Source organism: Lapidilactobacillus wuchangensis, from assembly GCF_003946645.1.
Lineage (GTDB): Bacteria > Bacillota > Bacilli > Lactobacillales > Lactobacillaceae > Lapidilactobacillus > Lapidilactobacillus wuchangensis.
The window spans coordinates 1-91,082 of record NZ_RHOU01000010.1; the positions used below are offsets into that span (position 1 = coordinate 1).

A 91,082-nucleotide genomic window follows, 5' to 3' on the forward strand; every position below is an offset into this window, starting at 1 on the left:
GGGATCTTGGCGTCAGCCGCCAAATTGTTCTTAGTGGCTGGGCCACTTAGAACAAGGCTTGTATTTGAGATTGTTGCGTAGCAATAAGCTCAAATCAACGCCGGCCGCGTTCCACACCAAGCAGCCCGGAATGCAGTCAAACTCAATTCCGTTTCAACGCATTCACTGGTTTTAAATTGGTTCAATCAATCCAGACCTAAAGAATTGGTGATAACAATCTAGAGAAGTATTGCCGGAATTTCAACCAGTGTGACTGCCGTGCAATCATGTCCGGCGTCAGTAAGTACGACTTCTGTAAGTCATCCAAGAAAATATCCTTTAACTGATGGGCAATATTGGCGTCATACAAATAAGCATTGCATTCGAAATTCAGCGAATAGCTACGGAAATCTTGATTCATTGAACCAACCATGGCAAATTCTTCATCACAAACAACTGTTTTGGCATGAATGAAGCCGTTTTGGTAAATGTAAATCTTGACGCCAAATGAAGTTAACAAGTTGGCATAATATTGCGTGGCCCGATAAATGAAAGGATGGTCCGGCATGCAAGGAATCATGATGCGAATATCGATTCCCGAACGAGCGGCAACAGTCAGGGCGCTGATCATAGAATCATCAGGAATTAAATAAGGCGTCTGAATCCAAACGGACTTTTTCGCGGTCAACAGGATTTTCATCATGCCGCCCTTGAGAATGTCTTCTTCACTGTCGGGACCATCAGCCACAACTTGAATTGGGGTGTGGCCTTGATGAAGCGCACCAGGATGGGGGAAATATTCCTCCTTGAACCAGATTCGTTGCGAATAATGCTCGATCGAAGCATTCCAATCCATGATAAAACGCTCTTGTAACGCTAAAACGCTAGTCCCTTTGATTTGCAAATGAGTATCGCGCCAATAACCGAACTTTTTACTGCGGCCTAAATATTGATCACCGACGTTGAAACCACCAGTCCAGCCAATCGTCCCATCAATGACCACAATCTTACGATGTAAATGGTAATTCAAACGGGTTTTACGAATTAAGTCTCGTGAAGTGATGAAAGGTACTACTTCGCCGCCAGCGTCGCGGAGTGGCTTGAACCAACGCTTGCTAGTACCTGGGGAACCCCAAGGATCGTAAATCAAGCGAACCTCAACACCAGCCTTAGCCTTGTCAATTAACAAATTTAAAAAGTCATTGCCAATCTCATCATTGTAGAAAGAGTAATATTCGACATGCACAAAACGAGTGGCAGCAGCAATATCTTTGAATAAAGCGGCAAACTTTTCCTTACCATCAATGAACAACTTAACTTGATTATGATGAGTCAATGGCGAATCCTCGGCGCGGTCAAAGTACTCAATCAAACCGGTGGCCTTTATGGTCGTGTCATTGGGATTGGTGGGCCCTGCTTTGGCGGCTTTAGCGTCAGCCAAAATCAAAGCTTTTAAATGGGCCAAGCCAATATGATCCTGATGATTTAGGGCGAAAATGTTTTCTCGAGCAATCCCACGGCCAAGGAAGGCATACGCCAAAAAGCCGACCCCAGGAAGTAAGATTAAAACCAGCAACCAAGCTAAAGTTGCCGCAATACTTCGTGGTCGGTGAAAGACGGTGATAATGGCACCAGCCGTGTTAATTAAGAAGAGGACGATAATAATCAGTATAATTATTCTAAGATTCATTTTACCCCAATATTCCCCAATAAATTTAAAATATCAGCCAGTTTAAGCTCTGACTAGGCTAATTGCGGTCACGATTGCCACCGAAAAGTAGCACTAATCTTAACAGTTGCAACAAACTTGATAAGACTGCGGCAACATAAGTCATGGCAGCAGCACTTAAAACCTGACGAACCATTGGTACTTCATCAGTGGTCAAAAGGCCATCATGACTCAAAATTTTCAAGGCGCGACCAGAGGCATTAAATTCCACTGGCAACGTCACTAATTGAAATACTAAGACTAAGGCAAAACACCAAATGCCGACGTTAATTAGCGTTTGATTCCAACTTAGCAACATCCCAGCAATAATAAGTGGGAATGATGCCATCGAACCAATATTAACCAGCGGGAAAATACCACTACGAACTTTCAGGGGCACATAACCTTGATGATGTTGTAAAGCGTGGCCCACTTCATGAGCTGCTACCCCAATGGCCGCAACGGAAGTCGAGTTATAAGTGGACTCAGATAAACTTAAGGTTTTATTCCCTGAATTATAATTGTCGGTCAAGTTACCGCGAACTTCCCGAATCGTCACATCGGTAATGCCTTCAGCCGCTAAAATCTGTGCTGCGGCCTGAGCCCCGGACAAATGATTCTGACTCTGAACTTGGTCAAACTTGCGGAAAGTACTATTTACCCGGGCAGAAGCAATCCCAGTAATGATAATCCCGACAATCACTAAAATAAAGGTCGGATCAAAATAGTAGAACATGATTATTCACCTCGAAGTAAAGACTTGAAAAACATTGATGATGTTATTCTAACATAGAGTGTGGGAAGTAGCGGGAGTTGGCGTAGGCTAATTTGAAATATTATATAAGTAGGTGCTTACGCAAGTTCGAAAAGCGTTTGGAATGGTGCTGAGACAAAATGGTATCTGACTCCATTGCGGGCTTGCTGGTTGTGGAACGCTGCCGACGCTGATTGAAGCCTTTTTTCAAAAGTCTTCAATACAGGTCTTATTGTAAGTGCTAAAGCACCAACAATAATTTGGCGGCTGACAACCACGCCCTCCATTCCGTCTGGAATTGGAAGTGGTTCACTTCACTTTGGCTAGATGCTAAGGCACTGTAGCGGGTTAAATCTACTTGATTTAAATTGAGTCGACAGTTTAAAGTGATCTTAACAATCTTGACTAACAGCATCTCATTTGTTTTGAAAGATCGTCAGTTAGACTTAATAAGTTGTTACCATCGATTATTCAAATCAGTGGTGATCAATTCAATTACTTAATCCAGGCAGGGGCCCAGCGATTGGCGTCAGTTGTGAAATTATTCTTAGCAATTTATTGCTTAGAATAAGCCTCGTATTTGAGATTGTTGCGCTAGCAATAAGCTCAAATCGACGGCCACAGCGTTCCACGCCCACAAAATCGCTGGGCCCCTGCCGTTCTCAACTAGGGAGCGCACCCCAATAATTCAGCGCAAGAGATCAATCAGGTATTTAATCACGTGCCGGCAATTGCACGGCTCGTTCAATTTCCCAGGTATTTGTGTCAGCTTGGTAGCTATAACCCAATCGTGTCAACAAGTCCTTCGCGGGGAACGGCGCGGCCAAAATGATTTTTGGTATTGCTAATTCAGCTAAAACAAAAGCAGTCAGATAGAGCAGTGTTTCCTGATTGATTTGGGGAATGTGACGGTCACTTGGTAACGGCTGCAAAGTCAATTGCACTTGTTCAGAAGTGAAGTGAGTCAAACTGGCCACACCAACCAACGTATTTTCGGAGCGGCGGGTGATGCCCCAGACCAGTTGTTGGTTGCGCATGATCGTTAACATGGTCTGATTGAGGAATTGGGCGCTTTGGCTGAAGTTTTGCCAAGCATAACTAGACGAGATTTTTGGTAATAACTGATGTACTTCTTTCAGAGAAGTGGTGGTCAACCAGTCTAAAGTGTAGTGTTCTGTGAGTAGCGGATGATATTTCTCGAACTGTTCCATGCGTGCCTCCTAAAGTGAATTTATTGGCAAGTAAGTATATAATTAAGGCTACAGGTATGTCATAATATTTAGAGACGTTTTATAGAAGAAGGAGCTTGATCTACGTGCCTAAATTATCGATTATTGTCCCTTGTTACAATGAACAAGAATCTTTACCTTATTATTTTACCGCGATGGAAAAGTTAAAACCACAATTGCCGCTGGACTTTGAATACATATTTATTAATGATGGCTCGCGGGATAAAACTTTGGCTTACTTACGGAAACTAGCCACTGAAAATCCTGATTCCGTTCATTATATTTCGTTTTCCCGTAATTTCGGTAAAGAGGCTGGCCTCTATGCGGGATTGCAAAAAGCGACTGGTGATTATGTGACGGTGATGGATGCTGACTTGCAGGATCCACCTGAGTTGTTGATTCAAATGTACCAGGAAATTCAAGATCCAGAAATCGATTGTGTGGGGACGCGCCGTGTGACTCGTGAAGGTGAGCCGAAATTGCGGAGTTTCTTCGCGCGGATGTTTTATCGCTTGATCAATAAAATCGGTCAAACTGAGATCGTTGACGGTGCCCGTGATTTCCGGCTAATGACCCGGCAAATGGTTGATGCTATTTTGGAATTAACTGAATATAATCGCTTCTCCAAGGGCTTGTTCTCTTGGGTGGGCTTCAAAACAAAATATATCCCTTATGAAAACGTGGAGCGAGTTGCTGGCACGACTAGTTGGAGTTTCTGGAAATTGTTCTCTTATTCGATCGACGGCATCGTCAACTTCTCTGATGCGCCATTGAATATCGCTTCAGTTATTGGCGCGCTATCTTGTGTCATTTCTGTAGTTCTCTTGATCGTGATTGTCATTCGGACCTTGCTCTTTGGCGACCCCACTTCCGGCTGGCCATCAATGATGTCGATTGTGCTGTTATTAAGCGGCGTGCAATTGTTGAGCCTAGGGATCATCGGCAAGTATATCGGTAAAATTTTCTTGGAAACTAAAAAACGCCCTCAATATATTGTAAAAGAGGACGAAAAGTTATATCGCAAATTTAAATCAACGAACCAAACAGAAAATGATTAATCATCGCTAAGACATTATCGTTATCATGCATCTTCGAATGTTCCGCATTTTGCCCCCAAATCTCAACTTCTTTAAAAGTTTTGACAATTGGTTCTAGCAAATAACGAACGGATTTTGCTGAAATCACGCTAATGTATTTGTCGGTATTACTTGCATCACCAACATTCCCGTAAATGTTCAGGACACTGACATTGCTCGGGAATTTTTTGCGTTTAAGCAACATTTGTAAGTAACGCGGATTCATGATAATTGGTCGCCCGCGACGGTTAAAGCGATTAACATTCGGCCAATCACCGAACGCCACCACGCCATCGAAAGGTCCAGCCACCAACACTAATTTGTTCAGTTTGGGAAAGTCACTAATGCCATAATTGCGCATTTCCGCCATGACCCAAGCAGTGGCTCCCAGCGAATGGCCGACGGCGTTATATTCAGTGAAGCCAAAAAGCGCCTTTAGTTTGGGCAAGGCAATATCTAGCCAGTTGACGATTTGGGCAGTGGGCATCCACTTGTCACTAAAGACCAGCTGGATCAACGGATTGGGGCCGCTCGACCAAGTGCCTTCAAAAGATAGGCGGCCTTTCCAATCAACAATTACCTTCAAATAAGTATCAGCGTTAGTCGCTTCTTGCGCACTTAAAACCATTTTGTTGGTGGTATAATCACCGCCGCGGAAACCGTGGACATAAATGGTCGGCACTTGTTTCGTGGCTGGCGTCGTCGGCTGAATTTCTTGGGACGCCAAAAATTCCTGGTCCTGAATTCGTTGTTTGGCATTGCGCCGTGCATACAGCAGAATGCTGCCGCCAACGAGACCACTGGCCAGTCCGGTAACGAAATTAAGGTGTTCTGATTTTTGTCGAGCTGTTCGTTTCAAGAATAAAACCATCCATCCTAATTAATTGATAATTGCTAAAAGCTACTATTTTTATTATATTAAGGGAAACCACAACTTACAACTTATTGGAGTCTTTTTTATGTCGAAAAATAATTTTTATGCAGTCGCTCGCGGTCGGCAACCGGGAATTTATCGCGATTGGCCCACCGCCGAAAAACAAATTGCTGGCTTTCCCATGGCCCGTTATCACGGTTTTGTCACCGAAGCCGAAGCTGAAAAATGGTTAGCAGAAATGACCGCCCAATTTCAAGGGGCCGATTCTGTGGCGCCTCGTCAAAAAAGCCGACTAGACAATCAGTCGGACAAGCCAGCAAAATCAGCAAAACCCAAAATTGCCATCGATGCGCGGGCCATTCAAGTTTATACTGATGGTGGCTCCCGCAACACCGGCAATGTGCGCGGGGGTCATGTGAGGAACAACGACCTGGCGGCCTGGGCCTACTTGATTATTTTACCAGCTGGTCAGCAAATTAACGGTACTGCCGGTGAAAAGGGCGCAACTAACAATAAAATGGAATTGACCGCCTTTGCCTCGGCACTGGCCAAACTGATCGAGCTTAATTTACAAACCGCAAAAATCCAACTGACTAGCGATTCCCGCTATCTTTTAGACGCCATTCAGAAAAATTGGCTGGCTGGCTGGCAACGGCGACACTGGCGCAAGGCCACTGGCGAACCAATTGCCAATCCGGAACTGTGGCAACAAATCAGCCAGTTATTGCCACAATTTAGCCAGTTGCAACTGATTTGGGCCAAAGGTCACGCCGTTAATCAGGGCAATATCTACGTCGACGAACTGTTGAATAAAACGATGGACCAAATGAACTGAGTACAGCATAATGAATATTCTTTAAAGAAGTTCACTATTCAGAACGGCAGTAAAAATTACTAATTAGTTTGATTTTAAGCAAATAGATGATATACTGTATTTGAAAATGATTTGATCATCTTGAGTCACCAAAACCCACAACTACCTGTTATAGTTGTGGGCTTTTTTTACATTTATTTAAAGAATAAACGGGTGGGTTGAGGGTTGCCTTGGAATTAATTACTTGTGGTTACTCAACCAGTAGTTAAAGAGGGCTAATAAAACTCCCACAAGTAATTGGATCAAAAATGATTTGATCATGGCGAGCCACCTCCAATCTGTTGTGATATTTTGCCACAGATTGACAAGGCAACACTTCCATTATGCCATAAATTATCGTTATTTTGTGAACAATATTTCTATCGCTTTTGATGATAATCTAGATGCTTTTCGTATTTAAAAATGAATATTATTGTGAACGATTCTTTCCGATAATACCTGCTAATTTGATATAACTTCAGTACTATAAAACAAAGTTAGTGCCAAGACTTCCTCCAATTGAAGAAGGTGGTTGCTGGGCGATTATTCTGGCGTGGAACGCTGTGGCCGTCGATTTGAACCAATTAAAGATCAAATTATTTCAAATTCGAGGCTTATTCTAAGCGGTAAACCGCCAAGAATAATTTCACAGCTGACGCCAATCGCCCAGCAACCACCTGATTAAACTAACAAAAATGATCACCACTACTTGGCCAGACCAGATTGACATGGATCCAAACAATGTGTGACAACCTCTATTGAGAATAGGGGCGTCACATCTTTTTTTGATACTGTTCAACTATTATTACTAATTGAATTGAGTTAATGAATCCTACTATCATTGCCTTAACCACTGGCGAAGATGAAGTGAACTAAATCAACTCCAGACGGAATGGAGGGATCTTGTCGTCAGCCGCCAAATTATTCTTAGCGATTTATCGCTTAGAATAAGGCTTGTATTTGAGATTGTTGCGTCAGCAATAAGCTCAAATCAATGCCGGCAGCGTTCCACGACAAGCAGCCTGCAATGGAGTCAAACGCCATTCAGTTTCATCGTCTTTACTAGCAACTTTCCGATACTTTTTATCACTATCACCAGTAAAAAAGCTCAATGACAACTAAAAGTCATCATCGAGCCTTTTATACGGAGCTAATTACTCTAATTCTTTCTTGCCAGTATACAACTGATAATACTCGCCATGTTGCTGCATTAATTGCTCGTGATTACCATGCTCAATAATGCGACCGTGATCTAAGACGAGGATCAAATCTGAGTTGGCGATGGTGGAAAGTCGGTGGGCGATTACGAAGGTCGTACGGCCTTTCATCAAATTATCCATTCCAGCTTGAACCAAACGTTCAGTCCGCGTATCAATGCTTGAAGTGGCTTCGTCAAGAATCATTAATGGCGTGTTGGCCACGCTGGCCCGGGCAATTGACAACAATTGCTTTTGACCTTGAGATAAGTCAGAGCCATCGCCGTCAATCAAGGTGTCGTAGCCACGACTAGTTTCACTGATGAAATCATCAGCGTGAGCGAGTTCAGCGGCGGCTTCCACGTCGGCATCGGTGGCACTAAGCCGCCCGAAGCGAATGTTCTCGCGAATGCTGGTACTGAACAAGTTCGTGGACTGCAAAACGATTGCCAGCGAATGACGCAGGTCAGCCTTTTTAATGTTGCGAATATCAATGCCATCATAAGTGATCACGCCAGAATTGATTTCGTAGAAACGGTTGATCATGCTACTGAAGGTTGTTTTACCAGCACCAGTTTCACCAACTAGCGCCACCTTCTCACCAGGTTCTACAGTGACATTAATATCGTGCAACACTGTTTGTCCAGGGAGATAGCCGAAGTTAACGTGATCGAACACAATTCGACCAGCAACTGGTACTTTGGTAAACGAACCGTCTTGCTGTGGCACTTGCCAGTACCAGGCGTGATTATCTTGGCCGTCAGCTTGATGTAAGGTGACTTGCCCCTGATCAACTTCAACTGGACTATCTTGTAGTTGGAAAATTCGTTCGGCCCCAGCTAAGGCCATCACAATCGAGTTCAACTGTTGGGAAATCTGGGCGATTGGCTGACTAAATGATTTACTCAATTGCAAGAAGGCAGCGATTGAGCCGATAGTCAGTGCTGACCAACCATTAATGGCGATCATGCCACCAGCAATTGCAATCAAAACATAAAGGCCGTTACCTAAGTTACCCATAATTGGGAATAACATAATTGCGTAGGCGTTGGCTTTAGCCGCGTCCGTTTGGAAATCTTTATTTTCTACATCGAATTTGGCTTTGGTTTGGGGTTCGTGAGAGAAGACTTTGATGACCTTCAAGCCGTTCAAGACTTCCTCGACGAAACCGTTCAATTTACCAAGCTGTTTTTGTTGCTGTTTGAAATAATAACTACTTTTACCAGTTAAGAAACGTACCACGCCAATACTTAATAAGAAAATAACTAGCGTGACTAAGGTCAACATCGGACTTAAAACGATCATCCCAGCCAAAACAAAGACCAAGTTGAAGACCGAATTGACGAACTGAGGAATACTTTGAGAAATCATTTGCATCAAGGTATCCACATCGTTGGTATAACGACTCATGATGTCGCCATAATCATTTTGATCGAAATAAATAATCGGGAGCGCCTGCATATGAACGAACATGTCGTCCCGAATTTTCTTCTGCAGACGTTGACCAAGAATCGCCATGATTTGCGTGAAGGCAAAAGTGGCAATGACCCCGATTAAATAAATCCCGGACATTAAGGCCAAGGCTTGAAAAAGTGGAGCAAAATTCGGCGTTGCCTGCTTAGTCATGGGCACAATATAATCATCGATCAACCGCTGCAAGAATAACGAGCCGTAAACAGTGGCACCGGCAGAAACGATAATCGCAATCATCGCCACAATAAATGGTGCGGGATAGGTGCCAACGACGAATTTCAGCAGTCGGCGTAAAGTGGTTGAGCGTTTTGCTTTGGTTGGTGCTTTAAGCGTCTTTTCCGTCATCAGTCGTTTCACCTGCTTTCTGTTGTTGATATTGATAAATTTCACGATATAGCGTATTACGTTGGACTAATTCGTCATGAGTGCCCACGTCCTGAATGTGGCCGTGATCCATGACAATAATTTGATCGGCATCTTTAATGGAAACAATTCGCTGGGAAATAATAATTTTCGTGGTGTCGGGCATATCTTGCCGTAAGCCTTCACGAATCATTTGCTCAGTGTGGGTATCCACTGCCGAGGTGGAATCATCCAAAATTAAAATCTTCGGCTTCTTCAACAAAGCTCGAGCAATCGTCAAACGTTGCTGTTGACCACCAGAAACGTTGGTCCCACCTTGTTCGACGTGAGTTTGATATCCATCATCAAATTCGTTAATGAAACCGTCAGCTTGGGCAGTTTTGGCCGCGGCAATCACTTGCTCGTCAGTGGCGTCTTCATCGCCCCAGCGCAAGTTCTCGGCAATCGTTCCGGAGAAAAGAATGCTGTTCTGCAGCACCATCGCCACATTGTCCCGCAGCGTCCGCAAATCATAGTGCCGCACATTGCGCCCGCCAATTAACAATTTACCTTTACTAATGTCGTAAAGGCGGGGAATCAGTTGGACTAAAGTACTCTTACCAGAACCAGTCTCGCCAATGATCCCAATGACCTCGCCGGACTTAATTGATAAATTAATATCTTGCAAAATTGCTTTGGGTGAATCGCCATATTCAAAATTAACATGCTTAAATTCAATGGCGCCATCAGACATTGCCAACAAAGGATGCTTGGGATTGGTGATGGTCGATTGATCTTGTAACACTTCAGCGATTCGGTCGCCACTAGCTTGCGAAATCGACAACTGGGTGAAGACCATGGCCAGAATATTTAAGCTGAACAAAATTGAATTGGAATAAGCATACATACTAACGAGTTGACCAGTTTGTAATTGGCCACCAACAATTAATTTAGCGCCAAACCAAGAAAGTAAAATCACGGCCGAGTTCAGCACCAACATCATTGCTGGTCCGTTTAAGGACATAATTTGTTGGGCTTTAGTGAAGACTTCAGCGATGCCTTGGGAAGCCTTCTTGAATTTACTGATTTCTTCGTCTTCGCGGACGTAAGTTTTAACGACTTGAACGCCACGAACATTCTCGCGGACCACTTGGTTTAACACGTCGTAGCGTTGGAAAACTTTCCGAAACAGTGGCCGGGCGAAATGAATCACTAAGGCCAAGGCAATGGTCAGTAGTGGCACCAGGACCACGAAAATCATCGCCAGCGAACTGTTGACGTTAAACGCCATAATAATGGAAAAGATCAGTAACAAGGGTGCCCGCACCGCAATTCTGGTCATCATCTGGAAAGCTGTCTGGACGTTGGTCACATCGGTGGTTAAGCGGGTAACCAAACTAGAGCCAGAGAAGCGGTCAATGTTGGCGAACGAGAAGTCCTGAATGTGATAGAACATATCGTGCCGTAAATTGGCAGCGAAACCAGCACTGGCATGTGGCGCGGCCCAACTAGCACCGGCCCCACAAGCTAATGAGAATAATGTCATGATCAATAATATGATCCCGTATTTTGTGATGTAGTTCATATCTTTCTTCATAATGCCGTAATCAATAATATTACCCATTAGGAAGGGGATGAAAGTCTCAATCGCAACTTCAACCGCAACCAGGATCTGTGACGTAAACGCCAGCTTGCGGTATTCCCGAATAGAACGCATAAGTATTCGAATCATCTGCTAACCTCCTGTAAAAAAATGCATTACTACCATTGTACGCCAATTGGTCCACAAATTTCTAGAATTAACTTATTAAAAATTAGTTACACGACGCAAATAGTTGATTTAATCAATCTATTTCAATGTTACCCCGTAACTAAATTTAAAGCTACCATAACGCTAACCTGACAAAAACAAGAAAATTCAGATGAACAGCTGCCGAAATAATTGTAATAATAATCAAATTAAACCGATTATTTTGCGTAAATAAACAATCGTCAATAAATTGGTCTAGCAAAAACGCAAACCGAAAATACAATAATGTCAAACAATTTGACTCAAAAAAGTCACTTCACAATTAAAAATTTGATATTGTTATAAATTTGTAATAATCAAACAACCCTTTGCGATTCGTGAAAAAGCTCTCCTTTATGACTTTACACAAGCCCTGACGGTATTGTTCAGTTTGTGGCTAATTGATATACTGGGACAGTATGTACAACGTTTACTATGTAAATTTGGCTAACAAAAGTATAAATTGTGATTTGCTAAGTTAAACAAATTTTACATTATTTAAGTAGTTTCTGATCAATTGAGTATTTGGAGGACGATATTGATGAAGGGCATTATTTTAGCAGGCGGTTCGGGCACCCGGTTATATCCATTAACAACAGTAACTTCGAAACAATTATTACCAGTCTTTGATAAACCAATGATTTATTATCCAATGTCAGTACTGATGAACGCTGGTATTCGCGATATTCTAATTATTTCCACACCAGATGACACACCACGCTTTGAAAAACTATTTGGTGATGGCCATCAATTTGGCATTGCACTTTCCTACTTAGTTCAAGCAAAGCCAGAAGGATTGGCGCAAGCCTTTATTATTGCGGCTGATTTTATTGGTCATGATTCTGTCGCGATGATTCTTGGTGACAATATCTTCGTTGGACAAGGATTGAATGAACGACTTAATCATGCTGTTGAAAGTGCCAATTCGGGTAATGGTGCGACAGTCTTTGGTTATTATGTGAACGATCCAGAGCGCTTTGGTATCGTTGAGTTTGATCAGAATGGTCGGGCTATTTCAATTGAAGAAAAGCCAGCTAAACCTAAGAGCAACTATTGCGTAACCGGCCTTTACATTTACGACAATCGAATTGTTGAATATGCTAAAAGTTTGAAGCCATCAGCTCGTGGTGAATTAGAAATCACCGACTTAAATAATATCTATCTGCAAAATAATGAACTGAATGTAGAAGTCTTAGGGCAAGGCTTCACCTGGCTTGACACGGGGACTCATGAAAGCTTAGTAGATGCAACTAATTTTGTTCGAACCTTGGAAACTCATGAGCACCGCAAAATTGCTTGCTTAGAAGAAATTGCCTATCTGAAGGGCTGGATTTCAAAAGACGATGTTATGAAATCGTATGAAACACTTAAGAAAAATCAATATGGCCAATATTTATTGGATGTCTTAGACGGCAAGTACTTAGAAAAAGTTAATCAAAAATAGGGGTAATGAAATGACAACGATTGTAACAGGCGGCGCTGGGTTTATCGGTAGTAACTTTATTTTCTATATGCTAAAGAAACATCCAGAAGAGCGCATTATTTGTGTTGATAAGTTAACTTATGCTGGTAATTTATCAACGTTAGCTTCAGTGATGGATAATCCTAATTTTCGCTTTGTTAAAGCTGATATTTGTGATGAAAGCGCAATTGATCAGTTATTTGTGGAAGAGCATCCCGATGTTGTCGTTAACTTTGCTGCTGAGAGCCATGTTGACCGTTCAATTAAAGACCCTAATATTTTCTTACAGACGAATATTATGGGCACTGCTAATTTAATGAATGTTGCGCGTAAATATGGTGTGCAACGATTCCATCAGGTCTCAACTGATGAGGTTTATGGTGATTTACCATTGGACCGGCCAGATTTGTTCTTTACGGAGGAGACACCGATTCACACGAGTTCACCATACAGTTCATCGAAGGCAGCGGCAGATTTGTTGGTATTGGCTTATCATCGTACTTATGGCCTGCCCGTAACAATTTCACGTTGTTCTAATAACTATGGCTCTTACCAATTCCCAGAGAAATTAATCCCATTAATGTTTATTGATGCCACTGAAAACAGACCATTACCTGTTTATGGCGAAGGTCTTAATGTCCGCGATTGGTTATATGTTGAAGATCACTGCCAAGCAATTGATTTGATTTTGCAGAATGGCCGTGTCGGCGAAGTCTACAATATTGGTGGTCACAACGAAATGCGGAATATCGATATTGTCAAAATCATTTGTCAAACACTAGGAAAACCAGAAAGCTTAATTGAACATGTGACTGATCGTAAGGGCCATGATCGTCGCTATGCGATTGATCCAACCAAAATTCATAATGAATTAGGTTGGTTGCCAGAGACCAATTTCAAAGATGGTATCGCTGAAACCTTGAAGTGGTATCAAGATAATCAAGATTGGTGGCAGCAAATTATTAATGGTGATTATCAGAAGTATTACGAAAAAATGTACGCAAATCGTTAGGGGCTTAAGTTAATGAAAATATTTGTTACAGGTGTTGCCGGTCAACTAGGCCACGATGTCATGAATGAATTAGCACGTCGTGGTTATCAAGGCTATGGCAGTGACTTAGCACCACAGTATGCTGGTGTTCAAGATGGTACTGCAGTTACAACGATGCCTTATGTTTCAATGGATATTACTGATGCTGCAGCTGTCAGCAAGACACTAGCACAAATTAAACCTGATGTCGTCGTTCATTGTGCAGCTTGGACAGCGGTTGATTTGGCTGAAGAAGCAGACAAGAAGTCATTAGTAACAGCAATTAACGTTCAGGGTACGGAAAATATTGCCAAAGCATGTCACCAATTAAACGCAAAAATGATTTATTTAAGTACTGATTATGTTTTCAACGGTCAAGGAACTGAACCTTGGCAACCTGACAATCATGATTATCAACCGTTAAATGTCTATGGCCAAACAAAATTGGCTGGTGAACAAGCAGTCGTTAATAATCTTGATAAATACTTTATTGTTCGCATTGCTTGGGTGTTTGGCATTAATGGCAAGAACTTTATCAAGACCATGTTACAAGTTGGCAAAACTCATCCAGAATTGAAAGTAGTCGCAGATCAAATAGGAACGCCAACGTACACTTTCGATTTAGCTAGATTATTGGTTGATATGGCTGAAACTGATAAATATGGTTACTACCACGCAACTAATGAGGGCGGTTATATTAGTTGGGCTGATTTCGCCAAAGCAATCTTTGCAACTGCTGGTTATCAGACTAAAGTTACCCCAGTTACAACGGCTGAATACGGAGTTTCTAAGGCTGCCCGACCATTTAACAGCCGGTTAGATAAAAGCAAACTAGTTGCAGCTGGCTTTAAACCATTACCCACATGGCAAGATGCGTTAAATCGCTATGTGGAAATATTGCGTCAGCAAGATTTCTTCTAAATACAGATGACAAACATTGTTGATTGAAATGACTATCAAATGTTCGATGACACACCATTTAATTGGGCTGATCGTGATTAAAGGTAGGATGAAAAGTACGTTTAAGTTTTAAAGAATATCTATAGGGTGAATGGGAGTAAATAATGAAGCATATTTTTATTGTGGGTAGTAAAGGAATTCCAGCAAATTATGGTGGCTATGAAACGTTCTTAGAGTACCTAACAAAAGGTAAACAAAGCAACGAGATTAAATATCACGTTGCCTGTAAGGTAACAGATAAGAAAAAGATGATGCCACAGAGGTTCGAACACAATAATGCAGATTGCTTCAAGGTTTATGTACCAAACATTGGACCAGCTCAAGCAATTTATTATGACGTTGCTGCACTTAATCAATCGATTAAATATGTTAAAGAACATCAGATTGAGAAACCAATCTTTTATATCTTAGCATGTCGGATTGGACCATTCATGAATAGCATTGTTCGTCGAGTCCACGCGCTAGGCGGAGTTGTCTATGTTAATCCAGATGGTCATGAGTGGTTACGGGCCAAGTGGAGTAAACCAGTTCGTAGTTATTGGAAGTACTCTGAAGGTTTAATGGTCAAGCACGCCGATTTATTGATTTGTGATAGTAAGAATATTGAGAAGTATATTCAATCAAGCTATAAAAAGTATCAGCCCAAGACAACGTTCATCGCTTATGGTGCCGATGTTAAAAAATCGCAACTTGCTGATGACAATCCAAAATTAATTAATTGGTTTAACAAGTTTTCTATTAAGGCCAATAATTACTATCTAATTGTCGGCCGCTTTGTTCCAGAAAACAATTATGAAACGATGATTCGTGAATTCATGGCTTCTAATACAAAAAAAGACTTAGTAATCATTACCAACGTGGAACGCAATCATTTCTATGATGAACTGAAAGAAAAAACTCACTTTGAAAATGATCCACGAATTAAGTTTGTAGGAACCGTTTATGACGCAGAATTACTTGCTAAGATTCGTGAATTGGCGTATGGATATCTGCACGGTCATTCTGTCGGTGGGACGAATCCTTCTTTGTTGGAAGCTTTGGCAAGTACCAAACTCAATTTGCTCTATGACGTTGGCTTTAATCGTGAAGTTGGTGAAGATGGGGCACTGTATTGGAGTAAGACAAAACAATCGTTGTCCCAATTGATAAATAGTTCAGATATTCTCACAAAAGAAGAAATTTGTTTATTTGGAAGAAAATCTGATAAACGTGTGATAGACAATTATTCCTGGGAAAGAATTGTCGATGCATACGAAACACAATTTCTTAATAGATAGGTAGTTATTGCCTATAACTGATAGTGGGAGGTAAAAATGGCACTATTTTCATCTTTAAAGAAAAATGGTTTCAGAAAAACATTAAATGATAAAATTTCGAGTGGTAATATTCTTTATGATTTCATAAGTGTTGTTTTGAACGGTACTTCTAAAACATCTTTAGAGCTTATAAGATTGGGTGAAATTAATAGAGTATCTCGAAAAATTGGAAAAAAATATAAAAAAATTATTGAAACGCCACTAGCAGATCAAAGCTGGACAGGTAATATCAGCGATTTACCTGTATGGACTATGTGGCTACAAGGAGAAAATAATGCGCCAGAAATGGTTGCAACTACATTACGAAGTATAAAAAATAATTACTCTAATGTAATTGTAATAGACCAAAATAATTTCAGGGATTTTATTACAATTCCCCAGTATATAGTAGCAAAATGGAAACAAGGAAAAATTAGTGACGCACATTTCTCGGATATTATCAGAACGAATTTACTTGTTGAGTACGGAGGAACATGGATTGATTCTACAACCTATATTTCAAAGCAATCTTCATGGCTTAACAAAAAAATTGAAAATGAACCACTTTTCTTTTTTCAGAATATGAGACCAGGATCCATGGGAAACTCAATTTTCTTGTCTAGTTGGTTTATCACGGCTAGACCTAATGAACCTTCTTTGCTCAGATTGAGAGAGCTATTAAATGATTATTGGAAAAGAAATAATCATTTAAAGGATTATTTCCTTTTTCATATTTTTTGGCATTTAATATTTAATGCCCACCCGCAAGTTTTCAGAAAAATTCCAAAAGTTCCCAATTCATTGCCCTTGCAACTAATGTACGAGCTGAATAATCAGTTGTCAGAGAATGAAATAAATGAAATTTTAACAAATTTTCCTATTCAAAAATTAACATATAAGAACTTATCATCAGATTTGAATTCCACATATTTTAAAATTGTAAACAGGAGCTTGTGAAATAAAATTGTTAAGGCGAATATTAGACATTACTGCAAGTAAACTTAAGGGCAGTTCGTATCAATTAGATAAAGCGCTGAGCGTGGGAGATTTATTAAAAATATCAATCTGCAGAATTTATATGCTTTTGAGAGGTTTGAGGTATGCATTTCGCCTTAAGAAAAGGGGAAAATTATTTATAGATAGTCATTCAAAAATTATTTCTCCAAGAAAGTTAAGTTTCAATGGTGTAGCCACTCTTGAAAAGTATACTTTGATTGATGCTAGAGTTAAGAAAGAGATTGCTATTGGAAAAAATTTCACATTAGGACGTAATTCTGTAATCGAAGGACTAGGTGTTATTAGTAGACTTGGTTTAGGTTTAACAATTGGAGATAACGTAGGCGTATCTGCCAATTCCTTAATAAGCATTCGAGGTAAAGTTGAGATTGGAAATGATGTGATTATTGGCCCGTATTTTTCATTACATCCGGAGAACCATATTTTCCAAAATATACATGTGGCAACAAGACTTCAGGGGGAAGAGCGTAAGGGAATTAAAATTGGAAATAATGTGTGGATTGGAGCCAGAGTAACAATTCTTGATGGTGTAAATATTGGAAATAATGTAATTCTTGCCGCTGGTGCGGTTGTTAATAAGGATGTGCCTAACAATTGTATTGCAGGTGGAGTGCCAGCACATGTGATTAAAGATAGATTAGAAAAGTAGGTTAGAAAATTGACGGATGATTTAGAAAAGATTCAAGCAATTGAATTGGAAGCTCTTACAGAAATCATTGAAATTTTAGAGAAAAATAATTTGAAATATTATCTTCGAGGCGGTTCGGTTATGGGAACTGTTAAGTATTCAGGATTTATTCCTTGGGATGATGATATGGATATTTCATTACCAAGAACGGACTATGAAAAATTCATTCGAATTTTCTCTAATGACTGGTCAGATAAATTTTGGCTGGCAAGTTATCGCAATGGGGATGCGATACACGCGTACTTTCCAAGGGTTCTAATCAAAGAAAGCTATAGAATTAAACAAAATCTTCCTCGAAATAATCATTTAGGATTCTCAATAATTGATGTTCTTCCTATTGACGGAGTTCCAACAACTAAACTGGGACGAAATCTCTTCTTCATGCATGTAGCTTTTTTACGTGCGCTTGGAGCAATTTGGACATTGGATGTTAAAGATACGATTATGATACACAAACCAGGCCGTCAACGAATTCTACATATGATTAAAAGCCTAGGAATACAACGTTTTTATTCACAGGAAAATATCTATAAGAAATTAGAAAAACTCTATTCTAAACACAGTATGAACTCTTCATGGATTGGAACAATTACGGGATCGATGTTTACTAAAGAGGTATTTCGATATGAAGTGTTCGGTCAAGGGGTAATGAAAAAATTTGAGAATATTAATGTGAGAATTCCGAGTCAGTATGATAAATATTTAAAACAGCTATATGGCCAAAATTATGCAAATGAAGTGCCAGATGATAAGAAGTCGCATTTGATAGACAAAAGGATTGTGAAATAGGTATGGTCGTTTTTGTGATTTTACACTATATGTCATTAAAAAATACTAGATCTGAAATAACCTATATTTTGACAAAACTAGAGGGTAATAAACGAATTGTTATTGTTGATAATGCCTCCAGTAATGGTTCTGGAATGGCTTTAAATAAACAGTACGCGGATAACCCATTAATTGATGTAATTATCAATGATAGAAATCTAGGGTTTGCAAAGGGAATGAATATTGGGTATAGAAGGGCTGCTCAGTATAATCCAGAGTTTATTGTCACAATGAATAATGACCTTGAGTTTACTCAAAAAAATTTTATACCTTTAATTTATGATTCATATCTTAAGTTCAAATTTGATGTTCTGGGGCCGAGTATATTCGTTCCTGAAACAAAAATTCATCAAAATCCTAAAAAAAGAAGTGCCTACACTGTACAGGATGTGCAAATAATCCATGATAAAAATGTTAGAATTTTAAATTCACCCAAGTGGCTTTTTTCATTACGTGCTAGGATAAAGAAAGTTAATGTACTCAAAAAAATTGTTCTTGACGTAAGAAATAGAAAGAACCATGATAACAATCACATGTTAAAAAATGTTGTTTTGCATGGTTCTATGCTAATTTTTTCTAAAACGTTCATTCAAAATGGAATAGCTCCATTTGCTCCGGATACTTTTTTTTATTTTGAAACTGAGATACTTGATAAAATGATTAGAAAGAATGGAATGATTTCCAAATTTGAACCATCAATTAAGATGATTCACCATCAGAGTTCATCAACCAGAGAAACATTTGACGATGCAATAAAACAGCAACAATTTCAGGTGAAAAATATGATTAAGTCTACAAATGTTTTTTTACAACTATTTGATAAGTAGATAATAATTGGAAGGATAATTCCGAATGAATTATATAGCAATATTAGTGTCATATAATAGATTGGAGCTACTAAGTGAAGCACTTAATAGTCTTCTAAAACAAACGATTCCACCCAAAAAAGTAATTGTTGTGGATAATCATTCAACGGACGGAACCAACGAATATCTGGAAGAGATTGCGAAAAGTGATATGAAAGTTGTCCACTTAAGACTTGAAAAAAATTTAGGTGGGTCTGGTGGTTATTATTGTGGATTGAGGGAGGCAATGAAATACAAAACTGATTGGATATCTTTTTCAGATGATGATGCAATATTTTCTTCAAACTATTTTGAATTATTACTTTCTCACGGAGTTAGTAAATTCCCATCGGTTGAGGCTTTTTCAGGAACTGTTACACTTGAGAACGGGGAAATTCAAATATCACATCGAAAAAGAGTTTCTAATTGGATTGCTTTAACTCAAACGGAGGTTCCTGTGGAAGAGTATCTTAATGACTTTCAAATTGATACTTTTTCATTTGTGGGATGTTTTATCAAGCAACAGTTAGCAAACAAAATTGGTTTACCAAAAAAAGATTATTTCATTTGGTATGATGATACCGAATATGCACTGCGCTGTCGTGAATTCACCAAGATAATCAATATTAGTTCTGCCATTGTTGTTCATAAAACAAAAATACCGACAAAAAAAAGTGCAATCAATTGGCGACGCTATTATGGAATTAGAAATCGTATTCTTATTCAAAAAAAGTATTCTAAAAATTACACAGCTCTTAAAAATGTCATTATCATGCAGATGTTGGCGGTATTAATTAAGGACTGTATTGCACCGTCAAGAATTGGAAAGAGAAAGTATGCGATGCGGCAAACGTTATCCGGATATTTTGATGGGTTAAATGGAATTGAGGGTGCTAATGAACGGTATTTACCAAACAGTAAGTAAATTAGTATTATGAAGAGAGAAGTTTATGGTTAAAAGTAATCGGGATCTTTTGAAAAACGAATTATTTTCTATTGGCTTTCTTATTTGGTGGTTTTCGTTCTTTTTGATGAGAACGGAGTTTAATAATTACTTTAATGGATTAGTCGGACTACGTTATTTAGGGCTTATGTTTGTTTTATTATCCTTTATTCTAAATATGACTATAAAAATCAAAATAAAAAGTTTTATTCTATCCTTTATTATCCTTACCTTTACAATCATAAATTGCGCACTGGTTGCAAAGATGAGTATTTATTTTGATTTAGTAATTATTTTGATATGTGCATATGGTATTAGTTTAGTGCCCTTTTTTCAAAGATGCCTTATTGTAATCACTGCTATGGTCACATTGGTGGTAATATGTTCTCTTTTAGGCTTCATTCCCAATAATCATGTTTTACAAGATGGACGTTATCGAGCATTTTTAGGATTCAATTGGGTTACATCGCTATCACAATATTTTTTGTATATCGTCGCGTTGATAATAGTTGTTCGAAAGCGTGTTAGTACTGTTTTTCTTGTTATACTACAGTTAATTAATTTTTTGATTTATCAGCAAACTGGAACTAAGAGCCCCTTTTATCTAATAACCTTATGCATTCTAATCTGGTTACTGTTAAATTTAAATGTAAACGTCTTTCTTCATAAGGTTATTGAATTATTATTATCACTTATAATGCCAATAAGCGTAATGATTATTATATTTTTATCAAAAAATGTTTCTAGATTTTGGAGTTTAAATATATTAACGACGGGTCGTTTATACTTGAATAACACGGCACTTCAAAGTTATCCAATCCGTTTTCTTGGTCAAGAAATTTTGATGAATAATAGAACTGATTTATTAGGCACGGCCTATTCATATATTGATAGTGGGTTTCTGCAGTTCTTACTCAATTTTGGTGTACTTATGTATATTCTTGTTTACGTTCTCGTTGCATTGGTACTACACAGTATGTATTTAAAGAGAAATCAGTTTTATATACTTGCACTCACCTTAATAATATTAAACGGCATCTTTGATCCACAATTCATTCAGCCGTATTTCAATGTTTTTTTTGTTAGCCTGTCTATTTTATATAAGCCTAAGATAGATAAGGTATCTGCAAAGCTATCTTTCACTAGTAGACTTAACGATGAGGAAATTATATGACAAATTATTTAGTGGTTGGTTCCGGCCTTTTCGGAGCAACATTTGCTTATGAAGCCGCAAAACGTGGTAACCACGTTAAGGTAATTGAAAAGCGTGATCATATTGCTGGCAATATTTACACCAAAGAAATTGATGGTATTCAGGTCCATCAGTATGGTGCCCATATTTTTCATACTAGTAACAAAGAAATTTGGGATTATGTGAATCAATTTGCTGAATTTAACCGTTATACCAATAGTCCAATTGCAAATTATAAAGGCGAAATTTATAATCTACCTTTTAATATGAATACGTTCAATAAACTCTGGGGTGTAATCACGCCTGAAGAAGCTCAAGCAAAGATTAATGAACAGAAAAAGGTTCTTGGCGATAAGAAGCCAGAAAATTTGGAAGAACAAGCCATTTCATTGATTGGAACTGATATTTACCAAAAATTAGTTAAAGGTTATACCGAAAAGCAATGGGGACAAAAAGCAACTGACTTGCCTTCGTTTATTATTCGGCGTTTACCAGTTCGCTTGACTTACGATAATAATTATTTTAACGATACTTATCAAGGTATTCCAATTGGCGGTTATACTCAGATTGTTGAAAAGATGCTAGCTAGTGATTTAATTGAGGTCGAAACAGGCGTCGATTTCTTCGATCATAAGCAGGAATATATTGATCAGTATGACAAAGTTATTTTCACTGGTATGATTGATCAATTCTTTGACTATAAGCTTGGTGAGTTAAGCTATCGGAGTTTACGTTTTGAGACTGAAGAACTGAGTGTCGATAACTGTCAAGGCAATGCTGTGGTTAACTATACGGATGCAAAAACGCCTTATACGCGAATTATCGAACACAAACACTTTGAGTTTGGTAAGGGCGATAAGGATAAAACAATCGTAACGCGGGAGTATCCAGCCAGCTGGCATCGTGGCGATGAACCATATTATCCTGTTAATAATGAACGTAATAATCACCTATATAAAGAATATCGTGACTTAGCATTACAGGAACCAAAAGTTGTTTTTGGTGGTCGTTTGGGACAGTATCGCTACTATGATATGCACCAGGTGATTCGAGCTGCGTTGCAAGTAGTCGAAGATGAATTTAAGGATTAGTCAATGAGATTAGTTAAAAACTATTTATATAATGTTTTTTATCAAGTTTTTGTACTGTTAGTACCATTTATTACATTACCGTATATTACGCGAGTACTGAAACCAACTGGTTATGGCATTCAGTCGTTTACTAATTCTAATATTCAATATTTTGTATTGATCGGCAGTATTGGTGTGGCATTGTATGGTAATCGTCAGATAGCCTATTATCGTGATGATAAGGAAAAAACCTCACAGATTTTCTGGGAGATTTTTTTCATGCGAGCTATTACAATAACTTTGGCAATGGTAGCCTTCTTTGTTTTCTTGAATTTTAATAAAAGTTACCGCAATGCTTACTTAATGCAGTCAATCTTGATTATTGCCGCGGCATTTGATATTTCCTGGTTTTTCATGGGCGTGGAAAACTTTAAGGTAACTGTATTACGAAATGTGGCCATCAAACTAATTTCATTAGTCTGCATATTTACCTTTGTTAAAACTTCGAATGATTTAACTTTATATATTGCAATCCTGTCTTTGTCACAATTAATTGGTAATCTAACGCTGTTTCCATATCTGAAGCATTACATTCATAAACCAAACTGGAAATCCTTAAATATCTGGCGCCATTTTCGCCCATCTTTGGTTTTATTTGTGCCACAAATTGCTACACAAATCTATCTAGTTCTAAATAAGACGATGGTGGGTAACATGGTCTCAGTGGAAGCTGCAGGCTTTTATGATGGTTCCGATAAGATTGTAAAAATGGTTCTAGCCATTGTTACGGCAACAGGAACAGTTATGTTACCTCATGTGGCCAATACATTTGCCAAGGGACGAATGGATCAAGTTAAGCAATATTTGTATAAGTCCTTTGATTTTGTCAGCGCAGTTTCTATTCCTTTAATGTTTGGGATTGCTACTGTTGGCCCTAATTTTACAATTTTATTTTTTGGTAAGGACTATCAACCAGTAGGGCCATTAATGATGATTGAGTCAATTGTTATCTTGATGATTGCTTGGAGTAACGTACTGGGTGTACAGTACTTATTACCAACTGGGCATAATAAGGAGTATACGATTTCTGTAACTATTGGTGCAGGAGTTAATTTAATTCTTAATGTACCAATGATTCTTTGGCTTGGGGCAAACGGAGCTATGATTTCAACGGTTGTGTCTGAAATAAGTGTTACAGCGTATCAACTATATGTGATACGTCGAGAACTTAAACTAGGTGAATTGTTTAAAGGTATTTGGCGTTACTTTGTACCTGGAATGGTTATGGGTATCGTAGTTTGGTTTATTGGTTTTAAATTACCGATAAGTTTATTCAATTTGATTTTTCAAGTTGTTACTGGATTAATTATATATGTTTTACTAGCATATACATTTAATAAAGCTAAGATTAAGTATTTAGTTGATGAGATTAAAAAAAATAATAGGAGACAAGTATGAAATCAAAACGAATTATAAGTATTGATGTTATAAAATCATTAGCATGTTTATTTGTGATATTTCTTCATTGCTCGTCTCTCTTTTTTTATAAAAATAATATGGTTGTAAAAAACACATTACCATCTCAAATTATTTATTACATTGGAACTGCTGCAGTTCCACTTTTTTTCATGGCAAATGGATTTTTTCTAATTAATCGTAAAAGGATAACAATTGAATATGTCTTGAGAAAAATTTATGCGATTTTAGTACCAGTATTTTTTTGGAATGCAATTATTTATTTGATTTATTTTGTTCTTGGACGTAAAAAATCTTATTTCTCAATTCTTTGGGGTTCATTAATTCAAAAAAGTTTTTTTTATCAATTTTGGTTTTTGGGCACATTGATTCTCTTGTTGTGCCTTGCTCCGTTCTTGAATAGATTATTAAAGAAAAGTTTTCATAGTTTTGTTGGCTTACTTGTTGGTTTTGTGATCATTTGCTTTTCTCTAGATTTATATAGTCATTTAGTTCTTCATTTTCCTGTGCAATCAAATGTAATTCAAACATTTCGACTATGGACTTGGATAGCCTACTATATGATAGGGGGAGTGATTGGGTATTTATATTTTCATAATAAGTTTGATATCAAATTAGAAAAAAATAGGAGTGTCGGTGTACTTATACTTGCAACGATATGCATGATCATATACTCAGTATTGAATCAAAAATTTATACACAATATCTATGCTGAATATAATTATGATAATATGTTGATTATGCTCTGGATTAGCATCCTGTTCATTACTATTCTGAACATTAAGTATAAGTCTGAACTTTTTAGTAAATTTATTGAATTAATTTCCGCTAATAGTATGGGGATTTTTATTCTTCATATACCAATACTCAAGATTGTAGTTCATTTTATCAGTACCACTGGAATTATTAATAACATACTAGTTATTATAATTGTTTTCGTTACCTCATTGTGTATTTCAATAGTTATATCAAAAATACGATTTTTATCTAAAACAGTAAAAATGTAATTATATTATTTGAACTCTTTCAGCTTCGTGTAAGTAATACATTATTCCGCAACAGCATTATTTTTTAGAAGTATTCTATATATGGGAACTAACAAAGCTGAGCTTAGTGTGATTTTCGATAGAGCGTTAATCTGGATTAATCGTTTACTTTTACTCAGAGCTTACTCAAGAATCTTTAAGAAACTATTACACTAAGGCCGAATTTATTACGGCCGCTAATTTCCAAGCTATACTTACAACTAAAGAGGTCCTAAAACTCTTAGGTTGGAGAATCTAGCATGAGGATATTACTGTATATATTATTGGCTCTTGGCGGATTCTTTGGCATTCTGGCAATTCTGATCGTCATCGGTGCTAATAAACGTCAACGTTAATCGATATTTGTCTTAATAAAAAGTTCAGCTAATTATTGGCTGAACCAAATATAGTTATTTAGCTGTCGCATAGTTCAGAGGAATGTTCACTCTGAGCCTAGGCGATGGCTTTTTCTTTTTCAATCAACTGGGGAATTTCGGCAGTTATTATCCAGCGAGTGGAAGTGGTCATATTTTAATTTCGATCGCTACTGATGGTAACAGGGCGTTCCTTATTTATGATTCAGCGTGCTGTGCTTTTTTAAAACCATTAAAAATTCGAATTGGTGCTATCGACACACGACAAATATTTAAATTGGCGCCGATTTTGTAGGAACGTGATCTTTTGAGATTGTTTGCGTGACTTTAGCGCCAATTTTTAAATTTGTCGTGTGGTTAAAACGGCATTTTTCCTAAGGTCGACTAAAAAATAGTAGGATAAATTTGGTTTTGGATTAGCTGATTGCTGAACAGGCAATTCAAGTGGACGCTCTTTTTCCACATAAAACGACATAATGTGTCGCTTTTCATCAGAATAAGCGCTGGGTCGATTAAACTTACTAAGTATCCATATTAATTCTAGATGTTGTAAATCAGGTCGAGGTGCTTTATATGACTGCTTTTTCAGGCAAAATAATTGCTGAATTTTAATTGGTTAGGTTATGATGACAGTATAAATTTATTGATTGAGTTACTTTTTGTAGGAGGGGATAGTGATGACCGTGTTGTTAACAGCTTTATTGGTAATCGGGGGGTTACTTGGCGTGTTGTCGTTGCTAATCATTATTGGTGCTAATTTGGAACGGAGTTAATTGGTTTGATAATTGTTCCGCTGAGGTACTGACTTAGTTAACTGATATTGCCATCATTCTGCAATAATTAAAAAAACACCAATTCCCAAAATATGAGAATTGGTGTTTTTGTTTAGCTATCTCTAACCTCAGTAAGTTCGTCAAGCTGAGTGATTGAGATGGCTTTTTTGTTTTTCGTGATTAGTTGTTGCTGTTCGAATTGTTTGAACTTGCGGGAAATGGTTTCGGGCGTGGTGCCGAGGAAACTGGCTAATTCTTTCAACTTTAAGGGTAAATCGAAGGTTGTCGTGCCCTTGGCTTTGGCTAGATCAAGTAAGTAAGTAGCTAGGCGCTGTTCAATTAAGTCGTGATTGAGTAACTCGTTTTGTTTTTCTAGTGCCGCAATTTTGGTGGCGTTGCTCTGTAATAATTTCCAGGCGATGCTGGGGTATTTTTCCAGTAAAGGTTGGAAGTCGGCGGCGCTTAAGGTGCAGACGGTGGAGTTCTTCAAGGTTTCGACATAGAGATCTTGACTGGCCACGGCGAATAGATTCTTCTCGCCTTCGAAGTCACCGGCGTCCAGCACCCGTAATAATTGTTCCTTGCCATTAGCGGCCAATTGGTAAACTTTGGCCGCACCTTGGGCGACGATTACCAACTGATTGGCGTTGTCAGGGCCAAGGATGACTTCATTCTTATCGTAATGATGATGGACCACCAAATCCGAAACCTGGACCAGTTCTTGATGATTCAACTGCGTAAAAATCGGCACGATCTCCGCGCAAACATGATCAGACATAAATTCACCTCAAAAATAATAAAATGCTAGTAGTTAATAATGATTGTTAATTGATGACAATATGGATCATAAGCAGAATGGCGTCTGACTCTGTTAATCCACTTTAGTTTTCGCAATATTGTAGCCCAATTCTTGGACGAACTTGATTAATTTGTCGGCACTGGTTTCGAGGGTGTTCAGTTGGATGACCAGTTCGTTCTTTTCGAATAAGGCGGCAACTTCGCCGACACCGTCTTGAGCTTCTAGTTGATTTTGAATTTTTTCAAAGCATGCTTCACATGCCAGTGGTTCTAGAGTGATCGTTAATTTTTCCATGAGACAGCCTACTTTCGCATAGATTTCTTACTTCTATTGTAGTCTACATTAATTCAAGAATAAAATAATTGACCTAGATCAAGTTTTTAAGCGGTAACTAATAAATTCTTGGCGTGGGTGTAGCCTTGGTAGGCGCACCAACCCAAGGTGGCGCCGATGCTGTTGACGAGAATGTCGCCGGTGTCGAAGCAGCGACTGCTTAAATAGAAATAGTTGAGGAACAGCTGGATGCATTCAATCGTGACTGAAATCAAGATGCAGAATTTAGCGTTGGCCCACCACGACTGCCCCTTTTTCGTGAAGTAGGCGTAGAAGAAGGAGAGTGGCGTCAGCATGATCAGGTTGCCGATGATTTGGTAATTACCGTAGCTGAAGGTGCGCAGCGGATTGAGGGTGATGATGCCGCTTTGTTGGCCCCAGAATTGGGGGCGCGGTACCAGCAGGCGGTTCAGGGGAAACTGGGTGATGGCGACCAAGATGAAGAGGTAGCTGATGGCAGCAGTGGTCATCAGGATTTTCTCGCGGCTGGCGTGGTTGCGTTGAAGAAATTGCCAGCTGAGATAGCAGGCGAAAACAGCGATTGGCAATAAATGCCACGCTGATATTTGTTGAACGGGAATTGTTTGACCATTATTTAAGGCAATCATGAACTGGAACCTCCTTTTGGGTACAGAAAAAGGCAGGCCACAGTTGTGACTTGCCTTCCCTGTAAAATGACATTTTGTTGCTTACTTATTGAACCAGCTGCTAACGGTGTCGAAGAGGCTCTTAAAGAAGTTGCCTAACGCGTCACCGATTTTTTGCAGTGTGTTGCGGTTTTCTTGGGTGTTTAATTTGTCGAAAATTCCTTGGGCATTAGTCTTAATGTTGCTGGCAATTTTGGAAGCTTGTTCCTTGAAACTGTCAGAATTAAGGGCGCCAGAATCACGAATAGTGACCAATAAATTAATGATTTGTTGCTTTTGATTGTTGGTGATGACATTTTGAATGCCGTTGTTGGTTAATTGATTGTTGACGATGGTCGTAATATCACCGACAGAAATGTTGCTGCCTTTTTCGGCCATTTCTTTTTTGGCATTGGCCACGGCGTTGTTTAATTGGGCGTCGCTGTAACCATCTTTATTTTTGTTGGCGTCGCTAATGCCGCTTAAAGTCGACATTTCTTCTTGAGCAGCGGAAACTTGCTTCTGATTCAGGGCGTTGCCGTTTTCAGCATAAGCGGCGTAAACACCGGCTAAGGCGCCAGAACCGTCAATTGGGGTCGCCGAAGTAACATAAATGTTAGCATCAGTGACGCCAGCAGTTAACGCGGCGTTTTTATATTGGTCGGCAGTAATCGTGGTGATATTATTGCTACCATTATAATTGAGAATTTCCACGTTGATGCCTGATCCGGAAGCCGTTTTTTGAATCAGGGCGCTGGACCAAACGCCGGAACTCGTCGTGAAAGTCGAGCCTGATGGATTTAAATATTTGACTAAAGTACTGCCATCGACAGTAATTGTTTTGTAGCTAGCGCCATTTAATTTGGCAGTTAAAGTGCTGATTGTTCCTTGCTTCTGGCTGTCAGTTAGCGACGTGCCCAGGGTCAGAACGGGCTGATCCCAAGTCGTGTCGGCCTTGACCGTTTGGGTTGATAATTTACTGAGCCCCACCAGCCCAAGTAAAATTGCTGTTAAAGTGATGATTTTCTTCGTTAACGTCCGCATAATAAATACCTCATTTGTTATAATCGGGAATCGCTCCCGTGTTGCTTGTTCCATGAACAATCTCTATTATAACAAACTTGTTACAAACGAACCCTGCAAAAGCCACAGCTTAACCTCTGCTTAAGAAAAATCGGGCTTTGGACTGAGGAAGCTTGAATAATACCTTAAAGCTTAAACCTTAGTGAAAGTGGTGAAACAGAATCGCGTTTGACTCTGTTCCGGGCTGCTTGTTGTGGAACGTTGCCGACACTGATCTGAGCCAATTAAAGACCAAATTGTCTCAGATACAGGTCTTATTGTAAGTGCTAAAGCACCAACAATAATTTGGCGACTGACAACAAGGTCCCTCCACGCCGTCTGGAGTTGAAGTGGAGCACTTCATTATTGATAGATGTTAAGGCACTGTTGTGGGATAAAGTACTTTAATCTGAATTGTATTTAAGGTTGAGTAGTGTACAAAATCCTGATAGCATGGGAAATCTTGAGAAAGGAACAGTCAATTGTCGATTTACGAGACGCTGCAATTGATGATCAGTTTTGGGATGTTAATCCTAGCGATTATCACAATTACAGATTATCGCAAAAAATAGGGCAAACAAAAAACCGCTTCAACTTTTTGGACAGTTAGCGGTTTTTATAAAATAGCCGGCCACCGTAATTAACGGTTCCATGTGGAGCGACTGTTACCGCACAGTCGCTTCTTTCTATGTCTTTAATATAACAGGGTTTGGCAAGTAAAGCCAACAAATCAGGTTAGGCTTGGACGGTTGTTTTGCCAGCATAGCGCGTCTCATTACCAAACTGCATGAGTATCTTTTGCTGTAAGTCGGTTGTGGCGAAGCTGATTTCATCGTAGGGATGCACCGACAATTCATAGGCGACCATGTGTGAGAAGTAAACAAAATGCAGCATATTGAAATATTCGGGCGTGGGGTTGTTCTTAATAATTTTGCGCACAAAGAAATTTAAAATATGGTCACCAAATTTAACATAGCCGGGGATTTTGATGGTCACAATTTTCGAATCAGCGGGAACTAAACCAGATAAGGTGTAAATCGTCGTATCGGCAGGGATTGCGGTTAATTTCGGCGCTTGCATGGTGATAATTGCTTTAGTCATAGTAAGTCTCCTTCAAATTGTTCCGTTATCTAGCATAACTGTACTACAATTGCTGTGATTATTCCTGTAATTAATCGGGATTGGTTCAAGACGTTCCCCTGTTTAGACAGCAGGGGCCCAGCGATTTGAGTCGATTAGTTCAGAAGTAAATTGGCGTTAAGTATTCCCCAATTTAGAGAGGTGGTGGCTGGCGATTTAGAAGGCGTGGAACGCTGTGGCCATCGATTTGAACCAATTAAAAACCAAATTGTTTCAAATTCGAGGCTTATTCTAAGTGCTAAAGCACCAAGAATAATTTCACAGCTGACGCCAATCGCCCAGCCACCACCTGAGGAAACTAACAAAACGGATCACCACTACTTGGCCGAACCAGATTGTGATGATACAAAGTTGGCGTGACAAGCTCTATTGAATAATAGAGTTGTCACACCGTTTATTACTACTGATTAAACTAAGTTACTGAATCCCACTATCATTGTCTAAACACTAACAAAGATGAAGCAAACCAACTCAGCCCCAGACGGAATGGAGGGCGTGGTTGTCAGCCGCCAAATTTGTCTTGCCGCTTTAGCGGTTAGACAAAGGCTTGTATTTGAGATTGTTGCGCAGCAATAAGCTCAAATCAATGCCGGCAGCGTTCCACAACCAGCAAGCCCGGAATGCAGTCAGACTCAATTTTGTTTTAACGCCATCACTGGTTTTGTTTTTGAACTTTGGTCTTTAGTCTGGTATATCAACCATCATCGCGTCATTGACAAAGGTGTTACAATATAAATAACAGGTTAATTTGAAAGTAACAGGTCGACTTTCGAAAGGATTGATGAGCATGAAGTTTTCACATCGGCTAAGTGATGCGGTGCATGTTTTGGCGTTTGTCATGATTTATCAAGGCGGGGATTTGTCGAGTGGCATGATTGCCGAAAGTATTGAAGCCAATCCCAGCATGGTTCGCCGCTTAATGGCACGTTTAAGTAAGGCGGGGTTGTTGGTAAGCCGCGCTGGCTCGGTGGATCCGAAATTAGGCCGGCCAGCAAATGAGATTACTTTACTGGACATTTATCGTAGTATTGAAGATAATCAAAGGTTCCTACATATTGATGAGAAGACCAATCCCGAGTGCATTGTGGGTGGCAATATTCAGGCGACTTTAACCGAAGTTTATGACGAGGTTCAGCGCGCTGCCGAAGCTAAAATGGCGACGGTAACCCTGGCCGATATCACAGGCGATATTCTGGCACGACACGCCCAGAGATAAGTATTGGGGGAATTAAAATGATTGAATTTAAGCAGGTGACCAAAGAATATGGTCAAGAAGATGCCCTGAAACATTTGAGCTTAACCATCGGGGATGGTGAACTATTTGTTTTGGTCGGCCCTTCTGGTAGTGGGAAAACAACTTTATTGAAGATGATCAATCGGCTGGTAGTGCCCACATCAGGACAAGTTTTGATTGATCAGGAAGATGTGGCTCAGGTCGACTTGGAAGATTTGCGGCGGCACACGGGCTATGTCTTGCAAACTGGGGCCTTGTTTCCCAATATGACCGTCGAACAAAATGCCGGCATCCAGCTAGAAGCACTAGGCTGGCCGGCAGAAAAGCGACATGCACGAATTGCTGAGTTGCTGAAACGAATGGATTTAGATCCAGCTTTATTTTTAAAAAGAATGCCCAGCGAATTATCTGGTGGTGAGGCCCAGCGAGTCGGCATTGTGCGGGCCTTAGCGGCTAAACCAAAATTAGTTTTAATGGATGAACCCTTTAGTGCCTTAGATCCCTTATCCAAGCGGCAGTTGCAGGCGTTGATTCTCCAATTACATCAGGAATTAGCGACGACCTTCGTTTTTGTGACTCATGATATGCGCGAGGCAATTCATTTGGCCGACCGTTTAGCAGTGATTCATGATGGCGAGTTGCAACAATTAGGTACGCCAGCGGAAATTTTAGCGGCGCCAGCCAATGATTTTGTGCGCGATTTCTTTGATGATGTTCAGCAGACGCAATTCTTACAGCGAGTTCTGGCAGCAGGCTTTGGTCAGAAGGTGCCAACTACTGAAATGCAGAATTTGCCCGCTTTCAAGAATAGTGACACGATTTATCAGTGGGCGCAATTGTTACAGAAGCAGCCCCAACAAAATATTCAGGTGGCCGGCTGTTTGCTGACACCACTTGATTTGGTCAATTACATGGCCAGTTTGAATCAAGGAGGTGAGCAAGGTGCTTAAATCAGTTTGGCAATATTTACTTGCAAATCAAAATGATATTATTCATTCTTTAGGCCAGCATATTGAAATTTCTCTGTTGGCGGCAATTATTACGATTTTAATTGCGGTGCCGTTAGCGATTGCCCTTATGAATCATCGGCGCGCTGGCGAATTTGTGTTGCAAGTGGCCAGTGTGATCCAGACGATTCCTAGTTTGGCCATTTTAGGACTATTGATTCCGTTAGTTGGTATTGGTACGGTGCCGGCGATTATCGCCTTAGTTTTATACGCCATCATGCCAATTTTTCAGAACACGTACGCTGGCTTGACCAATATCGATCCCGTATTAATGGAAGCGGCTGATGCGCTAGGCATTTCCAAGCGTTATAAACTATTTCGCATTCAAATTCCTTTGGCAATGCCGATGATTCTCTCCGGAATTCGGATTGCCGTGGTCATGATTATTGGGACCGCCACTTTAGCAGCTTTGATTGGTGGCGGCGGTTTAGGGACGTACATCCTGTTAGGGATTCAGAGTAACAATAATGCGGCCTTGTTAGTCGGTGCAATTTTGGCAGCCATCTTAGCGCTAGTGGCCAGTTGGCTAATCAAGTTACTCTCCCACGTTTCCTTTAAAAAATTAGGACTTGGTGTCGCGGTTTTGACCGTGGTGATTGCTGGCGGTTATGGCGTTCGCGCGCTGACGGCACCAAAGACCGAAACGATTACCATTGCTGGCAAAATGGGCGGCGAGCCGGAATTATTGATCAATATGTATGGCGACTTAATTGAAGCAGATAATCCTAATATTAAAGTGAATTTGAAGCGCAATTTTGGCGGCACGAGTTTCTTATTCAAGGCGCTACAGAGCAAACAAGTTGATATTTATCCGGAATTTACAGGCACGATTATTCAATCGTTGGTCAAAGACGCGGGTGGCGTTAGTCATAATTCGGTCACTGCTTATCAAACTGCCAAAAAAGATTTAGCGGCGCAATTTCAAATGACTTTGTTGCCACCAATGAAGTATCAGAATGGTTATGGCTTAACGGTGCAACGGGCTACGGCTGAGAAGTATCATTTAAGCAAAATTTCTGATTTGGTTGCTCATCCCGAATTAGCGGCTGGCTTTGATCCTGATTTTTATCAGCAAGCCGATGGTTATCCCGGTTTGCAGAAAAAATATGGGTTGAAATTCAATTCGGTGCGGACCATGGAGCCGTCACTGCGTTATCAAGCATTGGCCAATGGCAAGTTGCAGGTGACTGATGGTTACACCACGGATCCAGAAATTAAGGAGTATGATCTGGTGTTGTTGCAGGACGATTTGAATTTCTTCCCGCCTTATCAAGGCGCACCCTTGATGCTGACCAGTTTCGCCAAAAGTCATCCTGGAATTGTTAAGAGCTTGAACAAGCTGTCGAACCAAATTACCACTAGCGAAATGCAGAACCTGAATTACCAAGTGACAGTTCAGCATAAAAAAGCAGCTGTTGTTGCTCGGAAGTTCTTGGTTGATAAAGGATTGTTGAAGAAATAACGGTTTAAGACTTCCTTGATTAGAGTGGTGGTTGCTGCGCGATTGAATCTATAATTGGTTTTAGGCAGAGTAGCAGACAACTCCGTTGCGGCCGGCGGGTTGTGGAACGTTGCCGGCGTTGATTTGAGCTTATTGCTGCGCAACAATCTCAAATACAAGCCTTCTTCTAACCGCTGAAGCGGCAAGAAGAATTTGGCGACTGACAACCCGGCGGCCTCCACTGCGTTTTGAGCTAATGTGGTTCACTTTATATTTGGGCGATATCAAGGCAATCTAGTGAAACTAAGTGTCAATCGCCCAGCAATCACCTGAATAAACCAACAGAATGAAGCACCACTGTTTTGAAAAACAAGTTGTGAAAATTAACAGGTCTGTTTGATAAATTTTCTGGAATAAACCAGAAACTGTTAGGCAGGACTGTTCGTACTACTATTCATTTGCAATACTAATTTGAATTAAGTAGATTAGACACACTATCATTGCCTTAACAATTAACAAAGTTGAAGTGAACCACCTCAACTCCAGACGGAATGAAGGGATCGGGTTGTCAGCCGCGAAATTATTGTTGGTGCTTTAGCACTTACAATAAGCCTCGAATTGAAGACTTTTGAAAAAAGGCTTCAATCGATGGCCGCCGCGTTCCACAACCCGCAGCCCGGAATGCAGTCAAACGCCATTCTGTTTTATCGTCCTCATCAGGTTTTTAATAATTTTGAATTTTAGAAAGTGTGATTAATATGAAATATTTAGTTACTGGTGCCACTGGTCATTTAGGCCGTGATGTGGTGCGCGATTTAATTGCTCAAGTTGGCGCTGCCCAAGTCGTCGCCGGAGTTCACACCCCAGCAAAGGCTGAATTTTTGCGGAAACAAGGCGTTGAATTGGCTGCCATCGATTATTTGAATGTGGCCACAATGACCACCGCTTTGCAGGGCGTCGACGTTTTAGTGTATATCCCCAGCAAAACTTATGATATCGTGCAGCGGGTGACCGAGTTGGAAAACACGTTGACCGCCATGAAAAAAGCGCAAGTATCGCAAATCGTTTTTGTCAGCTTCTATGCTGATCAGGAGAACAATCCTTTCGTGATGTCACCATATTATGGCTATGCGCCACGCCGTTTAGCAGCGTCAGGCTTGCAATTCGCTGTTTTGAAAAACGCCTTGTACGCCGATCCATTAGTGCCATATTTACCTGAGTTGATTCAGCGCCACGCTTTAATTTATCCCGTTGGTGATCAGGCAATGTCATTCATCACCCAGCAGGATAGTGCACTGGCGATTGCCACAGTCGCAGCTCATCAGTCTTTGCGCGACCAAGGTCAGGTGTATACGTTGACTCAGCAACAGGCTTGGCAAATGCCGGCCCTAGGTCAGCTAATGAGCAAAGTGACTGGCCAACAAATCGGTTATCAACCAGTGAGTGTGACCGAGTTTGGTCAGATTTATGCCGCTGAGGGTGATGGTCAGGAGCTCGCTTCCATGTATCAGGCTGGCGCCATGGGCTTACTAGATCAAGTAACAACTGATTTTGAACAAATTACTGGCCAAGCGCCAGAATCAATGGCTGATTTTTTGACCAAAAGTGTCCATAACGCAACTACAAAATAGAACGTGAAAGTGTCATTCTAAAAGTTTGCTCATTGATGAGTTCATGTTATACTGAAGATATTAAAAGAAGTGATTGCGCGGTTGGCAATCACTCCTCATGGAACCGTTAAAATGGTGGCCAGTTGTTTAATCTAAAAACCGCTTAACTCGCCAAAGTTAGGAGCGGTTTTTTTGTTTCATCTATTTTTTTAGGTCGTTGTTCGCAGTCAGCAAGGCAATGACAAACATGCCAAAAGCTAACATTAGCTCCAATGGAACATCAAAAAAGGACTCGTCAACCTGATTGAAAAATCAGATTGCGAGTTCTTTTTTTTGTGGTTATTGTTGCTCTAATTGCTGCACTTGAGCGCTTAAATCTACGCCGGGGTCGACTTGGTTGTTGTTCAAGAAAGTATGAGTGTAAGCTTGGCGATACTGATTAGGCGTCAGGTGGTTTTTCTTTTTAAAGAGGCGCTCGAAGTATTTCACGTCGCTGAAGAAAGCTGACTCACTAATAGCTTTAACTGATTCCTTGGTCGATAACAAAAGTAACTTAGCATAATCCAGTCGCAATTGATTGGTGTACGCCATGATGGTCAAGCCAGTTTCACGTTTAAAAATCCGATTAAGATAATCAGGGTTCATGAAAAACTGAGCCGCAATTTCCGGCAAACTTTGATGTTGAGCCAAATTGATCCGCAGCCATTCTTTAATCTCATTAAGTGAAGTTTGATGCGTCGTGGCTTGGGCATTCTGATTGCGTACCGCATCAGCTAAAGTCAGAATTAAGAGTGATGTTTGATAATCGCTTGTTAGCGGGCGAATGGCAGCGTTATGGGCAAAGTCCAATAACTGTTGCGCCGCTATAACGGTCTGCGAGAATTCATTTAAATGATAAAAGCGGGGCAAACTGATCTGATTTGCTGACTTCTGTTCAGTAACATTAATTTGATAATTGCCGTGTTGAATAAAGTGACACCAAATGAAGCTACTTTTCTCAACGGTCGGTTGAGCGCCAGTGATGGTTTCAAAAGGAAAAACAGTTAGAATATCACCAGGACCAACATGAAAAGTCTGCTCAGCAATTTGTAGATGGACTTGGCCACTCAGCCCAATAATTAATTCGGTATCTTGTTGATGAGTCATTTGATGATGCCGCCAGCCTAATTCGGCAGTAAACTGGCCACTTTGTAAATAATGAACCGGTGTGTTTAACGAGAACTGTAAATTTTCCATAACTACTCCTAAGTCGAAAAAATCCACCTTTTCTTTAGTATACCAAAAAGTTTATCGGCCGATTCGTTTGCCCGGTCAATTTTTAGCCCCATTGTTGCTCGATAATTGTCCGACACCTGATGTGCTATTAAAAACAACGCTTATTTTGGTCAGGCGCTGGTGTTGGCTTAATGACCAAACCATGTTAAACTGAAGATACAAAAGAAGTGCCTGCGCGGCTAGCAGACACTCCCCATGGAACCGATAAAACGGTGGCCAAGTTATTTATCAAAAACCGCTAACTCGGCAAAGTTATTGGCGGTTTTTTATTTGGTCTATTTTTTAGAATCGCTGTTGGCTGACAATAGCGCAATGATAAGCATACCAAAGGCGATCATCAGCTCCACTCTTCAAGAATAGCCACCGCTTAACTTTCCATGTATCCTCAGGCTAGCATATTGTTCAGTTATCTTCAATCTGAAAATTGAACACCACTACTTAGCCACCACTTACAAAATCTGCCTAACAATCTCTCTGGTAAAAAACGAAGATTGTTAGGCAGATTTGTGTTTTATCCGGATGATTCAATTGTTTAATGATGTGATAATTATTTGTCCTGCAGGCTATGTGGTTTGCCCTCTTGCGCTAAGACACGTTGAACGGCGGGACGTTGGCGCATTTGCTGGTCGAATTTTTCGAGACCAGCTAGGTTCTTGAAGCCGAATTCCAAGCGACGTAGCCAATTGGTCATCACAAATAAATAGGCGTCTGGCGCGGAGAATTGGTTGTTGACTAAATAATTGGCGTTTAGCAAAATCTGATTCAGATACTGCAACCTTGGCGCTACTCGGCTGTAGACAAGTTCTTTGGAATCCTTGGTATTTGGCAACCAGTTGCCCTTCCGAAAAGGTGAGATAAAGTTCTTGTGGAGCTCGGTGGCAATGTAGTTTAAGTACATGCGTTGCTGCCAATAATCATCAGAATCATAAATGGCAATCAAATTCTTGGTGGGTTCCGTCACACATAAATATTCCAGAATAACGGCACATTCTGTGATTAGGCGGCCATCGTTGGTTTCTAGCGTTGGCACATATGACTTGGCGTTGATTTGGTTATAATCGCCACCAGCCCAAGTTTTCGTATCCAAATTGACTTTTTCCAACTGATAATCTTGGCCAATTTCTTCTAACAAGATATGTGGTGCCAGTGAACTAGCTCCTGAAGCGTAAAAGAGTTTCACTGCAATAGCCTCCTTCGGTCATCGGTTAGAGCTGATATTTTTTAAGAAACCAAGCTACTTTTTTCTGGTAGGCGGCGGGATCGATTGGGAACGATTCGGCGTGATTAGCCTGCGGAACTAACCAAAGTTCCTTAGGTGCAGTAGTGGCCCGATAATTATCGAGACACATGGCAGTTGGCACATAAGTATCAGCTTCGCCGTGAATGAAGAAGATTGGTCGGGTATTCTTTTCCAAGGCGGCGATTGAGTCAACGTCGTCAATGTTAAAACCGAGGACGAAATGATTGATCAAATTGACGATCGGCAACACAGGAAACTTAGGCAAATGAAACTCGACTTTCGCACGGTATGCTAATTGCGCTGGCAGCGAGCTGTAGCCGCAATCTTCGATGATGCCTTTGACTTGTGGCGGTAAGTCTTCACCGCTCATCATCATGACGATGGCGCCACCCATGCTAACGCCAAAGAGGATGATTTCACAGTCGTCGCCTAAATAATCAACTAGATCCAGACACCAATCACGATAATCTAGCCGATCTAAGCCGCCAAAATTAACCCAATTGCCCGAACTTTCACCATGGCCACGATTATCAGGCATTAACACGTTATAACCTAAATCTTGGTACATTTTGGCAAAAGCGGCCATGGTTGGGGCACTGCCGTGATAACCGTGGGCAATGACGACTACCTTTTTGGTCGGTTCGGGATGGGGAATGTAAACAGCATGAATGCGATTTTTAGGATCATTGTCGTAAAGCCACCAATTCTCAGTGGGTTGATCATCCAGCCATTCATGGGCACGTTGATAAAGTTCATGATAGTGATTATTATCAGTTTGGGCCGTGGGATGTTCATCAAGGCGGCCGAAACCATAGCGGTAAAGTTCAGAAGTCACCACGCCCATGCCAATAAAAGCGGCACTAGGAATGCCAATTTGAGCTACTTTTTTCCAATTCATTTTGTTCACCTCACTGAAAGTATTCTCACTTTCATGGTAACTGAAGCGTCTGAAGGCGGGCAAATATTTGGCTCAACTTTAATTCAAGAATTTCTGGCGAAAAGTGTCTAAATCAGTCGGACTCAAATGCAAAGCTTCTTGCCAATAATTAGCAATTCCGCCATAACCAATGGCGACAGTCTGCAAGGCGCCTTGAATATATAAGGCCTCGCCCGTTTTGGTATTCATTTTGGCGACGGCGGCTTGGACGGCATCGTTGTTAAGTGCTGTTTGGCCGTCAGGAAAGTCGTACAGATCATTGGTCAACAAGTAGTCTTGAATAATCGTGTCGGTTGGAACGCCCAGTGCCATTAAAATTAGGGCCGCGGTCATGCCAGTACGGTCTTTACCAGCCGCACAGTGGAAAACAGTGGCGGCATCAGTTGCCTGGCCTAAAAGTACAGTGAATGTTTTGGCAAAAGCAGCTTGGCTATGAGGATTTAAAATCACGTTTTGATATATTTGCGCAACGGGATCAGTTAACTTGGGCTGGCGATGACTACCCTTAAGCAGACGCTGAATGCCGTGATAATTAATAATACGATCGAAATTAGTCGTCGGATAAACGGGATTGAGCACAACTTGAACGTTGGGCCATGCTTGGTCAGGATAGGCGCTTTGTTCTGAAGGTGCGCGAAGGTCAATATCCCAGTCAATGTTGAGATCACTGAGTAGGACGCAATCATCAGAGGTTAGGCCGCCAAGGGAAGCCGCGCGATAAATCTTTTGCCAAGCCACGGTCTGTCCGGAAGTTGTTTGATAGCCACCGAGATCACGAAAATTAACCGTGCCAGTCAGCGGAATGACGCGTTGCGGAGTCGTGTGCGAATGATTTTGTTGATTGTTTGTCATGAAATCACCTTCGTTGGTTGTTTTGATGGATATGTAATCGTATTTGCGGCCGTAACTTTAGAATTGTCAGCAATCATCAACTGAGATCATGGCTACAGTAGAATTTATTCGGAGACAAATGGAAAAGCTGTCTAGTTGACGACTGAATATAATGTCTTTGGTTAGCAATCTGGCTGTCTTGTGACGTAAATTTAGGGTGAGAGTTGAAAACAGAATTGAGTCTGACTCTGTTCCGGGCTGCTTGGCGTGGAACGCGGCCGACGTTGATCTGAGCCAATTACAAACCAAATTGTCTCAGATACAAGTCTTATTGTAAGTGCTAAAGCACCAACAATAATTTGGCGGCTGACGCCAAGATCCCTCCACGCCGTCTGGAGTTGAGTTGGCACACTTTATTCTTGTTAGTGTTCAAGGCAATATTGTGGGATTGCGTTTAGCATTCAAATTGGGTCACATTTTCAATTTAAATCCCTTACGCCAAAAGCCGGCACCTATCACAACTTGCTGAAACGTGTTCGAGGTGCCAGACTGCTAGGTGTAATTTAATTATTCACTCGATCTGGTTGCACCAGCTCAAGCAAATAATTGAAATTACACTACACAGTCTACCCGGCACCTGTCACAACTTGGTTGAAACGTGTTCGAGGTGCCAAATGGCTATGGCTAATTTAAATATCTGCTCGATCGGTTAGCACCGCTCAATCAGATATTTGAAATTACCCTACGCCAAAAGCCCGGCACCTCTCACACTCTGTAACTAGTAGTTTAGTTATTTGTCGTATATAATTGAGGTTAGGAATTGAAAGGCAGGATATCAATGGCGATTACCCCGTTATTTAGCGTTATAATGCCGATTTATAATTTAGAGAAGTATATTGATCGGGCTGTTAAAAGTATTTTAAATCAATCTTATCGTCAATTGCAGATCATCATTATTGATGATGGTTCGACTGATCAGACGCCGCAGCATTTGGCTCATTGGGCTGAGGTTGATTCGCGTGTTGAAGTTCATCGTCAAGAGAATCAAGGTATTTCGGCCGCTCGAAATTTCGGGATGACCTTTGTTAAGGGTGATTTTCTGACGTTTCTTGATGGGGATGATTGGGTCGAGCATCGCTATATCGAATATATGGCGACGGCTTTTCGGCAGTATCAGCCAGATATGGTAATTTGCGGTTACGCCATCGATCCACCGCATCGAAGCGCCGCCACGAAAGAAGAATCTGGTATTTTAACACGTAAGGAAGCAATTGGTCGGATTTTAAAATTGGGCGGTAGCGTTCGCGGTTACACGTGGAATAAGGGCTATTTGATTGACGTGATTCGCACCAATAATCTCCAGTTTGACATTCATATTGGTTTAATGGAAGATCAGCTATTTAATGTTCAATATGCCAATCTTTGCGAACGGTTCTATTTCGACACGCAGCCGTTATATCATTACGTGCAGCGTTCTGACAGTATTATTCATGGTTTCGATTTGCAAAAAGTACCGGACAATTTTGTTGCTAATTATCGGATTTTTCAAGAATTAAATCGCGCTAAAAGTAAGACTGTGTCATCTATGACCTCACAAAAAAAGACAGCTCAACAATTAGCCCGTCGCAAAGCACGGCGACAACGACGGCGGGCGTTGCAAGCTGCCAATGAATTAACTTCGAAAATTACGGATTTAGACGATCGCGTACGTGATATTTAATCACCGGGGCATTGTCAACATCTTGTTGATGGGCATCTTTCTCAAAATAAACCGCAAATGAGTTTTCTTGAGTGGCGTCTTCAACAATAATCAACGGCGATTGTAAAACGTTACGTTCCTTAAAGATTTCGGCACTCCGTTGAGCAGCTGCAAAGTCATGAGCATTAGCAATGGAATCACCAGGGTTAAAAAAGACATCTTCAGACATATTAATCAGCTCCTTTACTTAAATTATAGCGGTTAAACTGCTAAACAACTAAAAATAACACTTAATTTCGCGGTTTTTCCGGGAATAGGAGAAAGTGGTAGTACGATGGAAATTAACGTTAATCATACAACAATTTATTACGTGCAGAGTGGTCAAGGCCAACCACTAATTTTGTTACATGGCAATGGTGAAAGTCATCAAATTTTTGACAAATTGGTGCCAACTTTAAGTGCCTATTATCAAGTTTTCGCCTTGGATAATCGTGGCCAAGGGAAAAGCGCGCCGGTCCATGAATTACATTATCAGGATATGGCCAATGACGTGGTTGATTTTATTCACCAATTAGGTTTGGAAAAGCCACTGCTGTACGGTTTTAGTGACGGTGGTATTATTGGTTTACTGATTGCCAGCCAGCATCCGGATTTATTAGGCAGATTAATGGTCAGTGGGGCCAATCTCAATCCCAACGGCTTACATAGCGCCGAGCGTTTCTACTATTGGAATTTGCATCTTTGGTCACGACGGCCGGAATTGCGGATTCTCAATACCGAGCCGAACATTACGCAGACTGATCTACAGCGGATTACCGTGCCAACTTTAGTGATGGCTGGTGAGAAAGATTCCGTGAAAATCAGTCATACCCGTTATATTTCTGATCAAATTCCCAATTGCCAGTTAATGATTTTGCCAAAAGAATCGCATGGCAGCTACGTGGTCAATAGTTTCAAATTGCTGCCGATCATTCGTAAGTTTGCTGAAGAATAAATGAAATATAAAAAAGCAGTTCTAAAAGTTACCTCACTTCAAAACTGAGTGAACTTTTGGTCCTGCTTTTTTTTCGCGAAAAATTAAGATCTTGGTTGCAAAATTCTGACCCGCAGTCTGATAGCTGCCGTTTTTAAAATCGACGCCACCTAAATGATGATAAAAACCTAGCGCTTGGCGATTAGTCGCTAAACAGGTTACGGTCAAGGGCAATAACTGTTGTTGGCGCAATTGTTGAAGCTTGGCTTGCCAGAGTAAGCGGCCGACCCCGTGTTTTTGCTGGCGTGGGTCCAAGTAAATCGCATAAATTTCACCTGGTGCAGTTGGTTGCAGCGCTGCTGTATGTTGCGCCCCGCCGGTAATGAAGCCAACGATTTCTTGGCTGGCGTCGATGGCGACTAGCGCTCCAGCTTGTTGATAAATTTGTTGCCATAATTGCAGTCGCTGGTCATATGAATGCTGCTCGATCACGCTGGCTGGTAACAGGTTTTGATAAGTTTGGTGCCAACTTGCCACATGAATCCGGGCGACAGCAGCGGCATCACTTTGTACCATTGGTCTAATTTGCATCATTATCTCCTTAGTTGAGAACGGCAGGGGCCCAGCGATTTTATGGGCGTGGAACGCTGTGGCCATCGATTTGAGCTTATTGCTAGCGCAACAATCTCAAATACGAGGCTTATTCTAAGCAATAAATTGCTAAGAATAATTTCACAGCTGACGCCAATCGCTGGGCCCCTGCCTAGATTGAATAGTTGAATTGCTCACCGCTGATTTGAATAATCGCTGGTAACAACTTATTAAGTCTAACTGACGATCTTTCAAAACAAATGAGATGTGGTTAGTCAAGATTGCTAAGATCACTTTAAGCTGTCAGCTCAATTTAAATCAAGCAGATTTAACCCGCTACAGTTGCCTTAACATCTAGCCAAAGTGAAGTGAACCACTTCAACTCCAGACGGAATGGAGGGCGTGGTTGTCAGCCGCCAAATTATTGTTGGTGCTTTAGCACTTACAATAAGACCTGTATTGAAGACTTTTGAAAAAAGGCTTCAATCAGCGTCGGCCGCGTTCCACAACCAGCAAGCCCGCAATGCAGTCAGACGCAATTCTGTTTTATCGCCTTCACTAAGGGCTTTGAACCTTTCTGAGAGCAACGCGCCATTAATTGCCATAAACAATTTGTTGAACTTTTTGGGCAATGGTAGCGACTTCGGAAAAGTCCATGTAACCAACGCCCTTCGTCATAATAGCCAGCAAGTAACGCTGACCATTTGGCAAGGTGACAATTGCCGCGTCGTTATTATAATCTTCATACCAGCCAACTTTGTCTTGGACAGTAGCTTCTGGAGTTAGGCTAGCAACTGCTGCGGGGATGCCGTCACGATAAACTTGGCTGGCCATATCGTCGAGGAGTTTTTCACGGTAGATTGATTGGGTAAAAGGTGCAGTGCCGGATTGTAACTTTTTCAAAAGGGCGATTAAATCGTTGGTGCTTGTTGCTGCCGGATCATCATCATTACTGAAAACTGCGCCCCAGCCTAATTGTTGATAATAGGCGTTCAAAGTGTCAGCACCATAATCGGCCAGTTGTGACTCAGAATAATCGTTGGCACTATCAACAATCATTTCGGTGAAGCCTGTCTCATCGTCATCGGTCCAAGTGCGGTTGCCGGTGGCGATTTGGTCGAAGAGATAGGCACTAATGAAAAGTTTGTAGGTGCTGGCCGCCACGCGACGATCGGCACCATTGACATTGGCCGCCAATTTACCTTCAGCGTAAATTGACGCGTCGTTGGCATTAGCAGCGTCAGAACCGGCCAATGGCGCCAGATTATAAAAGCTAACGGCAACATTGCCATCAGCGCCAACTTGATCGAGGTACTTTTGCAGACTGGTTTGAATCGCCTGTTGTTTCATAGTCACAGTCAATTTAGGGTTGTTGGTAATTGTTTTTAGCGCAGCTGTATCTTGATGAACAGTATTCGCGTCAGTACTAGTCTTGGCTTGCGGTGTCCGGATTAAATTACCAATGGTTTGACCATGAATGACACCAGTTTGAATACCCACCATCAGAAAAATAATTAATAATGTTAGAACACTACTCAGAGTCATTAACCATTTTTTAGATAATAACCGCTTCACTTGCTACGCCTCCGCTATTTTGTCGACTACTTGTCTAGACATGATAATGCTCATCTTAGCATATTTATACTCAAATTCATGATAATTATTGAAAATGTCTAAGAAACGTCACAATTCAATTTTTACACGATTAGTTAACCGTGAAACTTGAGCTTATTTATTCGTTTACTGACGATTAATTAGTATAATGACAACCAAGGAGGCGGTATCGTGTCTATTTATGATTATGAAGTTCAGTTGGCGAATGGTGAGACTTATTCTTTAGCTAAATATCGCGGTCAAGCCATCGTCATTGTTAACACCGCAACGAAATGTGGTTACTCGCCACAATTTGCGGATCTTCAAAAGCTTTATGCGACTTATGCTAAGCAGGGATTGATGGTCTTAGGCTTTCCGTCCAATCAATTCAAACAAGAATTAAAAGATAGCGCTGATGCCGAGCAAGCTTGTCGAACGACATACGGCGTCACGTTCCCAATGCATGAAATTGGCAATGTCAACGGCAGCAAGGCGCAACCGTTATTTGATTATTTGACGCATGACACGGCTGCTGAAATCACGGGTCGGATCAAATGGAACTTCACGAAGTTTCTGGTAGATCGTCAAGGCAATGTTGTCGAACGGTTTGATACTAAGGTGAAGCCCGAAGCAATGGTGCCAGCAATTGAGCGAGTACTGAATGAGGATTAATTAAGGCTTGGTAAAATGGTCTTCGATTTGAATCTATAATCGGTTTTAGGCAGAATAACGGACAACTCCGTTACGGCCGGCGGGTTGTGGAACGCTGCCGACGCTGATTGAAGCCTTTCTAATGAAAGTCTCCAATACAGGCCTTCTTCTAAATGGCTAGCGCCATCAAGAAGAATTTGGCGGCTGACAACCCGTCGGCCTTCACTGCGTTTTGAGCTAGGCCGTGCCATTTTAGATTTGTTTGATTGTTAGACAATTCAGGTAAGTGTAGGTACCAGTTATTCCACAATTCTCCGTGTAAATTACAAGGATTGTTAACCACTACAGAAAAATATTGTAAACAAATAACCCAATTGGCAAGTTTTCTGGAATAAAACTAGAAATCGTTAATCGGGTTATTTGTTTGCTCTTTTAATTATTATCACAAATTGAAGTGAGTTCTGAATCCCGCCAACACTGCCTTAAACACTAAAAACTGTGCAGTGCACTAACTCAACTCCAGACGGAATGGAGGGCGTGGTTGTCAGCCGCCAAATTATACTTAGCGATTTATCGCTTAGTATAAGGCTCGTATTTGAGATTGTTGCGGAGCAATAAGCTCAAATCGATGCCGGCCGCGTTCCACAACCAGCAAGCCCGGAATGCAGTCAGACGCAATTCCGCTTCAACACCTTCACTAGGTTTTACTGTTTTAAAACATCGATTCTAAATAATCAACACTATGTGCGATACACATAGTGAGTCGTCATAATGATTAAGCAAATTTGAAGATTAGTACGTCCAATCAGCTTTTTGCCAGCTGATTCAGCTATAATATAAGTAAATAGTTGCACGAAGGAGTCGCACATGGCAGCATACATTGAAGTCATTAATGAAGTTAAACAATATCAAATGGGCGCCAGCCTGATTGTCGCCAATGATCATCTTAATTTTGCAATTAATCAAGGTGAGTTGGTGGTTATTTTGGGTCCCAGTGGTGCGGGCAAGTCGACTGTTTTGAACATTCTTGGCGGCATGGATCAACCATCTGCTGGGCAAATTATTGTTGACGGCACTGACATTGCCCAATTTAATGAGCGACAATTAACGGCATATCGACGTACTGATGTGGGCTTTGTGTTTCAATTCTACAATTTGATTCCTAATCTGACCGCTTTAGAAAATGTCGAATTAGCGACGGCGGTGGCGCCAAACGCCCTGGATCCTGAACAGATTCTTCGGCAAGTGGGGCTACAGGATCGCTTAGATAATTTCCCGGCTCAATTATCTGGTGGCGAACAGCAGCGTGTGGCTATTGCCCGAGCTTTAGCGAAAAATCCCAAGTTATTATTGGCTGATGAACCAACCGGCGCTTTAGATTATCAAACGGGCAAACAGGTTTTACAGTTGCTCCAAGATGCCAGTCATCAGCAAGGTCAGACTGTCGTGATCATTACGCACAACGCGGCGTTAGCGCCAATGGCCGATCAAGTGATTTATATTAATGATGCTAAAGTTCGCAAGATTGTCCGTAACGAACAGCCGACGCCAATTGCTGAGATTGAATGGTGATGGCCATGAAACAGAAATTACAATTCAAACGATTGCAACGCCAAATTCAGAATAATTTAGGCCGTTTTTTGGCAATCGTCTTAATTATTTTATTAGGCGTTTTATTATTTGTGGGCATCAAATCCAGTGGCCCCGATTTATATCAACACGCCGAAGTCTACTTGCAGCGCCAACAAGCAAGTGATGTCCAACTGATCAGCACAACTGGCTTCAGTACCACCGACGTGAAAAAATTACAAGATCAGCCACAATTACAAGTCGAAGCTGGCCAGAATCTAACGGCTCTAACGACTAAAAATAATCAAACGGTGGCCTTACTTTCGTTGCCTAAGACATTAAATCAGTTGCAAGTGACCCAAGGACGCTTACCGAAAACTGCTCAAGAAGTGGTTCTTGACGCCGAAGCTAAGCGAGCTGGTTATCGCCTAGGACAAACGTATCAACTGCAAAAAACGACTGGCCTGGCGCGGACAACTTTCAAAATTGTTGGCTTTGTGGCGTCACCACTGTATTTAAATAAAACTTCGCGGGGAACGACCACGATTGGCGATGGCACAATTAATCATTTTGCCTATGTGACCACGGCCAATTTCACGAGCAAAGTTGCCACGCGAGTCTACTTGCGTTTTCCCAAATTAGCTAGCTTAAATCCTTTCCAATCTAATTATCAAACTAAGGTTAAGCAGCGGTTAAATCAATTAGCCCCGCTATTTAAAAAATTACAGACGCAACGAACAACAGATTTAGCAGCGTCTGGTCTCGCCAAAATTGCCTTACAACAAGCGCAATTGGCAGCAGCAAAAGCCCAATTGCAACAATTACCAGCAGCTCAAGCAGCCAGCCAATTAGCTACGCTTGACCAACAAGCGCAACAATTAGCACAGGCGACCAAGCAAGTTAAGCAACAAGCCAAAACGACTTATTATCAGACGACGCGTCATGATGATAGCGGCTTTAGTACGTACGGTGAACTGGCGGAACGCATTATGGCGATTGCTAATGTCTTTCCAATGTTCTTCTTCTTGATTGCAATTTTGGTGACTTTCACAACGATGACGCGCATGGTCGAAGAGGATCGCAACCAAATTGGGGCGTTGAAGGCGCTGGGCTATACCAAAGGAGAAATCAGCCAAAGTTATTGGTGGTATGCGATTATTGCCGCTTTATTAGGCACGGTTTTAGGTGGTGTGCTTGGCAGTCAGACGTTACCGCGGATTGTTTTCAAAATGATGCAGAATCAATTCAGCATTCCTGCAACGAATTTGGTTTGGGATTGGCCGACCTTCGCAATTGCGGCTGGCTTAGCTTTGTTCTCAACTTTAGGAGCGGTTTTATTTAGCATTCAGCGCGAATTACGCGCCGTTCCAGCAACACTGCTATTGCCACGAGCGCCGAAAGCTGGCAAGAAAATTCTGTTAGAGCGTATAACACCCTTGTGGCGTCGGCTCAGCTTTAATCAAAAAGTCAGTTATCGAAATTTGTTCCGCTATAAAGCGCGGATGTGGATGGGCATTTTAGGAATTGCTGGTGGTACTGGCTTGATTCTGACCGGTTTTGGTATTCGTGATTCGATTGACCACTCTGGTCAAAGCCAGTTCAGTCAAGTGCTGACTTATCAGGCTGCCTTCACTTTTAAAGATGCTGCTCAAACAAGTCAAGTGGCGCAAATTCTTGCGGCTGATACCAAAGTGAAACAGCGTGTGCCAGTTACGGCCGAAATGGTCAAACTAGCACATCAAACTAAGCGAGTGAACGAAGTGACGCTGTACGCAGTGAAAAATCAGCAGGCTTTGGCACCGTTCATTCATTTGTCGACGCCGCTAAATGATCATGGCGCCGTTCTGAGCGAGAAAGCCGCTGAATTGTTAGGCGTTCAAGCAGGGTCCACTTTGAAATTAACGACTGATAACCAACAGCCAGTTACTGTGAAGGTCACTGGCATTACCACCAATTATGCTGGGCACTTTATTTATTTGACGAATCATTATTATCAACAACAGTTCAAGACACCGCCAGTTGCAAAGACTTGGCTAGTGAAGACCCAGCAACTCACAGTTAATCAAGAAAATGCGCTGGCCAAAAAAGTACTGGCCACTAAGCAAGTCGTTAACACCAATTTCTTGTCCACGCAAAAGCGGGCCGTGGATCAACAAACGCAAATGTTGCAATTGATTGTGGTAATTTTTATTGTGTTGTCGGGATTGTTGACCTTTATTGTTTTATATAATTTGACCAATATTAATGTTTCAGAGCGCATTCGTGAGCTGTCAACGATTAAGGTCCTCGGCTTTTTTGACCGGGAAGTGACCTTGTACGTCGCGCGGGAGAATGTGCTGTTAACAATCATGGGTATTGTGATCGGTCTGGGTTTTGGTAATTTACTGACGCGCTTTATTTTGCGTCAGGCGGAAACTGAACAAGTGATTTTCCCATTGGCGATTAGTTTGACCGGTTATTTAACGGCAATGGGGATGACCGTGGTCTTTACGCTGATCGTCATGTTGGTCACGCATCGACATTTACGGAAAGTTGACATGATCAGTGCGCTGAAGGCCAACGATTAGTTTAATAATGAAATTGTGGGAGTAGCGTTTTGATTCGATTAATTAGTTTCTGAACTTCGGTTGAAGTGGCAATCTTAGGATTAAGCAGATAAAATTCTCGGCGAAAATCTGGGGATAATTGTTGATAAGGCAGCAGTGTGTCCACAATTGAGCGTTTGGAAACAATTGCCTTGCCAATTCGGAGATTAACTAATTTCGCAATTAAATTGTCGTCGTTAACCTTGAGTAAATGGGTTGGACGTAGATGGTGCTCATTAAAATAACGTTCAGTATATTCGCGTTGGGTTGAACCGGCACCAGCAATCAGCCACTCTTGACTTTCAAGATCGCCAGCAAGGACTAATTCGTCAGAGGCAAAAGCCATCTGTTCAACTTGTTGCGCCGCAAATGGTTTTTCTAGAATACCAAAGGCGATTTCGTGCTTCATAATTTCTTCTAAGATATCTTCAGAGTCGGCAGTAATTATCTCAAAATCAAACTCATCAAAATAGCTTTGAAGATTCTCCATTAGTTTCGGTAGCACAAATAAAGAAGTTGTCGGTGAAACACCAATGACACAGCGAATCCGCTTGCTGTGGTGGCTACGTACGAGGTGGTTCAGTGAGTTCTCCCAATTTTGTAAGATAATTTGTGAGTCACGATAGAAACGATTGGCATTATCAGTAGGGACGAGCCCCTTATTACCATTACGAATAAATAGTTGCACGCCAAGGCTTTCTTCAAGCTTTTTGATTTGAATCGAAACATTAGGCTGGGTCACGTAAAGATCCTTGGCCGCCTTAGTGATTGAACGGGTTTCGTATACTTTTTGAAAGACAGTTAAATCTTGAAACATCAGTCTAACACCTCATTATAAAAATCATTTATGTATGCATATAGTAAAATAATATCACGAATTTATTGTGAAATAAAATATTTGAAAATTAATCAAAATATCGGGATACAACAATGATACTTATGCTGCGATGTTGACTAATTTGACAATTATGCCGTTTATTTGAAAATTATTCACAATTAATTTTAGTCTTAATTCACATGCTGTCGAGAAAACATTAATATTATTTATGCTAAGCTAAAACCGAGATATCTTCAGCTGAACAACTCATTGGTCTTATTTTTGATTAACTATTGTTTTAGGGAGAAAGGGATGGCGAGATGAAACATCTTGATCGCGTTTTGGGTTTTGCATTATTAGCAGTTCTCTTAATTGTCGCACCATTTATTTTACCAAGTAACATGCATTATATTCGTTTAATTTTTGGATTAGCTTTGGGTTACATTTTATCAAGATCATATACTGGTTTTGCCGGTAGTGTTAATCGGGCTTACAACACTGGCTCGACTAAATTAATGCGAACTTTAATGTTTATGTTTTTTATTACTTCGGTGGCCGTAGCCGGTTTCTTAGTATTGGAACCAGATATTGCCAAGTATGGATTATGGATCAATCCAATTAATTTGGGTTTGATTTTAGGCGGGTTATTATTCGGTTTTGGCATGGCTTTTTCATCTTGTTGTGCCTCTGGGGTTATGACAGACTTGGCCACTGATTTGCCACGAGCCGGCATTACGTTGATTTTCTTCACAATTGGAGTATTTATGGGCTTTCCATTGCAAGCGACGCAATCTTGGGTTACAAAATCTTGGTTTACATCAGCTACTGGTGCAAAATTTGCGCAGGGTGTGTTTATTCCAGATTGGTTTAAAGGCGGTATTTTAAACGGTTACTTGGGAGCGGTGATCGTGACTGGTATTTTCTGTGCCTTGGTCACATACTTGGCTTTCCGTTATGAGAAAAAACGTCATAACAGTGGCACATACACTGGCGTACTTTCGGAACGCGCTCAAGACATGCCTAAGCAAACTGATGTGGCAAAATTCGAATTACACAGTGGCGATACGTATGATGCACTTTTCGTACGACCATGGACGTTAAAGCAAGGCGCAATTGGCTTGACAATGATGTTTGTCTTAATGATGGCAATTACTAAATCCGGTTGGGGCGCATCAACGCCTTATGGTTTCTGGTTTGGTAAAGTATTGCATACTTTTGGCGTCTCGGGTGCTAGCTTAGCGGCGTTTACGCATCAAGAAGCGGCGGTCTTCACTGGCAGCTGGCTAAGCAATCCAATGACTGTTCAAGATTTCGGTATTTTCTTAGGTGCAGCCATTTTTATTTTAACTTCTGGTTTGTTTAAAGAAACGATGCATGCAGTGCCAAGTTTGACAGTAAAAAGTACTGCCTTGTATGCACTGGGTGGCTTTACGATGGGCTTTGGCACGCGACTAGCGAATGGCTGCAATGTTGGTGCATTATATAGCCCAATTGCCGAATTCTCACTGTCAGGTTGGATTTTCTTAATTGTTTTAGTTCTTGGCGGAATTATTGGTAATCGACTTTCTAAAGTTCTTTATGCTTAGAGCGCGATTGAAATTGACGGAAAAATCGTGATTGTTTTCAAAAATGTGAACTAGCTTAATCTAAACCGTTTCCTAGCATAGTAACGGCAGCGTTCCACGACAAGCAGCCCGAAATGCAGTCAGACACAATTCTGTTTGATCACCTTAACTAATATTTTTAAAGTTATTAGTACATGTTATGGAAAGAGTTAAATCATGATGAGTTTTTACTGAAACGTGTTCGGAGCAGCAGTTGTCTATGCCTAACTTAAATATTTCAATGATCGGTTGGCACCGCTCATCAAAATATTTGAAGTTACGCTACGCCAACTACCGCTACTCCTCACACTCTATTGAAACGTGTTCGGGTCTGCAGCTTGCTATGGATAACTTAAATATTTCGATGATCGGTTAGCACCGCTCATCAAAATATTCGAAGTTATCCTACGCCAGCTACCCGCAGCCCCTCACACTCTGAACTAGGAGGTTAATTTTATGTCTAAGAAGATTGTTATTGTTGGTGGTGTTGCTGGAGGTGCTTCTGCAGCAGCACGGGCACGGCGGTTAGATGAAACTGCGAAGATTACCATGTTTGAGCGCGGACCACATGTGTCCTTTTCTAACTGTTCTTTACCCTATTATTTAGGTGGGTTAATTGACGACGCAGATGATTTGGTGATGATGTCACCAGAACAATTTGAGAAGCAATACAACATTGATGCCCAGGTCAACTCAGAAGTAGTCGCTGTTGATCCAGCGGCTAAGATTGTGTCTGTTAAGCAAACACAAACTGGTGAAATGAAACAAGTTAATTATGACGAACTGGTATTGTCACCAGGTGCGAAGCCGGTAGCTCCTGCCTGCATCAAGGGAATTAATCGCGACAATGTTTTCACTGTGCGCAATGTGGTTGATATTAAGAAAATTCATACGTTTCTTGAAGTCAATCATGCGACTGATGTGGCAATTGTTGGTGGTGGTTTTATTGGCCTTGAAATGTGTGAGAACTTAGCTCATACCGGACGTCATATTTCATTGATCGAGGCCGCTGATCATGTTATGGGGACGATTGATGAGGATTTTGCCCAATTAGTTCATAAAGAACTTTATGATCACGGCGTTGATGTGATTGTTAAAGAAGGTTTGGCAGAAATTACTGCTGATAAAGCGATTCTAGGATCTGGTCGTGAAGTGCCTGCTCAGGCGGTGATTGTCGCTATTGGTGTGGCTCCGGAGACAGAATTAGCAACTAAAATTGGCTGTAAGCTCGGTTTAACTGGTGGCATCGCTGTTGATCAACATTATCAGACGTCAATTCCTAATATTTATGCGGTGGGCGATGCCATTGAAATAACCCATATGTTAACGCGCAAGAAAACACGCTTGGCTTTGGCTTTCCCAGCGCAGATGGAAGCACGAGATGCCGTTGATCATATGTATGGTCGACCGATTCAAAATCAAGGCGTGATTGGTTCAGCCGCGATTCATATTTTCGATTTAAATGTGGCTTCAACGGGTTTAACTGAACACCAATGTCAAAAAGAGGGGATTGATTTCCGCTCAGCAATGGTAATTCCTAAGAGTCGCGTTGGTTTAATGCCTGATGCAACACCACTTTATTTGAAACTAGTCTTTGCTTATCCGAGTGGTGAAGTGTTAGGGGCTCAGGCGTTAGGAAAGTCCGATGTCGACAAGCAAATTGATATTGTGGCCACGATGATCACGATGCATGGTAAAATCTCTGATTTAACGCATCTAGAAGTTTGTTACTCACCTTGGTTTAGCACCGCTAAAAACGCGGTTAATATGGCTGCTTTAGTTGCTGAAAACATTTTAAATGGTGAGTATGAACAAGTACCGTTGACAGAAGTTCGTAAGTTGGTTGAGAAGAAGGCTTTCATTATTGACGCTCGTGAACCAGATGAATATGCGGCAGGCCATATCATTAATGCCGTCAATATTCCGCTAAGTGAATTCCGCCAGCGTTTAGATGAAATTCCTACTGACCAGCCGGTTTATATTCACTGCCTGTCCAGCCAACGTAGCTATAACATGGTGCGCGCATTAGGCAATCTGGGCTATCACAATGTTTATAATATTGTCGGTTCATTCTTAGGTTTATGTGAATACGAATATTTCCAAGATCAAGTCACTGAACGGCAACCAATTGTCACCAATTATCGTTTTGATTTACTATAACAATTAAAGTCAAAAAAGGAGGGGCTAAGTGGTGGCTAAAAAACGACGATTAACAATCTTAGTTTGGCTGATTTTACTGATTGTTTGGGAACTGGTCACACGATTGCACTTAGTCTCAGCAATTTTGTTTCCCGCACCTGAAGAAGTTTGGCGGACCTTCGTTGGTATTTTGCGTCAAGGGTATAATGGGATTCCTTTTTGGCAGCACTTAGGGATTACTTTATTGCGTTTATTTAGTGCCATCATTTTGGCAATTGTGACGGCAGTACCTTTGGGATTGGCCTCAGGAATGTCAGCGACAGTTAATGGTCTGGTTGATTCGCTGATTCAATTTTATCGACCGATTCCGCCATTGGCTTACTATACGTTATTAATTCTCTGGTTTGGAATTGGCGAATCTTCGAAAATCATTTTGCTGTATTTAGCCGCTTTCGCTCCGATTTATTTGGCTGGGGTTGAAGGGGTTCATAATCTAAACCAGGATTATCAACTCAGTGCCCAGTCTCTTGGCGCTTCGAAAAGTCAAATCTTTCGCTGGGTGATTTTTCCTGGGTCCTTACCAAGTTTGTTCACAGGTATTCGCACGGCAGTAGGTGTTTCTTTCTCAACATTGGTTGCCGCCGAAATGGTGGCGTCAACGTCGGGAATCGGCTGGATGGTCATTGACGCTTCCAAATATTTAAAAAGTAGTGTGATGTTCTTAGGTATCCTAATTTTAGGTGGCTTAGGTCTGTTGCTGGATTGGGGTTTGCGTCGTCTAGAAAATGCGGTTGTTTTCTGGAAGGGACATCAATGATGAGAAAACTGAGACGCTTTATCCAGTTATTAGGATTACTCATTGTGGGCATTTTTTTAGGCGGCTGTCAGTCAAAGGCCACGACAGAAGTACCTAATGAAATCCGCATCGGTGTTTTAAATACACCTAATGACGTCGCCGTGGCGCGGCAATTAGGTTATTTTCAGGCGGCCTTTCCTAAACAAAGAGTTAAATTCATTACCTTTGATTCTGGCGTTGATGCTAATAAGGCATTGCTGGCTGGCGGGGTTGATTTTGCGACGATGGGTGATACTAATGGTGTGGTCGCCTTGGCGGCTGGCATACCGGTGCAACTTTGTTGGATCAACGAAATTTGTGGCGCTAATGAGGCCCTAGTTGTGCGTAAAAATTGTGGTATTAAGTCGATTCATGATTTAATTGGTAAGAAAATTGCCACGCCCTTTGCTTCGACGGCACATTACAGTTTAATGGTTGCCCTAGAACAAGCTGGAATTCGTGATCAGGTCACCTTGCTTGATTTAGATACCCAGAATATCGTCGCAGCTTGGCAACGTGGCAATATTGATGCAGCGTATACTTGGCAGCCAACTTTATCGCAGCTATTACCTGAGTCTGACGTTTTAGTAGACAGTGCCGCCTTAGCAAAAACTGGTAATTCCACGGGGAACATTACCTTGGTTCGGCAGGAATTTGCCCAACAACAACCACAACTTACTCAGCGATTTATTGAAGTTCTCAATCGTGCCCATCAACTGCGTCAAACTGATTATGCGAAAACCGTGCGCGCTGCGGCTAAGCAAACAGGCATTAGTGTGGCTGAAGCTAAGTTGCAAATGAACGGAACAAGTTGGCCGGGCTTATCGGCCGAGTTTTCGCCAAAATATTTGGGTACTCAAGTCACAGTTGGCCAGTTCGTTAAAGAAATGCAGCAAACGGGTGTTTTTATGGCGCGACAACAAACAATCAGTCAGGCACCAACTTTAAAGCAATTTGATCAGTTTATTTGGAAAGGTGGCTTGTCCTAATGTCAGCTTTAGTCACTGCGACTCAACTTAGTTTACGTTATGCCACTACAGCTGATCCGATTGTAGCAGCGACGGATTTTACGATTGAGCAACAAGAAATTTTAGCGCTAGTTGGGCCATCTGGTTGTGGCAAAAGTACTATTTTAAAGGCGATTGCCGGTTTTATTCCGCATACAGGTGAATTACAAATGGCCACCCGTGAAATTACCGCACCGGGGAGTGACCGTGGTGTAGTTTTTCAGAATGCTTCCCTTTATCCATGGCTAAATGTGGCTCAAAATGTTGCCTTTGGTTTGCGGGCAGCTAGTCAACCAGTTGCAAAAATTGACCAACGCGTGCAGCAACTGTTGCAATTGATCGATTTACAGGCTCAAGCGCAGCGACCAATTTTTGCACTATCTGGTGGTATGCGCCAGCGTGTAGCCATTGCCCGCGCACTAGCACCACAACCGCCATTGTTATTGTTAGATGAACCTTTTGGTGCTCTGGACGCTTTTACTCGCCAGAAAATGCAGCAACTAATTCTAGATATTTGGCGGCGCGAACAAGTTAGCATGTTGTTGATCACGCACGACCTAACTGAGGCTCTGCGCTGTGGTTCTCGGATTGCTGTGATGAGCAAGCAAGCACATAAAATTGTTAAAATCTATGACAATCCCTGCCAAGGAATGACTGCAGATGAATTGGCCAGCCCCTTGATTGAACCCGCAGCAATGCAATTGCGACATGAGATTTTGCAGGTAATTAATGAAACTGCTGCAGAATAAATTTTCGCTAATAATAAAAAACTCGTTGACACTGATTAAAATCGGCAGTGTTAACGAGTTTTTTTGAGTAGATGTGATAGCAAAATTAGCGTTTAATAACTTTTATTGGCGGTGCTTCTTATGAATATAAGTAACAATTAATTCGACGGCAATCACTACCAATGCAATCACAGCAATAATTGCCAGCGCGATACTTTGCGTAACGATGGTTTCAGGGTAACCTGAGCCATCAGTGCGGCGAATTAAGACAACAACTGCTAAAATTAACAAAATTAAGGCGCCAAGACCATTGAGCCACCAAAATGTTTTTCGTTTCAAAACGATTCCTCCATCTAAGTCTGTTAGGAAGCAATTAATTTTTGCCAGTAGTGGTAGCCGACTGTCGCAGCGATACCAAGACCGCTGAGCAAATAAATAACCTGCAAGCTAAAAGGTATTTTTAGAATATTCGACGTTGCCAGAAGAATCATTAACAGACTGACGCAACTATCAAGTTTTAGCAGCCAGCTAGATAGTTGTGGTTGACGTTGATGCTGCCACAATAGTCCCAGTAAGATGACAATCAATAAATCTGAACAGATTAACATCATGGCCGAGGTGGCCACAGTTAGCCGACCAATAATCAGCATTGCCAAGACTGGCCCCAAAAGGAACGCTGATTTGCGGCCAACGACTTTGCCGGGCTTTTCGCTAACTAAATCTAATAATGAGTCAGTTGAAACTTGATAAAGTTGGGCCAAACTTCGCATCATCAAAGGGTCAGGTAAATTCCGCCCCGTTTCCCAAGTGGAGACAGTTTGCCGTGAAACATATAAAGTATCAGCAACTTGCTGCTGGGTTAAATGTTGCAGTTGGCGCGCGTTTTTTAAATTATTGGCTAATGAAAATTCTGACATGATCGAATTCCTCTCTAAAATAGTTAAATGGTGTGAAAATAGCTAGCAAGGATAACTAGCATTGTTGATCTATCAAGGAAAATTAGTAATGAGATCGGCACACTAATGACTAATGTTGATCGTATAATCTGGCACTGCGTCTTTTTTTCAAAAATTAAGTAGAACAATATACATGTCAATATGACATATATAGTTTACACCACTAGCTAAACACGTTATGCTTTTTGACAAGGAGGTTAGATATTAATTGAAAAATAAACGCTTAAAGTTAGCCAGAGTTGCCGCTGATTTAAGCCAAGCAGAATTGGCTGAGCAGGTTGGCGTCACTCGTCAGACAATTGGTCTAATTGAAGCGGGTCGCTATAATCCTACTTTAAAACTCTGTATTGCGATTTGCCAAGCACTAGATAAAACATTGAACGATTTATTCTGGGGGGAATAGTTATGAAGATTAAGGATGAACGGATTGTGAGTGCTAGCCGCCGCATTCTAAATGAAACGTATCTGTTAGTTATGACGTTTGCGTTGGTATCGCTATTCAGTAAGTATTATTTCTTGAAGTTACCAATGAGTAGTTATGTGACTGAGTTAGTGATGATTGGTGGCAGTGTGCTATATATTATTGTGCGGCAGTTGACGCTGGGTTTAGAAATTATCCATTCGACTCACCAAGCCAAACTGTGGTGGAGCTTGGCCGCTGTTGGTTTAAGTATTCTCGCCACAATCATTGCCGGTTTTCAAAATTATCAACAGTATCACGCTAAATATCAAGGTGTGTTCGACAAGCATTTTCTAATGGCACTAGTCTTCCTGTTTGCTGCTAATTTGCTGCTCACTGGTGTCATCATTGCCACGTTATACTGGCTCAATCGTCGTGGGCAGGCATCTTTTGAACGGCGGATCAATCGTTAAACACGCAATCCAATCAAATAACATGAATCAGTAAGTCCGACTAAATAAATAGTCGGATTTTTTCTTGCCGTTTTTTCATTCTCAAACGTTATCTATAGTGTAAGCAATTCACGCCGGCGAATCAGCTTAACAAAATAAAATTCAATGGAGGTTTTGAAGATGGCAACAAGTTGGCAAGCGACCACGATCGCTTTAGAAATGAAAGGTGAACATTATGAAGACGGCGTCATGTTCCGTCGTTTTAACAAAATCGTTGCAGCACCATCGGCAGCGCAACTAAAGACCTTGGGCACGGCCCTGGCTAAATTAGGTGTGGCCGATCAGTTAGGCGATGCTGAAGTAACTGTCAAGCAATTGGTGAGCTTTGATGATCAAGAGGAAGGTGAATAAAGATGAAACAATTACAACTACAATATCAAACATCACAACAGAAGAAACGGACATTGACTGTCAATAACGTTAATCAGGAACTTGAGCCGGCAGTTGTCCGTGAACAAATGGCGGCAATTTCTGCCAGTCAACTGTTCAAGCAAGGGGATGAAGAGCTTTACCATGAACCATTGGCGGCTAATTACGTTGAACGAATTGTGACCCCAATTTTCTCAGTAAAAACTGATGTTGATGAAAAATAATTTATTTTTTCTTAAGGCGGTAAACCATTGATATATCAAGCTAAATTGGCAGTTGTCTAGACCAGGTGACAGCGTTGTCATCTTAATTTGGTGCGTGTGTTACACTTCTGTAACATTAAAGCGTTATGATAGGGGGTATTCAAGAATGAGCTTTAGTCTATACTCGGTTTTGGAAAAAAGGGGAATACTACATTATGACGCAGAATAAAACAATGGCTTCACTTATGATCGGTATGGGTGTTCTGGCAACGGCTGCCTTGGCAACCCAAAAGACCGACGAAACTCAAGCAGCAACTCGGAAAGTAGGTTACGCCGAGGGGGCGACTACTGTTTGGACCAGTCCAGAAGCTGGACAAAAGGTTAAACGGTATTTATTACCTAATCAATCCGTTGAATTTGTTGCGAGCAAGAAAGTTTATAGCCAAACTTGGTTACAAACAACTGACGGTGGTTGGGTACCAGAAATGTACCTTGCTGCTGAAAGCACAACAACTACTAATACAAATGCAGCAACAACTAATAATGCTGCTAACACAACAGCAACTGCTCCAGTAGCAACAACACCAACGACACCAATTGGTACTTTAACAGCAACTTATCAATCAGGTGCAACTACAGTTTGGCAAAGTGTTGGCTTCTCTAATGTCAAAGGTTATTTGGCTACTGGTCAAACAGCTCAATATGTTGCCACTCAACAAGCTAACGGCGTAACTTGGTATCAATTACAAAATGGCGGTTGGGTATGTGGTAGTTTCGTTGCTAATGGCGACCAATCTGCCCAAGCACAACAACCAGCTGCTTCAACAGAAACAGCTCAAACAACTGAGAATACGCAAGATACAACTGCTACAGCACCAGCTACGGAAACACCAGCAGTTACGACACCTGCACCAGCTGCACCTGCTGAAAGCACAACAACTGAACAACCAGCTACTGATACGACAACTAATGCTGATACTGCTGCTACTAATAATGCTAATAGCAACACGACAGTAAACACAAACAATAATCAAACAACTAACACAAATCAAAACAATAACACCACAACTAATAACAACAGTAACCAAACACAAACAGTCACAAAACCTGTTACACCAGCACCAACAACACCAAGCACAAATAACAACTCAGCTGCTAAGGCATCACGTGCAGAAATTGTTAATTATGCCAAGAACTTTATTGGTGTCCCATATGTTTGGGGTGGTACTACACCAGCCGGTTTCGACTGCTCTGGTTTAGTTCAGTACGTTTACGGTCATTTTGGTATTAATTTACCACGGGTTACTTACCAACAAGAATACAGCGGTACTGTTAAGTCCGTTGCATCAGCACAACCTGGTGACTTATTATTCTTCGGTGACCGTGGTAATACGTATCACGTTGCTATCTCACTTGGTGGCGGTAGCTACTTACACGCACCAACGCCTGGCCAGAATGTTACAATTGGCTCAACTCAATGGTTTGCACCTTCATTCGCAATGAGCGTTCCTGGTGTTTACTAGAAAATAATATTTGCAGAATAATGAGATCTCATCTTTGGATGGGGTCTTTTTTGTTTTTCCAGCGAGAGTAAGACTTGCTGAATAAGATTGACGTTCTGGTTTAGCCACTGATGTTACAGATAATCTAAAAAATGTTAACATTGATCGTTGCTTAACAATTCCATACCTGATACGATATGGGCATCAGGAGAAATATGCTCCAGATAAATAAGAATTAAGGTCGTACAGTTAAGTGTTAATTTTCTGTATGTGGATTAAAAGAAAGAGATTTAATTTATACCCTTCTCCTGAAATAATTTTTAGGAGGTATCAATTGAATAAAGATGTAATAAATACTCGCGATTTATATAATCTATGGGAGGTTCAGTGGTGTCTTAGCAAGGGAGATCTTTTAGCGCCTTGGTTACGGACCAAAATTCCTATTCATAGGAAGTCTGAAGTGATCAAGGACTTTTATGCATTGATCAACTACGAGGTCGATAATCCTGAAGGAATAAAGGCGCTTGTTATTGCACCAAATGAAGTGTTTTTCTCGACAAAAAGCACACGTGAATTAATGCAACTGCGGATTAATTCTCATATTATTGATGTGTTCTTTGATCGACAATTACGTGATTTCTTAGAAGTTCCAAATAATCGTGAGTTATCTTCTTGTTTTGGCAACTCTGTCATGATGCATTTATCAGGTGTCTCAAGTTCAAAATGTGCCGATTGGGTTGCGCTGCACCATATTGCTGAAATTATTCCGGTGATTGATGGTTCAGAACGCTATTTTGTTTTCTGCCAGCAATTTGCTTTACGTTTACCGGTGCAATCTAATTTCAGTCAGCGTTTAGTTGATGTCACTAAAATGAGCAGTCGTTCGATTTTTGCACTGCATTGTATTGGTGAGCAACTCAATTTGAAACTGACGATCAAACGTTCAAATCCGAGTATTTTACAGCGTGCTGACACTCAGTATGCATACCTGCAAGCATCTGTGACTGAGGCAGAAATCATCCGCTTTCGGCAAGCCATTGAGCGTGTTATTGTGGCACAAGTTTGTACACACCCTGAGTTAACTGAATCAATGGCAGTTTTTGATAATAGTATTGATTTTTTTCAGAAATCGATGCAACGGCAACATAAATTAAATTAATTTATGTTCGGAACAGTCCCTATAATTAGCTTTAAGTGCTAGACACTGAAGTTAATTATAGGGACTGTTTGTTATCTAAATCAGGAATGGTGCTCCGAGATGCATACCTTGAATCAACTTGTTAGCTTGTAGTTACCGCAAGCGCTTGTGGAAAATCTTAAGGGAGTTTTCCACATGAAAATTGAACAGATTGCCGCAACTACCGCTAATAAACGGACGATCACGGCAGGACTTACTGCCGCTTTGGATCAGCAAGGTTTGATCCATGGTGCGATTAAACGGGCCGGTGTTTGGCGCCATCATCAGGATTACGATGATTTTTTGCAGGAAGCGTATTTGGTTTATGCCCAGGCTTATCAACAATACCCTGGTGATCCAGCGCAGGAGGCCCAATTTTTACCCTATGTTTTCCAGCAGATTTGTTGGCGAATGACTGATTTATTGCGTTATCAACAACGGCGCCAAATGGCCGACTTGCCTACAAAATTGCCCGGGAAGTTGCCTGACTTTAGCGAACATTCAGTGGTGCTGATGCTACTGCAGCAAATGACGCAACAAAGTTCGGCAGTTGATCAATTAATTATTCGTGAACACTTTATTTTAGGTCGACCTTTGAGTGCTCTGGCAACCAAATATCAGCTTAGTCCGCGGACTTTACGAGCAAGGCGTTATTATTTACGGCAACGACTGGCGAAACAGTTGGCCACTCGTCAGTAAGTTAAACATGATATAATCAAGTCAAAACAATCAACAAGTGGGGTTGGAAAATGATATTACCACGAATTTATGCGTTGTTAATTGGCTATGGTTTCGGCAATTTTATTACGGCTTATGCGGTGAGCTACTGGCGCACGGGAAAAAGTCCGCGCGAATTAGGCTCAGGTAATCCCGGTACCGCTAATATTGGCGCCGTTTTAGGTAAGAAATTCGGAATCTTAGTGTTGTGTGGCGACTTACTGAAAACGCTGGTCGCAATTCTAATAGCTGTTTGGCTGTTTCCTGATTTAGGTCGACTCGCCATCATGTACGCCGGTATTGGCGTCACGTTGGGGCATAACTTCCCAGTTTGGCTTAAATTTCAGGGTGGTAAAGGTGTTGCCGTCTCAGCTTTGCTGTTAGTTTCTTATGATTTAAAATGGGGCCTGATTTGTTTGCTGATTGCCCTAGCAGTCCTGCTGATCACCAAAGATTTAGCTTTACCGGGAATTACGATTCTTTTGAGTTTTACCGTTGTCAACGCCGTTTTGTACGGTCTGGAACCAGCCATCGGATTTGGTTTTCTAACCGTGTTATCAATCATTCGCTTCTGGCACGACCTCGTTAATTTGGCCCACGGAAAGTCTAAGAAAATTGATTTACTGCAACGCTTCAAGAAAAAGCCAGAAGTAGTCAGTGAGAACGCAACTAATGCCACAAAGAAAGATTCGCAGAAATAGTTGACATATATCTAGTTATTCTTAATGTGGCATAGTTGTGATCGAGTTTTTAACTGCAGGAATTATAATTCAGTTGACTTGTCTTGCTAGTGTCCAACTAGCACCAACAATTGAGCGTTAAGCAACCTTGCTCCAGACGGAATGGAGGGCATGGTTGTCAGCCGCCAAATTTCAGAGTGTGACAAAAAACGTGTTCGGGGCGACAAATGGCTATGCCTAATTTGATGATTTGCTCGGTCACTTGCAGTGCCCAATCAAATTATCGAAATTATGCTACGCCAAAAGAACGTCGCCCCTCACACTCTGGTCTTAAACGTGTTCGAGGCGGTAAATGGCTATGGCTAATTCAAATAATCACTCGATCTGCTAAAGCAGCTCAAGCAATTATTTGAAATTAGCCTACGCCAAAAACCCACCGCCCCTCACACTCTGGTCTTGACTTTCCCTATTTTCTCCAGTAACATTGGCATTAAATTCAATAGTTCTCGCATAACTCAGTAGTGGTGTTGTTTTGCATTCAGGAAGCCGATGGTTGCTGGAAATCGGTTGCGGCAAGGTCATGAATTACATTGTGCTTTACGTACGAGGGTCGTTCTCTTTACGAACGAGAGTGCTTGTTTTGGCAAGTAACTGGGTGGTACCGCGGTAAATTATCGTCCCTGATCAACATTGTGTTGGTCAGGGATTTTTTTATTGGCGTATTGGCGAGAGCGCATTAATTTAGTTAATCAAGATTATTAAGAGAAAATGGAGTGGGTAAAGATGGAACGTAATGAAATTTTAGCTGATTTACAGTGGCGTGGCGCGGTTAATCAGGTGACTGATTTAGAAGGCTTGGAAAAGTTAACTGCTGAAAAAGTGGTTTCTTTATATTGTGGGGTTGATCCAACTGGGGATTCGCTGCACATTGGTCATTTAATTCCGTTCATGATTCTGAAACGATTCCAAAACGCTGGGCATCATCCCTACATTGTGATTGGTGGTGGGACCGGTTCAATTGGCGATCCTTCTGGTCGTAAAACTGAACGTGTACTGCAAACAATGGATCAAGTGAAGAAGAATGAAGCAGCCATTACGAAACAAATGATTCATTTGTTTGGCAAAGATAACTTCTCAATTGTTAATAACTACGATTGGTTATCAAAAATTAGTTTATTAGATTTCTTGCGGATTTACGGCAAGGAATTCCCAATTAACGTGATGCTCAATAAAGAAGTTGTTTCGTCACGTTTAGCAACTGGGATTTCTTTTACTGAATTTACTTACCAAATCTTGCAATCGGTTGATTTCTTGACGCTGTACAAAGAACATGACGTTCAATTACAAATTGGTGGCGCCGATCAATGGGGTAATATTACGGCCGGGACTGATTTGATCCACAAATTGGAAAGTCAAGAAGCCAAAGTTTATGGGTTAACCATTCCTTTGATGTTAAAGGCTGATGGTACCAAGTTTGGTAAAACTGCTGGTGGCGCTGTTTGGCTTGATCCTGAAAAGACTACGCCTTACGAATTTTATCAGTTCTGGTTAAACCAAGATGACCGCGATGTAGTGAAATACTTGAAGTACTTCACGTTCTTGTCTCACGAAGAAATTGATGAATTGGCTAAAGCTGTGGCCACAGAACCAGAAAAACGTTTGGCACAACGGCGCTTGGCTGAAGAAGTCACTACTTTTGTTCATGGGGAAGAGGCTTGCGCTGAAGCGGAACATATTTCTCAAGCCTTTTTCGCAGGGGACTTGTTAAGCTTGTCGGCTAAAGAAGTTGAGCAATGTTTCCACGGAATGCCTGGGGTCACAGTTGCGCACGATACTTGGAATTTGGTGCAATTCTTGACTGATGTAACCAAGATTGAACCTTCACGGCGCCAAGCTCGGGAAGACATTAATAATGGCGCCATTTACGTCAATGGTTTCCGTCAGCAAGATGTTGACTTTGTAGTTAATCCTGACGGCGCTTTTGAAGGTAAGTTCATTATTATTCGTAAAGGTAAAAAGAAGTATACTTTGGTGCGGATCGAAAAATAGTTGTTAAATCTTAAAACGAATTAAGTAAAATAATCGCGAAACCGTGTTTTGGAAAGTCAGTATTAGCTGATTTTTGCAAACACGGTTTCTTTTTTTAATGGTTTTACTAGGCCAAGTTTGTTTCGATGTAGTAACTTGTTTGACTTTTTTTACTGAAAAATTTGGAAATGATGATCAAAAGTCCGTTTTTAGGAGAAAATTTGTCGCTTTTTGTCAAAAATTACATGTGAAGGAAATATATTACCAACCTTTTATTAGCATTTCTGGCACTTCGTTTGTGCAAAAGTGATAGCAAAGCTTGATATGACAAGCCTTATGATATATTACAATTTTGCTAGCAAAAAATTAGTAATTGTCACATCATGTTTTTTTCGCTGTAACTTTACTGTAAAAAATTACTGCTATACTCAGTTCTAGTATTAAGTCATGGGAGTGTACATTTTGAAAAAAATCAAAAAGACTTTATTTCTTAGCGCCACGGTAATGCTTTTAGCAGGTCCTGCCTTGGCCCAGACCGGTTCCGTTTATGCAGATACAGTATCAGATGCCAAATCAGCAATTTCATCAAACCAAAGTGCTGGCGAAAAATTAGTTAGCCAATTAAACGATATGCAAGATAAAGTAGTTGCTTTACAGAAAAAAGTAACTGCCAAGAATCAAGAAATTGCTAACGTTCAAAAGGACATTACTAGTTCGCAAGCTCGGTTAGATGAATTAGTTGGCGAAATCAAAACAGCGACAGTTGAATTAAACAACCGGAAGACTGTTTTGCGGGAACAATTAGTTCAATTACAAAAAGAATCAACCAATAGTGTTTCTGGCAACGTTTATATTGACTTTGTTTTAAGTAGCGACAACTTCACTGAATTATTATCACGGTCAGTAGCTGTTGGTAAATTAAACAAAGCTAATAAGGATGCCATGGATGCCGTTCAACAAGCCAAGGACAAATTGGCCGGTTTGAAGGACGAACAATCAGCAAAGCAAGATCAATTAGTTGCTGACAAAGATAAATTAGTTGGCGAAAAAGCTGCTTTAACAGCTGCTCAGAAAGATGCTGACAGTGCTTCGCAAGACTTACAAAAGAAGATCGAAGATAACCAAGCCACTTTAGCAACCTTACAAGTTAACTTGAACACTGCTTTAACAGCCCAACAAAAAGCTGCTAACGAAGCTGCTCAAAAACAAGCTGCTGCTGAAGCTGCCGCAGCTCAAGCAAGTGCTGCTAAATCTGCTGCAAGTTCTTCAACTGCTAGCTCAAGTAGTAGTGCAAGTACCCAATCAACAACTAACAATGTCGTGAACAACGTCAATGCCGGCACTTCAACTGGTAATAGCGGGAGTAGTTCTAGCAATGGTGGTAATAGCTCACATAACGGCAACGCCTACGCTTATGGCCAATGTACTTGGTATGCTTACGAACGTTCTGGCTGGGCTGGCAGTTACTGGGGTAATGGTGCCGACTGGGGTAACAGCGCTCGCGCTGCCGGTTACACTGTTAATAACACACCACAAGCTGGTGCCTTAGTTAGCTTCGCTGGTGGTCAAAACATTGGTGGCTGGACAGCTGATCCTACTTACGGTCACGTTGCTTATGTTGAATCTGTCGGTAACGGCACAATCACCATTAGCCAAGGGGGAATGGGCTTCTCTAATCCTGGTGGTCCTAACTATCAAACTCTTAGCAACGTTGGTGCCTACACTTATATCCACCCAGCAAACTAATCATTTGAAAATAATTAAGCAACGCTGATTTTAAATCTCGTTGTGTATGCAATAGCCATGGTGACTCTATTTGAGTGATCATGGCTATTTGTGTTTTCCCTGACTATTTTGATACAGAAATTGGTGGAAATCGCGATAATGTTTAAGTCTTCCCCAATTATGGCAGGTGGTCGCTGGGCGATTTAAGTAGTGGGGGAACGCTGTGGTCATCGATTTGAAGCTAAACTAGTTTCAGACAAGGTAGCTGACAACTCCGTTGCGGCCGGCGGGTTGTGGAACGCGGCCGGGATTGATTTGAGCTTATTGCTAACGCAACAATCTCAAATACAACCCTTATCCTAAGCGCTAAAGCGCCAAGGATAATTTGGCGGCTGACAACCCGGCGGCCTCCACTGCGTTTTGAGTTAATTTAGCCCACTTTAGGTTTAGTTGATATCAAGGCAATACTAGTAAAGTTGGACGCCAATCGCCCAACAACCACCTGTGGAAACTAACTGAATTCAGCACCACTATTTAGAAAACGGATTGGCGTAAACTAAATAAGTCTGTTTGACAATTTTTCTGGAAGTAGACCAGAGAAATGTCGAATAGACTTTTTTGGTACCACTATTCAAATATGATAACAATTCAAATCAAGTTAAGCTGTCCCACTACAATTGCCTTGAACACTAACAAAGTTGAAGTGCACTACCTAAACTTCAGACGGAATGGAGGGCGTGGTTGTCAGCTGCCAAATTTGTCTTGCCGCTTTAGCGGTTAGACAAAGGCTCGTATTTGAAACAATTTGGTCTTCAATTGGTTCAAATCGATGCCGGCCGCGTTCCACAACCAGCAAGCCCGCAATGGAGTCAAAACCAGTTTTGTTTCAACACCTTCACTTGGGTTCAAAGTTTTCCGATTGGTCTGCAATTACTTCGAGCAGTACTGCAAGATTTAAAATCAAATTGAACAATTTTTTAATGCTGATTAGACTGATTGATTATCAGTGAACTTAATTTAAAAAATACAAAATGTAAGCGATTGTTTTTGTCATCAAAATAATTGCGAACATATCTCAATTAGATTGCAAACAACCTATTTTCACTGAAATTGATTAAAATAAACCTTGATTTAATGCGGTATTTATGCAGGATAACAATTTGCTAATAATGTCATCTCTTCTTTGTCGTTCTGTAATCTGGCTGTAATGATGTTCATGCTATACTTATCACGCATTAAGTCATGGGAGTGTAAAATTTGAAAAAACTAACGAAACGATTATTTGTCAGTATGGCTGCATTGGTGATTGCTAGCCCATTATTTGCCGGAGCTAAAACAGTTTCTGCAGATTCACTTAACGATACTAAGGCATCAATTTCTAGCCAACAATCTGCTGGCGATAAATTGGTTGCTGAATTAGATCAGATTCAGGGTAAGGTTTGGTCTTTACAAAATAAAGTGACGGCTAAGAACCAAGAAATTGCTGACGTTCAAGATAATATTACCAGCTCGCAAAAACGATTAGGCGAATTAACTGGCGAGATTAAAACGACCACAGCTGAATTGACTAATCGCAAGGCTGTTTTACGCGAACAATTGGTTGAATTACAAAAGCAATCAACTAATAGTGTATCAGGCAATATTTACCTTGATTTCGTTTTAAGTGGTGACAATTTTACAGAACTCATTTCTCGTTCATTTGCTGTTAACCGGTTAAACAAGGCTAACGAAGAAGCAATGTCAGCTGTTCAGGATGCTAAGCAAGAATTAGCTAGCTTAAAAGATGAACAAACAACTAAGCAAAACCAACTTGTTGCTGACAAGGACAAATTAGTTAGCGAAAAGACTGCTTTGGATGCTGCTAAAGCTGATGCTGATGCTGCCGCCCAAACATTACAAACTAAGATTTCCGAAAACCAAGATGTTTTAAGTACTTTAAAAGTTAAATTAAATACGCAAACTGAAGCTGGGGCTAAAGCACAAGCACAAGCTACTGCAGTGGCTGCACCAGTTAAACAAGCTGCTGCTACACCACTTGATAACAGTGTGAAAGCACCAGTGGTTAATACTCATTCAGGTAGTAACCCATATGCTTATGGCGAATGTACTTGGTATGCATACCAACGTACAGGCTGGGCTGGCGGTCATTGGGGCAATGGTGGCCAATGGGGCGCTAGTGCTGCCGCTGCTGGCTACACCGTTAACAACACACCAGAAGTTGGTGCAATCGTTGTTTTTGCTGGTGGTCAAAATGTTGGCGGTTGGATCGCTGCTCCTGGCTATGGTCACGTTGGCGTTGTTGAAGCCGTTACTGGTGGTTCAATTACAATTAGCCAAGGCGGAAATGGTTTCTCTAACCCAGCTGGTCCTAACTTACAAAGTTTAGGTAGCGTTGGCTCATACACTTATATTCACCCAGCACGTTAATTTAAAAATTCTCATGATGAAGCACGATTGCCATTACTGGCAATCGTGTTTTTTAGTTGTTGCGTCCTTAAATGGCTGCACAAATATTTAGTTAATGTTACAAAGCAAAATTTCGAGAATCAACTTGACTAGTTTTGCCACAAGTGTTGATTTGATAGGCTTTATTGAATCATTAATTCAATGATAGACTGATTATAACTAATTATGAAATAATCTTAGTGATTTCTAATTGATATTAGAAAATCGCGACAAAGCCAGCGCTTACAAGCTTTGCTGGCGGTACCTTTTTCTTATTGCACAAAATGATAAAAATACTGTAATAATGGTCACAGGTTCTTGTTGTTGCTGTAATCTTTCTGTAATCAAGAATTGTTATACTAGGTTTCGTAATAAATCATGGGAGTGTAAATCTTGAAAAAACTTACAAAACAATTATTCGTTGGCGCCGCTGTTGTTATTATGGCAAGCCCTGTATTTGCGGGTGTTCACCAAGTTTCTGCCGATACAATTTCTGACGCAAAGAGCGCGATTTCCGATAATAAAAGTAGTGCTAGCAAGTTATTAGCACAATTGAACGAGCAACAAAATCAAGTTGCTAAATTAAGCAACGATGTTTCCAATAAGATCGTAGCTATTAATGATACGCAATCAAACATTGATGATACTCAAGCTAAAATTTCAAATATTGATGGCGAAATTGTTACTGCTAAGAAAGAATTAGCTAACCGTAAATCAGTTTTACGCGAACAATTGATTGAATTACAAAAACAATCAACTAACAGTGTATCTGGTAATGTTTACGTCGATTTCGTTTTAAGCAGTGATAATTTCACTGATTTAGTTTCACGGTCAATGGCCGTTAACAAGATCAACGGTGCCAACAAAGAAGCAATGGCTGCCGTCACTGAATCTAAAGAAAAATTAGCTGATTTAAAAGCGGACCAAGTTAATAAGAAAGATCAATTAGTCGCTGATCAGGCCAAATTAGTCGCTGACAAAGCAAGTCTTGACAGCAAGAAAGCTGCTGCTGAAACTGCTCAAAAAGAATTACAAGATAAAGTTGACGCTAACAAAGCTGAATTAGAAACTTTACAAGCACAATTAGATAGTGCTACTAGTCGGGCTGCTGCCGCTGCTTTAGCCGCTGAAACTGCTGCTAAGCAAACAACAACTACTCAAGCTGCCAATACAGCAAGTAGTAGTTCTGTATCAAGCCAAAGTAACAATGCAAGTGCTTCTTCAAGTCAAGCAAATACTTCATCTGCTGCTAACAACAATAGTAGCAGTAGCACAACTGTTACCGGTACTGGTCGCGGTGTTGCTATTGCTAATAATGCCGCTAAGTATATTGGCACACCATATGTTTATGGTGGGTCAACACCCGCTGGTTTTGACTGCTCAGGTTTGATCTGGTATTCAGCTAAGCAAGCTGGAATTTCTTTACCACGGACTTCTCAAGCTATGAGTACACTTGGTTCTTCAGTTTCATTAAGTAGCTTACAAGCTGGCGACTTAGTATTCTGGGGTGGCGTTGGTAGTGCTTATCATGTTGGTATTTATGTCGGTGGCGGTCGTTACATTCACGCCCCACAACCTGGCCAAAATGTCACTTACCAATCAATCAGTGCTTGGAGCCCTTCATTCGCTCGTCGAATCTAATTAAGATAATTAAAACCAACTTCAATCTTGAAGTTGGTTTTTTATTTGTCATAATAGGGATCAAAAAAAGGGCAGCATTCAATTTGAATGCTGCCCCTTTCTTTCTATAATGAATTTAAACAGCAGTCACGAAAATATAACTAGCTGCCTTAAAGCTAATCGGAATTTCACGATCATCGCTGGTCTTGATTACGATGGGTCCTTCGAATGGTTCGTGGCGCAGAATCGTAATTTCAGTACCAAGGGCTAAGTTCAAGCCTTCAAAGTACATCAGGAACTCATGGTTATCGATGACCCGTTTCACTTGGACCGTTTCACCATCAGGCGTATCGACGAGTACCAGATCACTTTGATCGGTCATTGGCGCATTGCCGGGAATTAAACCACCATGTGGGCAACGTTTGGGATCATCAAGGAAAGTATTCAGCCGCGAGATCAGCATGCCGTCAGTGGTGTGTTCCAGCACATCAGCAGCTTCGTGGACTTCGCCGATATTGTAATTAAGTTTGTCGTGGAGAAAGACTTCCCAAATACGATGCCGCCGGACTAAAGTTGTGGCAATCTCGCGGCCTTTTTCAGTCAGTGAAATTTCATTATAAGGTGTGTGACTCACCAATTCCTCTTTCGCCAAACTAGTGAGCATTTCTGTGACTGAGGGCGCACTGACCTGTAAAATGTCAGCAATATTCTTATTGGTAATTTTCCGCCGATCATGACTAAGTTCATAGATGGCTTTGAGATAATTTTCCTGACTTGGTGACATTGCGCCAACCTCCATAAGTTTACTAATTGGCAAAACAAACATTCTAACTTATATTATAGCCTATCTTTCCCGATTTAAGTAGGTCGATAATTGGTTTGTTTCCTATTTATAAATTATAAATCGAATTACTTTTATACGCATAAAAGTAATGAACCGTCAAAGCTGGTGTTAGGTGGAATAGTTGAAGTTGTGCTAGAAGTCCAACGTTGAGGACAATTCTACAATTGCTGCCTTGAATGCTGGCAAAAATAAAGTGACACACTTCAACTCCAGACGGAGTGGAGGGATCTTGGCGTCAGCCGCCAAATTGTTCTTAGCGGTTTACCGCTTAGTACAAGACTTGTATCTGAGACAATTTGGTTTCTAATTGGCTCAGATCAACGTCGGCCGCGTTCCACGCCAAGCAGCCCGGAACAGAGTCAGACGCCATTCTGTTTTACGACTATGTTAAAGCTGCAATTGCTAACTATTTAGTAGCTAGTTAGCAGTGCCAAATTCATCGACTGAACATTGGTAGATTACGTTAAAACGACCGGTTTAGAATTAAAGCCTGAAGTATGCTAAGATAGCGTTAACTGGAAAGACTTGGTCTAACAAGTTCCTTAGATTAAATTTAATTTTTTCTTATCTTTCCTATTGACAGTTACCCAATAGTCTTGTAAAGTAGCGGCATTGGCTTAGTTTTGTGGGTGTCGGGTTGACCTGAATCTTTCGATAAAAGATGACGTGACGTGGCACTTGATAAGATAGGGCTTTTTTTAATGGCAAAGGGTTAAGTAACAGTTTCACTGACCTTTTACATTTTACTTGGAGGAGAGTTACATGCGTTTAAATGCGAAAAAGCGAAGTAAGATGTCGCTGGCCGGCTTACTGATTACGATCGGTATTGTCTACGGCGATATCGGGACTTCACCGTTATACGTTATGAAGACGATTATTAGCGATAACGGTGGCTTAAATACCGCTTCTCGAGAAATGATCATTGGTAGTATTTCACTGATTTTCTGGACAGTGATGTTATTAACCACAATTAAATATGTCTTGATTGCTTTACGGGCAACGAACCATGGTGAAGGTGGGATTTTCTCACTTTATGCCTTAGTCCGACGCCGTAAAAAGTGGCTGATTTACCCAGCATTAATTGGCGGTGCGGCTTTGCTCGCTGATGGGATGTTGACCCCAGCAGTAACAGTAACTACCGCGATTGAAGGGCTGAAGGGGATTAATTTCCATGGCCTGGAAATGGTGAATACCCAGCAGCAAGTCATTGTCATCACGATTGTGATTCTCTCGTTCCTTTTTCTGATTCAGCGCTTTGGGACGAGTGTGATCGGCCGGGCGTTTGGTCCCGTCATGTTTATCTGGTTTATGTTCTTGGGTGTGGTTGGCTTCATTCATATGGCCGGCGACTTCTCAATTCTAAAATCATTGAATCCTTATTACGCCATTGATTTGCTGTTCTTCAGTAAAGATAATCACGTTGGCGTTTTTATCCTCGGTAGTGTCTTCTTGGCGACAACTGGTGCTGAAGCCTTGTATTCAGACGTTGGTCATGTTGGCCGAGTTAATATTTTAGGCAGTTGGCCCTTTGTTTTCACGAGCTTGATGTTGAATTACCTGGGGCAAGGCGTTTGGGTAATGCAGAATGCCAATAACGCCAAATATTTACAAGATGCGACTTTTAATCCATTCTTCGAAATGCTGCCTGGTGAATGGCGGTTAGTCGGGATTGTTTTAGCAACATTAGCCGCAATTATTGCTTCCCAAGCGTTGATTACTGGTTCTTACACTTTGGTTTCCGAAGCTGTTCGTTTGAAGTTCTTCCCAAGAATGAAAATTATTTATCCAACTGAGAAACATGGTCAGATTTATATTCCTTTAGTTAACAAGATTCTTTGGTTGGCCTGCATTGCCATTATTTTCTACTTCCAAACTTCTTCACACATGGAAGCAGCTTATGGCTTGGCCATTACAGTCACGATGTTAATGACCACCTTGCTTTTGTACCAATATCTTTGCCAGATTCATGTCAAAAAGATTTTTGCCCTGGCAATGGTTATTTTCTTCGGTGTAATTGAAGGCATGTTCTTAATTTCTTCGTTAGTCAAGTTTGTTCATGGTGGCTATGTCACTGCGATTATCGCCGGCTTGATCTTGTTCACGATGTATATTTGGTACAATGGTAACCGAGTTCGTGATCACGAAGAATTCCGGTCCGCTTATGTGAGCTTAGATGATTACAAAGACCAATTGAGCCGTTTGAGCAATGACGATTCGTTGCCAATTTATAGTGATAATGTTGTTTATATGGCAAAAGTTAAGCCTGGCAATCGGATTAAACGGGAAATGATGTATTCGATTCTCGATAAACGGCCAAAACGGGCCAAGGCTTACTGGTTTGTAACAGTCAATGTGACTGATGAACCATACACAGCCGAATACACGGTAGATACTTTAGGTACCCGTAATGTAATCAACGTCCAGCTTTATCTGGGTTTCCGGCGGGAACAGCGGGTCAACGTTTATCTGCGGGCCATTGTTCATGAAATGATTGAGCGTGGTCAAATCGATCCGCAACCAAAGAAATACACGACAATTGTTGGGCGTGATGTCGGTGACTTTAGTTTCGTCATTGTCCAAGATGTTATCTCACCACAAACACATATTAAATCTTACGAACGCACAATGATCCAATTGCGGGTTGGGTTGCAGAATATTACGAGTAACCCTGCTTCTTGGTTTGGCCTTGAGTTCTCTGACGTTGTCGTCGAGAAAGTGCCGTTGATTTTAGGTCAGGCACATAAACCTAATTTGACTTATATGTCGAAACGGGCGGTCCAAGAACAAATCGAGGAACATAAAGCAGCTGATGAGGCGAAACCAACCAAACATCAGATGCCAAAAATGAACGAAAAGCCTTACGAACAATAGTCTTGTTGGTTTAGTATTGCTAGTGCCAAGACTTCCCCAATTGAAGTGGTGGTGGCTGGGCGATTTAGAGGGCGTGGAACGCTGTGGCCGTCGATTTGAGCTTATTGCTAGCGCAACAATCTCAAATACGAGGCTTATTCTAAGCGATAAATCGCCAAGAATAATTTCACAGCTGACGCCAATCGCCTAGCCACCACCTGTATTAACTAACAGAACTGAGCACCACTAATTGAAAAAACAAATTGGTGTAAACTAATGAGTCTGTTTGACAACTTTTCTGGATAAAACCAGAAACTGTCAGATAGACTTTTTTGGTATTATTTTTTATGTGTGATGACAATTTGAACCATTCAGTGGAACTATTCCACTATGATTGACTTAATCACTAACAACGATAAAGGGTGCCAACTCAACTCCAGACGGAATGGAGGGATCTTGTCGTCAGCCGCCAAATTATTGTTGGTGCTTTAGCACTTACAATAAGACCTGTATTGATGACAATTTGGTTTGTAATTGGCATCAATCAGTGTCGGCCGCGTTCCACGACAAGCAGCCCGTAATGGCGTCAGACCAAATTCTGTTTATACACCTTTGCTGCTTTTTAATGGTTTTGGTCCTTGTTCTTTAATTGTCTCAAATCAATGCCGGCCGCGTTCCACAACCAGCAAGCCCGGAATGCAGTCAAAACCAATTCTGTTTCAACGCTTTTCTTGATTTTTTACGAGCCCGTACTTAGAAGCAATCAGAATAGACTAATTGTGTTATAATGCTTGTCATAACAATGAATGAAGGAGTCTTGGCAATGGCACATGAACTAACACAAGCACAATTAGCAGCTTTCCGTGACGAATTTGCCCACGACCAGCATGTTAAACCAATTCAGCATGCGGCGATGCGCAACGGTGTTTTGGAAGCAAGCTACAATCCTGAAGCGGCAGCAAAATTAAATCATACTTTTTCAGTGGAAGTTCCCACTGGTAAAGTTAGCAATCAGAAGCAAAGTGGTCGCTGCTGGTTGTTCTCCTTGTTGAATACGTTACGCCATCAATTTGCAATCGATAATAAAGTGAAGGACTTTGAATTGTCACAGTCTTATCTTTATTTCTGGGATAAAATTGAACGGGCAAATATTTATTATGACAATATTATTCGTACGGCGGATCGGCCAACTGATGATCGGGAAGTGGCTTTTTATTTAAGCATGCCTGGTGATGATGGTGGTCAGTGGGCGATGGCGGCTAGTTTAGTGGCGAAATATGGTGTTGTGCCCAAAGAAGTCATGCCCGAAACCTTCAATACTGAAGCAACGGCTGGTTTCGCTGAAGCATTGAACTTGAAGTTACGGCGCGATGCTTTAACTTTACGCGAGTTAAAAAATAATGGTGCCACTACTGGCGAAATAACGGCCCGGCGTCAGAAATTATTGCAAGAAGTTTATCGGATGACGGCGATTGCTGTTGGCGAGCCACCCGTACAATTTGATTTGGAATATCGTGATGATGACAAAAATTATCATTTGGATCAGGACTTAACACCAACAACTTTCTTTGAGAAGTATTTCAAGATGAATCTCAATGATTATGTGGTTTTGACCAATGCTCCTGACAAGGCCTACAATCAAGCTTACCGGTTAGCTTCTGAAGAAAATGTGGTTGGTGGCTTGCCAATTATTTTCACGAATATGCCTATGGCTAGTTTGCGGCGGGCGGCGATTGCCCAATTAAAAGCTGGCGAGACAGTTTGGTTTGGTAATGATGTTGGTAAACAAGTGAATCGCAAGGAAGGTTTGTTAGATTCGCAGCTATATCAAAAAGACGCTTTATTTGGTGTCGATTTGAGTTTGAACAAAGCCGATCGATTCCGATTAGGTGAGGCGGAAGTGACCCACGCCATGACGTTAACTGGCGTTGATCTGATTGATGACCAACCAACTAAATGGAAAGTTGAGAACAGTTGGGGCGTTAAGAATGGCGCCGATGGTTATTTCGTCATGAGCGACGACTGGTTTGAAGATTACAGCTATGAGGTTGTGGTTCAACGCAAATATTTAACTGATGAAGAAATTGCCGCTGCTGATAGCGAGCCAGTACTGTTGCCGGCTTGGGATAGTTTGATGTAAGCGTAAGAACTTAAAAAACGAGCCATCCATTTTGAATGACTCGTTTACTATTTAAGCCACTTGCCGGATTTGAACCGGCGACCCCCACCTTACCATGGTGGTGCTCTACCTGCTGAGCTAAAGTGGCACTGTTTTATCGCACAAGATATAGGTTACCGAAAAATTGCAGGCTTGTCAATCGTTTTATGGCCAGTATTGGTGTGCAAACGTTATTGTCGCCGCACTGTCATCATTTGCTCGAGCGAACAAGCTTTACCCAACATTCAAATGCTATTTTTGGTAAGATGACGGTAGATTGAGTAATGGATTCGAAGGGGAAGCCAATGGATAAATTAACTGAGGCGCAGCAGGATTGGGATGATTTTGCCGCCGATTATTATGCTGGCGAGCAGGCTAGCCAAGTGCCATATGTCTCAGCGGTGATCACGTATTTGCAACAGCAGGATTTATTACCGCATCAGCAACAGTCACTGCTGGATTTAGGCGGTGGTACCGGCCGGTTTGCAGTGCCTTTAGTTAGGCTGGGTGTGAAGGTGGCGGTTGCTGATTTTTCAGCCGCCATGTTAGCGATTCTGCAGCAGCGCCGGTTAGAATTAGCGCAGCCAGAACTTTTAACATTTCAGCAAACTAGTTGGCAAGCGCTGGTTAAAAGTGGTCGAAAATACCCAGTTGTTTTTATGAGCATGCTACCAGATGTTGCACCATCAGATTTAGCAAAAATAGCCCAATTGGCCACGGAACGATTCCTGATTTTCAGGCTGGTCAGTGTGGAAGATGACTTTTTCACGCCTTTATTAAATGAGTTAGCCTTGCCGCCGGAGCGCCCGGAAGCTAATCGCGCACTGATGGCCGCCTATCAGCAACAAAATTTGCCAGATTTCGCCCCTTGGCTGGCCCATGATTTCAATTTTGCAACAACCGAAGTTTTGAGTACGGCCGAAGCGAATGATTATTTAACCACCTATCCAGAAATGACGGCTGAAAAAATGGCGCTGGCGCATCAACGGTTACAAGCAGCGTTAGTCAAGCAAAAACTGACTGTGACTGAGCGCTATTGCTTTCGATTGTTAACGACTCAGCGAATTTTAAAAGAATGATTCATTACAAATTTGTGCGGCAAATCAAAAGCAAAAAGAAACACGCTGGCTTTGAAGTCAACGTGTTTTTTTTCGGTAAATTTTTAATTCTGTTGCCAGGCTTTTTGCAATAAGGCCAGCACTAAGGCTGTTGCTAGAGTGAGCCCCATGACTTCTAATAGTAAGAAAAATGAAATTGCAGTTACGCCCCAGCCGGTCAAGGCCAGAATAATGCTTAAAACAATATTGGTAGTCGTTGCCGCAATGACCGCGTTACTTGGTTTACTTTGCCAGAAGAATTTCTTGGTGCGGGTCATGAAGATAGTCAACATCGCACTGAAAATCAAATAGCAATACAGGGCTGTGCTGACTTGGCCCATGGGCAGACCTTGATTATGCAGCCAGAATAAGATACCAAAACCAACAGCAGTCCAACCAACAGCTAGAATACTCGCTGATTTGCTCAGCTGAGCCAGCCGCCATTTTTCTGGTTGATACGTAATTGTAGTGTTGTCGGTACCTAAGACTAAGGTGACTAGATCATTTAAGATGGCGACTAAGACCATTGCGTTCAGGGTTAAGGGAATATAGCCGAGAAATAGGTAACCAAATACTAGCAGCATAGTTAATTCAGCGGTCCGCGCCAACTTGGTGATCGTCCAAGTCATCATCCGTTGATAAACGCGGTGACCACTATCAAGAATTTCAATGACTGGCTGAAGACCTGCAGTTAAAAGCACCATACTTGCTGAACGTTTGGCCAAATCAACGGCATTTTCCACAGCAATACCTACATCGGCTTGTTTCAAGGCTGGCGCATCATTAACGCCGTCACCGGTCATACCAATAATATCGCCTTGTTTTTGGAATTCTTTGACAATCGCTAACTTGTCTTCAGGAACTACGTCAGCAATTCCGGAAATTTCTTGAAGGTTAGCCAAACTTGCTAAACCGTTAAAAGAAATCACTTTGCCAGCAAGACCAACATTTGGTGCAAGGGCGGCGGCTGTCTGCTGATTATCACCGGTTAACATGATAACTTTAACACCGCGGCGCTGAATTTCTTGAATGGCGGCGGCACTATCGGCGCGTGGTGGATCTTGCAGTAGGAACAGGCCGGCAAATTCATCATTAATTAGCATTGCTACTGAACGGCCCTGACGTAAATCAATTTGTGCCGGTAATTTGATTGGCGTTTTGGCGAGTGCGCTAAGCCGTTTAAATGAGCCTAACTTAACATCAAGTGTTTGTTGGTCAACATTCAAATGACTTTCAGAATAACCAACGCTTGCATCAAAAGGGACGAATTTAACGGTTGGCAGCGCAACTTGGTGCTGCTTTTGACCATATTGAATAATGGCCCGGTCGACCACGCTTTGATGACGCTGGTCGGTGGCGCTTAAAGCAGCTTGTAAAAGAACTCGATCAGCATAATTTGAAAAGTTGTGGAACGCCAGCACCGTTGATTTATTAGTGGTAATCGTTCCGGTTTTATCAACCAATAATAAATTTAAATTAGCAGCTTCCTGAATGCCGACTAGATCGCTGACCAGAATTTGTTGCTTGCTCAGGACATTTGCTTCGACAGAGTTAGCCACGGCGAAGCTAGAGGGCATCGCAATCGGAATGGTGGCAATAAATAGCATGGCTAGAAATGGCAACATTTCAATGATGTTTTCGCCGCGAATTAAGGAAGCAATGATTAAAATCACCGCTAATATTGAGTCTAGGATCGCCAAGCAACTAATAATTTTGCCAAGGAGAATTTGCAGATGACCTTGCCGACGAGAATGATTAATCAAGCTAATCGTCTTGCCAGAACGGCTATGCTGACCAGTTGCCGTCACTGTAGCTAATCCGTCGCCGTTAAGAACGGTGGTGCCAGCAAAAGCAGTTTCGCCAGGCTGATGGGTTACAGCCTTAGCTTCCCCAGTAATTGAACTTTCGTCGATTTCTAAGTTTTGGTTGAGTAACTGGACGTCAGCGGGGATGATGTCGCCGCGCTTAAGACTGATTAGGTCGCCAATGACTAATTCTGGTGCGGGTAATTTTTGCCATTGGTGATCGCGTTTAACAGCAACTGTTGGCGTTAATTGGTGTGATAGGGAATGCAACACTGTGCTAGCGCGCCGTTCTTGAATGGCGCCATCAACAGCAGCAAATAATAATAGTAATAGGATAAAACTTGCTTGAATTTGCTTGCCGAGGATTAATTCGAGGATTAAGGCAGCTTCGAGAATCCAAGCTGATGGTTCCCAAAGGCGACGAATAATCGCGTGGCGAAAGTTAAATGCCGGCTCCGCGACCTCATTAGGGCCGTCCTTTTGAAATTGTTTGGTGACTGCAGTTGTCGTTAGGCCGTCTGGTTCTTTGGATTCAACTGATTGATGCATGATTAAATTTCCTCCTTAAAATAAAAGACGTCTACCAACTAGGTTAGATAAAAATAACCTAGTCAGTAGACGTCATCAAATTGCCGAGCAATTATTGCGGCGAACGTCATCGCCAATTCACTTTAACCCGATTGTACGACAAAATAGTTGCTGATGCAATCAGGCTAAACTACCAGCAATTTTTCAAAGCGGCATGATTAGAACAAGGATAAATAATGAGGTGGAAATTATTAATTATTACTATGATCATTTAAAATCAAGAGCGTTGATTTTGAAACTGCTCTGATTAACGTCAGACTAATTTGTGATTTGAACATGTTATATATAATCTGAATAATTTACGGCTATTGCAATTGGAAATGAAGGCTGATTTACACACTTTATTGAAAGGGATTGCTTGCTGCAACAATCTTTTCAGCGAAAAATCATTCATTTGGATGTTATATAAAATTAGTCTGATTACAATACACAAAATTTAGACAATAGTTATTATCTGTATAGTAAAACCGTATTGTTATTATAAATTAAAGATGCTACAATGTGGTTTAGCTTATTGAATATTAATATTCAATCTAAATCATGAATACATAATAAGGAGATCAAAATCATGAAGAAGAGTAGCACTTTATTAACCACTTTGGCTGCGGGGTTATTGGCTTTGGGGCTTGTTGGCAAGGTTGGTGTGGCACAGGCTTCAACTGCGACGCCTAATCCAACGAGTGCTGATACCAAAGATGACACTCAGTTAACAGCAAGTACGGATACATCGGTAACGATTAAGGCTGGCACAATTAGTTTGTATAGCATGCCTGATAGTATAGATTTTGGGTCAACTGATATCAAAAAGATTGCTTCTGATGGTTTTACTTCCGAGGATACGATATTAGCCGGAAAAGTCGAGGATTATCGAGGCACCGGAACGGCGGCTGGTAGTAATACCTGGACGCTGCAAGCAAAAATAGGTCAGTGGAAGGACAGTACAGGTACCGCTAATGACTTAATGAATGCGGCAGCTACAATTTCGGTTGTTGGTGATGGCAATAATAAAATTGATAAATTAAGCACAGATTTAATAAGTTATACTTCTGGTCATGAAGGCATCACAGATATTACTCCAGCTGTTTCAATGAAGATTGATCAAGGTGCATTTGTAAATCCAGATAAGTATACTAATCAAATTGACTGGCAACTTTCAACAACTGTTATTGGTGATTAATATTCAATGAAAAAAATTAAATTTATCGAGAAACTACTAATGGTATTAGGTTTACTACTCATTGGTAGTTTCTTTTTCAAACCAACAGTTATCCAAGCAAGTGGTCTAGCATTTCAAGTTGTACCTATCACTCCAGCAAATCAGCGGCCGCAAGCAAAAGGCTATTTTGATTTTATTGCGAGTGCTGGTTCAGAAACAATCTTAAAAATTAAATTAAAGAATGTCACAAATAAGTCGGTTCAAGTCAATATTAATCCTGCATCAATGCAGACAAGTAACAATGGTGTACTTGATTACTCGATGAGTCAAAAAAAGGACCAAACTTTGGCCTATGATGTTGCCAAGTTAATTAAAGGTGATAAAAGTATTGTTATTCCGGCTAATAGTTCCGTTATCTACACTGCAAAATTGGAAATGCCCGCTCAAAAATATAACGGTATTATTGCAGGTGGCCTTGTTTTAACATCACCTAGTGCACCAGTTAAAACACAAAAAGGTCAGATTGGCATTACCAATCGATTTAGCTATGCGGTACCAGTAATTGCTCGCAATGAGAATAAAACCTGGCTCCCCATGCTGCAATTGACGACTAGCAAAATTCTGCAAGTTGATTATCGCAATCAACTACAGATTCGTGTGAATAATCCCAGTCCGACTTTTGTTAATCAATTGCGGATTGAGCAAGTAGCAACGAATTTAGCCACTAAAAAAGTTTATCGGAAGACGACCTCTAATCTGCAAATGGCGCCGAACTCGCACTTTTATTATCGGTTAGCTTTGCCAGAGAAAGTTCCAGCAGGTACTTATCAAGTAAAAACGACCGCATATTATGTCAAGAATCAGCAAGGTGATTATCTTGCCGGTAATCAACAACATTACCAATATCGCCAACAAGCAACGAATCAAGTGGTACTCACGAAGCAGCAAGCTCGCAAGTTGAACCGAGAGATTACTAAGGCGAAAAGTGGCGGTTATCGTTGGCTGATTTATGCGATTATCGCTGGCGTCACCTTATTGATTCTGATTATCATCGGTCTTTTAATTTATATTTGGCATAGTAAAAAACGTCACCCCAAGTAATTCTCTAAAGTAGGTGAATAAATGAGACGTTCAATCAACTTAATATCATTCGTAAAATCAGCGCTGATCGTGTTAACCACGTTGATGATGCTGAATATTGGCGGTGTCAGGACGTCTTTTTTTGGTAGTGACCATGTTTTAGCGGCCACGAATGATTACGAAGCCAATTTATTAACTGACTATAATATTCCACCGACCATCATCCAAGTCATTCTTGACAATAGTCTACAAAGCGATGGTCAGACACCAGCAGCCGCCGGGAAGACACCGAGTAATTTTACAATTGGTGATGTGGAGAAATTAACGACAATTAGCTTGGCAGAAAGAGCGAAACAGGCTAATGGTAGTTATACGTCAACCACCTCAAGCATTGTATCTGATTGGGTCAAATCATTATTGAGCAATAACGATAGTGCTAATGGATACAGTATTGCTGATGGTGCGTTTAAAGCTAATGATGATCAAGCGGGTTTAGTAACAGGGGCCAGTGGGTCGCTGACGACCAAAACAATAATAATCGATGGTGCGGGCCGTCATTTTGGTTTTAATTTCTTAATGCAGATTATTGCTAGTGCCAGGGCTGCCAAAATTGTGGATTTAACTGGTGTCACTTCAGAGATTACTGATTCAAATACAGCACAATTTCTGCTGTCACTGCTACAAACAAATCGCCTAACAGCGCTGACTGAATTAAAACTTGGCAGTAATAATTTAACCAATTTGAGTGCCTACCCATTAGCGAATACTTTGTTTAGTACGACCACGGACCAAAAGATTACTAAACTAGATCTATCAAATAACAGCATGACTGAATTAAGTTGGAATAACTCTTTGGGCGACATGCTAGCCACGGTTAACACACTAGATTTATCTGGTAATAATGTTCAGCAAGTTTTCGGTGATTTGCTTAACGCCTTACGTAGTGTTGCCGGTAATGGTGGATCTGCAGACATGAGTGACAGTGAGTTAAGTAATGATGGTAACACGATCCGAAATTTAATTGATTTAATGAACAGTAGTCCTAGTACGATCACTTTAAGTAATAACGGTGTCAATACACTGATTGATCAGGCACTTAAACTAAACGATCCCCCTAATACTAAGTTGGTCGAGAATTTAGCACCACAATTAGATGAAGATTCGATTAAGCAGTTACTTGATCAAGGCTTGGTTAGTAAAGAAGCGGCTAATATTATCGCTCGAACTCATGATGACTTAGATCCTGATTTGTTAGCACGGCTAAAAGAAGCGGCTGGCGGCAGTTTTGATGATGTCACGAGTCAGTTAAATGTTTCCACCGCGCTGACTTTTGCACCTTTGGACTTGGACGTCGGTCAAACCAATAGTACTGACGTGTTAACTGTAAGTTACTCTTTACCTACTAATACGCAATTAACAGCGGCAATTTCCCAATGGACAACGACTGCCAATGATAGTTTTTCAGGGCAATTGACGCTCGTGTTTCCTAAGCAGCAATTATCGCTGACCAATGATGCGACTATTTTAACTGCTAATACGACTGGCAAAACTCAGACTGCTTCCTTAGCGACGAAATCAGTAACATTGGCTATTAATGATGTTGAGCGCGCCAACATCACCGCCGGCGCCACTTATCACAACGTCATCACTTGGCAAATCAGTAACACTGTCACTAATCCTCAATAAATCGCACGGAAGAATTTACGGTTGATTTCGTGAATAAACCGCTAACAATCCCAGCGTATTCATGGTAAAATCAAAAGTATAGACATTCGTAATTATTATTTGGAGGCAAATCATGTCAGTTATTGTATTTGATTTCGGTGGTACTAGTGTAAAATATGGCGTTTGGGATAAAAATAAATTAAGTCAGCATGGTTCTTTTGTCACACCTAAGACTTGGCCAGAAATGCAGGCCAATTTAAAATCGACTTATGAAGCATTAAAGCCAACTGCTGGTGACGTTCAAGGCGTGGCCTTCTCATTACCTGGTGTGGTCGATAATGAAAAAGGTGAAATCCGCGGTAAAAGCGCGATTCCTTACATTCATCATTTCCCAATTAAAGCTGCATTTTCAGAAATGTTCGATGGTTTACCAATCGCCATGGAAAACGATGCTAACAGCGCCGCTCTGGCTGAGTTATGGCAAGGCAGTGCCCGTGACGTGGACAGCGCTTTGGTGATTGCGTTAGGCACTGGCGTTGGCGGTTCAGTAATTATGAATCATCAATTAGTTCGTGGCAAAAACTTGGTCGGTGGCGAATTTGGTTTCATGAAAGTTGGCCCCGAATTAACTTGGAGTACCGTGGGAACCGTTGTCCGAATGGCTGCTCGCTATAATGAGCAAAGTCAAAAGGAACCTGTCAGTGGCAAAGAGGTTTTCGATTTGGCCGCGGCTGGGGATGAGTTAGCTCAAGCTGAGTTGGACAAGTTCTATCATTACAATGCGATTGCGCTATTTAACCTGATCAGTAGCTTCAATCCTGAACGGATTATTTTAGCTGGTGGCGTTTCTGCTCGGAAAGATTTGCCAGTCATTTTGACAAAACAGGTCAGCAATCTGTTGAAGTGGGCTGATTTACCTGAACCAGTGGTTGATATCCAAGTTAGCCGCTTCTCGAATGACGCTAACTTGATTGGCGCCGTCAAGAATTTCGCCGATTGGAATCCAGAAATTGAATTAAACTAATTTTCTTAAAAAACAGCATATCAATTGAAAAAAGGCTAATTCTCAGAAGAGGATTGGCCTTTTTTGATAACGATCACAACCAGAAATAGCGGACAATCAGCGTCTTAAACCAGACGTGACAAAAATGTTCGCTTAGCGTTAGGTAAAAATAATGCACTTTGAAGTTGGGCTTGCTATAATCGATTTACATTAAAGATTACTGAATTCGTGGTTGTTGTTTCTTATTTAGGAGGAACTTACATGAGTACGCAAACAAGTCGGCGACTAATTAATACGACGACGGCGCTGTCAATGGCAGGTATCATTGCCTTAACGATTTATTGGTGGCAGCTCGGCCTATTTCAAAATCAACAAGTTTTGCATAGTTACATTCAACAACGTCAAATCGCAGGCCCATTTTTATTTATTTTGATTCAAATTATCCAAGTGGTGATTCCCATCATTCCTGGCGGGATCAGCACCGTGGTCGGGGTCTTGCTTTTCGGACCATTGCAAGGATTTATTTACAATTACGTTGGGATTGCCTTAGGATCCTTCGCTGCCTTTTTCTTGGCGCGGCGTTATGGTCAAGATTTCATTCTGCACGTGGTACCGAAGAAGGCTTACGATCGTTATATTGGTAAAACCAAGAATCAAAAAGCCTTTAATTGGTTCTTCGCACTAGCAATTTTCATGCCAGTGGCACCAGATGATATTTTGGTAATGCTGGCTGGCTTGACCAATATGTCTTGGAAAAAGTTTTCAATGATTATTATCTTCTTGAAACCATTTACGATTGCCGCCTATAGCTATGCCCTGTTATACGGCGGTCAGTGGTTAGTGCATTTGCTGAAATAATTGTTGGGTTGATTGTATCTGGCATACAAAGTGTCAAGACTCCTTCAATTGAACTGGTTTTAAGCAGAATGGTGGACAACTCCGTTGCGGCCGGCGGGTTGTGGAACGCTGCCGACATTGATTTGAGCTTATTGCTGCGCAACAATCTCAAATACAAGTCTTCTTCTAACTGCTAAAGCAGCAAGAAGAATTTGGCTGCTTCTCGCAAGCTCCTACGCAAAGAAAGTGCACTTGGCTGGCAACCCGGCGGCCTTCACTGCGTTTTGAGCTAGTTTGGACTACTTAATATTTGACTGATAACAAGGCAGCACTAGTGGAGCTTGCCGTCGATCGCCAGTTCATCTGATGAAACTAACAAAACTGAGTACCAAACCAGATTGTGGTAATACAAAAATACGGTGTGACAATCTCTACTGAAAAAGAGAGTTGTCACACCGCTTTTTTGTTACTATTCGACTATTACTACTGATTGAAATGAGTTGATGCATCTCACCACTATTACTGTGTTAAGTGCTAATAACAATGAAGTGCACTAACTCAACTCCAGACGGAATGGAGGGCGTGGTTGTCAGCCGCCAAATTTGTCTTGTCGCTTCAGCGGTTAGACAAAGGCTCGTATTTGAAACAATTGTGGTTTTCAATTGGTTCAAATCGATGCCGGCAGCGTTCCACAACCAGCAAGCCCGCAATGGAGTCAGAACTTGTTCTGTTTCAGCATCTTCACGATATTTTTGGTTTGGCTTGCAATAAACTTAATCTGCTTCATTAAATGGCGATTGAATGGCCAGCACCTCGCGCAACCATTCATGAACAAGCGTCTGCCAATGAGCTACGTGAGGGTCAACGTGAGTATTCATGCGGGCAGTCCGCAGATCTGCCAAGGCCATACCATGAGGGCCTTGATGGAAAAGATGATATTCAACGGAAACGCCTAATTTTTGTAAAGCCGCGACGTAAGTGATGGAATTGTCGGCGGGGACAGCACCATCAGTGGCCGTATTCCAAACGAAAGTTGGACAGTGCTGAGCTGTTAGCCAATTCATGGCTTGATAATCATCAGGATTATTCGTAATTGGTGGCAGTTCAGCAGCAGTGTGCGGCCAGCCGGCGGTTAAATCAGTGACGGGATAGCCGAGAATCAAGGCTTGGCTAGCTAACTGTAAGTTTTCTAAATGGTAACGTTGGATGAAATCAGTTTTGTAAGGTAAATCTGCTAACAGGCTAGCCAACAATCCACCGATGGAGAAGCCCATTAAGGCAATTTTCTGGTCGTCGAGGTAATATTCCGCAGCATGGGTGTGTAACCAGTCTAAACCAGTGGCCAGATCAATGATGGGCTGGGGCATTAATGGTGGCTGTTGATCAGTAAGGAAATGATAGTCCATGAAAAAGGCATTAAAGCCTTGATTATAGAAGGAAAGGCAAACATTGGTGGCAATATCCGGTTCAATATGCGTTAAGCTACCACCAGGAATGAACAAAATTGCTGGCCATTTTTGCTCAGGTAAATAGGGGCCAGGTTCGTGAATGAAGCCGGTCAATTGGATTGGTTGACCATCTTGATGTGGTGCCAATGGTAAGGCGATTTCCTTTTTTAACAAATCAAACACTCCTTTAGTCATTATTTTTCATTAATATAGTAGAATACAGGAAGCAGCTGTTAATAAAATGCGTGCTAATAGTTACTATTTCTGAATAAATATTGAGGTTTAAAGTATGAATTTAACAACAAAACGTCTTTTATTACGACGCTTCAATGAAACTGATTTGGATTTTATTGAAACCTTAGGAACAACGCCACTTTATCATCAAACAGCCGGCTTTGCAAAGATTCAAAACGAAGAGCAAGGCAAGCAGATATTGCATGTTTATCAGAAACGTTCGGAGAGCTATTTGATCGTTGAGCAGCGTACTCAGCAGAAGCTTGGCTTAGTTGAACTTAGCGAGCGTACCGTTGATCCTAAAAGTGATTTATATGCGACCCGCGAGTTGGGTTTCTTGCTGTTGCAATCAGCTTGGGGCAAAGGTTACATGACTGAAGCAGTGACCGCTTTGCTAGATGATGCTTTCCCCAGACTGCAATTGCGCGAGGTTTGGGCCGGTCACTATGAAAATAATCAGCGATCAGCTAATTTTTTGCAGAAAATTGGTTTTCAGTATCGTTATGAAGTTACATTGCCCTTTTATTTTTTTGAGCAAACTGTTGAAAAATATTATTTATTGACAGCATCAGATTGGCAGCGTTTCCGCAGTGAATAGCGCTGCAATAACTAGTTTGTCTATGATATACTAGCTTGTGAGAGAAAAGTTATGGAGTGATTGGATGACAGTTAACGATCCTTTTCAGCAGCGGATGCAAGTTCTTAATGAAAGCTCTGAATTAAAAGTTCTACGTAGTGCGAATAGCGAAGAGCCTTTACATGATCAACAAATTCAACAATACATTGTTTACACGGATTTTCATCATGATCAACGTATGGCGAAAACCAACTCAATCTTTGTTTATACACCATGGATGAATACTGATTCTCAGGGTCGGCCGCGGACAGATTTTCAGAATCAACTGTTGTTTGATTACGATGGCTGGCAAAAGCAAATTCATATTGCGGTGCTTGAAACCTTAGGCGCAGCTTCAAAATTAGCTTTTTTTGATTATCAAAATCACGGGTTAGCCAAACTATCGTTACAATCACTAATCAAATTAGCGCAGCGGTTGTCAGTTAAAACGATTGACGCTTCGTTATCATCTTTTGATGGTGGCGATGATGGCCAACGCGTGATCAAGTTGTTCGAAGAATGTGGCTTCACCGCCAATAATCAGGATCTGACTAAGGGAATTGCTACCTTTGTTTATCAGCTTGAGGACTGAGGTTTTGGTTGCTTGAGTTGAAACGTGTGAGGGTCGGTAAATGGCTAGGTATAATTTAAATATTTGCATGATCGGTTGCACCGCTCCTGCAAATATTTGAAATTATACTACGCCAAAAACCCACCGCCCCTCACACTCTGGTAAATTGTCCTTGCTTTTTATGAAAAAGATGGTAGATTTAAGGTAATAATAAACACGTTGAGAGAATTTTTTGATTACGGTCAGAGAGACAATGGTTGGTGTGAATTGTCAGGTAATCTTTTCCGATTCTCTAGTGGGCGGCGATATAAACCGCACGGCATGGTCGTTAATCAGTTGAGTGCAAGCATTAGCTTGAAGTTGGGTGGTACCGCGAAGTAACCAGTTCGTCCCTTTTAGGGATTGGACTGGTTTTTTATATGTCAAAAAAGGAGTGCTATTTTATGTTAGATTTGAAATTAATTCGTCAACGTCCTGATTGGATCAAGGAGAAGTTAGCTTCACGGAAGGTAACTGCTGAACAAATTGATGAACTGTTAGCTTTTGATGCTGAACGTCGGGAAAAGATTGTTGCTGTTGAAGATTTGAAGGCTCATCGGAATGAGGTTTCTGATCAAATTGCTGAAGTTAAGCGAGCTAAAGGCGATGCCAGTGAACAAATCAAAGCCATGCGTGAAGTCGGTAGTCAAATCAAGGCCATGGACCAAGAAGTGGCTGATTTAGATGAAAAAGTTGAACATATTTTAGTACGGTTACCTAATATTCCTGCTGACAATGTGCCAGTTGGACCTAATGAAGACTACAATCAAGAATTACGTAAATGGTCGACACCGCGGAAATTCGACTTTGAACCGAAAGCACACTGGGAAATTGGGGAAAACCTTGGTATCTTAGATTTCGAACGTGGTGCTAAAGTAGCAGGGACTCGTTTTGTCTACTATAAAGGCTTAGGGGCTAAGTTGGAGCGGGCTTTGTACAACTTCATGCTTGATGAACATGCTAAGGAAGGCTATGAAGAAGTCTTACCACCATACTTGGTCAACAATAATGCCATGTTTGGCACCGGCCAATTCCCTAAGTTTACCGAAGATGTTTACACGATTGTTAATGAAGGGGAACCATTGACGCTGATTCCAACTGCCGAAGTGCCTTTAACTAACTACTATAGTCATGAAATTTTAGACGAGTCGCAATTACCTGTTTACCTGACCGCATTGACACCATGCTTCCGTTCAGAGGCTGGTAGTGCGGGCCGTGATACGCGTGGCTTAATTCGACTTCATCAATTCAATAAGGTCGAAATGGTTAAGTACGTGAAGCCAGAAGATTCTTATAAAGAACTTGATAAATTGACTGATAATGCTGAAGATATTTTGCGTAAGTTGAATTTGCCTTATCACGTCGTTGCGTTATCATCTGGGGATGCCAGCTTCTCATCAGCCGAGACTTTTGACTTGGAAGTTTGGATTCCAGCACAGAATACCTACCGAGAAATTTCTAGTTGCTCGAACTGTACCGATTTCCAGGCGCGTCGTGCCCAAATTCGCTACCGTGATGCCAATGGTAAAGTGCAGTACCTGCATACACTAAATGGCTCTGGCTTAGCAGTTGGTCGGACGGTGGCAGCTATTTTGGAAAACTACCAAAATGAAGATGGCTCCGTTACGATTCCTGAAGTATTGGTACCATATATGAATGGTGTAACTGTTATTCCCGCACCACAAAAATAATGTTTTGACCATAAAAGATTGATTCGTCTTGCGAATCGATCTTTTTGTTTGGCCAATAATGGTGCACAATTATCGTTATTTCACAGTTTTTTCAAAAAGTTTTTAGTGATTTTCGGCAGCATTTTTCCAGATTACCAAGTGATTGTTCGCTAAAATATAGGTTACGTCAAATAATGGCTTGCGAAATGGTCGCGATTTGATTTTAAAGCCTTACCTTTTTGAGAGATAGTACCTGTTTGTTCAGGAAAATCGAGTTTGAATTGGTTGTTGACGAAACGGCCTGAAGTTGATAAGATAGTTTGTGTTGCAAAACGAGCTGATAACTTGCTTATCAAGTTGAAAAATGTTTTGAAAAAAGTTGTTGACATTGATTAAACGCTTTGATATGATAGTTAAGTTGCTGTTGCAACAATGGTAGATCTTTGAAAACTGAACAAAGTTTCGAAAATGTGCAGGGCTCATAACAACTTCGGTTGTTGTGATCAAGTA

General features: G+C 41.2%; 83 protein-coding genes, 1 tRNA gene and 1 riboswitch. Of the genes, 56 read left to right on the top strand and 28 right to left on the bottom strand.

Annotated elements, in window-relative coordinates; genetic code table 11:
- Positions 1-196 precede the first annotated feature (196 nt).
- The 4 genes from cls to EKM82_RS08490 form a co-directional block, all read right to left on the bottom strand.
- The gene (gene cls, locus EKM82_RS08480; protein ID WP_125768008.1) at positions 197-1,669 is read right to left on the bottom strand and encodes a cardiolipin synthase; all 1,473 of its coding nucleotides are present in this window, start codon (positions 1,667-1,669) and stop codon (positions 197-199) included.
- Positions 1,670-1,727: 58 nt separating this feature from the next.
- Positions 1,728-2,423 (bottom strand): zinc metallopeptidase, encoded by a 696-nt coding sequence (locus EKM82_RS08485; protein ID WP_125768010.1) that lies wholly within the window; start codon positions 2,421-2,423, stop codon positions 1,728-1,730.
- Positions 2,424-2,539: 116 nt separating this feature from the next.
- The gene (locus EKM82_RS11510; RefSeq protein WP_164508188.1) at positions 2,540-2,728 is read right to left on the bottom strand and encodes a hypothetical protein; all 189 of its coding nucleotides are present in this window, start codon (positions 2,726-2,728) and stop codon (positions 2,540-2,542) included.
- Positions 2,729-3,154: 426 nt separating this feature from the next.
- Positions 3,155-3,652, bottom strand: coding sequence for a hypothetical protein (locus tag EKM82_RS08490; RefSeq protein WP_125768012.1), 498 nt, complete (start codon positions 3,650-3,652; stop codon positions 3,155-3,157).
- Positions 3,653-3,756: 104 nt separating this feature from the next.
- On the opposite strand from EKM82_RS08490, the gene EKM82_RS08495 reads away from it, so the two are divergent.
- Positions 3,757-4,728 carry a glycosyltransferase family 2 protein gene (locus tag EKM82_RS08495; RefSeq protein ID WP_125768014.1) on the top strand — a complete coding sequence of 324 codons (972 nt, stop codon included), beginning with the start codon at positions 3,757-3,759 and terminating at the stop codon, positions 4,726-4,728.
- On the opposite strand, the gene EKM82_RS08500 is transcribed toward EKM82_RS08495, so the two are convergent.
- Positions 4,697-5,605 carry an alpha/beta hydrolase gene (locus EKM82_RS08500; RefSeq protein WP_164508189.1) on the bottom strand — a complete coding sequence of 303 codons (909 nt, stop codon included), beginning with the start codon at positions 5,603-5,605 and terminating at the stop codon, positions 4,697-4,699. The two genes, EKM82_RS08495 and EKM82_RS08500, sit on opposite strands and share 32 nt — an antisense overlap.
- 100 nt (positions 5,606-5,705) lie before the next feature.
- Between EKM82_RS08500 and EKM82_RS08505 the strand changes: the two genes are divergently transcribed.
- On the top strand, positions 5,706-6,455 hold the full coding sequence (locus EKM82_RS08505) for a ribonuclease H family protein (protein ID WP_125768018.1): 750 nt from the start codon (positions 5,706-5,708) through the stop codon (positions 6,453-6,455).
- Between the two features lie 550 nt (positions 6,456-7,005).
- Positions 7,006-7,158: a hypothetical protein gene (locus tag EKM82_RS11515; RefSeq protein WP_164508190.1), complete on the top strand. Its 153-nt coding sequence runs from the start codon at positions 7,006-7,008 to the stop codon at positions 7,156-7,158.
- 469 nt (positions 7,159-7,627) lie between these two features.
- Here the strand turns inward: EKM82_RS11515 and EKM82_RS08510 are convergent, their stop codons facing one another.
- Both EKM82_RS08510 and EKM82_RS08515 read right to left on the bottom strand, forming a co-directional pair.
- Positions 7,628-9,487: an ABC transporter ATP-binding protein gene (locus EKM82_RS08510; protein ID WP_125768021.1), complete on the bottom strand. Its 1,860-nt coding sequence runs from the start codon at positions 9,485-9,487 to the stop codon at positions 7,628-7,630.
- Positions 9,468-11,216 carry an ABC transporter ATP-binding protein gene (locus EKM82_RS08515; protein WP_125768023.1) on the bottom strand — a complete coding sequence of 583 codons (1,749 nt, stop codon included), beginning with the start codon at positions 11,214-11,216 and terminating at the stop codon, positions 9,468-9,470. The genes EKM82_RS08510 and EKM82_RS08515 overlap by 20 nt, the downstream gene beginning before the upstream one ends.
- 598 nt (positions 11,217-11,814) lie before the next feature.
- Here EKM82_RS08515 and rfbA point away from each other — a divergent pair.
- The 12 genes from rfbA to EKM82_RS08575 all read left to right on the top strand — a co-directional run bounded on the left by rfbA (position 11,815) and on the right by EKM82_RS08575 (position 25,086).
- A complete protein-coding gene (gene rfbA, locus EKM82_RS08520) occupies positions 11,815-12,717 on the top strand; it encodes a glucose-1-phosphate thymidylyltransferase RfbA (protein ID WP_125768025.1) in 903 nt (300 codons plus the stop codon).
- A 10-nt stretch (positions 12,718-12,727) separates the two neighbouring features.
- Positions 12,728-13,747, top strand: a complete 1,020-nt coding sequence (gene rfbB, locus EKM82_RS08525; protein ID WP_125768027.1) for a dTDP-glucose 4,6-dehydratase — start codon at positions 12,728-12,730, stop codon at positions 13,745-13,747.
- A 12-nt stretch (positions 13,748-13,759) separates the two neighbouring features.
- Entirely contained in the window at positions 13,760-14,686 is a 927-nt protein-coding gene (gene rfbD / locus EKM82_RS08530) for a dTDP-4-dehydrorhamnose reductase (RefSeq protein ID WP_125768029.1), read from the top strand.
- Between the two features lie 143 nt (positions 14,687-14,829).
- Complete coding sequence (gene cps2T / locus EKM82_RS08535) at positions 14,830-16,002, top strand: beta 1-4 rhamnosyltransferase Cps2T (RefSeq protein ID WP_125768031.1); 1,173 nt, start codon at positions 14,830-14,832, stop codon at positions 16,000-16,002.
- Positions 16,003-16,038: 36 nt separating this feature from the next.
- Entirely contained in the window at positions 16,039-16,977 is a 939-nt protein-coding gene (locus tag EKM82_RS08540; RefSeq protein ID WP_125768033.1) for a capsular polysaccharide synthesis protein, read from the top strand.
- A 7-nt stretch (positions 16,978-16,984) separates the two neighbouring features.
- Positions 16,985-17,686 carry an acyltransferase gene (locus tag EKM82_RS08545; RefSeq protein WP_225419697.1) on the top strand — a complete coding sequence of 234 codons (702 nt, stop codon included), beginning with the start codon at positions 16,985-16,987 and terminating at the stop codon, positions 17,684-17,686.
- 9 nt (positions 17,687-17,695) lie between these two features.
- On the top strand, positions 17,696-18,514 hold the full coding sequence (locus EKM82_RS08550) for a LicD family protein (protein WP_125768035.1): 819 nt from the start codon (positions 17,696-17,698) through the stop codon (positions 18,512-18,514).
- A 29-nt stretch (positions 18,515-18,543) separates the two neighbouring features.
- Entirely contained in the window at positions 18,544-19,380 is an 837-nt protein-coding gene (locus tag EKM82_RS08555; RefSeq protein ID WP_164508191.1) for a glycosyltransferase, read from the top strand.
- 25 nt (positions 19,381-19,405) lie between these two features.
- The gene (locus EKM82_RS08560; protein WP_125768039.1) at positions 19,406-20,323 is read left to right on the top strand and encodes a glycosyltransferase family 2 protein; all 918 of its coding nucleotides are present in this window, start codon (positions 19,406-19,408) and stop codon (positions 20,321-20,323) included.
- 1,188 nt (positions 20,324-21,511) lie between these two features.
- Positions 21,512-22,624: a UDP-galactopyranose mutase gene (glf, locus tag EKM82_RS08565; RefSeq protein WP_125768041.1), complete on the top strand. Its 1,113-nt coding sequence runs from the start codon at positions 21,512-21,514 to the stop codon at positions 22,622-22,624.
- Between the two features lie 3 nt (positions 22,625-22,627).
- Positions 22,628-24,061, top strand: coding sequence for a flippase (locus EKM82_RS08570; RefSeq protein WP_125768043.1), 1,434 nt, complete (start codon positions 22,628-22,630; stop codon positions 24,059-24,061).
- Entirely contained in the window at positions 24,058-25,086 is a 1,029-nt protein-coding gene (locus EKM82_RS08575) for an acyltransferase (protein ID WP_125768045.1), read from the top strand. Before EKM82_RS08570 ends, EKM82_RS08575 begins: the two co-directional genes overlap by 4 nt.
- A gap of 1,277 nt (positions 25,087-26,363) precedes the next feature.
- On the opposite strand, the gene EKM82_RS08580 is transcribed toward EKM82_RS08575, so the two are convergent.
- The 4 genes from EKM82_RS08580 to EKM82_RS08595 form a co-directional block, all read right to left on the bottom strand.
- Entirely contained in the window at positions 26,364-27,029 is a 666-nt protein-coding gene (locus tag EKM82_RS08580) for a Crp/Fnr family transcriptional regulator (RefSeq protein ID WP_125768047.1), read from the bottom strand.
- Between the two features lie 93 nt (positions 27,030-27,122).
- Positions 27,123-27,344 carry a heavy-metal-associated domain-containing protein gene (locus tag EKM82_RS08585; RefSeq protein ID WP_125768049.1) on the bottom strand — a complete coding sequence of 74 codons (222 nt, stop codon included), beginning with the start codon at positions 27,342-27,344 and terminating at the stop codon, positions 27,123-27,125.
- Between the two features lie 86 nt (positions 27,345-27,430).
- Positions 27,431-27,991, bottom strand: coding sequence for a VanZ family protein (locus tag EKM82_RS08590; protein ID WP_125768051.1), 561 nt, complete (start codon positions 27,989-27,991; stop codon positions 27,431-27,433).
- 81 nt (positions 27,992-28,072) lie between these two features.
- Positions 28,073-29,053: a DUF1002 domain-containing protein gene (locus EKM82_RS08595; RefSeq protein WP_125768151.1), complete on the bottom strand. Its 981-nt coding sequence runs from the start codon at positions 29,051-29,053 to the stop codon at positions 28,073-28,075.
- A gap of 500 nt (positions 29,054-29,553) precedes the next feature.
- Between EKM82_RS08595 and EKM82_RS08600 the strand changes: the two genes are divergently transcribed.
- Positions 29,554-29,643, top strand: a complete 90-nt coding sequence (locus tag EKM82_RS08600; protein WP_125768053.1) for a putative holin-like toxin — start codon at positions 29,554-29,556, stop codon at positions 29,641-29,643.
- Positions 29,644-29,806: 163 nt separating this feature from the next.
- Here the strand turns inward: EKM82_RS08600 and EKM82_RS08605 are convergent, their stop codons facing one another.
- Positions 29,807-30,172, bottom strand: coding sequence for a hypothetical protein (locus EKM82_RS08605; protein ID WP_225419698.1), 366 nt, complete (start codon positions 30,170-30,172; stop codon positions 29,807-29,809).
- A gap of 826 nt (positions 30,173-30,998) precedes the next feature.
- Between EKM82_RS08605 and EKM82_RS08610 the strand changes: the two genes are divergently transcribed.
- The 4 genes from EKM82_RS08610 (at position 30,999) to EKM82_RS08625 (ending at position 35,524) form a co-directional block, all read left to right on the top strand.
- Positions 30,999-31,427, top strand: coding sequence for an Rrf2 family transcriptional regulator (locus EKM82_RS08610; RefSeq protein WP_125768055.1), 429 nt, complete (start codon positions 30,999-31,001; stop codon positions 31,425-31,427).
- A gap of 17 nt (positions 31,428-31,444) precedes the next feature.
- Positions 31,445-32,395, top strand: coding sequence for an ABC transporter ATP-binding protein (locus EKM82_RS08615; RefSeq protein ID WP_125768057.1), 951 nt, complete (start codon positions 31,445-31,447; stop codon positions 32,393-32,395).
- Positions 32,388-33,914, top strand: coding sequence for an ABC transporter permease/substrate-binding protein (locus tag EKM82_RS08620; protein WP_125768059.1), 1,527 nt, complete (start codon positions 32,388-32,390; stop codon positions 33,912-33,914). Before EKM82_RS08615 ends, EKM82_RS08620 begins: the two co-directional genes overlap by 8 nt.
- 737 nt (positions 33,915-34,651) lie before the next feature.
- Positions 34,652-35,524 carry an NAD(P)H-binding protein gene (locus tag EKM82_RS08625; protein WP_125768061.1) on the top strand — a complete coding sequence of 291 codons (873 nt, stop codon included), beginning with the start codon at positions 34,652-34,654 and terminating at the stop codon, positions 35,522-35,524.
- 180 nt (positions 35,525-35,704) lie between these two features.
- On the opposite strand, the gene EKM82_RS11975 is transcribed toward EKM82_RS08625, so the two are convergent.
- The 6 genes from EKM82_RS11975 to EKM82_RS08645 form a co-directional block, all read right to left on the bottom strand.
- On the bottom strand, positions 35,705-35,776 hold the full coding sequence (locus EKM82_RS11975) for a putative holin-like toxin (RefSeq protein WP_404802899.1): 72 nt from the start codon (positions 35,774-35,776) through the stop codon (positions 35,705-35,707).
- Between the two features lie 66 nt (positions 35,777-35,842).
- Positions 35,843-36,739, bottom strand: a complete 897-nt coding sequence (locus EKM82_RS08630) for a helix-turn-helix domain-containing protein (protein ID WP_125768063.1) — start codon at positions 36,737-36,739, stop codon at positions 35,843-35,845.
- A 314-nt stretch (positions 36,740-37,053) separates the two neighbouring features.
- A complete protein-coding gene (locus tag EKM82_RS11980) occupies positions 37,054-37,116 on the bottom strand; it encodes a putative holin-like toxin (RefSeq protein ID WP_225419704.1) in 63 nt (20 codons plus the stop codon).
- A 209-nt stretch (positions 37,117-37,325) separates the two neighbouring features.
- Positions 37,326-37,958 (bottom strand): glutathione S-transferase N-terminal domain-containing protein, encoded by a 633-nt coding sequence (locus EKM82_RS08635; protein ID WP_125768066.1) that lies wholly within the window; start codon positions 37,956-37,958, stop codon positions 37,326-37,328.
- A gap of 25 nt (positions 37,959-37,983) precedes the next feature.
- The gene (locus tag EKM82_RS08640; protein WP_125768068.1) at positions 37,984-38,916 is read right to left on the bottom strand and encodes an alpha/beta hydrolase; all 933 of its coding nucleotides are present in this window, start codon (positions 38,914-38,916) and stop codon (positions 37,984-37,986) included.
- A 78-nt stretch (positions 38,917-38,994) separates the two neighbouring features.
- Complete coding sequence (locus tag EKM82_RS08645; RefSeq protein ID WP_125768070.1) at positions 38,995-39,807, bottom strand: tyrosine-protein phosphatase; 813 nt, start codon at positions 39,805-39,807, stop codon at positions 38,995-38,997.
- A gap of 799 nt (positions 39,808-40,606) precedes the next feature.
- Between EKM82_RS08645 and EKM82_RS08650 the strand changes: the two genes are divergently transcribed.
- Entirely contained in the window at positions 40,607-41,506 is a 900-nt protein-coding gene (locus EKM82_RS08650) for a glycosyltransferase family 2 protein (protein WP_125768072.1), read from the top strand.
- Here EKM82_RS08650 and EKM82_RS08655 read toward each other — a convergent pair.
- Positions 41,472-41,714, bottom strand: a complete 243-nt coding sequence (locus EKM82_RS08655; protein ID WP_125768074.1) for a hypothetical protein — start codon at positions 41,712-41,714, stop codon at positions 41,472-41,474. The two genes, EKM82_RS08650 and EKM82_RS08655, sit on opposite strands and share 35 nt — an antisense overlap.
- Before the next feature lie 105 nt (positions 41,715-41,819).
- Between EKM82_RS08655 and EKM82_RS08660 the strand changes: the two genes are divergently transcribed.
- The gene (locus EKM82_RS08660; RefSeq protein WP_125768076.1) at positions 41,820-42,479 is read left to right on the top strand and encodes an alpha/beta fold hydrolase; all 660 of its coding nucleotides are present in this window, start codon (positions 41,820-41,822) and stop codon (positions 42,477-42,479) included.
- A gap of 33 nt (positions 42,480-42,512) precedes the next feature.
- Here EKM82_RS08660 and EKM82_RS08665 read toward each other — a convergent pair whose 3' ends face one another.
- Complete coding sequence (locus EKM82_RS08665) at positions 42,513-43,049, bottom strand: GNAT family N-acetyltransferase (protein ID WP_164508192.1); 537 nt, start codon at positions 43,047-43,049, stop codon at positions 42,513-42,515.
- A 594-nt stretch (positions 43,050-43,643) separates the two neighbouring features.
- Positions 43,644-44,624, bottom strand: a complete 981-nt coding sequence (locus tag EKM82_RS08670; protein WP_225419699.1) for a serine hydrolase — start codon at positions 44,622-44,624, stop codon at positions 43,644-43,646.
- A 210-nt stretch (positions 44,625-44,834) separates the two neighbouring features.
- Here EKM82_RS08670 and EKM82_RS08675 point away from each other — a divergent pair, with 210 nt between their 5' ends.
- From EKM82_RS08675 to EKM82_RS08685, 3 genes are all read left to right on the top strand, one after another.
- On the top strand, positions 44,835-45,314 hold the full coding sequence (locus tag EKM82_RS08675; RefSeq protein ID WP_125768080.1) for a glutathione peroxidase: 480 nt from the start codon (positions 44,835-44,837) through the stop codon (positions 45,312-45,314).
- 846 nt (positions 45,315-46,160) lie between these two features.
- Entirely contained in the window at positions 46,161-46,865 is a 705-nt protein-coding gene (locus tag EKM82_RS08680) for an ABC transporter ATP-binding protein (protein ID WP_125768082.1), read from the top strand.
- Positions 46,866-46,870: 5 nt separating this feature from the next.
- Complete coding sequence (locus tag EKM82_RS08685) at positions 46,871-49,429, top strand: ABC transporter permease (protein ID WP_125768084.1); 2,559 nt, start codon at positions 46,871-46,873, stop codon at positions 49,427-49,429.
- A 1-nt stretch (position 49,430) separates the two neighbouring features.
- Here the strand turns inward: EKM82_RS08685 and EKM82_RS08690 are convergent, their stop codons facing one another.
- Positions 49,431-50,264 (bottom strand): LysR family transcriptional regulator, encoded by an 834-nt coding sequence (locus tag EKM82_RS08690; RefSeq protein WP_125768086.1) that lies wholly within the window; start codon positions 50,262-50,264, stop codon positions 49,431-49,433.
- A gap of 320 nt (positions 50,265-50,584) precedes the next feature.
- On the opposite strand from EKM82_RS08690, the gene EKM82_RS08695 reads away from it, so the two are divergent.
- From EKM82_RS08695 to EKM82_RS08715, 5 genes are all read left to right on the top strand, one after another.
- Positions 50,585-51,850: a YeeE/YedE family protein gene (locus tag EKM82_RS08695; RefSeq protein ID WP_125768088.1), complete on the top strand. Its 1,266-nt coding sequence runs from the start codon at positions 50,585-50,587 to the stop codon at positions 51,848-51,850.
- A 474-nt stretch (positions 51,851-52,324) separates the two neighbouring features.
- Entirely contained in the window at positions 52,325-54,028 is a 1,704-nt protein-coding gene (locus EKM82_RS08700) for an FAD-dependent oxidoreductase (RefSeq protein WP_125768090.1), read from the top strand.
- Between the two features lie 31 nt (positions 54,029-54,059).
- On the top strand, positions 54,060-54,824 hold the full coding sequence (locus EKM82_RS08705) for an ABC transporter permease (protein ID WP_225419700.1): 765 nt from the start codon (positions 54,060-54,062) through the stop codon (positions 54,822-54,824).
- Positions 54,821-55,831 carry a taurine ABC transporter substrate-binding protein gene (locus EKM82_RS08710; RefSeq protein WP_125768094.1) on the top strand — a complete coding sequence of 337 codons (1,011 nt, stop codon included), beginning with the start codon at positions 54,821-54,823 and terminating at the stop codon, positions 55,829-55,831. Before EKM82_RS08705 ends, EKM82_RS08710 begins: the two co-directional genes overlap by 4 nt.
- On the top strand, positions 55,831-56,598 hold the full coding sequence (locus tag EKM82_RS08715) for an ABC transporter ATP-binding protein (RefSeq protein ID WP_125768096.1): 768 nt from the start codon (positions 55,831-55,833) through the stop codon (positions 56,596-56,598). Before EKM82_RS08710 ends, EKM82_RS08715 begins: the two co-directional genes overlap by 1 nt.
- A gap of 102 nt (positions 56,599-56,700) precedes the next feature.
- On the opposite strand, the gene EKM82_RS08720 is transcribed toward EKM82_RS08715, so the two are convergent.
- Positions 56,701-56,916 carry a DUF3923 family protein gene (locus EKM82_RS08720; protein WP_125768098.1) on the bottom strand — a complete coding sequence of 72 codons (216 nt, stop codon included), beginning with the start codon at positions 56,914-56,916 and terminating at the stop codon, positions 56,701-56,703.
- Positions 56,917-56,939: 23 nt separating this feature from the next.
- Positions 56,940-57,494 (bottom strand): helix-turn-helix transcriptional regulator, encoded by a 555-nt coding sequence (locus EKM82_RS08725; protein WP_125768100.1) that lies wholly within the window; start codon positions 57,492-57,494, stop codon positions 56,940-56,942.
- 247 nt (positions 57,495-57,741) lie between these two features.
- On the opposite strand from EKM82_RS08725, the gene EKM82_RS08730 reads away from it, so the two are divergent.
- The 13 genes from EKM82_RS08730 (at position 57,742) to EKM82_RS08785 (ending at position 70,932) form a co-directional block, all read left to right on the top strand.
- Positions 57,742-57,936 (top strand): helix-turn-helix transcriptional regulator, encoded by a 195-nt coding sequence (locus EKM82_RS08730; RefSeq protein WP_125768102.1) that lies wholly within the window; start codon positions 57,742-57,744, stop codon positions 57,934-57,936.
- A 2-nt stretch (positions 57,937-57,938) separates the two neighbouring features.
- Positions 57,939-58,406, top strand: coding sequence for a DUF6773 family protein (locus EKM82_RS08735; protein WP_125768104.1), 468 nt, complete (start codon positions 57,939-57,941; stop codon positions 58,404-58,406).
- A gap of 159 nt (positions 58,407-58,565) precedes the next feature.
- Positions 58,566-58,796 carry a hypothetical protein gene (locus EKM82_RS08740; protein WP_125768106.1) on the top strand — a complete coding sequence of 77 codons (231 nt, stop codon included), beginning with the start codon at positions 58,566-58,568 and terminating at the stop codon, positions 58,794-58,796.
- 2 nt (positions 58,797-58,798) lie between these two features.
- Entirely contained in the window at positions 58,799-59,038 is a 240-nt protein-coding gene (locus EKM82_RS08745; RefSeq protein ID WP_125768108.1) for a DUF2922 domain-containing protein, read from the top strand.
- A gap of 194 nt (positions 59,039-59,232) precedes the next feature.
- Entirely contained in the window at positions 59,233-60,540 is a 1,308-nt protein-coding gene (locus EKM82_RS08750; RefSeq protein WP_125768110.1) for a C40 family peptidase, read from the top strand.
- A gap of 313 nt (positions 60,541-60,853) precedes the next feature.
- Complete coding sequence (locus EKM82_RS08755) at positions 60,854-61,678, top strand: hypothetical protein (RefSeq protein WP_125768112.1); 825 nt, start codon at positions 60,854-60,856, stop codon at positions 61,676-61,678.
- 174 nt (positions 61,679-61,852) lie between these two features.
- Entirely contained in the window at positions 61,853-62,395 is a 543-nt protein-coding gene (locus EKM82_RS08760) for a sigma-70 family RNA polymerase sigma factor (protein WP_125768114.1), read from the top strand.
- Between the two features lie 50 nt (positions 62,396-62,445).
- Positions 62,446-63,114 carry a glycerol-3-phosphate acyltransferase gene (locus tag EKM82_RS08765; RefSeq protein WP_125768116.1) on the top strand — a complete coding sequence of 223 codons (669 nt, stop codon included), beginning with the start codon at positions 62,446-62,448 and terminating at the stop codon, positions 63,112-63,114.
- Between the two features lie 762 nt (positions 63,115-63,876).
- Positions 63,877-65,142 carry a tyrosine--tRNA ligase gene (gene tyrS / locus EKM82_RS08770; RefSeq protein WP_125768118.1) on the top strand — a complete coding sequence of 422 codons (1,266 nt, stop codon included), beginning with the start codon at positions 63,877-63,879 and terminating at the stop codon, positions 65,140-65,142.
- A gap of 441 nt (positions 65,143-65,583) precedes the next feature.
- Positions 65,584-66,867: a CHAP domain-containing protein gene (locus EKM82_RS08775; protein WP_225419701.1), complete on the top strand. Its 1,284-nt coding sequence runs from the start codon at positions 65,584-65,586 to the stop codon at positions 66,865-66,867.
- 707 nt (positions 66,868-67,574) lie between these two features.
- Positions 67,575-67,856: a hypothetical protein gene (locus EKM82_RS11520; protein ID WP_164508193.1), complete on the top strand. Its 282-nt coding sequence runs from the start codon at positions 67,575-67,577 to the stop codon at positions 67,854-67,856.
- Between the two features lie 247 nt (positions 67,857-68,103).
- The gene (locus EKM82_RS11920) at positions 68,104-69,273 is read left to right on the top strand and encodes a CHAP domain-containing protein (RefSeq protein ID WP_125768120.1); all 1,170 of its coding nucleotides are present in this window, start codon (positions 68,104-68,106) and stop codon (positions 69,271-69,273) included.
- A 459-nt stretch (positions 69,274-69,732) separates the two neighbouring features.
- On the top strand, positions 69,733-70,932 hold the full coding sequence (locus tag EKM82_RS08785) for a C40 family peptidase (protein ID WP_125768163.1): 1,200 nt from the start codon (positions 69,733-69,735) through the stop codon (positions 70,930-70,932).
- 115 nt (positions 70,933-71,047) lie between these two features.
- Here the strand turns inward: EKM82_RS08785 and EKM82_RS08790 are convergent, their stop codons facing one another.
- A complete protein-coding gene (locus EKM82_RS08790; protein WP_125768122.1) occupies positions 71,048-71,695 on the bottom strand; it encodes a metal-dependent transcriptional regulator in 648 nt (215 codons plus the stop codon).
- Between the two features lie 822 nt (positions 71,696-72,517).
- On the opposite strand from EKM82_RS08790, the gene EKM82_RS08795 reads away from it, so the two are divergent.
- From EKM82_RS08795 to EKM82_RS08800, 3 genes are all read left to right on the top strand, one after another.
- Complete coding sequence (locus EKM82_RS08795) at positions 72,518-74,626, top strand: KUP/HAK/KT family potassium transporter (RefSeq protein WP_225419702.1); 2,109 nt, start codon at positions 72,518-72,520, stop codon at positions 74,624-74,626.
- A gap of 424 nt (positions 74,627-75,050) precedes the next feature.
- The gene (locus EKM82_RS11525; RefSeq protein WP_164508194.1) at positions 75,051-75,254 is read left to right on the top strand and encodes a hypothetical protein; all 204 of its coding nucleotides are present in this window, start codon (positions 75,051-75,053) and stop codon (positions 75,252-75,254) included.
- 174 nt (positions 75,255-75,428) lie between these two features.
- Positions 75,429-76,745: a C1 family peptidase gene (locus EKM82_RS08800; protein ID WP_125768124.1), complete on the top strand. Its 1,317-nt coding sequence runs from the start codon at positions 75,429-75,431 to the stop codon at positions 76,743-76,745.
- A gap of 54 nt (positions 76,746-76,799) precedes the next feature.
- On the opposite strand, the gene EKM82_RS08805 is transcribed toward EKM82_RS08800, so the two are convergent.
- Positions 76,800-76,872: transfer RNA gene (locus tag EKM82_RS08805), tRNA-Thr, on the bottom strand.
- A 196-nt stretch (positions 76,873-77,068) separates the two neighbouring features.
- Between EKM82_RS08805 and EKM82_RS08810 the strand changes: the two genes are divergently transcribed.
- Positions 77,069-77,842 (top strand): class I SAM-dependent methyltransferase, encoded by a 774-nt coding sequence (locus EKM82_RS08810; protein ID WP_164508195.1) that lies wholly within the window; start codon positions 77,069-77,071, stop codon positions 77,840-77,842.
- Between the two features lie 83 nt (positions 77,843-77,925).
- Here the strand turns inward: EKM82_RS08810 and EKM82_RS08815 are convergent, their stop codons facing one another.
- Entirely contained in the window at positions 77,926-80,214 is a 2,289-nt protein-coding gene (locus EKM82_RS08815) for an HAD-IC family P-type ATPase (protein ID WP_125768128.1), read from the bottom strand.
- A gap of 59 nt (positions 80,215-80,273) precedes the next feature.
- Positions 80,274-80,337, bottom strand: a riboswitch (Fluoride riboswitch).
- Positions 80,338-80,821: 484 nt separating this feature from the next.
- Here EKM82_RS08815 and EKM82_RS08820 point away from each other — a divergent pair.
- The 6 genes from EKM82_RS08820 (at position 80,822) to EKM82_RS11530 (ending at position 86,765) form a co-directional block, all read left to right on the top strand.
- Positions 80,822-81,430, top strand: coding sequence for a hypothetical protein (locus EKM82_RS08820; RefSeq protein ID WP_125768130.1), 609 nt, complete (start codon positions 80,822-80,824; stop codon positions 81,428-81,430).
- A 6-nt stretch (positions 81,431-81,436) separates the two neighbouring features.
- A complete protein-coding gene (locus tag EKM82_RS08825) occupies positions 81,437-82,510 on the top strand; it encodes a DUF916 domain-containing protein (protein WP_125768132.1) in 1,074 nt (357 codons plus the stop codon).
- 21 nt (positions 82,511-82,531) lie between these two features.
- Entirely contained in the window at positions 82,532-84,175 is a 1,644-nt protein-coding gene (locus EKM82_RS08830) for a leucine-rich repeat domain-containing protein (protein WP_125768134.1), read from the top strand.
- A gap of 112 nt (positions 84,176-84,287) precedes the next feature.
- Positions 84,288-85,178, top strand: a complete 891-nt coding sequence (locus EKM82_RS08835) for an ROK family protein (RefSeq protein ID WP_125768136.1) — start codon at positions 84,288-84,290, stop codon at positions 85,176-85,178.
- Between the two features lie 240 nt (positions 85,179-85,418).
- Positions 85,419-86,015: a TVP38/TMEM64 family protein gene (locus EKM82_RS08840; protein WP_125768138.1), complete on the top strand. Its 597-nt coding sequence runs from the start codon at positions 85,419-85,421 to the stop codon at positions 86,013-86,015.
- 552 nt (positions 86,016-86,567) lie between these two features.
- Positions 86,568-86,765, top strand: coding sequence for a hypothetical protein (locus tag EKM82_RS11530; protein ID WP_164508196.1), 198 nt, complete (start codon positions 86,568-86,570; stop codon positions 86,763-86,765).
- 2 nt (positions 86,766-86,767) lie between these two features.
- On the opposite strand, the gene EKM82_RS08845 is transcribed toward EKM82_RS11530, so the two are convergent.
- Complete coding sequence (locus EKM82_RS08845) at positions 86,768-87,616, bottom strand: alpha/beta hydrolase (RefSeq protein WP_164508197.1); 849 nt, start codon at positions 87,614-87,616, stop codon at positions 86,768-86,770.
- 115 nt (positions 87,617-87,731) lie between these two features.
- Between EKM82_RS08845 and EKM82_RS08850 the strand changes: the two genes are divergently transcribed.
- The 3 genes from EKM82_RS08850 to serS all read left to right on the top strand — a co-directional run bounded on the left by EKM82_RS08850 (position 87,732) and on the right by serS (position 90,593).
- Positions 87,732-88,274 carry a GNAT family N-acetyltransferase gene (locus EKM82_RS08850; protein WP_125768142.1) on the top strand — a complete coding sequence of 181 codons (543 nt, stop codon included), beginning with the start codon at positions 87,732-87,734 and terminating at the stop codon, positions 88,272-88,274.
- Between the two features lie 64 nt (positions 88,275-88,338).
- Entirely contained in the window at positions 88,339-88,884 is a 546-nt protein-coding gene (locus EKM82_RS08855) for a GNAT family protein (protein ID WP_125768144.1), read from the top strand.
- 422 nt (positions 88,885-89,306) lie between these two features.
- Positions 89,307-90,593 (top strand): serine--tRNA ligase, encoded by a 1,287-nt coding sequence (gene serS, locus EKM82_RS08860; protein ID WP_125768146.1) that lies wholly within the window; start codon positions 89,307-89,309, stop codon positions 90,591-90,593.
- The last annotated feature ends 489 nt before the right edge of the window (positions 90,594-91,082 follow it).

Bases quoted from the DNA above. Each gene is read 5' to 3' on its own strand.
- cls (WP_125768008.1), bottom strand. From the start codon at position 1,669: ATGAATCTTAGAATAATTATACTGATTATTATCGTCCTCTTCTTAATT.
- EKM82_RS08485 (WP_125768010.1), bottom strand. From the start codon at position 2,423: ATGTTCTACTATTTTGATCCGACCTTTATTTTAGTGATTGTCGGGATT.
- EKM82_RS11510 (WP_164508188.1), bottom strand. From the start codon at position 2,728: ATGGAGGGCGTGGTTGTCAGCCGCCAAATTATTGTTGGTGCTTTAGCA.
- EKM82_RS08490 (WP_125768012.1), bottom strand. From the start codon at position 3,652: ATGGAACAGTTCGAGAAATATCATCCGCTACTCACAGAACACTACACT.
- EKM82_RS08505 (WP_125768018.1), top strand. From the start codon at position 5,706: ATGTCGAAAAATAATTTTTATGCAGTCGCTCGCGGTCGGCAACCGGGA.
- EKM82_RS08510 (WP_125768021.1), bottom strand. From the start codon at position 9,487: ATGACGGAAAAGACGCTTAAAGCACCAACCAAAGCAAAACGCTCAACC.
- EKM82_RS08515 (WP_125768023.1), bottom strand. From the start codon at position 11,216: ATGATTCGAATACTTATGCGTTCTATTCGGGAATACCGCAAGCTGGCG.
- rfbA (WP_125768025.1), top strand. From the start codon at position 11,815: ATGAAGGGCATTATTTTAGCAGGCGGTTCGGGCACCCGGTTATATCCA.
- rfbB (WP_125768027.1), top strand. From the start codon at position 12,728: ATGACAACGATTGTAACAGGCGGCGCTGGGTTTATCGGTAGTAACTTT.
- rfbD (WP_125768029.1), top strand. From the start codon at position 13,760: ATGAAAATATTTGTTACAGGTGTTGCCGGTCAACTAGGCCACGATGTC.
- cps2T (WP_125768031.1), top strand. From the start codon at position 14,830: ATGAAGCATATTTTTATTGTGGGTAGTAAAGGAATTCCAGCAAATTAT.
- EKM82_RS08540 (WP_125768033.1), top strand. From the start codon at position 16,039: ATGGCACTATTTTCATCTTTAAAGAAAAATGGTTTCAGAAAAACATTA.
- EKM82_RS08555 (WP_164508191.1), top strand. From the start codon at position 18,544: ATGTCATTAAAAAATACTAGATCTGAAATAACCTATATTTTGACAAAA.
- EKM82_RS08560 (WP_125768039.1), top strand. From the start codon at position 19,406: ATGAATTATATAGCAATATTAGTGTCATATAATAGATTGGAGCTACTA.
- glf (WP_125768041.1), top strand. From the start codon at position 21,512: ATGACAAATTATTTAGTGGTTGGTTCCGGCCTTTTCGGAGCAACATTT.
- EKM82_RS08570 (WP_125768043.1), top strand. From the start codon at position 22,628: ATGAGATTAGTTAAAAACTATTTATATAATGTTTTTTATCAAGTTTTT.
- EKM82_RS08575 (WP_125768045.1), top strand. From the start codon at position 24,058: ATGAAATCAAAACGAATTATAAGTATTGATGTTATAAAATCATTAGCA.
- EKM82_RS08580 (WP_125768047.1), bottom strand. From the start codon at position 27,029: ATGTCTGATCATGTTTGCGCGGAGATCGTGCCGATTTTTACGCAGTTG.
- EKM82_RS08585 (WP_125768049.1), bottom strand. From the start codon at position 27,344: ATGGAAAAATTAACGATCACTCTAGAACCACTGGCATGTGAAGCATGC.
- EKM82_RS08590 (WP_125768051.1), bottom strand. From the start codon at position 27,991: ATGATTGCCTTAAATAATGGTCAAACAATTCCCGTTCAACAAATATCA.
- EKM82_RS08595 (WP_125768151.1), bottom strand. From the start codon at position 29,053: ATGCGGACGTTAACGAAGAAAATCATCACTTTAACAGCAATTTTACTT.
- EKM82_RS08605 (WP_225419698.1), bottom strand. From the start codon at position 30,172: ATGACTAAAGCAATTATCACCATGCAAGCGCCGAAATTAACCGCAATC.
- EKM82_RS08610 (WP_125768055.1), top strand. From the start codon at position 30,999: ATGAAGTTTTCACATCGGCTAAGTGATGCGGTGCATGTTTTGGCGTTT.
- EKM82_RS08615 (WP_125768057.1), top strand. From the start codon at position 31,445: ATGATTGAATTTAAGCAGGTGACCAAAGAATATGGTCAAGAAGATGCC.
- EKM82_RS08625 (WP_125768061.1), top strand. From the start codon at position 34,652: ATGAAATATTTAGTTACTGGTGCCACTGGTCATTTAGGCCGTGATGTG.
- EKM82_RS08630 (WP_125768063.1), bottom strand. From the start codon at position 36,739: ATGGAAAATTTACAGTTCTCGTTAAACACACCGGTTCATTATTTACAA.
- EKM82_RS08640 (WP_125768068.1), bottom strand. From the start codon at position 38,916: ATGAATTGGAAAAAAGTAGCTCAAATTGGCATTCCTAGTGCCGCTTTT.
- EKM82_RS08645 (WP_125768070.1), bottom strand. From the start codon at position 39,807: ATGACAAACAATCAACAAAATCATTCGCACACGACTCCGCAACGCGTC.
- EKM82_RS08655 (WP_125768074.1), bottom strand. From the start codon at position 41,714: ATGTCTGAAGATGTCTTTTTTAACCCTGGTGATTCCATTGCTAATGCT.
- EKM82_RS08660 (WP_125768076.1), top strand. From the start codon at position 41,820: ATGGAAATTAACGTTAATCATACAACAATTTATTACGTGCAGAGTGGT.
- EKM82_RS08665 (WP_164508192.1), bottom strand. From the start codon at position 43,049: ATGCAAATTAGACCAATGGTACAAAGTGATGCCGCTGCTGTCGCCCGG.
- EKM82_RS08680 (WP_125768082.1), top strand. From the start codon at position 46,161: ATGGCAGCATACATTGAAGTCATTAATGAAGTTAAACAATATCAAATG.
- EKM82_RS08685 (WP_125768084.1), top strand. From the start codon at position 46,871: ATGAAACAGAAATTACAATTCAAACGATTGCAACGCCAAATTCAGAAT.
- EKM82_RS08690 (WP_125768086.1), bottom strand. From the start codon at position 50,264: ATGTTTCAAGATTTAACTGTCTTTCAAAAAGTATACGAAACCCGTTCA.
- EKM82_RS08695 (WP_125768088.1), top strand. From the start codon at position 50,585: ATGAAACATCTTGATCGCGTTTTGGGTTTTGCATTATTAGCAGTTCTC.
- EKM82_RS08700 (WP_125768090.1), top strand. From the start codon at position 52,325: ATGTCTAAGAAGATTGTTATTGTTGGTGGTGTTGCTGGAGGTGCTTCT.
- EKM82_RS08710 (WP_125768094.1), top strand. From the start codon at position 54,821: ATGATGAGAAAACTGAGACGCTTTATCCAGTTATTAGGATTACTCATT.
- EKM82_RS08715 (WP_125768096.1), top strand. From the start codon at position 55,831: ATGTCAGCTTTAGTCACTGCGACTCAACTTAGTTTACGTTATGCCACT.
- EKM82_RS08725 (WP_125768100.1), bottom strand. From the start codon at position 57,494: ATGTCAGAATTTTCATTAGCCAATAATTTAAAAAACGCGCGCCAACTG.
- EKM82_RS08735 (WP_125768104.1), top strand. From the start codon at position 57,939: ATGAAGATTAAGGATGAACGGATTGTGAGTGCTAGCCGCCGCATTCTA.
- EKM82_RS08740 (WP_125768106.1), top strand. From the start codon at position 58,566: ATGGCAACAAGTTGGCAAGCGACCACGATCGCTTTAGAAATGAAAGGT.
- EKM82_RS08745 (WP_125768108.1), top strand. From the start codon at position 58,799: ATGAAACAATTACAACTACAATATCAAACATCACAACAGAAGAAACGG.
- EKM82_RS08750 (WP_125768110.1), top strand. From the start codon at position 59,233: ATGACGCAGAATAAAACAATGGCTTCACTTATGATCGGTATGGGTGTT.
- EKM82_RS08760 (WP_125768114.1), top strand. From the start codon at position 61,853: ATGAAAATTGAACAGATTGCCGCAACTACCGCTAATAAACGGACGATC.
- EKM82_RS08765 (WP_125768116.1), top strand. From the start codon at position 62,446: ATGATATTACCACGAATTTATGCGTTGTTAATTGGCTATGGTTTCGGC.
- tyrS (WP_125768118.1), top strand. From the start codon at position 63,877: ATGGAACGTAATGAAATTTTAGCTGATTTACAGTGGCGTGGCGCGGTT.
- EKM82_RS11520 (WP_164508193.1), top strand. From the start codon at position 67,575: ATGGAGGGCGTGGTTGTCAGCTGCCAAATTTGTCTTGCCGCTTTAGCG.
- EKM82_RS08785 (WP_125768163.1), top strand. From the start codon at position 69,733: ATGGCAAGCCCTGTATTTGCGGGTGTTCACCAAGTTTCTGCCGATACA.
- EKM82_RS08790 (WP_125768122.1), bottom strand. From the start codon at position 71,695: ATGTCACCAAGTCAGGAAAATTATCTCAAAGCCATCTATGAACTTAGT.
- EKM82_RS08795 (WP_225419702.1), top strand. From the start codon at position 72,518: ATGCGTTTAAATGCGAAAAAGCGAAGTAAGATGTCGCTGGCCGGCTTA.
- EKM82_RS11525 (WP_164508194.1), top strand. From the start codon at position 75,051: ATGGAGGGATCTTGTCGTCAGCCGCCAAATTATTGTTGGTGCTTTAGC.
- EKM82_RS08800 (WP_125768124.1), top strand. From the start codon at position 75,429: ATGGCACATGAACTAACACAAGCACAATTAGCAGCTTTCCGTGACGAA.
- EKM82_RS08810 (WP_164508195.1), top strand. From the start codon at position 77,069: ATGGATAAATTAACTGAGGCGCAGCAGGATTGGGATGATTTTGCCGCC.
- EKM82_RS08815 (WP_125768128.1), bottom strand. From the start codon at position 80,214: ATGCATCAATCAGTTGAATCCAAAGAACCAGACGGCCTAACGACAACT.
- EKM82_RS08820 (WP_125768130.1), top strand. From the start codon at position 80,822: ATGAAGAAGAGTAGCACTTTATTAACCACTTTGGCTGCGGGGTTATTG.
- EKM82_RS08825 (WP_125768132.1), top strand. From the start codon at position 81,437: ATGAAAAAAATTAAATTTATCGAGAAACTACTAATGGTATTAGGTTTA.
- EKM82_RS08830 (WP_125768134.1), top strand. From the start codon at position 82,532: ATGAGACGTTCAATCAACTTAATATCATTCGTAAAATCAGCGCTGATC.
- EKM82_RS08835 (WP_125768136.1), top strand. From the start codon at position 84,288: ATGTCAGTTATTGTATTTGATTTCGGTGGTACTAGTGTAAAATATGGC.
- EKM82_RS08840 (WP_125768138.1), top strand. From the start codon at position 85,419: ATGAGTACGCAAACAAGTCGGCGACTAATTAATACGACGACGGCGCTG.
- EKM82_RS11530 (WP_164508196.1), top strand. From the start codon at position 86,568: ATGGAGGGCGTGGTTGTCAGCCGCCAAATTTGTCTTGTCGCTTCAGCG.
- EKM82_RS08850 (WP_125768142.1), top strand. From the start codon at position 87,732: ATGAATTTAACAACAAAACGTCTTTTATTACGACGCTTCAATGAAACT.
- EKM82_RS08855 (WP_125768144.1), top strand. From the start codon at position 88,339: ATGACAGTTAACGATCCTTTTCAGCAGCGGATGCAAGTTCTTAATGAA.
- serS (WP_125768146.1), top strand. From the start codon at position 89,307: ATGTTAGATTTGAAATTAATTCGTCAACGTCCTGATTGGATCAAGGAG.